Below are 115,343 nucleotides of genomic sequence, written 5' to 3'. Positions count from 1 at the left end.
AATTATTATTAGCCCATGGACATATCTTTTATACAACTCTAATCCAGAAATTTTTTTTTCATGGCTAAATAAAGTAAATGCACCAAATGGTGAAGAATTCTTTTTTTATATTAAGAATTTATTGTGGTTTACCTGGCCTGCTCTTCCACTTTTTATCTTCATTTTAATTAAAAATTTTCGAAATATATTTCAACTTAAAAAAATTCATTTACCTTTGTTTTTCTCATTATCAATCTTATTTACACTTTCTCTTAATGCCAAAATAGATCAAATAAATCTAATGCCAATTCTATTGCCGTTTTCAGTTGCTGCTGCAGGTGGAATTGATTTACTAAGAAGAAGTTCAGCAAGTGCTCTCAATTGGTTTGGTATATTAATTTTTGGTTTTTTTGGTTTTATTATTTGGTTTTTTTGGTTTGCAGCTGTAACAGGCTTTCCTGAGATAATTTATGATCGAATTTACTTTCTATCTGGAAACTATGAAGTTAGATTTGAATTCTTAAATTTTATTTTTGCCTTTTTAATAAGTGGTTTATGGGTTTACATCATCTTTAACCTAAAGATCTCAAATCGGTCAGCAATCTCGAATTGGGCAATTGGTATCACTATGGTATGGGTAACATTTATTATGCTTGTGAGCCCCCTTATTGATAATAGAAAAAGTTATGCGCCTGTTTTTCAAGATGTAAAACAACAACTTTCCCAAAGCTCTAGTTGTTTATACACATATAACTTTAGCCCTAATGAAACAAATTTACTTCATTACTATTCGGGTATAAAAGCATTTGATTCTAATAAGGACATTCAGTGCAGAATGATATTGTTATCACTTAATAACGAATCCAAAATGCCCTCTGAATATGAATCATGGAATCAAATATGGTCGGGGAAAAGGATTGATCGAGATAAAACATACTACATCTTACTTACTAAATAGTTTTTTTAATCTTTTAGATATTTATTAATTGCATTAAAAACAAAAGGATTTAATTGACTATTTTTTTCTGAAGTATCAGTAACATATTCTATTATTTGTTTTCTCATATCGCGGCCCCAAAACTTTTGAATATGCCCCGCAGCATCCTTCTTAGCTTGTTCTTCATCTGGGTAACTTATAAAGAAATTACCAATGTCGTTTGCCATTCTGATTAGATTTTTTGTTTCCATGACGTAATTTTACCCGATTAATTGCTTGGAATGCGTATAACAATTATATCGATTATTTCGAGCAAACCCGATTAATGTTATTTTAAGTTGATCAGCTAACCTTAATGCTAATGCCGTTGGGGCAGAAATAGCTACCAATAAATTGAGATTAAGATATGCAAGTTTTTGTACCATTTCATAGCTGGCTCTACTTGAAGTAATTACAAAAGAATCTTTTAAGAATTTTGAATTAAAGGAAGCTCCAATTAATTTATCAAGCGCATTGTGTCTTCCTACATCCTCTTTTAAGATTATCAAGTCTCCTTTAGCATCAAATAATGCACAAGCATGAGTTGCTCCAGTTTTTTTTTGTATTTTTTGTTGACCTGAAAAGTTCTTTAATGCTTTCAATATACTGCTTGTATAAAATTTAGATTTATTTTTTTTATTTTCAGGAATTTTAAGCACTTGATCTAGAGACTCAGCCCCACACAATCCACAGCCTGTTCTTCCAGTTAAATTTCTTCTTATCTCTTTTAAGCGAGTAAATTTTTCAGTTGATATCTCTAGATTAATTTCAATACCATTATCTTTTTTTATAACTTCAATTGAATAAATTTCTGAAAGACTTTTTATAATGCCTTCGGTTATTGAAAATCCTCTTGCAAAGTCTTCCAAATCACATGGGCTAACCATCATTACCACATGAGATACTCCATTGTAAACAATAGCTACAGGAGTTTCTTCAGCCAATATCTCTTTAATTACTTCTTCAGGATTATTATTTTTTTGAATTAATACTTCTTTGCAAGTCTGGCTTGTTTGAATTAATTTTTCATTAGCCACTTTGGTTTAACTTACTTTTTCCTCACCATTTCTCACAAAATCAATTTGTTTTTCACTAAATTTTTGATATTTAGATTGCCAGTTTGATGGTTGTGTTACTTTAGTCACTTGAACAGCTGTTACTTTGAACTCTGGACAATTTGTAGCCCAATCAGAATTGTCTGTTGTAATAACATTTGCCCCTGAAACAGGGTGATGGAAGGTGGTATAAACAACACCAGGTTGAACTTTATCTGTTATTTTTGCACGAAGGACAGTGTCACCTGACCTACTATTTATTCCGACCCAATCACGCTCATTTATACCTCTTTCTTCTGCATCATGAGGATGTATTTCAATTACATCTTCATCATGCCACTCCGTGTTTTTTGTTCTTCTTGTTTGAGCTCCAACATTATAATGAGCCAAAATTCTTCCAGTTGTCATTATTAAGGGGAATTTACCATTAACTTTTTCGACAGTTGGTACATATTCTGTGATAAAGAATTTACCTTTTCCTCTAACGAACTCATCTACATGCATAGTAGGTGTTCCTTCTGGAAACTCGTCATTGCAAGGCCATTGAATACTCTCAAGTTTATCTAATTTTTCGTAGCTCACCCCTTTAAAGGTTGGAGTTAGTTGAGCAACTTCATCCATAATTTCACTAGCATGTTTATAATTCATTGGATAACCCAATGCATTCGATAACATTTGAGTAATTTCCCAGTCCTCATAACCATTTTTTGGGGCCATTACTTTTCTCACCCTTGAAATTCTTCTCTCTGCATTGGTAAAGGTACCGTTCTTTTCTAAAAAGGATGAACCTGGTAAGAATACATGAGCATACATAGCTGTTTCATTTAAAAATAAATCTTGAACAATGACACATTCCATAGATTCGAGTGCATGAGTGACGTGTTGTGTATCTGGATCTGACTGAGCTATATCCTCTCCCTCACAATAGAGTGATTTGAAATTACCTGATATTGCTGCATCAAGCATATTTGGAATTCTAAGCCCTGGTTCATCATATATTTTTGCGTTCCATGCTGACTCAAATAAAGCTCGGGTAGCCAAATCTGAAACATGCCTATATCCAGGGAGTTCATGAGGGAATGAACCCATATCACATGCACCCTGCACATTATTTTGTCCTCTAAGTGGGTTGATACCAACGCCCTCTCTACCTACATTTCCGGTTATCATTGCCAAATTTGCAATACCCATAACCATAGTTGAACCTTGACTATGCTCTGTTACACCTAATCCATAATAAATAGACCCGTTCTTTTCCTTTGCAAACAGTCTCGCTGCTTTTCTTAGTAAGTCCGCTGGAATGCCTGTTTCTGATTCCATTGATTCTGGAGAATTTTTTGGGTCTTTAATAAAATTTAACCAAATTTTAAATGATTCATCTTCACAACGCTCTTTCACAAAATTTTGATCGCTTAATCCTTCTTCTACAATCACATGAGCAATTGAATTAATTGTCGCAACATTAGTGCTTGGTCGGAGTTTTAGATGATAATCAGCTTTAATATGCGGAGTATTATCCACTAAATCAATTTCTCTTGGATCAACAATAATTAATTTAGCGCCTTCTCTGAGTCTTCTTTTCATTTGTGATGCGAATACCGGATGACCATCCGTTGGATTTGCACCAACAATCATAATCACATCTGACTTCATCACTGAATCAAAATTCTGTGTTCCCGCTGATTCACCAATAGTTTGTTTGAGCCCGTAACCAGTGGGTGAGTGGCAAACTCGTGCGCAAGTATCTATATTGTTATTACCAAAGCCAGCCCTGACAATCTTTTGCATTAAATAAACTTCTTCATTCGTACATCTTGAAGATGAAATAGCACCGACAGAATTAGAGCCGTATTTTTGTTGTATTCTTTTTATCTCTGAAGCAGCATAATTTATTGCCTCATCCCATGATACTTTTTGCCAAGGATCTTTGATGCTTTTTCTTATCATGGGTGTAGTTATTCTGTCCTTGTGTGTTGTGTACCCCCATGCAAACCTGCCTTTGACACAAGAATGCCCGTGATTAGCGCCACCATCTTTATTGGGTGTCATCCTGACGACTTTATCTCCTTGAAGTTCAGCATTAAAAGAGCAACCTACGCCACAATATGCGCACGTAGTTTTTACTTTTTTTTCTGGTGTGCCATGCTCTTCGATACTCTTTTCAATCAATGTAGCTGTAGGACAAGCTTGAACGCATGCGCCACATGAAACACATTCTGAATCTTTAAAGTCTTTATTTCCAGCTGAAACCTTTGATTCGAAGCCTCTTCCATCTATTGTTAAGGCAAATGTACCTTGCGTTTCTTCACATGCTCTCACACATCGAGAACAGACAATACATTTTGAGGGATCAAACGTGAAATATGGATTTGATTCATCTTTTTTGGAGTCAAGGTGATTTTCTCCTTCGTAGCCGTAACGAACGTCTCTTAGGCCGACTGCTCCTGCCATATCTTGTAGCTCGCAATCACCGTTTGTTGAACATGTTAAGCAATCAAGGGGATGATCCGAAATATATAATTCCATTACACCTTTTCTTAATTCAGCTAATTTAGGTGATTGAGTGGAAACGACTAATCCATCAGCAGCTGGAGTTGTGCAAGATGCAGGGTATCCTCTTTTACCCTCAATTTCTACCAAACAAAGACGACATGAACCAAACGGCTCGAGACTGTCTGTTGCACATAATTTAGGCACACTAAAACCAGCAACTGAAGCTGCACGCATCAAAGAGGTTCCTTCAGGAACAGTTACATCTACCCCATCAATATTGAGCGTTACAAGTTTTTCAGAGTTTGCTGAAGGTGTACCGAAGTCTTTTGTATCATCCATATTTTTAGCTTTTGGCGTATTTAAGTTTGAATTTTGTTCAAACTTTTAAATTTTCTTAAGTTATTGTTTATTCGTCTATTATTCTATAATTAAGTTTCAGTTTTTTCAAGCCCAAAATCTTTTGGAAAGAAATTCAAAGCACTAATCACAGGGAATGGAGTCATTCCACCCATAGCACATAATGACCCATGAACCATAGTCTCACCTAAGTCCTTAAGTACTTCCACATTTTTTTCTTGGTCAATCCCATCCTTAATTTTATCGATTACTTCCATACCCCTAGTGGATCCAATTCTGCATGGAGTACACTTACCGCAAGACTCTATTGCACAAAATTCAAATGAATACCTTGCTAATTTTGACATATCTATCGAATCATCAAATGCCACAATCCCGCCATGTCCCACAACGGCGTTAATTTCAGAAAATTTCTCATAATCAAGTGGTGTATCAAATTGGTGTTCTGGGAGAAATGCCCCTAAAGGCCCCCCTACTTGAACAGCTTTAATATTTTTACCTGTTGCTGACCCCCCACCAAAATCATAGAGCAATTCTCTAAGCGTAATTCCAAAAGCTTTTTCGATCAGGCCGGTTTGTTTTAGATTACCAGCGAGTTGAATAGGAAGTGTGCCTTTTGAACGCCCCATACCGAAATCTGCGTAAAATTTTGATCCTTTATCTAAGATAATCGGAATTGTTGCCAGTGAAATGACATTATTCACTACTGTTGGTTTTCCGTACAAACCTTCAATCGCAGGAAGTGGTGGTTTATACCTTACAAGTCCTCTTTTTCCTTCTAAACTTTCAAGTAATGATGTCTCTTCGCCGCAAATATATGCACCTGCTGCTCTAGTAACTTCTAATTTGAAAGAAAACTCACTATCCAAAATATTTTGACCTAAAAATCCATTTTTCTCTGCAATACTAATTGCTTCATTAAGAATCGCTTGAGCATGAGGGTATTCAGATCTTAAATAAATATAGCCATGATCAGCACCAACAGCTAACCCAGCAATAATCATGCCCTCTATTAAAACAAAAGGATCATTTTCCATGATCATTCTGTCAGAAAAAGTACCTGAATCACCCTCATCTGCGTTGCATACAATATATTTTTTTTCAGAAGGTGCATTTAAAACAGTTTGCCATTTTATTCCCGTTGGGAAAGCAGCGCCTCCTCGACCTCTCAAACCAGAGTCTGTAACCTCATCAACAATTTCCTGATTTGTTAACTTTAAGGCTTTACGTAGCCCTTTAAAACCATCGTGAGCCTCATAATCAACTAGGGATACAGGGTCTGTAATACCTACTCTAGCGTAGGTTAGTCTTTCCTGATTCTTAAGCCACGCAATTTCACTTGTAATTCCTAGGGATAAAGAATGATCTTTACCTAAGAAAAATTCTTCATCAAACATTGAAGGTACATCGCTAGGATTAACGGGTCCGTAAGCAACTCTTCCTCTAGCGGTCTCTACTTCTACCATTGTTTCAAGCCAAAAAAGACCACGTGAACCGTTTCGAATAATTTCTATTTCTATTTTGCGATTACTTGCCTCTGCTTTTATCGCTTTAAATACCTCTTCTGCTCCTAATGAAAGCGCACTTGAGTCTCTAGGTATATATATTTTATGAGTTGTCATTATTTTTAGCTTTTTCAATTAAGTCATCAATTTTATCTTCGTTAACTCTACCTATAACATCGTCATCAATCATTACAGCTGGCGAGCAAGCACAATTGCCTAGACAGTAAACAGGTTCTAAAGTTATCGACTTGTCTTCTGTGGTTTGATGATAATCAATGCCTAACTTTTCTTTGCAATAAGCTTCAATATTCTCACTGCCCATTGATTGGCATGATTCAGCTCTGCAGATCTGCAAAATATGCTTTCCAGAAGGCTTTGTCCTAAAATGGTGGTAAAAGGTGACAAATCCGTGCACTTCTGCGACTGAAAGACTGAGAGCTTTTGATATAGGCCCATATGACTCTTCAGGTATGTAACCTAGATCATCTTGAATTGCGTGCATAAGAGGCAATAGTGCACCAGGTTTATCTTTAAGCACTGTTAAGTGCTCTTGAATTTTTTCTAAATTATTTTCGGATAACATTTTGTCTATATTATTTCTTTAAAAAAACCCTAAATTTTTCAACATACTATACATTAAAGTAATTGTTTTTTTTTAAGTAAAATTATTAAATCTTTAAGTTTTTATTATATATTGTGACAATGCAACTTATAGATCAGTTCAATAGAAAGGTAGACTATATAAGAGTATCTGTCACAGATAGATGTGATTTTAGATGCGTTTATTGTATGTCAGAAAAAATGACTTTTCTTCCTAAATCTACTGTGCTTTCACTTGAAGAAATTGAAAGGCTAATTAGAGTTTTTTCTGAGTTAGGTGTGAAAAAAGTTAGGTTAACCGGCGGTGAGCCCCTTGTTAGGAGAGGTATTGATAATTTATTCAAGTCAATTGGAAAAATTAAAGCGCTTGATGAAATTACACTAACAACTAATGGAAGCCAACTTCAGCGTAAGGCACAAATGTTAAAGGACGCTGGTGTTGAGAGAATTAACGTCAGTTTAGATAGCCTAGATCCCCATACATTCAAAAAGATGACTAGAACGGGCGATATCAATAAAGTTTTAGATGGTATTCACTCTGCTATTGAAGTCGGATTTAAAAAAATTAAAATAAATACCGTTTTAATGAAACAAATAAATGAAAAAGAACTATACAATTTAGTGGATTACGCTATTAAGTACTATCTTGATATTTCTTTCATTGAAGAGATGCCACTTGGCGACACTGATTATGATAGGCAATCTACCTCAGTGAGTAATGATGATATTTTATTGAAGTTAAAAGAAAAATATTTATTATCAAAAACAGATCTAACTACGAGTGGACCTGCTGAATACTTTTATATTAAAAATACACAAACAAAAATTGGCCTAATCTCCCCTCACAGCCATAACTTTTGTGAAAACTGTAACCGAGTGCGAATCTCATGTAAGGGTGAACTTTTTTTATGCTTGGGTCAAGATACAAAAATTGAATTAATGCCTCTCATTAGAGAGAATCCTCACAATGATGAACCTCTCAAAGAGGCCATATTAAACAGCATGGCAATCAAACCAAAATCTCATAATTTTAATTTGGCAGATAAGAAACCCTCCGTCATCAGATTTATGTCTCATACGGGTGGTTAATTGAATAACGACGTAGAGGGCGTTATATTGGCTGGCGGTAAATCTTCTAGAATGGGAGAAAATAAATCGTTGGTTTTGTTAGATAAAAAACCGTTAATAGAACATGTTTTTGATCGAATGAAAAAGCAGGTATGCAAGCTCAGTATTAATTCAAACGAGTTTTTAAGTATTTTTCCTCAATCCCTTCAGTTCGTAGATGTATTACCCGGACAATTAGGACCTTTATCAGGGATATTTTCAGGTCTAGTGAAGGCAGAATCTGACTGGGTGCAATTTTGTCCAAATGATACCCCTTTTTTCCCAACAAATTTAGTTGAACGATTAAGTAGCCACGTTGATAAAAAAAACCCTAAAATAATCTTGCCAACAGCAAACAATAAGCTCGAACCCGTTTTTTTGCTCTGCCCTAAAAATTTAGCAAGTAACTGTAAAGAATTTCTATCTTCAGGGGAGAGGAAGCTTGAATCATGGATCAAGTCTAATAATTTTCAAACTGTCGACTTTGAAGAAAAAAATGCTTTTTTTAATATCAACAGCATCGCTGATTTAGAAAAGATATAAGCCCTAAGATGAGTAAAAAACCATATATTCTAGGCATTTGTGCAGCAAATAGTGGCTCTGGTAAAACATTTGTCATTGAAAAGCTTATACCTGAATTAAAAAAAAGGGGGTATTCATCTTCCGCTATTAAACATGCGCATCACAATTTTGATATTGATAAGCCAGGGAAGGATAGTTTTAAAATAAGGGAGTCTGGTGCGAAACAAACATTAATTTTTAATGCTGGTCGATCCGCATTAATTTCTGAAAACAAAAAAAATGATTTCGACTTAAATAAAGTGCTTGAGCAAATTAATCAACCAACAGATATAATTTTAGTAGAGGGATTAAAAACAATGCAGATTCCTAAAGTTGAGGTTTATCGGAAAGAAATATCTAATGAGTTACTTCATAATAGAGATAACAACATAATTGGCTTGATATCAGATGTAAGCATTAAATGTGATATTCCATGTTTTAATTTTACTGATATAGATAAAATTACTGATTTTATAATTACACTTATAGAAAATGAAAAAAACAATCTCACTTGAAAACTTAGTCAACGATCCAGGTTGCTTATCAGAATATGATCCTAATGCAATGACCATAGAGGTCGCGAGAAAATATATACACGATTTTTTAACGGTTAATTTGGGAACTGAATACGTAAATACTGAGGATGCACTCGATCGTATTTTAGGTGAAACATTAATTTCTAAGATTAATGTGCCAAATTATAATAATTCAGCAATGGATGGTTTTGCCTTCAATTTGGATTCCTTAATAGAAAAAAATACACTTAAAGTCGCGACGACAATTTTGGCTGGAGATCTCTCTAAACAAAAAATTAAACCAGGCTTTGCGGCCCAGATCATGACAGGCTCCAAAATTCCCGATGGCACAGACACAGTTTTACCTGTCGAGTTAGTCAAACAAGAAAATGATTCTATTGTCATTAATGAAACTCCAAAAAAAGGTGTCAATATAAGAAAATTAGGCGAGGATATAAAAAAAAATGGGAAAATCCTTAAAAAGGGAGTCTATTTAAGGCCTGCAGAAATAGGATTAATTGCATCAATTGGAATAAGTAGAGTAAAAGTATTTAAAAAATTAAAAGTCTCATTTTTTTCAACTGGTGATGAGGTGGTCAAAGCCGGCCAACCCATCAAATCTGGACAAGTCTATGATAGCAATCACTTTACAATTCAATCCATGTTAAAAAGGATAAATGTTGAATGTGTCGATTTAGGAATCATCCCTGATGATAAAAAATTAATTGAAGAAACATTTAAGCATGCTGCAAAAATATCTGATGCAATTATCACAACAGGGGGTGTTTCAGTCGGAAAGGCTGATTATATGAAAGATATTTTAAAAAAATTAGGTAAAGTATTATTTTGGAAGTTATCAATCAAACCCGGAAGACCAATGGCTTATGGTGCTTTTGAAAAAACTCCCTATTTTGGTTTACCTGGCAATCCAGTGGCTGCAATGATTACATTTTATCAATTGGTACAACCAGCACTTAAATACCTCATGGGTCATAATGGCTATAAACTTCCCACACTGTTGAAAGCGAAATGTGCAGCACCTATTACAAAACGGCCTGGAAGAATGGAGTTCCAGAGAGGCTTTTACAACAGTCGTAATGGTGAATTATCAGTTAAACCAACACCTCATCAAGGCTCTGGGGTTTTAAGCTCAATGAGCAAAGCAAACTGTTTGATAGTTTTAGGTATGGACCAAAAATCAATTAAAGTTGACGATTACGTCAATATCCAATTAATGGAAGGCTTTGTCTAAATATCACATCTCTAGGCTATAATTGATAAAGATATAGTCTTTTTTTAAACTTCAAAAAAAACAAAAGGTCGTATTTATATGAGTAAATTAGAAATAAACCACGTTGTGCCAAATTTTGACTTACCAGGAACCAGTGAGACAAATTTCTCATTGAAAAACTATCTTGGAAAATTAGTTGTTTTATATTTTTACCCAAGAGATTCAACACCAGGTTGCACGAATGAAGGAATTGATTTTACAAACCTTTACCAAGATTTTAAAAAAAAGAATGTTGAAATCTTTGGGATATCTAGAGATAGTATTAAATCACATGAAAAATTTAAGGAAAAATATAATTTCCCTTTTGAATTATTAAGTGACTCTGAAGAAATCGCTTGCAGCCTATTTAATGTCATCAAATTAAAAAATATGTATGGCAAACAAGTTCAAGGCATTGAGAGAAGTACCTTCTTAATTGATACAGAGGGTAAGCTCATTAATGAGTGGAGAGGCTTAAAAGTCCCTGGACATGCTGAAGAAGTTCTAAATTCAATCTAGTTAGTATTTCTCTTTATGGCTAAAAAAAATAATAAGAAAGTTTTTGTCCTTGATACAAACGTTCTACTTCATGATCCTTCGAGTTTATTTAGATTTGAAGAACATGATATCTATCTTCCAATGGTTACAATCGAGGAATTGGACAATAATAAAAAAGGTAGTTCAGAGGTGGCCAGAAATGCTCGGCAAACACATCGATATTTAGAAGAAATCATAGCTCCCGCTTCAGACTTAAAAAATGGATGTGCCCTAAAATCTGAAACAAATCCTCATGTAGATGGAAAGCTTTTCTTACAGACTGAAACCATCAGCTACGAACTTCCTATTTTAGCTGGGGTTAAAGCGGACAATCAAATACTAAGCGTTGTTGTAAACCTTAAAAATCAACTTAAAAAAACCGATGTCATTTTGGTATCAAAAGATTTTAATATAAGAATTAAAGCGCGCGCCCTAGGTATCTCTACTCAAGATTATTTTAACGACAAGGTCATGACCGATGCAGAGTTACTCCACACAGGGATATATGAATTACCAGAAAATTTTTGGGAAAAGCACAGTAAAGCTATGGAGTCTTGGCAAGAGGAAGGAAAGATGTTCTACAAGATAACGGGGCCATTATGCAAAAGTTTTTTTGTCAATGCATTTGTCTTTTATGATTTTGATAAGCCATTCTATGCCATAGTTAAAACTATCAGTGGTAATTCAGCCACCCTACAAATTGTTCAAGATTACACCTTACCTAAATTTAATATTTGGGGAATCAAAGCAAAAAATAAAGAACAAAATTTTGCCCTCAATCTTTTAATGGATCCAAATATTGATTTTATATCGCTATTAGGTCAAGCGGGGACTGGGAAAACTTTATTAGCCCTAGCTGCAGGTCTTGTTCAAACTTTAGATAAAAAAATATATTCAGAAATAATTATGACAAGAGCAACAGTTTCTGTTGGTGATGATATCGGTTTTCTCCCTGGTACTGAAGAAGAAAAAATGACGCCTTGGATGGGTGCCTTGGAAGATAATCTAGATGTTTTAAATGAATCTGATGATAGCTCAGGTGACTGGGGTAGAGCAGCTACACAGGATTTAATTAAATCTAGAATAAAGGTAAAATCTTTAAACTTCATGAGAGGAAGAACATTTTTAAATAAATATTTGATTATTGATGAGGCCCAAAACCTCACACCTAAGCAAATGAAAACATTGGTAACAAGAGCTGGTCCAGGGACTAAAATAGTTTGTTGTGGCAACATAGCACAAATAGATACGCCCTATTTAACTGAAGGGAGCTCTGGGTTAACCTATGTTGTCGATCGCTTTAAAGGCTGGAATCACAACGGGCACGTGACTTTAATGAGAGGTGAAAGATCGAGGTTAGCAGATTATGCAGCAGACACACTTTAATATAGATTCTAAAAAAGGTTTTTACCCCTACCTTTCCGCACAATTTTTATCCGCTTTAGCTGATAATGCATTACTTTTTGCAGCAATCGCCTTATTGGCTGAAATGAACGCACCCACATGGCATCAACCTCTTTTACTTCAATTTTTTGTTCTAGCATATATATTACTTGCCCCTTTTGTAGGTGCTTTCGCAGATTCTAGGCCCAAAGGACAGGTCATGTTTTTGTCAAATGGAATAAAGCTTTTTGGTTGTTTAGCAATGTTTTTTGGTATGGAACCTTTATATGCTTATGGAATTGTCGGTATTGGTGCTGCAACATACTCACCTGCTAAATATGGCATTTTGACAGAGTTGTTACCAAAAGAATATTTGGTTGCCGCTAATGGATGGGTAGAGGGTTTAACCGTTGCAGCAATTATTTTAGGTGCAATTGTTGGGGGTTTATTAGCAAAGTTTGATGTGCAAATGGCTATCTTAATTATTGCGGTTTTATATCTTTTGGCAGCAATTTTCAACCGCTATATTCCTATCCTTCCAATCAACCATAAAATAAAATCAAAGAACCCTTGGTCTTTATTAAAAGATTTTTATTTTTCTTTTGCTAAACTTGCCAAAGACCGCTTGGGACAACTTTCACTTGCTGTAACTACGCTTTTTTGGGGAGCTGGCGCAACGTTAAGATTAGTCATTATTGCATGGGCAGCTTTTGCCCTAAACTTTGAGCTTGATAAAGCAACCCAACTTTCTGCGGTTGTTGCATTCGGTGTTGCCATCGGTTCTGTCATTGCTGCTCGCTACATATCAATGAAAAATTCAGTTAAGGTTCTTCCTCTCGGCGTATTGATGGGAGCATTTGTTTGTTCGATGGTATTTGTTTCAAGTTGGGAATATGCAGCCCTTTTACTTCTATTTATTGGTATTTTTAGCGGCATGCTCATCGTTCCACTTAATGCGCTTCTTCAACATAGAGGTCATATTTTGATTGGCTCGGGACACTCAATTGCAGCTCAAAACTTTAGTGAAAACCTAGGTATCTTAATTCTAAGTGGCACTTATACGCTTATGGTGAAATACGGCCTACCTATAATTGGAATTGTATTTATATTTGGCTTATTTGTCCTTATGGCTATGGTGATTGCAAGCATTTATTACTCACAAGATAATAAATAATTCTATTAGTGCAATTTGACTCTAGTCTCTGTTCTTTGACTAACTAATTTTCCTAAAAACCTAAATAAAGTACTTGCAAACCCATGAAGTGCAACTAGATGCATTTGATAAAGCGAAAGATACATCATTTTTGCTATCAAGCCTTCAATAAACATACTCCCACCTAAAATTGAGCCCATTAAATTTCCTACTGTAGAATATCGCCCAAGGTTCACAAGTGACCCGTAGTCTTTATAGACATAATTAGGAAGTTTATTTTTACCGCTAACGACTTTTTTGATTGATTTATATAACAGTGAAGCTTGTTGATGGGCAGCTTGTGCTCTGGGAGGAACATTCTCAATTGCACCCGGTGTAATTGGACAGGCAGCACAATCACCAAATGCAAAAATATTTTCATCTAATGTAGTTTGCAATGTTGATTTTACTTTTAATTGATTAATGTTGTTCGTTTCAAGACCTGCGATATTTACTAGGAAATCTGGTGCCTTTATTCCAGCCGCCCATACAACGAGACTGGATAAAATTTCTCTATCTTTGTGAGTTTTAATTCCATCAGAGGTCACCTCAGTTACGCGCTCTCCTAAAAATAAATTAACTTTTAATTTTTTTAATTCATCTGAAACAGCCTGGCTTATTCTCAGTGGAAGTGCAGGTAAAAGTCTTGGGCTAGCCTCAATTAAGTTAATATTAATATCCTTATCTGGATCAATATTCTCTAATCCATAAGCAGTCATTTCTCTTGTTGCTTTATGTAGCTCTGCGGCAAGCTCTACGCCCGTGGCACCTGCTCCTACGATAACTACTTCAAGTTGACCAGGTTGAATTTTTGAATTTTGTGTTTGCGCTTTAACAATGGCATTGTGCAAACGATTATGGAAGAGCTCTGCTTGGTTCTGATTATCAAGTGCAATTGAAAATTCAGCTGCTCCGCTAACAGAAAAATCATTGACAGTGCTTCCAATTGACATTACTAAAGTGTCATACTTGAAAGTTCTTCTAGATATGATTTCATTACCTTGGTTGTCAAAATAAGGTTCAAGTGATACTTCTTTTTTCTCACGATCTAAATTGTCCATTCTACCTAAACGAAATTTAAATCCATGCCAAAACCCTTGAGCTAAATAATCTAATTCATCTTTATGTGGATTAATACTCCCCGCTGCAATTTCATGTAAAAGTGGCTTCCATATATGTGTTTTTTTTGCATCAATGAGTGTAATTTCCGCTTTTTTCTTTTTACCAAGCGAATTACCCAGTTTAGTAGCGAGCTCCAATCCTCCAGCTCCGCCACCTACAATTAAAATTTTATGTAATTCATTATTTTCCATATTTAGATTCTTTCAATTTATACTTTTTTTGGATTTTCTTATTGACTTTATTCGGACAAAAAAAAACGACTAAGACATTATATCTTAGTCGTTTTGTTTTTTTATTTCAGAGTTGTAACTGTTATTTAACTTCCTCATTACCAGTTAAACCTTTACCATTTGTTCTGACCCAAGCGATTGTTTTTAATAACTCATCAACCGTCATACCATCATCAGGAGCCATAACACCATAACCTTTACCGCCCATACCACCATTTGTTCCAAACCATACTGTCTCAAACATACCTAAGTTGGTAGCATCTTTAGGGTATTTAAAAGTCGGTCCAACTAAACCAGGTCCAACCTGTCCTTTTGCTGTTGGTCCATGACATTGTGTACATGACCAATAACCAAATCTTTTCTTACCTCTTTTTTCAGCTTTGGCATCACCGACATAGATATTTTTTCCTGTCTTGAGGAACTCTATTTCAGCTGCTGTCTTTACATTATCTTTTTTCTTTGTATCACCGAATGCTTTCGGGTCTGTTATCTCAAATTTTGTACCATCTGTTGTTTTCGTAAATACAACATCCGCTTGAGCAAAACCTGAAAAACTTACTGCTGCGCCAACAAGTGCAGAAGCGACTATTTTGTTAATTGACATTTACTGCTCCTATCTATAATTAAATTAACTCCCATGACTAAATTTTACCAGTTCTTAATTAATATGTGTGATGTTTTGGTCAAAAAAACTTATTTTTTGTGTCTCTTATAACCATCTAATCTATCAACAAAGATGGGTTCCGTATGCGGAATTCCATACTCATCCATGATTGCATAAATCTTATCTAGATTTCTAAAAATCGCACCTTCAACCATCTCTCTTCTTTCAACTTCTCTTTTTCTAACACCTGCTGATATGTTCCAGTAAGTTTTTCCTTGAAGCCTTGAATTTCCTTCAGCATATTCTGGAATCTCAACGACAACCAAATCCACATCTGATTGCTTTGCATAATAACCACCTAACGGACCCCACATTATTGCAACATCAATTTTTCCACTTACTACATCCTCTACTGGTTCTCCAGGAGATCTAGTAAGATCTCGTTGTATCCTATAAGGCCTCGCATTAGCCATCAGACCATTAGCACTGAGGGCCTGTGTAACAGGACTTTTATCAACTAAACCAATTACCCCTTTTTTTAAATCAGGTGAGTCCCAGCTACTTATGTCATACCCGCTATCTTTACGGTATATCCAAACATGCCCAGCACGGTAATAAGGTTTAGTTGTATCTAGTGCATCATAAGTCGTATTTGTTCCGATAATTACATCACATCGCTTAGCATTTAATGTATTTCTCAAAAATCCGAACCGATCATGCCAAAATTGATAGCTTAATTCCTTACCTAAGTCTGCTGCTAAGACTTCAGCAATTTTATTTTCAAAACCTTCCCCCTTATCATTGGAATAAGGTAGATTATCTTGATCAGCACAAACCTTAAATTCATCATCCTTTGGCACCCTGGTTGGTTCTCCAGGTTTTCCCATATCTGGATTCACAGCAATAGTGTCTGCCGCATGAACTGAGAAGCTTATTAACAATATAAATAGACTTCGTGATAAATTTTTAAACATTTTAAATAATCCCTTTAATTAATTTTTTGCAATTATACCTTCAAAGAATGCATTATTCCCTAATGATAATCTCTATTTTTTTTACACATTTAAAACATTTTATATAAAAAAAAACACCCTACCGAAATAGGGTGTTTTTAAGACTAACTAACTAGTACTAAGTTCTATAAAAGATTATAGAGCAAATACTGTTAATGCACCGCCGCCAGGAGCCGCGTTGTATTTTGTTAGTTCTTTATAACCACCAGCAGCACCAAGTGCGTCTGTGTCATTTGTTAGACCAAGGTTCATAGCCACACCAGCCCAACCACCGATGCCTGATAGGACACCAACGTGTTGTTTACCTTTGTGTGAGTATGTGAATGCATTACCAATCACACCTGAACCAACTTGGAATTTCCAAAGTTCTTTACCGCTTTTCGCGTCAAGAGCTTTGAACCAACGATCTAAAGTACCGTAGAAAACTAAGTCTGAAGCAGTAGTTAAAGCACCACCCCAAGCAGAGAATTTCTCTTTGTTGTACCATACTTTTTTGTTAGTCATTGGGTCATAAGCAGCAAAACCGCCCATTACGCCGTCAGGACCAGCAAACATAGTAAGTGTCGCACCAACCCAAGGCTGACCTGCAACATACTTAGACTCAACTGGTTCGTATGTCATACATACGTGGTTAAGTGGTGAGTATATTAAGCCAGTTTTAGGTGAGTATGCAGCAGGCTGTTGGTCTTTAGTACCAAGAGCAGCTGGACATGTACCTTTAGTGTTGTAATCTTGGTGTGTTGAATGTGCAGCTTCTTTTTGTGGCACACCAGATTTAAGATCAATACCAGTTGACCAGTTAACGAATGGATGCACTTTTTCAGCTGAAACTAAAGTACCGTTACTAGCTACCCAAGTGTATGCAAATCCGTTTCTGTCATGGTGCCATGCATAAGTTTTTCCACCTTTATCAAATAGGATAACTTCGTTAATACCGTCATAATCCCATTCGTCATGTGGAGTCATTTGCATGCCCCAACGTGCCATACCTGTATCTAGGTCACGAGCAAAAACTGTCATAGACCATTTGTTGTCACCTGGACGTACGTCTGGGTTCCAAACAGATGGGTTACCTGTACCGTAGTACACTAGGTTTGTTTTTGCATCATATGGCCACCAGCCCCATACAGAGCCACCACCATGTTGCCAACCATCTTTAACTGCTTGTGGTTTTAACCAAGTTTTAAGACCTAGGTCTGCCACAGGAGCTTGTAGTTGATCGTTAGGAATTCTTTTGAAAGAACCACCTTCAGTGTTACCACCGTTTATGTCTTCATAAACTGATAGAGCTGAAAATAATGGGTTTTCTTTGTTGAAGTCCGCACCGATAAGTACTTCTGAATCAGGTCCAGTAGACATAGCTTTCCATGCTAGTGAACCGTCTTCGATGTTGTATGCTGCAATAAAGCAACGAACACCAAATTCAGCACCAGAACAACCAGTCAATACTTTATCTTTGATCACGTGAGGAGCGTTAGTATTAGTAGCGCCAACTTTAGGATCTGTGTTTAAAGTAGACCAAACTTTAGCACCTGTTTTTGCGTTTAGAGCAACTAGGTTACCATCGTTTTGTTGTAGGAAGATTTTACCGTTACCGAAACCAAGACCACGGTTAACGTTATCGCAACATAGAACTGCTTGAACGCTAGGATCTTGTTTAGGGAAGTAAGACCATACAACTTTTTGGTTGTTGTTTAAGTCTAAAGCATATACGTTATTTGGAAATGCTGTATGTACATATAGCATGTTACCAATAACTAGAGGAGAACCTTCATGACCACGGTTTACACCAGTAGAAAGTGTCCAAGCTGCTTTAAGGTTTTTTACATTACCTTTGTTGATTTGTGTCAGCTTTGAGTAAGCCTGGTTGTCATGTTGACCACGAGGATGAGCCCAGTTAGCTGAGTTTTTCATAGCTTTTTCTTGGTCAGCAGCAGCTGAAGCAACAATAGGCATAGCCATTGCAGCAGCAGTTACAAAGCCAAGAGCTAATTTGATTTTATTTAATTTCATTATAAATCTCCATAGTTTTAACTAAGGGTTTAAAAAAGAAGTAAGTACCTCCCCTACCTTATCTCGTAGCTTAAAAAACTCTTTAATAAAATAAGAAATTTACCTACTTTTAGTACTGATATTTCTAGTACTTGAAAAGGATTTTATACCCCTAAATTTCTATTTGCAACAATTTTGTTACAATTTCTTTACATTTATTGATTTATTTTACTTATCAAAAAACACCCATTTTCAACCCTAAAAGTTTGTTAAACTAAAGCAGTATTTACAATACAACTAAGATATATAAAAATTAAGACTTAAAAAAAACCTTAACTAAATTCTAAATTTCAGAAAGTTGAATCGAAATTATGTCCAATACAAATAATAGAGCACTTTATCCAGAAATCCATCCATATAAAGAATCATTTATTAAGGGAGACGATACACACGAGATTTTTATCGAGGAGTCAGGAAACCCTGATGGACAGCCTATCCTTTTTTTACATGGAGGCCCAGGCGGCGGAACGGGTTCTAAGCAAAGGAGGTTTTTTGATCCTAGCTATTACCGAATCATATTATTTGATCAAAGAGGTTGTGGAAAAAGTAAACCCCTAGGTGAGACAAAAAAAAATACAACTGATAGCCTGGTAAATGATATTGAGCTAATAAGAAAAGAGTTGAATATCAAGAGCTGGATTCTTTTTGGAGGCTCATGGGGAAGCACACTCGCATTAGCATATGCAATAAAACATTCTGAATTGGTTCAAGGATTAATATTAAGGGGTGTTTTTTTAAGCAGAAAACATGAACTAGATTGGTTCTTAAAAGATGTTGATATATTTTTCCCTGAGCTTCACCATAATCTTTTAAAGCATATTCCAAATACGAGTAAGAAGAATTTATTAGAGAAATATACTGAGTTAGTTTTTTCAAACAATAAAAGTTGCGCATACAAGGCAGCAATTTCTTGGAATCAATTTGAGGGAAGTATTTTAAAATTATTACCCCCTGCCATAAGTTCAGAAACTACTGAGATAGACAATGAATTTGAGCTTGCTCGTGCAAAAGTGCAGCTCCACTTTATAAATAATAATTGTTTTGTTGACGGCGAGGATATATTAGAGAAATCAAAAATACTTAAGGATATACCCATCACCATAATTCAAGGGCGTTATGACATGGTATGTCCTCCAAAAACAGCTTATGAGCTCCATCAAGCAATCCCTAAGAGTAAACTTATTATTATTCCAGATGCTGGACATTCTGCTTCAGAAGCAGGGACATTAAGTTCACTCTTAGATGCAACTGACGAATTTAAAACAATCGTCTCTTAATTACTTCTCTAATTCTAGGATTTTTATATAACTGATGCTTCAAAAAATTTTAAATTTATTAAGGGACAAAAGAGGAGCAAAATATTTTACGTTTAAAGAGGTTCTTGATGGCTGTATTAGGCACAACTTTATCGCACTAAATGCTTCAATTGCTTTTTTTACTTTGTTTGCAATGGTGCCCTTAATCCTACTCATATTTTTTATTTTAAGTCAGTGGCTTGCAAATTCAGATTTTGCGTTATCTCAACTTGAAATTGTGACCTCAAGACTTCTCCCTCAAATTAGCGACCAACTTCTCTCCGAGGTTATCGATATCTCAACAAAACAACTATCTTGGGGTTTAATCTTATTCGGTATTCTTTTTCTTGCAACGACTCCCCTGACCCAGGCCCTTCGGTTGAGCTTCATACAGATATTAGGTTTAACAAAAAAAAATACATATTTAAAAAATAAACTGAAAGATATTTTTTCTGTGGTCGCCATTATGTTTTTTTTCTTTGCCTATATTTTTATAGACCTATATCTTCAAAAAACAACTTTATTGGTTAATGAATATGTCCCTATATTTAAATACAGTATCGTCACATTCTCATTATCGTTAATCTTAATGACGCTAATCATGACTATATTTTTTAAATTTTTTATGCCAACACGTATAAAAAAAATGCACCTAATACTTGGTGGGCTAATAACCAGTTTGCTGTGGTTTACCTTAAACGATGCTTTTGGATTCTTTATTAGCTTAAGTCAGCCACTAGGTTACTTCTACGGTAGTTTGAGAAATTTATTTATTTCATTGATATGGCTCTATCTAAACACGGGAGCCATACTTATCGGTGCTGAATTGATCGCTGCACTTCATAAACAAGAATTACTGATATTAAAACAATTATTCTTACTAAAAAATATTCATAGACACCCCATAATTAATAAATTAATGATGCTGTATGGTAAAAGATATAAGAAAAATAAAGTTATTTTTAGTGAGGGCTCTCAAGATAACGATTTATATTTTGTGATTGAAGGCGAAGTTGAAATAAAAAGAAGTAAGGAAGTCATCTTTACCGTCAATCCCGGTGAATATTTTGGTGAACATGCTTTATTACATAAAAACCCTCGTTTAATGTCAGCAACCATTTGTTCTGATTGGGCAAGATTAATTAGGATCAAGGATATTAAAGTAAGAGAGATGTTAGCCGAAGATCCAAAGATTGCTCAAATATTTATGTTCAACATGGCAGAAAAATTACAAAAGCTTCTATGACGGTTTAAGATCAAACGCAATACAAATTCTTTCTTCATCAGACTCAAAAGGAATTGTTCTGTGAAAAACAGATGAAGGAAAGAAGATTACATCACCTTCTTTGGGTTTAATCACTTTTTTAGGGAAGTCATCATTTATAATTGGGTAGTCGTCCCCATGAGTACTAAGCTCAATGGCTCCCTCATCTTGAGTTTTAGTTTTTTTAGGGATGGATAAATAAATTGCCCCACTGATCCATCCATCTTCATGTATGTGTGATGTTAAATGTCCGCCCGATTGCATCTTTACAAACCAAGAGCTACTAAATTCAATTTGCTTTGGAAATGATTTAATAAATTCACAGTCCTCATTTTTATAAAGATCGTAATATTTGCTAATAGCCTCTTTAAGGCCTAATTCTAATACCTTAAAAGAGCTCTCATTTCTTTTGAATAAATTTCCAGCTGATTGCGTTCCATAAAATAAACGACTTTGTTTGCGATCATTGATATCCGCATTATTAATGTCTTCTAGTAACTGAAGCCTAAGTGCTTCATTATCTTCTAACAAACAAGGTATGGATTGATGTGATACAAAATCTAGAGGTTGGGGACAAAATTTATATGTATCTACCTCATTATAGTTTTTCGCGTAGTGCCCAGAGAGTGTTGCTAAGAAAGGGGAGTTATGTTTTGAATGCTCAATATTAGCAAACTCTTCTTTAAACAAATCAAATTGCTTTGATTTATAAAGACAATAAAGGATTCTCTCTTGCCAATCCTCGAACTTAGAAACTTTAAAATAATTAATAGCCTCTTCAAGGGCATTGTTATCATATAAAAAGACTGCTAACTGATAATTTGCTCTTGGGTGCTGTGAGTCAACTTCAACTGCCATTCTTAAAAAACGATTGGCTTCCGAAATATTTCCTTCGTGCCATAGCGCATCTCCAAGATCAGAATAGAATTCTGCCTCCCCTGAGCCAAGCTCAATCGCTTTACGATAATGATTTATTGATGTGGACAGATTACCTTGGTTTCTCAACACATTTGCAAGATTATAGTGCCCCCTCCCATCCTCTCGAATACTTAACGACTTTCTAAAAAAATCTGCTGCCTCATCAAGATGTCCTTGAAGCTGCTTTATTGTTCCCATATTCGTAATTGCTTCAAAAAATCCAGGTTGTATTTGAATTGCTTTTTGATAGCACTGAATGGCGTCATCAAATCGTCCAGCACTCTGAAAAGCAATCCCTAAGTTAAAATGTGCCTCAGGGAAACTATTATTTAGTTGAATTGATTTTTCATAAAATTTAATCGCTTCTTCAACTTTATTTTCAGAAAAAAGAATAGCCCCTAAGTTGAAATTCATTTCAGGAATATTTGGGTTTATTTTTAAAGCGCTCTTATAGGCTTTTGCTGCATTTTTAAGAGAGCCCTTTCTCTCAAAACTAATCCCCAATAAATTAAATAAGATAATTTCTTCTGGGTATTCCCTTACTAGAGAGGTCGCTTTATTGATTAAATCGTCATCCAGACCCCTTTGATGAAGCGCCATTAAGTTTTGTATCTCTGTTTGCGAAATTTTTTTCATATCTTTAATTAATTTTTATTGCGTCACGTGGTATTAACCACATTATAAAACAGCTCTGATCAAATCGTTTATACAAATATAAAAGCATAAGCCAGCAAACCCTTATAAATTTAATATCAGGAATCCTGAGCCAATGCTAAAATATCGTTTTTAATATTTAATAGCTAGGAAATAGAATGGTCCCCTACACAACAATCGAATTAATCGGCGCTTCTTTATTTCTTATTGCAATTATTCACACCTTTTCAACTAAATATTTTGAACATTTAGCTCATGTCCACAAACGATTTTCAGGCATTCTACATTTATTGGGAGAGGTAGAGGTTGTTTTCGGTTTTTGGGCTATGGTACTAGTGTTATTTATTTTTGGTATTGAGGGCGGTGACATAGCTGTTAATTATGTTGATACTCGAAATTTTACTGAGCCGATGTTTGTTTTTGTCATCATGGTAATTGCCGGTACTCGGCCTATTCTTGAGTTATCAAAAAAAATTGTTTTACTTTTATCAAGCCTTATTCCTTTAAAAAAAGAATTTGTTATTTATTTTCTACTTCTTAGCTTTGTTCCTCTATTAGGTTCATTCATTACAGAGCCTGCTGCCATGACGTTAGCTGCACTTTTATTGAGCCAAAATTATTTTGGAAGTAAGGTAAGTCATCGTTTTAAATATGCTACCTTAGGTGTGTTATTCGTCAATATATCAATAGGTGGAACCTTGACGCCCTACGCTGCCCCTCCTATTTTAATGGTCAGCAGTACATGGAATTGGGATATTTGGTATATGTTGGAAAATTTTGGTTGGCGAGCAGGTATTGGTGTTCTTGCAAACGCTCTCATTATTACTTTTTTATTTAAAGAGGACTTAGGAAAAATAGCATTCAAAGACAATGCTAAATCAGACGTACCTGCTCTTATTGTCCTAATTCACCTGTTCTTTCTGATTAGCGTTGTTTATTTTGCACATCATCCATCAGTATTTATGGGGGTCTTCCTATTTTTCATCGGATTTACCTCAGCGTACAAACATTATCAGAATCCACTTATTATTAAAGAAGCATTACTGGTAGCTTTTTTCCTAGCCGGACTAGTTGTTTTAGGTGGAATCCAAGGTTGGTGGATAACCCCAGTTCTCTTATCTATGGATTCTAGCGCTGTTTATTATGGTGCAACTGCCTTGACTGCTCTTACCGATAATGCAGCCCTGACTTATTTAGGATCACTTGTGGATGGACTCTCAGATGAATTCAAACTTGCTTTAGTAAGTGGTGCTGTCACTGGTGGTGGGCTGACTGTAATAGCAAATGCTCCAAACCCTGCTGGTATCTCTATTTTAAGAAAACACTTTTCTGAAAAAAATATTAGCCCGCTTGGTTTATTGATAGCCGCTATTCCACCAACACTTATTGCAATCATTGCCTTTAGGTTTTTATAGTTAGATGGAAAAATATATTTACCACAATAAAAAACTAACTAATAAGAGAAAAAAATGGCGTCTCAGTATAGGTGATGCTGCTAAAGCATTAACTTTAAGTACTACCCAGATTAAATCATTAGAAAACAATTTAGATATCGGTTTTGCATCGCCTAAATATAAATTAATTTTATTAAAGCGCTATGCAAAGTTTCTAGATATCAAGCTCGATCTTTTAATCGAGGAAAAAGATAAATTAATTTCTGAAAAAGAAAATAAACTCCCTACTCAAAAAACTAAGTCAGCCCTTTATAATAAAGTAAATTATTCCATTTTAGCTATTGTTATTTTTGGATTCATCTTTTATTTGTTTGATACGGATTTACCAAAGTCAAATAATCAAATATCAGACTTAAATGAGGTTACTCCTGAATCTGAGACTACTTCTATTGAAACTCCTAAGGTAGAGCAAGTTGAAGTAATAGATAATTTACCTAAAAGTTTGGATGACTCAGAACAAGTTTCTTATAATGACAATGAATATCGTGAATCAGATTCACAGCTCAATGAAGAGTCTTTTGTTATAGCAGATGATGTAGTCGCTCCAACTGAACTCGATAGCTCCTCTGAAGTTGTAGCTTTAAATTCTGTTGAGGATTTTGTATGCGAAGTCGGTACCACGCCGTTGAAATCATTTTCAACAAGAAACCCTGAAAAATCCTCATATTATTTTTATATTATTTCACATGATTCCCAGAAAATATGTGTAGTCGACTCTTTAGGCGCTCTAAAAGAATATGATTTTAAAAAAGGAGCTAAACTAAGTCATCATGGTTCACCTCCTTTCAAAATCCAACTCAACCCCAATATTAGTGAGGTTTATTTTGAAGGATGGAAAGTCAATCTTCAAGATAATGATTACTTCATACAACTTAATCCAACACTAACGCCTTAGGCTCAATATTCTCATTGAGCAACCAATAATTCATCCCAAGAAGTCGTAAATGAACGGCTTTTATTTAATTGCCTCATCTGCCATTCTGGATTCAGTGGCTCTGTTCCCAAGCGAACGCTCTTCTTATTAAATTTATTATTAATTTTATCGACTATCTCCATAGAACTATTGCCAACGTCCGGCCAAAGATTTTTTTGTTGTATTGATTCACTGATAAGTCCCGATAATAAGACCCCACACTTTGTATATTTAATATTTGGTTTAAATATTGCTCTAAGTCCTTCTAAGGCTATCGGTGTGACTAAATTATGATGGTTTGTTGGAAAAGCCAAGGGAATTCTAATAGCATTTGCATAATAATTATCCCTGCCTTTGTGGGGGCTACTTCTAATAAACAATGTAACACTGGTAGCAAGCATTTCTTGCTGTCTTGCTTTATATGTAGCACTAGATAAGAAAGTGGTAATAGCTTCTGAAAGCATTTCTATAGTACTTACTGGCCTACCAAAACTTCTCGACGATAAAATCTCATTTTTTTTTGGGGCTTCTGTGATAATCGGAAAGCAAATAGATCGATTTAATTCCACAACAATTCGCTCTATATTCACATTAAAGTAAAAGTTAATCTTGGCTGGGTTGGTCAATTTTAAATCTAGTACAGAATTGATATCCATCTTTTTTAATTTAGTTGATGTCTTAGCCCCCACCCCCCACACCTTACTTACATCAACATTAGCCATTATTTGGTTTATCTCATTTTCTTTCATCTTGCTAAAGTCACAAACACCCTGCCAACTATCTTGAGTCTTTGCACAGTGATTGGCAAATTTAGCTAATGTTTTTGTAGGAGCTATTCCAACACACACAGGCATACCTAGCCACTGTGACAATCTTTTCCTTATCAGGCTACCAAGTACATTCAGGTTTTTCTGTCCACTTAAGTCCAAAAAACATTCGTCAATAGAATAGATTTCTTGAAGATCAGCAAAGGTTGAAAGTACCTGCATAGTGCGAAAGCTCATATCAGCATAGAGCGGGTAATTTGATGAAAGGATACTTACCTTATTGTCACTTAAGAGCTTTTTAACTTTAAATAAAGGTACGCCCATCTTAATACCTAATTTTTTAGCTTCGTTACTTCGAGAAATAATACAACCATCATTATTACTTAATACAACGACAGGCTGATTTATAAGGGTTGGATTAAATAATCGTTCGCAACTAACATAAAAATTATTGATATCAATTAGCGCTATCATTATTTAAATTTTCTAACGGCGCCCGTGACTACCCCCCATAATTCAAACTGTGTATTATCATCAATCTCAATCGGCTTATATTTTTCATTGGCTGGCAACAAACGAGGCTTCAATTTGTATTTAGAAAGTGTCTTGATCGTAAAATTTCCATCAACAGAAGCTAACACGATATCTCCTATTTTCGCCTGCATAGAACGGTCAATGATTACAATATCTCCATCATTGATACTTGCATCAATCATAGAGTCTCCTTTGATTTTCACAAAAAAAGTAGCATCACTTTTTTTAATTAAATATTCATTTAAATCCAGGCGCTTTTCGACGTGATCATCTGCAGGTGACGGAAATCCAGCAGGTACTTTATGTTCAAATAGGACAAGAGGGTTGTAGCTAGTCTCTTTAAAAGCCAGACTAATTTCATCGATATTATTCATCCTAGATAAATTGAGATATTTTTTAATATTACCTAGAGAGCTACGTGGAACTCGTATTACTTTGGTTTCTTCTCCATACAACCCACTACCAGATTTTCTTCCAGCTCCTAACCTAACACCACCTCGATTATTTTTATTCTTGACGATTTTCATTTGAATATTGTAACATTAATCAAATATATTACCGGTTAAAATTATTTACTTTTTTTATTGACAACAAAGTTTAAAGAGGGCAAAGTAGTTTTAACCTTTGCCTGTACAGCAGTAAGCGTAGGGGTGGCAGAAGACGGTGACAAAAAATAATTTATAAACAAACGGAGGTTTTATGAATAAAGGTGAATTAATCGACGCAGTAGCAGCAGCAACAGACGACACAAAAGCGGGCGCTGGACGTGCCGTTGACGCAGTAATCGAATCTATCACTGGAGCTTTAAAAAAAGGTGACACTGTTACCCTAATTGGCTTTGGTACTTTTAAAACAGCTAAAAGAGCTGCTAGAACAGGCCGTAACCCTCAAACTGGTGCAGAATTAAAAATCCCAGCAAGAACAGTGCCTTCTTTCAAAGCTGGAGCAGCATTAAAAAGCGCGGTCAACTAAGGATTAATTTATAGTTAAAAAAAATGCCCTTAAACGGGCATTTTTTTTACATGCCGCAATTCCGACACTTCCCTAAAACTTTGTCAAAACCTTTAGTTTTACTCAAACCTATTACATCCTTAAAATTTGCATCTTCAACATTCGCACCCGTTAAATCTGCACCCGTTAAATCTGCACCCGTTAAGTCCGCTTGAATTAATTCAGCTCTATGTAAATTTGTATTTCTTAAATTAGCGCCACTAAGATCACCAAAAATAAAACTCGCAATATTCAGATCAGCATCTTCAAAGTCAGTGCCTTTAAAATTACCGCCGGCAGAATCAAACTTCATTTGTCCCATTGGCTGATTGCCAACATCCAGGCCAAATCGCCCGTTCTTTACTAAAGCTTTTGACATATTGACTTTGCCAAGGGTACCGATCATACGTGCATTAGTTAAATTTGCGCCCATAAAGTTGGTATCACCAAAAATAGGTTGAAAGATAGTCGCCTCTATTAAAATAGCCCCAGCAAAGTTTGCCTTTTCTAATCTTGCAAGATTTAGATAAGCTCTTTGTAAATTGGCTCCAGAAAGATTTGCATCTCTTAAATCAGCACCAAAAAAACTAGTATTAATCATTACACAGTGAGTTAAATCTTGGCCTTTGAAATTTAAATACCCCAAATCTTTGTTTGAAAAATCACAATCTGGATCATCTAAAATTTCATTAGCTTCAGTTTGAGAAATTTTAACTCTTTCCACATTATTTTTTTTATAAAAAGCAACCGCACTTGAAAGGGTTTCTTGGGGGTTTTCTAAGAAAATAGATTTTGATTTTTTATTACCAAAACAGTATTTTTTCCCCTCGAAAGTACTATTGATGTCACAATCTGTTTTATGAAAATTGCCCTCGGCAAGGCTAGTCGTGCAATATTGTTCGAGCTCAGCGGAGTAGAGTGGGGAAAAAACAAATGCTAAAAGCAATAAGAAAAAATTAATTTTCATAATAGTAACCCTCCAATTAATATTCTAATTATAGACTTAATAAGATATATTAAGTTTATATTTAATTTTTGGGATTATTGTTTGATGAGCACAGTTTTTATTACAGGAGCTAATAGAGGGCTCGGTTTAGAATTTGTTAAAGAATTTACAGCAAAAAAATATGAGGTGATTGCGACTTGCAGAAACTTAAATTCGTCTGATGATTTAAGTAATTTCGCTAAAATAAATTCATCGGTACAATTACTTCAGTTAGATGTGAGCAATACAAACAATATTCAAGGGTTAGCAAATCAGTTAAAAAATACGCCTATTGATATTCTTATTAATAATGCTGGGATATACCGATCAGGTAGTTTTAGCTCAGTTAATAAAGACAGTTGGATAGAGAGTTTTATTACAAATACCATTGGTCCTTATGAGGTTATTGAGAACTTTTTGCCTAATGTGATGCAGGGTCATGAAAAAAAAGTTGTCTCTATAACTAGTAAAATGGGAAGTATTGATGACAATACCAGCGGTGGATCTTATATCTATAGGTCTAGTAAAACGGCTCTCAATAGTATGATGAGAAGCCTTACCCATGATCTAAAAAGTCATAATATTGCTACTATGACACTTCATCCTGGATGGGTAAGAACAGACATGGGTGGTCCTGGTGGCTGGATTGATGTCATTGAAAGTGTTTCTGGAATGATTCAACAAATTGAAAATTTATCAATTCAAAATACTGGACAGTATATTGATTATGCGGGCAAACTTATTAAGTGGTAATCATCAAAAAAAGTGTATAGAAGGCTCTAAGTTTTTATCTTCCCTAGATCAAGATTGGAATTTATTAGTATCCTCAGTTGGGCCTTGCAAGCTTAATTTAAGTATCGAATTAGAACCTTATCAAGCTTTAATCAAGTCTGTAATCTTTCAGCAATTACGGCCGGCCTCAGCAACTGCTATTTTAAATAGATTTAAACAAAATTTTGATAATAACTTCCCAACAGCAGAAAAAATTTTAGCTTCTCCTGAAAGCAAATTAAATGAAAGCGGACTTTCTTTAAATAAATGTAAAACAATTATCGAAATAGCAAGGCAGGTAAAAAAAGGAGAATTAGAAAACCGTCAAGGTTTTTTAATGATGAATGATATACAAATTGTAAAGAAACTTTCAAAGGTTAAAGGAATCGGTGAGTGGACAGCACAAATGCTAATGATATTCAATTTAGGAAAGCTCGATATATTCCCTGTGAGTGATTTTGCATTAAGAAAAAATTATTCTCTTTTTAAAAGTATTACTTCACCTCTCACCATGCGCGAGTTATCTAAAATTTCAGAAGAGTGGAAGCCTTTTAGGTCAATTGCAGCATGGTATCTTTGGAGATATAAAAATATACTTAATTAAAATTTCAACTGTTTATAGGTGGGTTTATCCAACTTGCTAAACCTAGAGATTTCTCAAAGGAGGATCTTGTTAACAATGTGGCAGTGAGAATCACAAAGTAAACGAAGCGTATTTATTGGTGGGCCCACCAGGACTCGAACCTGGGACCAAAGGATTATGAGTCCTCTGCTCTAACCAACTGAGCTATGAGCCCGTTATTTTTAATCTTTATCTAAAAAGGTTTTAAGTCTTTCAGATCGAGTTGGATGTCTTAATTTACGTAGCGCTTTAGCCTCAATTTGTCTAATACGCTCTCTCGTTACATCAAACTGTTTACCAACCTCTTCTAATGTGTGGTCTGTATTCATCTCGATGCCAAACCTCATTCTAAGGACTTTAGCTTCTCGAGGAGTTAGACTTTCTAAAATATCAGAAGTCACATGTCTTAGATTCCCATATATAGCAGAATCAGCAGGAGTTAATGTGCCCTGGTCTTCAATGAAATCTCCTAGATGTGAATCTTCATCGTCTCCGATTGGAGTTTCCATTGAGATTGGTTCTTTTGAAATTTTTAAAATTTTACGTATCTTCTCTTCAGGCATTTCCATTTTTTCTGCTAATTCTGACGGTTCTGGCTCTTCTCCGGTTTCCTGAAGTATTTGTCTAGAAATACGATTCATTTTGTTAATTGTTTCAATCATATGCACGGGGATTCTGATTGTTCGGGCTTGATCAGCAATGGATCTTGTGATTGCTTGTCTAATCCACCATGTCGCATAAGTTGAAAACTTATACCCACGTCGATACTCAAACTTATCAACAGCCTTCATTAGACCAATATTCCCCTCTTGAATTAAATCTAAGAATTGCAGACCTCTATTGGTATATTTTTTTGCTATTGAAATAACAAGTCTTAAGTTAGCTTCTATCATCTCTCTCTTAGCAACTTTAGCCTTGAACTCACCCTTAGTCATTTGTTTATTTATTTCTTTGAAATTCTTAATTATCAAGCCTGTTTCTTCTTCAATTTCAATAAGCTTATTCTGCTGATCAGTAATTGAGTGCCTAAGCTCTTTCATTCTTTTTACATAAGGTTTATCAGCTTTTAATTCAGTCTTTAGCCATTTGAGGTTGGTTGAATTCTCAGCAAAGCTTTTTATAAAATGTCCCCTTGGCATTTTTGATTCATGGACACAGAATTCCATAATTTCTCTTTCATGGTATCTAATATTCTTAATAAAAATTCTAATCTTGTCACACAAAACTTCGACAAATTTTGATGAAAATCTAAAATTTACTAGTACCTTTACTATAGAGTCTTGATGTTTTTTATACTCAGGATCATCCATCCATTTTTTTTGTTTTCTCAAAGCTTCTAATTTATTATGGGATCTTTTTATTGAACTGAAACGTTTTAAAACTTCTTTAGTAAAGACCTTAAGGTCTTCCTCTGACATCCCACTTGCTTTACCTGTATCGTCTTGATCGTCATCTTCTTCGGCATCGTCGTCAGCGGCTGTTTCAAGAGCAGCTTCAACTTTCGCTAATTCTTTTTCAGCTTCGACATCAATCAATCCATCAACAAACTCATCAACCCCTAATTCATTTTTACGAACCTTGTCAGCCATTTTCATCAAGTCGTTTATAATTCCAGGAGAAGCAGAGATTGCTTGAACCATCAATCTTAGACCCTCTTCTATTCTTTTAGCGATTTCAATTTCGCCATCTCGCGTCAATAAATCAACAGTACCCATTTCTCTCATATACATTCGAACTGGATCTGTTGTTCTTCCAAAATCAGAATCAACTGTAGTTAATGCTTGTTCAGCTTCCTCTGCAGCTTCCTCATCCGTAACGGGAGCGGGGGCGTCTGACATTAATAAAGCTTCTGCATCAGGAGCTTCATCGTAAACCATAATTCCCATATCATTTATAATGCCAATAATTCCTTCTACTTGCTCACTTTCAGAAACTTCATCAGGAAGGTGATCATTGATTTCCGAATGTGTAAGATAACCTCTTTCTTTACCCATTATAATGAGGGCTTTTAACTGCATTCTGCGGTTTTCAGCTTCTTGAGGGGTAGTTTGACCTGATAGTAGATCTTTTAATTTTTTTACTCGGGTAACACTTTTAGTTTTTTTATCAGCGGGGTTCTTTCTAGGTCTTGCCATGGTTACCTCTAAGTAAATTTAGGAATGATGCTGCAAATAAATTTGAGTGATGGATTTTATCAAAATATCTTATTTAAATCAATTACTCATTACTTCAATAAATTTAAAAATATATTAAAATTAATCACTTACCTCTTGGTGAACTCTTTTAAAAACTCTTTTTCTTCAGGAGTTAATGTATCAAAACTTTTATGTTTAATGGCATCTAGTTTTGATTTATTTGATGCCTGTAATTTTGATTGTTTAATTTTTTCTCTTAAACCAATAAATTCATTTGTAGGACTTATTTCTTCATCAAAGTTCAACACTTGTGATTTAATTTCATCAATAAAATAATTGTCGAATCGATTACTCAAATAGTGAAAGATAGAAGCTGTGTTATGGTTTTCATCAACTAAAATCTTTGAAATGCATGCTTGAGCTAGCTGCTCATCTAATGATTCTCCCCAAGAGATGTCTTTATCCGATTTTTCTATTAATTTAGGATTCAAAATTAATAATATTACAAACCTTTTTACCACCGACGTCGTTTGCCTCTTTAATTGCTGTATTGGAGCTTTCAAAGTTCTTTTATTTTTAACTTTAATGAGATTATCAATCTCGTTTAATGTTAAATCTAGCAAAACAGATATTCTTTTTTTAAACAAAAAAGATAATTTTTCAGAAGCCATTTCATTTATTATGGGTTCCACTTCATTAAGAAATTTGACACGACCTTCTTGGCTGGTCAAATCATTGTTTTGTGTTAAAGATTGAATGACATATTCTGTTAATGGCATTGCATTTTTCGCTAAACCTTCAAATTGCTCTTTGGAGTTTTCTCTTACATAAGAATCTGGATCATGTTGATCACGAAGAAATAAGAACTTTAATTGCACTTCATCGGTTACAGATGTCAATGAATTTTTCATTGCTCTCCAGGCAGCAGATTTTCCAGCGTTATCGCCATCAAAACAAAATATTATCTCAGACGTATATCGCATTAATTTTTTGATGTGGAAGTTTGTTGTTGCAGTGCCTAATGTTGCTACAACATTACGAACATTGTGTTGAGCTAAACTAACTACATCCATATAGCCCTCAACTACAAGAACGTAACCTTTTTCTCTTATGGCCTTTCTTGCGGCAAGCAATCCATAGAGCTCATAACTTTTTTGGAATAGTGCTGTTTCTGGAGAGTTATAATATTTCGGCGTATCATTTTCATCTATAACACGACCTCCAAAGCCAACTAATTGCCCTTTTGCATTATAAATTGGAAACATAATTCTATTTCTGAAGCGATCATATCTTTTCCCTTTGTCATTTTTTACGATTAGACCTGACTTAATTAATGCATCGTTATCATAATCTTTAAATACCTCATTTAAATTATTCCATCCTTCAGGAGCAAACCCGATAGAGAATTCTTTTGCAATTTCTCCTGTTAACCCTCTCGATTTTAAGTACTTAATTGCAAGAGGTGAGCCCTTAAGCTTTGTTTGGTAATATTTTTTAGCTAAAATTAATGCATCTTCTAGGACAAGATTTTCTTTCTTTTTTTCTGGCTTTTCATCAATCTGATTTGGGACTGTCAGACCAGCAACTTTTGCTAATTCGTGAACCGCATCAATAAAATTAAGGCCATCATGATCTATTAGGAAACCAATAGCAGAGCCATGTGCACCACAACCAAAACAATGATAAAACTGTTTTGATGGGCTAACAGAAAATGAAGGGGTTTTTTCTTGATGAAAAGGACAGCAAGCGACGAAATTTGCACCTGCTTTTTTTAAGGGCACCCTTTTATCAATAATATCAACAACGTCGACTCTATTTAATAATTCATTGATGAAGGATTCTGGGATCATTATAGAATATTATCTTAATAATGATGAAATAGAGATAATTAGGCGTTAGTTAATTTTTCTTTAATTTTTTGAGAGACTTCTGCCATATTCGCTCTGCCTGACACTTTTAATTTGACTGCATTCATCACTGTCCCCATATCTTTCATGCTTTTTGCATCTGCGGCCTTAATTGCGCTATCAATTTCTTTTTCAACATCTTCTGAGGAAAGGGGTTCGGGCATGTAAGTTTGCAAAAGCTGAACTTCAAACTCTTCTTTAGCAACTAAATCATCTCTATTCGCTTTTTTAAACGCTTCAATCGAATCACGACGTTGCTTCAACATTTTTTCGATAATATTAAGAATCATCGTATCGTCTATTTCAACACGATCATCAACTTCTTTTTGTTTAATTGAGGACTGGAGTAGCCTGATTGCATTTAACTTTTCAGAATCTTTACTGCGCATAGCGTCTTGCATATCTACAGTAATTTTTTCTTTTAATGCCATGGTAGGACTAGATTAGAATAGTTTAGGAGGTAGCATTTGATTTCTGAGTCTGCGGTATTGTCTTTTTACAGCTGCAGCAGATTTACGCTTTCTGACCCATGTAGGCTTCTCGTAAAATTCTCTTGCCCTCAAATCATTTAATAGACCAGTTTTTTCAATAAGTCTTTTAAATCTTCTCAAGGCTACATCAAATGGCTCATTTTCTTTTACTTTTATTGTTGACATTAATTATCTCTTAAATATAAAGTTGTAATTTAAACAGAGTTAATAAGATATTTAACCTTAGTAAAACTGAAAGGCGTAAGTTTAATGCTAATATGCTTTTTTTTCAACTAATATCAATAAAAAAGTGATAACTTGAATCATGCTCATCTTAGGTATTGAAACATCATGTGATGAAACTGGCGTTGCAATTTATGATTCTGAAAAGGGATTATTAGGACATAAACTCTATTCACAAATCAAACTTCATGCCAAGTATGGCGGTGTGGTCCCTGAACTTGCTTCGCGTGATCACATAAATTATATAATCCCTTTAATTCATGGTTTACTTAAAGATTGTAAAATTAATATTCAAAATATCGAGGCAATCGCCTATACATCTGGACCTGGTTTATCTGGTGCGCTATTAGTCGGAAGTAGTGTGGCTGAGTCTCTTGCGTGTGCATTAGGGATAAGATCTATTCCTATTCATCATCTTGAAGGCCATTTACTGGCACCTATGCTCGAAGATAGAAAGCCTAAATTTCCCTTTATTGCTTTACTAGTTTCTGGTGGCCACTCACAATTAATACATGTGAAAGAACTGGGTAGCTATAAAATCATAGGTGATACTCTTGATGATGCTGCTGGGGAAGCCTTTGATAAAACAGCTCAACTTTTGGGTTTAGGCTACCCTGGTGGAGCTGCTCTATCAAAATTAGCCGAAAAGGGATTAAAACATTTTGAATTACCAAGACCACTCTTGCATTCAAATGATCTTGATTTTAGTTTCAGTGGTCTCAAAACAGCTGTTTTATACCTAGTTAGAAAACAAAAAAAATTAACAAAAGAAATTAAAGCTGACATCGCATACGCATTTGAGGATTCAATTACGGATGTTTTAGTGAAAAAAACAATCCAAGCATTAAAACAAGAAGGCTTAAAAAGAGTAATCATTTCTGGAGGGGTTGGGGCGAATAAAACCTTAAGAAAGAAGATCATAGTCGAATGTAACCAAAACGAATTTGAGTACTTTTTTCCGGATTTAACTTTTTGTACGGATAACGGTGCAATGATTGCACTTGCTGGGTCACTTAGATTAAATATGCGTCCTAAAGAAAATTATTCATTTTCAGTCAAACCCAGATGGAAGCTCACTGAAATTTAACTATTTTTTAAATTTTAATTCCGTACCAGATAACAATTTTCTTATATTTGCCTGGTGCTTGAAAAGAATTATTATTGTGATTAACGTGAAGGCAATACAGTATAAAGATTGATCCCTCAATATAAAGATTGCAATGATGGGAGCTGAAATGGCTGCCACAATTGCTGCTAATGAGGAGTAGCGCCAAATACCAAAAACTAATAGCCAAATACTAGCTACGATTAGAGCCAATTTAAAATTTAGTGCAATTAGAATTCCTATTGCTGTTGCAACTCCCTTACCGCCTTGGAATTTATAAAAAATTGGATAAATATGCCCAATTAAAACTGCCAGTGCGACACAGACAATTATTAAATCATTGAAGCCTAAATATTCTGCAATAGCCAAGACTAATATAGCTTTTAATAAGTCCCCCAATAAAGTAAAAATCGCTGCTTTTTTATTTCCGTTTCTCATCACATTAGTAGCACCAGGATTTTTTGATCCTATTGTTCTTGGGTCAGGTAAGTTAAAAATTTGACTAACAATAATTCCAGAGGAAACAGAACCCACTAAATAAGCAAACAAGATTATTAATAACTGATTTATCATATAAACTATTATATTTCAAAAATCATAATCCATTAATGACTAACCATATTTTTCTTCAAAAACTAAAGGTAAATACTAAGATAGGTTACTTTGAATGGGAAAGAGCTACCGAACAAGAATTAATTATTGATATAGATATAGAGCTGAGTGGTAATCAAATTTTTGATTCTGATGATATATCAAAAACAGTTGATTATGCGCAAGTTAGGGAATCTATAGTGTCAATAGCAAATAATCATAAATTTCATCTTTTAGAACCGTTTGGTGAGGAAATTATTAAGAAACTCAAGCATGATTTTCCATTCAAGAAGATTAGACTTAGGATAGCGAAACAGAAAATACTTCCTGATGCTGATCAAGTTGGCATTATTCTTGAGCGCTAGTTACCCTCTTGGATGATGAGACTTATGAATTGCTTTTAACCTCTCTCGTGCAACATGAGTATATATTTGTGTTGTAGAAATATCGCTATGGCCTAACAACATTTGAACTACTCTTAAATCTGCCCCATGATTTATTAAGTGAGTTGCAAATGCATGTCGCAAAATGTGTGGAGAAATAGATTGTTTAATATTAGCAATAATAGAATATTTTTTTAATGAGTGCCAAAAAGTTTGTCGCGTCATAGACTGCCCATGGTGCGTTACAAATAAATATTTTGATTTTTTATTTTTTAAAATATTTTCCCTTGCTGATGAAAGATATCTCTGAATATGATCCATTGCTTCCTCACCCATTGGAACCAAACGAGTTTTATCTCCTTTACCAGTAACTCGAATAACGCCATCAACAAGATTTAATTCAGTCAATTGAATACTAACCAGCTCAGTCACCCTAAGTCCACAGGCATACAAAAGTTCAATCATAGCCTTATCTCTCAACCCAATATCGATATTGACATCAGGTGCATCTAATAAACTTTCTACCTCATCCTCACTTAAACTTTTAGGTAGTGACTTTGGAATTTTTGGTTTTTGTATTTGCAAGGTGGGATCACTAGTTATCTTTTTCTCTCGATATAGAAACCTATAAAACCTCCTCAAAGTTGAAAGCAGCCTTGAAATACTTCGGGCTTTTGAAAATGGGAACTTAAATGACAGATATTGTTGAATATCTGATCTAGTAACACTTTCTAAATCTAATGTTTTATTTTGATTTACCCAATCAATAAAATTATACAAATCAAATCTATAACTATTTAGCGTATTCTTCGATAAGCCATCCTCAAGCCACAAATAATCAATAAATTCATCAATTAAGATATTCTTTTTTTTATCTGGTTTATCGAGCAATGAATTTCTTCCTTGTATCCTTTAACGTCCATTTTTCTTAAACTTATCTAATTAGAATACTAGATTACGGAACAAAAAAAAGCCCCTTTAGGGGCTTTTTTAGAGAGTAGTTTTTTTATGTCTATGCTTTATCTTCTGACGGAGCACTTTCATCTACTTTTGCTTCGGTTTCGACTTTATCTTCTGACGGAGCACTTTCATCTACTTTTGCTTCGGTTTCGACTTTATCTTCTTGTGGAAGATCTACTTCAGGGATAGCTTCAAATTCATTATCACTCTCGCGAGCCTTTAGACGTTCGCTAATTCTTGCAGATTTACCTGAACGATCTCTGAGATAAAATAATTTTGCCCTTCTTACATCACCTCTTCTAACAACTTTAATATTATCAATCAAAGGTGAGTGAAGCTGAAAGGTTCTTTCAATCCCTTCACCAGAAGAAATCTTTCTAACAATAAATGATGAATTTAGACCTCTGTTTCTACGTGCGATTACAACACCTTCAAATATCTGTATACGTTTGCGATTTCCTTCAACCACCTTAACACCAACAGCTACTGTATCTCCTACATCAAATTTTGGGATTGATTTTCCAAGTTTGGCAATCTCTTCATTTTCAAGTGTTTTAATTATATCTACCATAAACCTTTTTCCTTTTTATTATTTAGTCTTGTTCCTGCTCTTGTTCGATTTCTTTAAGCAGCCGAGACTCTTCTTTTGTAAGTGATTTATTAATTAATAAATCGGGTCTTTTTAACTTTGTTTCTTTAAGTGACTCTTTTAATCTCCAAATTCTAATTTTTTCATGATCACCAGACAATAAAATATCTGGTACCTTTAATCCTCTTACTGACTCGGGCCTTGTAAAGCTCGGGTGGTCAAGCAACCCATTTACAAAGGAGTCTTGATTTACTGACTCTATATCATTTAATACCCCAGGGATTTGCCTAATCAATGCGTCCATTAATAACATTGCCGGAAATTCTCCCCCACTTGTAACAAAATCTCCAATCGAAATCTCTTCATCAATCCATTTATTTAGACGCTCATCTACGCCTTCATATCTGCTAGCTATCAATATTAATCCTTCTTCATTCGATAGCTCTTTTACTTTTTCATGTTTTAATCTAGAGCCTTTAGGTGTTAAATGGATTACCTTACGCCTTTTTATACCTAAACTTTTTTCTCTAGCTCTTGCTGATTCAATTGATTCAATCAAAGGGTCAGCCATCATTACCATTCCTGGACCACCGCCATAAGCTCTATCATCTACGGTCTTATGGGTATCTGTTGCAAAATTTCTAGGATTTATAAAATTAATATCAACAAATTTTTCTTTAAACCCCCTGCCAACAACACCAAACTTTGTTAATGCCCCGAACATTTCAGGCATTAGCGTTACTAAATCTATCAAAAATATTTTAGAAGCTTTCATCCCAATCAACAATTATATGTTGTTGCTTCAAATCTATTTTTTTAACAGTCATTTTTGTGTAGGGAATTAATCTTTTTTTTTCTCCCTCAACAACAAGAACATCATTTGCGCCTGTTTCTATAAATCCTGTTAATTTACCAAATAACAATCCATCAGTATTATGGACTTCGCAACCAATTAAATCATCCCAATAGAATTTATTATCAGTTAACTTTGGTAGAGACTTTTTTAAGACGCCTACCCAATAATTTCTATATACGTCTGCTATTGTTCTATCATCAATACTTTCAAACTTTACCATCATTCTATTTTGACTAATTTTTATGCTTTCAACAGATAAACTAGACCAATTTTTCTCATCAGATGATATAAACCATTGTTTATAATTTTCTAATGTTTCAACTAATTCTGTAAAAACTTTTACTTTAATCCAACCTTTTATTCCAAAGGGTCCAACTAGCTGCCCCATTACTAAATAATCTTCTTTCATAAAAAAGATTACATCAATTTAATTATTTATCATCAGTCTCTTTTGGAGCCTCTTCCTTAGGAGCTGCGGCTTCTTCTTTTGGAGCCTCTTCTTTTGGAGCCTCTTCTTTTGGAGCCTCTTCCTTAGGAGCTGCGGCTTCTTCTTTTGGAGCCTCTTCTTTTGGAGCCTCTTCCTTAGGAGCTGCGGCTTCTTCTTTTGGAGCCTCTTCTTTTGGAGCCTCTTCCTTAGGAGCTGCGGCTTCTTCTTTTGGAGCCTCTTCTTTTGGAGCCTCTTCCTCAACCGAAACTGCCTCTTCTACTTTAGCTGCTTTGTCAGCGGCTTTTTTATTTTTTCTTGCCTGTACTTTAGCTTCGTCTTTCTTTTTCATGGCAACAAGTCCATCAGGGCCTTTTGCATTTAGCTTTACTATTCTATTAACAGTCTCAGAAAGTTGCGCACCGTTTGATTGCCAATATTCAATTCTTTCAGACTCTAACCTAAGCGTTTCAGACCCTTCTCTTGCACTAGGATTATAAAAACCTACGCGCTCAATAAATCTTCCATCTCTTTTTTTGCTTGACTCAGCAACTACAACATTAAAGTAAGGTCTTTTTTTAGATCCACCTCTTGAAAGTCTAATAACTACCATAATCGAAATCTCTTTATTTAATTTATTTACAGAAAGGCGGAAATTTTACGCTATTTTAGCTACATTTGGCAAATTAAATTATTGATTTTTTATAAATATTTCGTTGGGTCAGCAAGGCCTGCATTTTCAAATCCAGCCTTTCTCAAACGACAGGAATCACATTTACCACATGCCAAACCTTCAGAACTCACCTGATAGCATGAAATTGTAAGAGAATAATCAACACCTAACTCAATTCCTTTAAGAATAATTTCTTTTTTTGAAAGCTTAATTAATGGAGTATGTATTTTTACTAAATCTCCCTCTACCGCTTTTTTTGTTGCTAAATTCGCCATTTTCTGAAAACTACTGATGTATTCTTCTCTACAGTCAGGATATCCTGAGTAATCTACAGCATTCACACCAATAAATATATTCGTACAGTCTATTGACTCTGCCCATGCCATTGCAAGTGACATCATAATAGTATTTCTTGCAGGTACATAGGTAATAGGTATACCGGTGGATAAATTTTCAGGGATACTAAGAGAATTATTCGTTAATGCCGAATTATTTAACCAACTTAAATCAATTTCAACCTCTTTTAGATCTTTAACTGAAAAATATTTTGCAATTTTTTTTGCCGCTATTAATTCATAGTTATGACGTTGATGATAATTTACACTTAACGCATAACACTCATAATTATTTTCTTTCGCGATTGCTAAAGTTGTTGCTGAATCTAGGCCTCCAGATAGCAGTATTATAGCTTTCTTAGACACCTTTTTTTTCTCCCCAAATTATTTTATGTAGTTGCACCTGAAATCTAACAGTTAGATTATCCTCTAGAATCCACTCTGAAAGATTCCCATAAGATAAATTTTCGTACGCAGGTGAAAAAATTATTGGTGCTTTATCAATTAAATTTTCTTCTTTAATAAATGTTTTTGCCCATTCATAGTCTTCTCTACTTGAAAGAACGAATTTTATTTCATCCTTATTATTAATTAAAGCAAGATTTTTTCTATCGTTTTTTAAGTGCTCGCCAGAATCTGGCGTTTTGATATCAAGAATAACTTTTGTCCTTTCATCAATACCTTCAATACTTAAAGCACCTCCAGTCTCAAGTGAAACCAGATATTCATTATCACAAAGTTTTTTTAAAAGTTCCCAACAAGGCTTTTGAGCAAGAGGCTCACCGCCCGTCACTGTTACATATTTAGTTTTATATTGAGAAACATCTTTAAGTATTTCATCGAGTGACATATTTTTTCCACCATGGAAAGCATAAGCAGTATCACAATATTTACACCTCATTGGACACCCAGTTAAACGAATAAATATAGTGGGAAAACCTATGCGGGAGCTTTCGCCCTGAAGTGAAAAGAAAATTTCGTTTATTTTAAGAGAGGTCACTTGATTAAAAACCCGGAATTTATAATTTAATTGATTCTAAATCCTTTAGTCTCTTTTTTGCACTCGGAATAATATCAGCATTTGGATATTTTTTTATCAAAGTTCTGAGAGTTTGTTTTGCTTTTGTTATTCTTGTTAATTGGATTTGAGAATTTGATACTTGGTATAGACTGTTGGGTGCTATTGGATTATCAGGGTACTCCAAAACTATTTTATTAAATGTATTGATTGCTGCTTTATAGTTTCTTAATGCAAATTGTGTATATCCTAAATTATACTTAGCCTCAGGTAATAATTCTGAACTAGGATAGTTAATAACAAATTTATCAAGCGCATCAAAGGCTTCTTTGTATTTGGTAGCTGTTATAAGCTTTTTAGCATCTTCAAATTCCTGATATTCTATATTTTTATCTACTAGTGGTGGGAGATCAGCTGCCTGCGGAATTGGTTCAGGAGCGATTTCAGGAAGCACTTCTTCTTCTTGAATGATAAGGTTATTTTGAGTTAAGGGTTCGGTCGTTGATATAGATCCCACTGAGTTTACATTATTTCCTATTTTCAGCGCACTATCTTCAATTTTTTGTAGACGCTCATTTAATTCTTTATATAAAACTTTTTGGCGTTCTTCTGATGTTTGTAATGAATAAGTTAAGACTTCAACTTCACCTCTTAACTTAGCAAGGTCATCAAAAAGGGTATTTATTCTTTCGGAAAGGCTATTAATTAACTTCGGATCTACCTTGTTACTTTTCTCGAAGTTAGTAAATTTTTCTTTTATTTCGAACTCAATTGAGCTTTGCAGCGCATTGAGTTGGTCCTGTATTTCATTTAATTTTTTTCTTGCTCCCTCATCCTCAAATAATGCATAAACAGAATTTGAGAGCAATAAAAGACCAACCCATATATAGCGTTTCATTCAGTATTTTTACTCTACTGTGTAGACAATGTCTGCGCGTCTATCTTCTCCACATGAATTTTGTTCAACACAATCCAAGTTAGCATATTCTTTACCATAACTAACTGTTTCGATTTGTGAATCATCAACTCCAAATGAATTAAGTGCTTCTTTCACAGCAACTGCTCTTTTTTGTCCTAAAGACAAATTATATTCATGAGAGCCACGGTAATCTGTATTCCCTTGGATTTTCATATTAGCTGCTGGTGTCTCATTTAAGTATTTAGCATGTGCTTGAATAACTTCCATATACTCTTGCTTAACTACGTACTTATTAAAGTCAAAGTAAATTCCTCTTTTATCTTTTGCTAAAAGTGGATTTCCTCTTAATTCAAGCAGATTAAGATCGGGTGATGTATATGCTGTTCCTTGATTATCGTCAGCTTGCATTGACTGTAATTCTGGTTGTGGCGGGTTTAGAGGTTGCGACTCTTGAAGCTCTGTCGAGCTACAGCCAGCAACTAAAACACCTAAAAATGCTGTTAATAATATTGATTTTTTCACCTTTTTTTCCCCTTATTTATAGTTTTTAATTTTTAATTGGTCCCCAAGCAGGTTCTTGGACCTGTCTGCTGCCTAGTGGCAAAGGATCTATTTTTAAACCATTAATTGATACTGTACCAATTTTTGTGGTTTTTCCATAGTTTTTATACACAAATAATACCATATGTCCATTTGGAGCAAAAACTGGCGCTTCATCCAATGGCCCTTTTGTTAACTTGAGAACTTGGTTAGATTGTAGATTTTGAAGAGCCACTTTAAATTTACCTTGATCCTGAGTTAAGTATAAAAGTAGTTTTCCATCATAAGACAAACTCGGATATAAATTATACTTTCCTTCAAAAGTCACCCTACTTACTTCAGATGTCTCAAGATTAAACTTATAAATTTGAGGTCCACCCCCCTGATTTGAAGTGTAATAGATTTCTTTTCCATCTGGAGACCATGATGGCTCAGTAGTAATTGACCTTGATCGAACTAGTCTCTTTACATCGGAACCGTCTGTATTTATCAAGTAAATTTGTGAATTTGTACTGTATGTCAAAACAATAGCTAATCTTTTTCCATCAGGTGACCATGCAGGCGCACTATTATTCCCTTTAAAGTTCGCGAGCAGCTTTCTTTTACCAGTTGCAATTTCCTGAATATAGATAACTGGCTTTTCTTTTTCAAAAGAAACATAAGCAATCTTTTTTCCATCTGGAGACCACCTTGGTGAAATAATTGGCATTTTTGAATCTAATAAAGTTGTAATATTGTAGCCATCATAATCAGCGATATTAAGTTTAAATTTTTGATTATTATATTTTTCAACAAAAGCAATTTTTGTATGGAAAACACCCTTACTACCTGTCAATCTTTCATAAACTTTATCTGATAACTTATGCCCAATGGCACGAATTTGATTACTTTTACCAATATACTCACCACTTAATATTGTTTGTTGTTTATAAATATCAATAAGACTCCAACTAACTTTAACTTTATCTTTTTGAACAGAATCAATCCTACCGATGATTAAAAACTGTGCCTCTAGATTCTTCCACTGTGAAAAATTTACCTCTTTATCGCTATTGGGGGATGCTGCTACTCCACGAGTATCAAGTGGATAAAATAAGCCTGATCTTCCTAAATCACCTTTGATGACTGAGTTGATTTTGCCAATATCTTTTTGGGCCCCAAAACTTTTGAACGGCATTACTGCAATTGGAATTTGGCTAGCCTTACCGCCCAAAATTTCAATTACTTCAAGTGCATGCAGAATGCTTGATGAAAAAAATAAAAATCCAACAAAAATAATGTGTAAAAACTTATTCATTTAACTATTCGACTCCGTTTGGGTGAAATTTCAACTCTAAATTTTTCAATTTGCTAAATAAACCACTATCTTTTGGAAGAGGAAGTGGTTGTGACTGAATTATTGCTCTTTCAACAGCATCATCACAACTTTTAATTTTACTAGATTTAGTCATTTTAGGTTGTCCAAGTAACTCACCAGTAGGCATTAAGCTTATTCTAAATTCTAAAGTAATATAATCCAATCCACATAGTTGTTGATTTACATTTTGTTGAATTTTTTGCTGAATAAGAAGTTTATATTTATTCAATTCACCAGTATTTACTCCTCCCTTGACTTCATTTTCACCTTCAAGAGCAGGTTTTTTTTGTTGCTTTAGTTCACTTTCTCTTAATTCAGCCTGCATCTTTTCTATCTTTTGTTGTTCAATGATCTGTTGCTGCAAGCGTTCCACTTTTTCCTTTTCAAGCATTTCTTTTTTTAATTTGTCTATTTTTTCTTGTTTTAATACCTTTTTTTTAAGCTCTTTAATTGCCTTTTGTTTTTTTAATTTTTTTGCTTTTTTTTCAGCAGCTTTTTTTTCAGCAGCTTTCTTTTTCTTTAATTTAATATCTGCTTCCTTTTGAGCCTTTGCTTTTGCTTTTGCTTTTGCTTCAGCAGATTTCTGCGCTTTAGTATTTTGTTTTTGTTTAATTTTTTTCTTAGGGGTTGCTTGAGTTTTGTTTATTTTTTTTTGCACCGGAACACTATCCCAGAGCTCTACCTCGCCATAGTATGGTGTTTTTGTTTGCCATCCGACAGAAAAAATCATAACTAACAAAAGTGCTAGGTGAATTGTGAATGAAAATAAATTAGCCTGCAATTCATCATTATTTTCCAGCTTTAAAAATTTCATTTAATTATTCAGGTTTAAGTAGTAAACCTACTTTGTTAAATTCATTTTGCTTTAATAAGTCCATTAGTGAAATTACTGCGCCATATTTAACTTTCTCATCTGCAGCAATAACAATAGATTGAGCTGGATCTTTCTCTAATTTTTGTTTCAACAGAACTAATAATGAATCTTTTTTGTATAACTTGCCATTGACTTCAATTTTTGAATTTTTTTTAATGGATATTAGAATTGGATTACTTTTTTGCTTCAAAGACTGTCCCACTTTTGGGAGTTCAACAACACCTGGATTCGTCATAGGTGCTGTGACCATAAAAATAACTAATAAAACCAACATTACATCAATGTATGGCACCACATTGATTTGATCCATCATCCTTCTTTTTCTCATGAAACTATCCTTTACGATCCATGATGTTGATAAATTCCTCCATAAAACTTTCATACCTAATTGAAATTCTATCTACTTTAGAGGCAAACTTGTTGTATGCGATGACTGCTGGTATTGCTGCAAATAATCCAATTGCTGTAGCAATTAATGCTTCTGCAATCCCTGGGGCGACTTGGGCTAAAGAGGCTTGTGCAACATTTGCTAGCCCAATAAATGCATTCATAATTCCCCACACTGTTCCAAAAAGACCTATATAGGGGCTGACTGATCCAACAGATGCCAAAAAGGGTAAATGTCTATCTAGTGTATCTACCTCTCTGTTATATGTCGCACTCATTGCTCTCCTGACACTCTCTACGCTCTTTTTATCAAGCGCACCTGTATTTTTATTTGACATATACTCTTTATAACCGGCTTTAAATATGACAGGTAACCCAAGTATATCTTTCGGTGGTTTGACACTAACTGACTCGTAAAGGTTACTTAAGCTACCTCCTGACCAAAAAATTTTCTCAAAATCATCCGTGTTTTGCTCTGCCATTTTTAGCGTTTTAATCTTAAGATAAATAATTTTCCAAGATGCCATAGATGCAATTATTAAGATAAGCATGACAGCTTGAACAGGGAGACTTGCACCCCAGATTAATGAAATAAAGGATAAGTCACTACCGATAGTCATAATATCTCCATTTGTTGTTTTATTAATTTTGGAATTCTTTGGGGTTTAAAAGTCTCAGAATGTATACAAGCAATGTTCACTTTGGCTGAAGTATAAAGGTCTGAATTCTTCATTATATTTTGAGTTAAATCTACCCTGGATGCGCCAATCTTATCTATGGAGGTTTCAATGTCAAGCTCATCGTTAAAACGTGCTGCTTTTTTATAGTCTATATTGACGTTGGCTACCACAAACATTATTTTATCCTTTTTTTTTAAGTCTGCTTGGTTTAAGTGAAGACTTCTGAGCCATTCTGTCCTTGCTCGCTCCATAAACTTTAGATAATTTGAGTGATAAACAACACCCCCACTGTCTGTATCTTCAAAGTAAATTCTTACACTCCATTTAAATGGTAAATGGCTTACCATAAGTTCTCATTATTATTATTTTTAGGCATTGTAATCCCAAAATGTTTATACGTTTGTGGTGTCGCCACTCTTCCTCTTGGCGTTCTCATCAAAAAACCCTGCTGAATAAGATAAGGCTCTATCACATCCTCTATTGTCTCTTTTTCTTCTCCAATAGCAGCAGCTAAATTATCTAAACCCACAGGCCCTCCAGAAAACTTTTCAATAATTGCCTTTAAAAAAGTACGGTCCATAAAATCTAAACCGATTAAATCAACATCTAACATTTTTAATGCTTGGTTGGCTATTTTTTCATTGATTTCACCCTCTGCTTTAATATCTGCATAATCCCTTACTCTTCTGAGCAATCTATTCGAGATTCTAGGCGTTCCTCGGGAGCGTTTTGCTAACTCTGAAGAGCCTTTTTTATCAATAGTTGTTTCAAGGAGCCCCGCACTTCTTAAAACAATTTTAGCTAACTCATCATTTGTATAAAATTCAAGACGAGAAACAATCCCGAATCTATCACGAAGAGGATTAGTTAACATTCCAGCTCTTGTTGTCGCCCCAATCAGGGTAAATGGTGGTAATTCTAGTTTAACAGACCTTGCAGAAGGGCCTTCGCCAATCATAATGTCTAATCGATAGTCCTCCATTGCTGGGTAAAGAATCTCTTCTATAACAGGTGAAATACGATGTATTTCGTCTATAAACAGAACATCGTTAGCTTCTAGATTTGATAATAATGCAGCTAGGTCGCCTGTTTTTTCAAGAACAGGTCCTGAAGTTTGTTTGAGATTTACACCCATCTCATTTGCAATAATATGGGCTAACGTTGTTTTTCCTAGTCCGGGAGGCCCAAATAAAAGAAGGTGGTCTAGGGGTTCTTTTCTTTTTTTTGCAGCGCTTATGAAGATTTCCAACTGTTCCCTTATTTTTTCTTGACCAACGTAATCTACTAACTCTTTAGGCCTTAATGCCCTCTCAAAACTCTCTTCCTCATCGCTTATTGCTTCACTATTTTTAAACTGATCAGGTTCAATCATTTTTTACCTATTTATGTAATTTAATTTGATAATAATTTTAAAGCCTGTTTGATCCCATCATTTACTGAGACATTTTCATCTAAATCTTTTGTTACTGTTAATATATCTTTCTGATTATATCCCAGGGCAAATAAAGCATTTTGAATGTCACTTAATTCAGATGATCCTTGATTTTTTGAGGTCGCAAACTCTGTATCTGAGATTTTGTCTTTAAGTTCCAAAATTAATCTTTCCGCTGTTTTTTTCCCAACACCTGGTATCTTTGTTAATGAATTTACATCTTGGGTTTGAATCGAATGCGTCAACTCATTGACTGTCATTCCACCTAAAATTGATAATGACGCTTTAGCACCAATACCATTAACTTTTAGCAATTTTCTAAAGATTATCCTTTCTTGATCTGTTGCGAAACCAAATAATAATTGTGCGTCTTCTCTGACAAGAAAATGTGTCAGCAGTACCACATCACTCCCAACTTCTGGCAAATCATAAAAGGTTGTCATCGGGACCTCTATTTCATAACCTACGCCATTACAGTCAATTAAGATATATGGGGGAATTTTTTCTAAAATTTTACCTTGAATACGTCCAATCATATTATTCTGCCTGATTTCATTCGGTTACCTACCCCTAGCCTTCCAAGTGAATCACTAATATTAGCATGACAAATAGCACAAGCGAGTGCATCGCCTGAATCTGGTCCAGGTAGTGAAGGTAACTTTAGTAACCTTTGCACCATCGTCTGCACTTGAAGTTTATCTGCATGGCCATTCCCTACTACAGATTTTTTGATTTGTAGAGCTGTATACTCGAAAATATTAATGTCTTTAGATACAATTGATGCTATTGCAGCACCTCGAGCCTGACCAAGTAAAAGCGTAGACTGAGGGTTAGTATTTACGAACACTTTTTCAATTGCAACAATACTAGGGCTAAACTTTTCAATCACCTCATCAATCCCTTTAACTATAATTTTAATCCTTGCAGCTAGATCAAGATCTTGTTTAGCCGTTTTGATTGTTCCACTTGATTCATATATAAAATTTTGTTTCTCCTGATGAATAACACCATAGCCAGTTACTCTTAATCCAGGATCAATGCCTAAGATCGTATTCAATGATTAGTTAATCTTCAAAATTTGCATTTGTATAGACTTCCTGAACATCATCTAAATCCTCTAAAATATCTAATATTTTTTGCATCCTCGAAGCGTCATCACCTCTTAAATTTATTTCATTTTCTGCCTTCATTGTTAACTCAGCTAATTCTTTTTTAAAACCTAATTTTTCAAGTCCTTCATTTATTTTAGTAAAGTCATTTGGAGCGGTAATAATCTCAATACTTTTATCATCATTAATAATGACATCATCTGCCCCTAAATTAATTGCTTCATCCATGAGTGCTTCACTATCATCTATGGGAGCAAAGAAGATACTGCCACAATGTTTGAATAAAAATGAAACAGATCCATCAGTACCAAGGTTGCCCCCATTTTTTGATAAAGCGTGCCTCACATCAGCTACTGCACGCACTTTATTGTCTGTTAAACAATCAATAATAATTGCTACACCACTGATGCCATAACCTTCATACCTAATCTCTTCGTAATTAACGCCTTCTAATTCTCCAGTTCCTTTTTTTATTGCCCTTGTAATATTTTCAGCTGGCATACTTTGTTCTTTAGCAGTTGTGACTGCAGACCTTAATCTCGGATTAAAATTAATATCTCCTCCACTTAACCTTGCAGCGACAGTAATCTCCTTAACTAACTTCGTAAAAATTTTTCCTCTCTTAGCGTCCTGTCTTCCCTTACGATGCTGAATATTTGCCCACTTTGAATGCCCTGCCATACTCAATCCTATCTAAATATTTTATTCGTTATAGTTTATCAGTAAACTTAATCCACTTAAGAAGTAGATTTGTTTTAACTTTAAAATTTTTTAACAATTTTGCTTAAAACTGATAATTTAGTTATGCTGTTTTTTATATTAATTCGACAAATTTTAATGAAAACATTAAAGCAAATTATCGATACAAAAAATATTAAGAAGCTACTGACAATTGCCCCAACTCAAACTGTCATTGAAGCACTTATAGTTATGGCAGAATATAAAATTGGTGCTTTGTTAGTGACAGAAAAAGATAAGATGGTGGGAATCATTTCCGAAAGAGATTATGCTAGGGAAATCATTCTTCATAAAAAATCATCAAAAGAAACCCTGGTCAAAGATATTATGACCAAAAAAGTTTTATCTCTTCAGCCCTCGGATTCATTTGAGAAAGGTTTAGAGGTAATGTCAGAGAAAAAAATTCGTCATATCCCTGTTCTTAAAGGAAATGAAATTATTGGCATGGTTTCGCAAGGCGACCTTGTCAAAGAAATGATCAGTCACCAAAGAGATTTAATTAGACAACTTGAAAGCTTCATTCAAAATTAAATTACTCACCAATTATTTTAACTAACGCTCTCTTCTTTCGTCTTCCGTCAAATTCACCATAGAAGATTTGTTCCCATGGGCCAAAATCTAGCTTTCCTTCTGTGATGGCAACAACCACTTCTCTGCCCATTACCTGTCTTTTAATATGTGCATCAGCATTATCTTCACCAGTATCATTATGTCTATAATGACTCAAGGGCTCATGAGGTGCTAATTCCTCAAGCCATTTTTTATAGTCATGATGTAAGCCTGATTCATCATCGTTAATAAAAACACTCGCCGTAATATGCATTGCATTCACTAGTACAAGCCCTTCTTGGATTCCACTTTCAACTAAACAGGAATTTACCTCTGGGGTAATATTAGTAAAGTGCATTCTTTCAGGAGCATTAAACCACAGCTCTTTTTTAAAGCTTTTCATACTTACCATTCCTTTAAAAATTAATATTTATTCTAAACCTTCTAAAATTTTATTGTACTTTTCATACCAGATTTCAGAAAAATCTGTTTTTTTATAATCTTCAAAGCATGGGGTCCCAAGGGTATAGTGAATAATTTTGGCCTTGTTATTTTTGGGATATTCAATAGCAAGCCAGTTCCATTCAGTATTTAATTCACCTATATCTTCTTCATTTAACCAAGAAAATCGATGTAAATATGTACCTGATTGACTTGATATAAGGTTCGGCGTTAAATTTTTATTTTTAGGATGGCTGCAGTTCCATAAAATTAAACTTGACCAGTTTTTTTTCGGATAATTTTCATTTTTATTTCCTAAATATTTTTTTTTAGCCTTAGTCTTATAATTATGTTTAACAACTTGGACTGCCTTACTTTCATCTCTTAAATCCCAGAGTTCTTTGATATCTGCCTGACAAATCATATCTCCATCTGCAAAAATAGCCCACCCTTTAAAATCATTTAAATAAGGAGTTAAAAATCTTGAGTAAACAAAATCATTACTCCTATCTTCATGCTTCTCCTCATATCCTTTTAAAGTATTTATGGCCAATGGAATAAAAGAAACAGGTAGAGAGGATTTTTCTATAACACTTTGAACAAAGGTATGGTAAGCCACAGACTCTCTCTGATCAAAACCAACGACTATTTTAATAACCTCATTCATAATTAATCTCCTGTGATAATAAATCCATCAAGTTTTTTATGGGAGCTTCCCAATCTTGAAGCTTATCTGATCTTAGTATCTGAATAGACGGGTACCATAAGCTTTTATGCTCATCAATTCCCCAATACCAAATCCTTCCATCTGTATATGGAACAATTAAGTAAGTTTTTTTATTTAATGCTCCGGCTATATGAGCCGTAACATTACTTGCTGTAATAACAAAATCACATACATTAATTAATGCTGCTAGTTTAGAAATATCATAAAAATTATCTATATCATTCATTTCAACCAATTCAAATCCAAAATTACCTTTAAACTCTTTTTTTTCTTTTTTGGTATCTCCATACTGAAGATCAACAAATTCAATATTAGGTAAGTTAAAAATTGAATTTAAATCGGTTAATCTCATACTTTTGCTTTTTCCAATAGTTGGATTTTTGCTTCGCCATGAGAGACCACAAATAAATTTTTTCTTCGAATTAATTTTATCCTTTAATATCCTTGTATATTTTTTATCTGCTTCCAATAATGGTTTTTTTTGGTCAAGAAAGTCCTGTTTTGAATTTCTAAAGAATTGGCCAAGATCCCCCATTGATATATGAAAATCATATAAGTTCTCATTATCCGCAGCATCTAAAAAAACTACATTTTTAAAATCTTTAAAGGATGCTTTGTATAAATCTAATAATCTTGAGTCAATAACAACAATGAAATCATTATCACTCATCAAAGCATCAGCTAGCATTGTGCTATATAAAATATGATCTCCTAGACCTTGCTCTGACCAAATTAGAATCTTTTTATTTTTTACATCAAAACTATTTAACTTAGGTTTTTCGGTGGATAGTGGTATTGTTTTTTGATCTTGAGCATTCCATCTTGATTCATATAATCGCCATGCATTGCTAAAATTATGAGAAGCGAATTCAAAATATGAGAGATTTAACTTAGCACTATAATTTTCACAATCAAGCTCAATTGCACGTTTATAAAACTTTATCGCCTCTTCGTTTTGATTTAATGTTCTTAGTCCATTCGCATAATTATTGTAATAAACTGCATTATCAGGTTGTATGGTTATAGCCATCTCAAGATCAGGCATTCCGCTTTTATGATTATTCATTTGATTTTGCAAATCTCCCCTTCTACAATATGCTAAACCTTTATTTTCGGCTGAAGATTCAGAATTAATAATTAGAGAATAGTCATCTAATGCCTTAGAAAAGTCTTCTATCTCCTCATGCTCCCTTGCTCTTTTAAAAATAAACCTTTCGTTAAATTCAATTTTAATTGCAGCATTAAAATCCTTAATAGCTTTATGATGTTTACTTTTATTTGAATATGTCACACCTCTATTAAAAAAGGCCTCGGTAAAGTTTTCATCTATTTTGATAGCAGCATCATAATGATCAATTGCTTTTTCAAAATCCTTGCTTATATTAAAAACAAAACCTAAATTAAAGTGTGCTAATTTATTTTTAGGTTCAATACTTATTGCTTGTTGATAACAATTAATAGCTTCATCTATTTTATTGATTGCAGTCATCGCCCTTCCTTTATTGTAAAAAGTATTAAAGCTTTTAGGGCTTAGGCTTATGGCCTTATCAAAATAATTAATCGATTTTTTAAAGTCTCCATTTTCTAAATAGAGGTTACCTAAATTATTAAGAATATTTGGTTGGTTTGGATTAATTATTAATGATCTATCTAGCAGCTCAGTTGCATACTCTGTGTTACCTATTTGCAACTCAAGAGTGCCATAGTTTGCAAGCATTTGGTCGTTTGCGGGGATTATTTTTATTAATTTTTTATATATTACTCTAGCTTCATTAAATTTACCTTTTTGGCAAAAAATAAGCGCTTCCTTCAAAGCCTTTGAAACTTTATGTTTATTTTTATAGACCATTTTTAAATCTTATATGAAAAGAAAACATTTAAATTAAAAGATTCATAAAATTTTAAAAAAGGGTTAAATAATAAAAATTAAATTAAGTAGAAAGCTACGTTTTGAATTAGCTATTTTCTTTAAAAATTAATTCAATCCCGTTACCAGCAGGATCTTTAAAAAATAACTGATCAATATTAATTTCAGGGATGTGCCTCTCTTTAAAAACAATATTATTTTTTTTAAGAGTTTCCATAAAAAAACTTTTGTCATTAGCAGAAAATGAAACATGATCTAGTGTTGAATCGATATTGATTAAGTTTTTTATATTATCTTTTGATGAACTGAGATGAAGAACATCCTTTTCTTTTGCATAAAGCCAATAACCTTTACTATTAAAAGGGGGTCGATAGCCAAGCTTTAATCCTACGATATTAATATAGAATTCTTTGAGAGTCTCAATCATCTTTTCATCTGAACGAAGATTGTAATGATCAATACCGTTAATCATTTTTTTGAGAAGCTGTTAACCTTTTTTTAATATGAAGCTCTCTTAACTGTTTGTCATCTACTTCATTTGGTGCGTTTGTTAACAAACACTGTGCTTTTTGAGTTTTTGGAAAAGCAATCACATCTCTAATTGAATCAGCACCTGCCAAAAGCGTCACTATTCTATCTACTCCAAAAGCTATTCCACCATGAGGGGGTGCGCCATATTGAAGTGCTTCTAATAAAAAACCAAATTTTTCCTGTGCTTCATCCTTAGAGATATTTAAAGCCTTAAATACTTTAGATTGCACATCGCTCTTATGGATACGTATGGAGCCGCCTCCAACTTCAGAGCCATTGATAACCATGTCATACGCTTTTGATAAGCATTTACCTGGATCTGAATCAAGAAGATCCTCATGCCCATCTTTTGGTGCAGTGAAAGGGTGGTGCAGGGCATTCCACCTTTTATTTTCTTCGTCAAAATCAAACATGGGGAAATCAACTATCCATAAAGGTGCCCAAAATAAATCATTTACAAGGCCTTTGTCATGTCCAATTTTTTCTCTCAACGCACCTAATGCCTCATTAACAACCTTCTCTTTATCAGCGCCAAAGAAAATCAAATCTCCATTGGATGCTTTAGTTTTATCCATGATTGCTTTTAATACATAAGGATTAATATTTTTTACAATTGGACTCTGAAGACCGTTTTCATCAAGTTGTGAAACATCATTTACCTTTATATAGGCTAAACCTTTAGCGCCATAAATCTTTACGAATTCGGTATATGCATCTATCTCAGATCTTGAAAGCTCAGATCCACCCGGTATTTTAAGGGCAGCCACTCTACCATTTGTCATATTTGCTGCTGAGGAAAATACTTTAAACTCAACCTTCTTAAGCTCTTCAGTTAAGTCGACAAGCTCAAGGGTGACTCGTAGATCAGGCTTATCGGAGCCATACTTATTCATTGCATCAGCATAAGTTAGCTGAGGGAAAGTTTTTGGAAGCTTTATATCCATGGTGTCTAAAAACATTTGTCGAATCATGCCTTCATTAATCTGCATTATTTCTTTTTCATTCGAAAAAGAAAGCTCAATATCTAATTGAGTAAATTCTGGCTGTCTATCGGCTCTTAAATCTTCATCGCGAAAGCATTTAGCAATTTGAAAATATCTATCAAACCCAGAAATCATTAACATTTGCTTAAATAACTGAGGGGATTGAGGCAATGCAAAAAATTCACCTTGGTGGACTCTTGAAGGCACTAAATAATCTCTAGCTCCCTCTGGGGTACTCCTTGTTAAAATTGGCGTTTCGATCTCCATAAAATCATTTTTATCAAGATAAGTTCTAAAATTTTTAGAAATATCGTATCTCAGGCGAAGATTCTTTTGCATCACATCTCTTCTAAGATCAATAAAACGGCTTTCTAACCTAACTGACTCCGAAATTGTTTCATCATCAAGCATAAAAGGTGGCGTTAGGGAAGGATTAAGGATTGTAACTTCCGACGCTAGCATTTCAACTTCCCCTGAGGGCAGGTTTTTATTAACAGTGCCTTCAGGCCTAAGCCTTACCTTACAAGTAACTTGTAAAACAAATTCGTTACGAACGGATTCACCAGCTTTAAAAGCTTCCGGTGTATCAGGGTCTATCACAATCTGAGCTAGCCCCTTCTTGTCTCTTAAGTCAATAAATATAACACCGCCATGATCTCTTCGACGATGTGCCCAGCCACATAAAGTTACTTCGGTATCCACATGGGATTTATTTAATTCACCACAAAAATTTGTTCTCATTTAACTTTCTACTTTCTTTTCTTTTTATTATTTTTAATAAACTCTTTATCTGTTGTTGAAACGCCCATAGAGATGACATACTTTAAAACCTGATCGACACTAAGATCAATCTCGATAATTTTTTTTGTAGGCACGATCAATGTATATCCAGAAGTTGGGTTTGGTGTCGTTGGCACATAAACATTAACGAACTTTCCTTTCAAATATTTAGCAATTTGATCATTTGGGACACCCGTCACAAAGGCAAATGTATATGTGCCTGCATTTGGAAATTCAATTAAAACTGCTTTAGAGAATGCTTGCCCAGAGTTGGATAAAAGTGTATCTGATACTTGCTTAATACCCTTATATATAGAACTTATTACTGGTACCTTATTTAGGACATACTCATATACAGAAATAATCTTTTTACCAAAAAAATTATTAGCAATTAAGCCCGTAAGAAAAACAACAACCAGCGTTACGATAACACCATACCCTGGAATCGCCCCTCCAAAAAATATATCAGGCTGAAATTCTTTAGGCAAGAATAATAATACTTGATCTAAAAACTGGGTGAGCGTAACAAGTACCCATAAAGTTAAAACAATAGGAATTAAAACTAAAAGACCCGTGAGTATATTTTTTTTAAACATTTGGCTTCTCGGTTTTCTTTGTTATTGATTTTTTTGTCGCATCATTTTTTTTTGAATCTTTTGCATTATTTTTATTCTTAAAATCTGTTTCATACCAGCCCGAACCTTTTAGCTTAAAATTTGGAGCTGAAACTTGCTTAATAAAATTTTGACCATTACATTTAGGGCATGAAATTATTGTTGGCTCACTAATTTTTCTAATTAGATCTTCCTTGTAATTACAGTTTTCACATATGAATTCATAAATTGGCATAAAAATTTTAAAATATTTTTAAAATGGAATATCGTCTTCCAATTGATCAAAGGATTCAACTGCAGGAGATGGCGCTTTAGTAGACTCATTAGATGATTGACTTTTTTGTTGCTCAAAATTACCTGATGAGTCACTTCCACCTGAAGCATTATCTTTAGAACCAAGCATTTGCATCGTCGCAGCAACGACCTCCGTGGTATATCTATCCTGGCCATCTTTTGTTTGCCATTTTCTTGTTTGGAGTCTGCCCTCAACAAATATTTGACTTCCTTTTTTAAGATATTCTTTAGCGATTTCCGCTACTTTGCCAAACATAACAATTCTATGCCACTCAGTTTGATCAACTTTTTCTCCTGTTTTATCTTTATATGAACTACTCGTAGCTAAACTAAAGTTACATACTGCAGTTTCGTTCGGCATATAACGAACATCAGGATCCTGCCCCAATCTTCCAACTAAAATTACCTTATTGACTGACATAATTAAATTATCCCCTTAAGTATTTTTTAAACCCTTTTTTAATTCAGGCATTTTTATTGATAGAGAAAAAATAAACCAAATCGATATTATAATTCCACAAAAATAAAAAACACCTACATAACCAAAATTCTTAGCTGCGAAACCTCCAAGAATGCCTCCAAAAAACATTCCTAATGATTGACATGTATTATACACCCCTAAAGAAAATCCTTTTCTATCAATCGGTGCAATTCTACTCACCAAGCTAGGAAGTGAAGCCTCTAAAAAGTTAAAGCCTATAAAGTAAATCAATAAGGCCAAGCTTATATTAAGTATTTCATTAGAATAATTAATGAATAAAAATTGAGATAAAAATAAAAGAATGATTGAGAATAAAAATGTTTGTTTGGACAGCTTCCACCTTTGTGAAAAAATAATCATAGGCACCATAAAGACAAATGATAAAAATAATATGGGGAGGTAGATGCTCCAATGCTCTTCTAGTGGCAAGCCACCTTTTGTTATTAAGTAATAAGGAATTGTAATAAACAAGGCAATCTGAGTTGCGTGCAAAACAAATATACCTAGGTTAAGTCGATTTAAGTCCCATCTTTTTAGAATAAATAAAAAATCATTTAAGTTGTATGAGGTTTTCTTTTTATCGGAAGCTTCAGTTATAAAAAATTTAATGACAAGTATGGCAATAATAGACAAAACTCCCATTAAAATAAAAATGCCTGATACCCCTATTAATTCATTAATCAGGGGACTTAGCACGAGCGATAAAGCAAAGGTTAGGCCGATGGATACCCCCACAATACCCATTGCTTTTGTTCGGCTTTCATCAGAGGTTAAGTCTGCTAACAATGCACTTAAAACTGCTGAAATTGCGCCAGCACCCTGAATAGCCCGCCCTACAATTATTAATTCAATGTCATTAGTTAGTCCAGCACATAATGAGCCTACAATGAATAGTGCTAAGCCAAAATAAATGACCTTTTTACGCCCCACAACATCAGATACCATCCCAAAAGGAATTTGAAATATTGCCTGAGTAAGCCCATAAATTCCAAGTGCTAAACCTATCTGAAAGATCGATGGTTGACTTGGGAGTTCTGCAGCATAAATAGAAAAAATAGGTAATATTAAAAAAATACCCAGCATTCTTAATGCATAGATAGAGGCTAAAATTGAGCTTGCTTTTATTTCATTGGGGGACATTCTGTCTTTCTGAACCATAAGAGTTGAATACGAGTCACATTAATCATAAATAATCCGTTATATTATCAGGTTGCGCATAATTAAATAAAAATTAATGAATTATATAAATATAAAAGGGGCGAGAACCCATAACCTAAAAAATATCTCTATTAACCTTCCTCGAAACAAGCTGATTGTGATTACTGGTTTATCTGGTTCAGGAAAATCATCACTAGCTTTTGACACACTCTATGCGGAAGGACAAAGAAGATATGTCGAGTCTTTATCTGCCTATGCCAGACAGTTTCTTGACCGTTTAAATAAACCTGATGTAGACCTTATTGAGGGACTTTCGCCCGCAATATCAATCGAACAGAAATCGACTTCACATAACCCAAGATCTACTGTGGGAACAGTAACTGAAATTCATGATTATTTGAGGCTCTTGTTTGCAAGAGCAGGTGACCCAGTTTGCCCAGAACATAATATTAAATTAGAAGCACAGACTATTTCCCAAATTGTTGATCAATTATTAGAACTTCCTGAAAATACAAAAGTAATTATTCTTGCCCCTGTCATAAATAATCGTAAAGGGAGTCATACAGACTTAATAAACGAACTTAGAGCTCAAGGATTTATAAGAGTCCGATTGGATGGCACAATCTACGAAATAGACAATTTGCCTGAAATAGAAAAAAAAATAAACCACCAAATCGATGTTGTCATCGACCGGTTAAAAATAAATCAAGAGATAAAACAGCGCATTACAGAATCTATTGAAACAGGTCTTAAATTAACAGATGGTAAGATTTTAGCGCTTGATATGGAAACAGAAGAAACGCGGCTTTTTTCATCCAAATTTGCATGTCCCCATTGCGACTATGCTATCCCAGAATTAGAACCTCGACTTTTTTCCTTTAATAACCCGATGGGCGCATGCCCCGATTGTGATGGGTTAGGACATAAAAGTTTTTTTGACCCACAAAAAGTAGTGGCTTTGCCGCAACTATCCCTAGCTGCCGGAGCAATAAAAGGATGGGACAAAAGAAATCAATTTTATTTTCAAATTCTTTCAAGCTTAGCTAAACATTATGATTTTGATTTAGAGACGCCATATGAAAATCTACCCAATGAAATACAGTCAGTAGTTTTGTATGGGAGTAAAAAAGAAGTTATTAATTTTTCATACCTTAGTGAACAAGGAAAGATTTATTCGAAATCGCATACTTTTGAGGGAATTTTAAATAACCTAACGAGACGTTACCAAGAAACTGAATCTGGGATTGTCAGAGATGAAATTGCTAAATATCTAAATGTACACACTTGCCCTACTTGTAAGGGAGCTAGATTGAGAGAAGAAGCTAGGCATGTTTTAGTTGGGGATAAGAATATTAATTTTATTTGTGAGCTTGCTTTAAGAAAAGCCTTTGATTTTTTTGAAAACCTGGAATTAAAGGGAGCTAAAGCTAAAGTTGCGGAAAAAATAATTCAAGAAATTAAAAATAGAATTTTTTTTCTTATCAATGTCGGCCTAGATTATTTGTCCCTTTCAAGAACAGCAGAAACATTGTCAGGCGGTGAAGCACAACGTATTAGGTTAGCCTCTCAAATTGGAAGTGGGTTAACAGGCGTGATGTATGTTTTAGATGAGCCATCGATAGGGCTGCATCAAAGGGACAATGCCAAATTATTAAAAACGCTTAAAGATTTACGTGACTTAGGAAACACTGTTATTGTTGTAGAGCATGACTATGATGCCATTATGGCAGCGGATTATGTTGTGGATATAGGTCCTGGAGCTGGACTTCATGGAGGTCAAATTATTGCAGAAGGCACGCCCCAAGAAGTTCTAAATAATGAAGATTCACTTACAGGCCAATATTTATCTGGTAAGAAAGTAATTGAATTATCCAAAGAAAAAACTAAACCAAATAGCAATTTTTTTCAAATTTTAAAAGCTAGCGGAAATAATTTAAAGGATGTAGACCTTAAATTACCTATTGGTTTGATGACATGTATTACGGGTGTCTCAGGGAGTGGAAAATCTACTCTAATTAACAATACACTTTATCACTCACTCGCAAAGCATCTTTATAAGAGCAACTTAGAGATTGGGCCTCATAAGGAAATCATAGGCATTGATTTTTTTGACAAAGTTGTAGACGTCAATCAGAGCCCTATTGGAAGAACGCCTAGATCCAATCCAGCAACCTATACGGGTCTCTTTACGCCAATTCGGGATATTTTTTCAAAAGTTCCTGAGAGCAAACTTAGAGGATATGCTCCTGGTAGATTTTCATTTAACGTTAAAGGTGGAAGATGTGAGTCGTGTGAGGGGGACGGAGTCGTAAAAGTTGAAATGCATTTTTTACCTGACGTTTATGTGAAATGTGATTTTTGTGAAGGTCAACGTTACAACCGAGAAACGCTAGAAATTAAATATAAAAATAAAAATATACACGATGTACTTTCTATGACAGTTGAACAAGCTTACGATTTTTTTAGTGCTATTCCTGTGATTGAAAGGAAACTTAAGACACTTTTGAATGTGGGGTTAAGTTATATAAAACTAGGACAAAATGCCACCACACTCTCAGGAGGTGAAGCACAGAGAGTCAAGCTTGCCTTGGAGTTATCGAAGAGAGATACTGGAAGAACCTTATATATCTTAGATGAACCCACAACAGGTCTTCATTTTGCTGATATTCAACTTCTTTTGAATGTTCTACATCAGTTGAAAAAAAATGGTAATACCTTAGCAATCATTGAACATAATTTAGATGTGATTAAAACTGCTGATTGGATAATTGATCTAGGGCCTGAAGGAGGGGATGGTGGTGGTCAAATTATCGCTGAAGGAACACCCAGTGAGATCTGCAAAAATAAAAATAGTTATACAGGAAAGTTTTTAAAAGATTACTTATAGGATTTGGTAAATTGATTTGGTATTTGGTTTTTGATGATGCCAAATATTAAAAGAGGCAGCAGCTTGTTCAACTAGCATCCCTAACCCATCAGAAAATTTTGCTTTATTTTGTTCAGCCTTTAATAAAAATGGCGTTTGCTTGCCATACATCATGTCGTACCAATAATACCCATTTAAATTTTCTGGAAATATCGCACTATCGTTTCCCATAGATGACGAGGTTGCATTTATAATCAAATCAAAAGTAATGTCGGCTTTGGGGTTTAAGATATTTAATAAAACATCGTTATCTTTAGCTAATAAAGACCAATTTTCTGCCATATCATGAGATTTTGAAATAGTTCTATTAGTTAAGAAAATAGTATGAGGGTGTTGCGAAATCAAATCAAACATCACCCCATTGGCTGCACCACCTGCACCAATAACTAATATTTTTTTATTATCTATGGTCACATTCTTTGTTAGCAGATCGGTAACGAGACCTATGCCGTCAGTAGTATCTCCACAAAATTTATCGTTTTTTATAGAAATTGTATTTACTGATTTTGTCTGTTGAGCTCTTGTGGATAATTCGTCGCAAATCTCATAGGCTAAATTCTTAAGTGGTAATGTGATATTTAGTCCCTCATAATCCTCCTGTTGTAAATAGATGAGTGTTTTTTTAAAATTCGTACTTTCCACATCTATTCTTTGATAGTCAAGATGGATGCCAAATTGACTTGCAAAATATTGGTGAATCTTAGGGGATAGAGAATGTGATATTGGATGGCCGAGTACGGCAAATTTTTTATTTAACTTGGTCATTTTATTATTATAAAACGTATCACTTGATGTACATAAATTAATATTTTTGTATTATATTGGTGCAATTTTTTTACATATTTGCACTTAAATAGTGCAAATTGTACCTAATATGTTTATTTTTATATAAAAGTAAGTAAAATTGCACCAATAAGTGTACTTAATGCGTAATAATTAAAAAAAATAGAACATTAATTAAGGAGTAAATAGTATGTCGGTAGCTAATGTAATGAAAAAAATTAAAAGCAATAACGTTAAATTCGTTGATTTAAGATTTTCGGATACACGGGGCAAAGAGCAGCATGTGACTGTACCAATCTCTGCATTTGACAAGAGTAAATTCACAGACGGACATGCTTTTGATGGTTCCTCAGTTGCAGGCTGGAAAGGTATTAATGCTTCAGATATGTTACTTTTCCCAGACCCTAATACGGCTAATATTGATCCATTTATGGAAGAATCAACGCTCATTCTGACTTGTAACGTAGTTGATCCTGAGGATGGCAAAGGCTATGACAGAGATCCACGAACAATTGCAAATCGTGCTGAGCAGTATCTTAAAAAAACAGGCATTGGAGATACGGTCTACTTTGGCCCTGAACCTGAATTTTTTGTTTTTGATTCTATTACCTGGGATTCAGGGATGAGCGGATCTTCAGTAAAAATTAGCTCTGAAGAAGCTGAGTGGGACTCCAAAACAGAGCATGAAGGTGGCAACGTAGGGCATAGACCAAGAGTTAAGGGTGGGTATTTTCCAGTACCGCCTGTTGACTCACTTCAAGACCTTCGTTCTCAAATGTGTCTTACATTGGAGGAAATGGGTGTTCCAGTTGAAGTGCATCACCATGAAGTAGCTGGCTCAGGTCAAAATGAGATTGGCACTAAATTTTCATCTCTTACAGAAAGAGCAGATTGGACCCAAATACTTAAATACGTTGTCATGAACACTGCCCATCATTATGGAAAGACAGCAACATTTATGCCAAAACCAGTCCTGAACGATAATGGAACTGGAATGCACGTCCACCAATCTATTTGGAAAAAAGGTAAAAACCTTTTTGCGGGAAAGAAATATGCTAACCTAAGTGATGAAGCGCTTTATTATATTGGCGGGATTATCAAACACGGTAAAGCCCTCAATGCCATAACAAACCCTTCAACTAATTCATATAAACGTCTTGTACCAGGATTTGAAGCGCCTGTGATGCTCGCTTATTCAGCAAAAAATCGATCAGCAGCAATCAGAATCCCCCATGTTTCTTCAGACAATGCAAGAAGAATCGAAGTAAGATTCCCAGACCCTATGGCTAATCCGTATCTTGCATTTAGTGCAATGATGATGGCAGGTCTTGATGGCATTCAAAATAAAATTCATCCTGGTGATGGCGAAACAAGAGATTTATATGACTTAACAGCCCAAGAGGAAGCAAAAATTCCACAGGTTGCAGCATCTCTTGAAGAGGCTTTAAGTGAATTAGACAAAGATCGTGAATTCTTAACACGAGGTGGCGTCTTTAGTAATGACTTTATCGATAGTTACATCGGACTTAAAATGGAGGATGTCACACGCATGAGAATGACACCACACCCTGTAGAATTTGATATGTACTACAGTCTATAAGAAACAAATTAAAGCGAGGCTAAGCCTCGCTTTTTTTTAAACAAAATTATCTTGCACTTTTATTGTGCATTAAGTTTTTAAAAATACCCATTAAAAGTTAAGAGGACTGGGAATGAAACAATGAGTAAAAAAGTCACAAAAATAAAATATGAAGGGATGGAGTCATTAGTCACAGCCATTATTGTTTGTAATAAAGATTTAATTATTAACTATATCAATCCTAGTACCGAGACGCTCTTTGAGGTGAGCGCTAAACAAGCCGTCAATAATAATATAAGTGTATTTTTCGAAGATACTAATAATTTTTTCAAAAACATACTTGAAAAAGTTGAACAACAAAAAAATAGCTACAAGGAACATGAGTACTTTCTTCAAACGCATCAGAAAAAAACAATCTGTGTCAGCTTGACAGTAACAGCTTTGATTGACTCCCGAGATGAATTTATTATTGAATTCATACAAATGGATCAGCAATTAAAAGTAGCTAGAGAAGAAAGAATGTTCATTCAGCAACAAGCAAACACAGAATTACTCAGAAATCTTGCCCATGAAGTTAGAAATCCCCTCGGTGGACTTAGAGGTGCAGCTCAACTTCTTGAGCAAGAATTAGATGAAGACTCACTTAAAGAATATACACAAATTATTATTAATGAAGCAGATAGACTTCAAAACCTAATGAACCGAATGCTTACGCCACATCAAATGCCTATTTACAAAAAAACTAATATTCATGAAATTCTAGAACGGGTAAGAAGTTTAATATTATCTGAGTTTACAAGTGATATTGAATTCATCAGAGATTACGATGTTAGTCTCCCAGAATTTATTGTCGATCGGGAAAAACTGATTCAAGCTATTTTGAATATTGCCCGAAATGGGGCGCAAGCAATGAAATTAAAAAATCAAGACAAAAAGCAGCTATCTTTTATCACTCGGGCAGAAAGGCAAATTGTTTTCAGGAAAAAGAAACATGCTACTGCTATTCGAATCGATATTATTGACAATGGTCCAGGAATTAAAAATGAATTAATAGACAAAATATTTTTTCCATTAGTCACCGGTAAGGAAAATGGGTCTGGATTAGGTTTGTCACTAGCTCAAAACCTAATCTCACTTCATCAGGGAATGATTGACTGTCATAGCGTTCCTGGAAAAACCATATTTTCTATCATTCTACCTATCGAAAATAATTTAATGCCGACCAAGGAGAAAAAATGAGCCAGGTTTGGGTATTGGATGATGATAAATCAATTCGCTGGGTATTTGAGAAAGCTCTTGCAAAAGCAAATATATCATTTGAATGCTTTAGCAATACGAATGAAGCCATCAACAAATTTAATCATGAAAAACCTCAAGCGATTATCAGTGACATAAGAATGCCTGGTGAATCTGGTATAGAATTTTTAACAAAAGTAAAAAATAAATTTCCTGAAATTCCCATCATCATTATGACAGCTTATTCTGATTTAGATACGGCCGTCACAGCTTTTCAAAAGGGAGCCTTTGAATATATTGCAAAACCTTTTGATATTAATAAAGTAATCAATATTATTAAGCAAGCTCTCGATTCTATTGGTAGGAAAAATGATGACGGAGAAATACTAGATGATCTCCCCGAAATAATTGGCCAAGCGAAATCGATGCAGGATGTTTTTAGAGCTATTGGGCGCTTAAGTCAATCCAATGCTATGGTATTACTCAATGGCGAATCTGGTTCCGGAAAAGAATTGGTTGCAAAAGCGATTCATAAAAATAGCCATCGAAAAAATAACGAGTTTATTGGGATTAACACTGCCGCTATCCCAAATGATCTTTTAGAAGCCGAACTTTTTGGTTTTGAGAAAGGGGCATTTACTGGTGCTAATTCTCAACGAAAAGGTAAATTTGAGCAAGCAAATCAAGGAACATTATTCTTAGATGAGATTGGTGATATGCCAACCGATCTTCAGACACGACTTTTACGTGTTTTAAGTGAAGGACAATTTTATCGTGTGGGAGGACAGGAATTAATTACTGTTGATGTCAGAGTGATTGCAGCCACTCACCAAGACTTAGAATCGTTAGTTAAATCAGGTCAATTTAGAGAAGATTTATTTCATAGGCTGAATGTCATCCGTATCAAAGTCCCCCCCCTTCGTGAAAGAGTTGAAGATATCCCCCTTCTTTCTCAATATTTTTTGAATAAAAGTGCTAAGCAATTAAATGTAAAATTAAAATCCCTTTCACCAGAGGTTATAGAATATTTTAAAAATTTATTCTGGCAAGGCAACGTGAGACAGCTTGAAAATATTTGTCATTGGCTAACAGTGATGGCGCCAGGAAACGTTATTAATGTAAGTGATTTACCTGCCGAACTTAATAGCGAACCTGTATCTGCAGGAGAATCTTCATCAAACTGGCAAGAAAACTTAGGCAGAGAGGTTACAAAAATACTTTTGACAGGTGAAGTGGATATTTTTAAGGATTACACAAAAAATTTTGAAAAAGAATTAATTGTTCAAGCTTTACATTATACAAAAGGAAGAAAGGTTGAAGCTGCCAAATTATTAGGGATTGGCAGGAACACTATTACCAGAAAAATTAAAGAATTAGAGATTAATTTAAGTAGATAAAAATTTAATTTATAAAAAAAAGGCTCCCGAGGGAGCCTTTTTTAGTATTACGTTCTTTTAGAATTAAATTCTAGAAGAATAAGATTGCACCCAAAGCGAATGTATCTGATTCATTAGAATCACCGTTGTGGTTTTCTGATTCAACGTTTGAAAATTCAGCAACTAAATTTAGATGCTTAGTTAACGGATGGTATGCACCAATTGTTAACATTTCATTTGATTCAACAAGTGTTCCACGTATAGCACCAGAATCGATCGCATTAGCATCTAGATTAGATTGACCGTATGATACACCAAGCTTAGTACCAGTTGGAATCACGTATGTAGCCTGAACATATCCACCGTCAGAATCACGTGCGTTACCTTGTGTATCGTAAGCATCACCTAGTAAAGATGTTGTACCAAGACCTTCACCAGAATAGCCATAAGCCACTAGGTTAATGTTGTAAATAGATGTCGAAACACCTGCTTCAAAAGCTGTTGAAGTATCGCTTGAACCAGTACCGCCGTCAGCAATGTTTTCTACGTTTTGTGAAAAGCCACCCACCCATAATTTACCAGCAAAATCACCAGTCCATGAGTAAGAAGCTTGAGCTTGTAAACCAAATTCATCATTAGTACCTGATGAACCTGATGAAACTGTAGTTGTAGATAAAGCTGTATTAGCTGTCCACGGTTGTGTAATACCTAATGTAGCTTGGAAGCCGTTCATGTTTGGTGTTGTATATGCAATTTGACCAATCCAGTCAGCATAAACATAACCTGTACCGATACGACCTAATGTTGTTGTGTTACCTGCAGTAACACTACCAGCACCAACACCTAATAATGTCATATCATTAAGAATCGCTGTTGAACCAAAGATACCAAGATCTTTACCAACTTTAATAGAACCCCATGATTTATCGCCAAATGTTAAGAACGCTTGACGGTTTTCAGTAGCTGCATTAGCTGAGTTACCACCTTGTAGAGCTGTAGTGTTACCAGCACCAGGTTGGAATGAAATTGTTACAGATGTATCAATATCATTTTGACGTGTAGTCGCAGTAAAGCCTAACCATGAAGGTAAAAGACCTGTGTTGATACCAACTTGGTCATCGTCGTTACCTTTTGTTCCAGCAAGACCACCATTAACTGTATTTGAATCATCAGCGCTAGTCATCGCTGCAAATGCATTAACGTTACCGTTCATGTCTACAGTCCAATCACCAGCGTCCCACGTAATGCCTGCATTAGCAACTGAAGCTGATGCTAAAACCGCACCGGCTACCGCTAATTTAATTTTGTTATTCATATGTTTCTCCTTGATTTAAAAATTTTTAAAGCTTTTCACTTTCTTAAAAAAAACCTTAAGAAATTAGGTATATTATCTACTAGATTAATAGTCCATCGCAAGTTTTTTGTCTTTTTTTGGTACATTTTTATCATTTTGTCGCATAAATGCAACAATTTCCATGAAAAATGCATTATTTCTTAGTTTATAAAGGGATAAGTAAATATGTTAGGAAGTTTTACTTTGACAAAATTTTTCGAAGGTTTGAAGCGCAAAACGGTCTGTCATTCCTGCAATATAATCGGAAACTAGAATAGCTAGCTCATTTTGACTATGCGCCTTTGTTATATTAATAAGTTCAGGATTTTGCATTAATTTTTCAAATATCGAATTAATCACATTGTAGGCGTTGTCTGTCATGACCTGCACTCGAGGGTGCAGATAAAGCTCTTCTCTTAAAAATTGCCTTAATGTTTGTTGTTTTTTTGTCATATCTACTGACAAAGCAATGATTCTATCTGCATTACGAACATCACCAATTGAATTAAGGTCTTTTTTGTCTATTCGACCTTGAGATTGTTCACATAGGTCCATAATAAAAATATTCATCATGCGACGAATAGTTGCCCTCATACATTGTCTATTATTAATTAATGGTGATTCAGATTTTATCTCTGAACATATTTCATTAAAAAATAGAACCTCTTGTAATTGCTTAAATGTGAGTAATCCGGAACGGAAGCCATCATCAATATCGTGGTGGTTATAAGCTATCTCATCAGCAAAATTGACCAACTGAGCCTCTAGGGATGGCTGAGTCTTTTGAATAAAACGCTTTCCCACATCACCTAATTTAAGAGCATTTTTTTTTGAACAATGTTTTAAAATGCCCTCTCTTGTCTCAAAGGTCAGATTAAGACCTTTATAATCAACATAATCATTCTCTAAAGAATCAACAATTCTTAATGATTGAAGGTTATGTTCAAAGCCACCATACGCTTTCATGCATTCATTTAAAGCAGTTTGTCCAGCATGTCCAAAGGGGGTGTGCCCTAGGTCATGAGCAAGCGCAATCGCTTCGGATAAATCCTCATGCAGCCCTAAAGTTCTTGAAATGCCACGTGCAATTTGAGCAACCTCCAGTGAGTGGGTTAGGCGCGTTCTAAACATATCACCTTCGTGATTCACAAACACTTGTGTTTTATATTCAAGTCTCCTAAAAGCTCCGGAGTGAATAATGCGGTCACGATCTCTTTGAAAGTCATTTCGAAGTTTTGAGGGGTTTTCTTTAAATTGCCTACCTAAACTTTTTTGGGGGTCAGCAGCGAAAGGTTTTAGATTCATCAGAGGGAAACTTTAATGCGAAGATTGTTCTAAGACTTGGCTAAGCTTTGAGGGGTCATAAGTATTGGTTAAGACTGCTTCTCCAATTGATTTTTGAAGGACTAAATTAATCTGTCCGTCCTTTGTTTTCTTATCAAGCATCATTAACTCTAAATATTTTTCAACAGTAATTCTAGGCGGTTTCGTAGGTAACCCCGCACTTTTTATCAGCTTAATGATTCGCTTTACATCTTTATCTGATAACCAATCCATGCCCTGTGATAGCTTTGCTGCCATCACCATTCCTGCGCTTACCGCTTCCCCATGAAGCCAGTTACCATAGCCTTGTGCGACTTCAATCGCATGCCCGAAAGTGTGTCCTAAATTTAATATTGCCCTGATACCTGATTCAAATTCATCCGCCTCAACAACATCTGCTTTATTTTGACAAGATCGCAATATGGCCTCAATTAAAAGGTCTAGATTCATTGCAACAAGCGATTGAATATTAACTTCTAACCACTCAAAAAATTTTACATCTCTAATTAGGCCATACTTAATAACCTCCGCTAAACCTGCTGATAGCTCTCGCCTAGGCAATGAGCTCAAGACATTCACATCCGTTATGACACACTTTGGTTGATAAAAAGCACCTATCATATTTTTGCCTAAAGGATGATTAATGCCTGTCTTACCCCCCACGGATGAGTCGACTTGTGAAAGTAATGTGGTCGGTATCTGTATAAAATTTATTCCCCTCATGAAAGTTGCTGCCGCAAAGCCAGTGAGATCACCGATAACACCCCCTCCCAAGGCAATGAGTGTGGTATTTCGATCCGCTTTATTTTTAAGCAGCTCAGAATAAATGATATTCAATGAATCCGTATTTTTATTTTTTTCTCCATCAGGCAAGATGATAGTGATTACATCCTTGTGAGGCGATAAAGAATTTTTAAGTGGGTCTAAGTAGATATCAGCTACAAGATCGTTTGTAATAATTACAATTTTTTTATGGGGTAAGTGTTGACTTATTAGCTCATAATCTGAAATTAAACCTTGACCAATATATATAGGATAACTTCGATCATCAAATTTAATATTAATAGTTTTCATAAATTTAATTTATTTCTCTAATAATTTCGTTAATGACTTCATGAATTCTTTTGTTTTTTGTGGCTATCTTGAAGTCTGCTATCGCCTCATACAAGGGCTCTCGTTCCTGACATAATTTTTTAATAATTAATTCAACGTTGCCATTTTTTAATAATGGCCTAGTTTTGTCATTTTTCATTCTTAAAATCAAATCCTTTTGATTGGATTTCAAATATATTACTATGCCGTTTTTTGCTAAAAGATCACGATTAGATTCTGAAAGAATAATACCTCCCCCAGTCGCTAAAACAATATTTTGTTTGCTCACAAGCTCTTTTAGAATAACTTTTTCTCTCTCGCGGAAACCAGCCTCTCCCTCATATTCAAATATCATGGGCACATTAACCCCTAATTTTTCCTCAATAACGTGATCGCTGTCATAAAATTGTTTATCCAATTTTTTAGACAGAATTTTACCTAAAGTAGTTTTACCTGAACCCATCAGGCCTATTAAGTAAATATTTTTATATTTTTTCATATTAAGCTAAATCAAAACAAAATTATAAATCAATTAAAAATTTTAATGATACTGTTCAGCTCTATAATATACTTATTACGATTACAAAATTTATATAAATCAATTCCATGATTTCAAAGATAAAAAATTTCTTTACGCTCACATTTCTTATTGGTATAGCGGGCTTAGCCACTATAGTTTTTACTGTAACGCTAATATATCCAACGTTACCTGATGTTGAAAGTCTTTCAAAATATCGCCCCAAGGAACCTTTACAAATTTTCACAAAAGATAATTACCTCATTCAAGAATTTGGTGAAGAAAGAAGGGATTTTATTGCCATAGAAAATGTTCCTCAAAAAATGATAAATGCTATTTTAGCTATTGAGGATAGGCGTTTTTTTGAGCACCCTGGCATTGATTTTATTGGCATAGTAAGAGCGGCTATAAAAAATTTTACAGGGCAGAGTAGAGAAGGTGCAAGCACAATAACAATGCAAGTTGCTCGCAATTTCTTTTTGTCCTCTGAAAAAACGCTCAAAAGAAAAATTAATGAAATTCTTCTATCATTAAAAATTGAAAATAAATTAACTAAAGAGGAAATTCTTGAACTTTACATTAATCAAATTTACCTTGGGCAAAGATCTTTTGGCTTTTCCGCAGCTGCAAATACTTATTTTAATAAGTCACTTGAGAATTTAAATCTAGCTGAAATTGCACTATTGGCTGGGTTGCCTAAGGCTCCTAGTAGATACAACCCTTTATCTAATCCCGATTTAGCTATAGCAAGACAACATACTGTGTTAAATAATATGTATAAATATGGCTTCATTGATCGACCGTCATATATATTAGCACTCGAAGAACATCTTGATCTTGTTGAAAAAAATATTCGTTACGAAATTCAGGCCGACTACGTTGCAGAAATGGTAAGAAAAGTTTTACATGATGAATATGGCAACAGTATCTATACAAGTGGCTTAAAAGTTATTACGACAATCAAGAAAAAGAATCAAAGTGTCGCAAATCAGGCAATCGAAAATGGCATTATTAATTACATGAATCGACAACCCCTAAAAATTCCTGAGGGATTTGTTAATCTTAATGACAAAAGCTTCAATGGTAAAAAAACAAAAAAACAATACTTAAAAAAGGCTTTGAGATCTTTTAAAACTTATAATAATTTTATTCCTGGCATTGTCTTATCAACTCAGCCTTACAAGATCGAAGTTTTTTTGAAAAATAATCAGTACATCACTATCTATAAAAAAAATTTAGGCTTATTAAAAAAAGATTTAGCTAAGGAAAACCTAGAGGAAAAATTAATTAAGCCCGGCTCCGTAATGAGGTTTTATAAAAAGAAAAGGGATTGGGTTGTCACTCAACTTCCCGAAGTTGAGAGCGCATTAATTTCAATGAACCCAAACACTGGTGCAATTGTTGCGCTGGTTGGTGGCTTTAGCTTTAAGAAAAATAAATTTAATCATGTGACCCAAGCACACCGTCAACCCGGATCAATTTTCAAACCATTTATTATTTCAAGTGCGCTTGAAAAAGGAATTACCCCTTCGACAATAATTAATGATGGCCCTTTAGAAGTATTGGCGAAAGATCTTGGCACTAATGAAAATTGGGTCCCTCAAAACTATAACGAAAAATTTTCAGGCCCGATCAGGCTTAGGGAGGGTTTAGCAAAATCAAAAAACCTGATTTCGATAAGGATTTTAAAACATATTAGCCCTGAATATTCACTTGATTATATTGCCCGCTTTGGCTTTAACCCCAACAAATATAAACCATATCTATCAATGGCGCTTGGTGTAGGTGAAGCTACAGCTTGGGAGATGGTGAGAGCTTACAGTGTTTTTGCAAATGGTGGCTACCTCAAAACACCTTATTATATTGATAGAATTATCGATTCTAAAGGGAGAAATATTAAACTTCAGGCTGGGTTGATTAATGAAGAAACGCCAAGAATTATTGATCCTAGGAATGCATTTATTATGTATGACTTATTAAAAGAGGTCATTAAAAGTGGTACTGCAAGAAAAGCTAAAACTTTAAAACGCCCTGATATTGCTGGTAAAACAGGTACTACAAACGATTTAATGGATGCTTGGTTTGCTGGGTTTAATTCTGACATAGTGACTGTGACTTGGATGGGCTACGATCAACCAAAATCATTAGGCAATAAAGAGACTGGTTCAAGAGCCGCTTTACCGATTTGGATTGATTATATGAGGCCTCTGTTAAAAGATTATCCAATTAAAAATTTAGTAAAACCTGAAGGTATTATTCCTTATAAGATCAATAAAAAAACAGGAATGATGAATAACGCTGATGAAAATGGATTCTACGAATATTTTTATGAAGAATATCCACCGTTTGATAATTCATACTTTGTAATAAACTAATTTTGTTAAAAAAATATGTCATCTAAAAACATAAAAATATCAGTTGCTAATCTTGCCGCTCAATTGATCATGGAGGAAGGCATTAAAGATTATCTGTTTGCCAAGAAAAAGGCTGCAAAGTCATTAGGCCTAAATGAAAATGTAAATCTCCCGACAAATTCACAAATTGATAAAGCTATTGATGATTTCAATAAAATTTTCAACCCAAATATAGATATTGAATTTTTACAGCAATTTAAGACCCAAGCGCTCGTGGTAATGAATCTCTTTAAAAATTTTAAACCTCATCTGATGAATCAATTATCGCAAGGCATAATTCCAAAGTTTCCCGAAATTAAGATTAATTTATTTGCTGATAATCTAAAAGACGTAGAGTACGTTCTTCTCAATAGTGAAATTTCTTATGATTTTAAAGAGGTAAAAATGAATACCAAAGAGGGTAAGCCTTCAATTAAATCTATTCCTACAATTTATATTGACAATTTATCTATACCAGCTGAAATAAAAGTATATTTCGAAAAAGACTTTTTTGATTTTAAAAAACACTTTCTACAGAACAGAGGATTGAATATTAATAAAGTTTTATCTTTTGATATTACTACTTTGCATCCATCAACCTAGCTACCTCTAATGCAAAATAAGTAATGATTGCATCCGCTCCTGCCCTTCTAAATGAAATTAGTGACTCTAAAATAACATCATCTTGATTTAGCCATCCTTTCAAGGATGCTGCCATAATCATTGCATACTCCCCGCTAACTTGATAAACAAAAGTTGGTTTGTTAAAAGTCTTTTTAACTCTAAAAACTATATCAAGATAAGGCATACCAGGTTTTATCATGACTATATCAGCTCCCTCTTTAATATCTAATTCCACTTCATTTAAGGCTTCGTCACTATTAGCAGGATCCATTTGATAAGTCTTCTTTGAGGATTTTCCCAATAGCTCTGATGAACCAACTGCGTCTCTAAATGGGCCGTAAAATGAAGAAGCATATTTCGCAGAGTAAGCTAAAATTTTTGTGTTTATAAATTTGTTCTCTTCAAGAGACTTTCTAATTCCCTGAACTCTTCCGTCCATCATGTCAGAGGGCGCCACAATATCAGCACCTGCTTTAGCGTGGCTGATGGCTTGTTTGGTTAAAATACTAACTGTTTCATCATTTAATATATTACCGGCTTTATCAATGAGTCCATCTTGTCCATGCAATGTAAATGGATCAAGTGCTACATCTGAAATAACACCAAGCCCAGGAATTTCTTTCTTTAGATCTCTTATTGCCCTTTGAACAAGACCGTCATCGTTAAATGCTTCACTTGCATCATTGGTTTTTAATTTTTTGTCGATGTAGGGAAAAATAGCAATGGCTGGAATGCCTAATTGATGGCATTCAGAAGCATCTTTTTTTAATTCATCAATACTTAATCTTTGAATGCCTGGCATTGACTCTATATCTTGTCGAATACCTGTTCCTTCAATTACAAACATAGGATAAATCAGATTACTTACTGAAATATTATTTTCACGCATGAGTGTTCTTGAAAAACTACTTTCTCGCATTCGTCTCGGTCTGTTTAACATTGTCATATTTTAAAACTCAATTATAAAAAAGTTCTTTAAGTGCTTCGCCAGGCTCAGCTTGTCTCATAAAAGCCTCCCCAACTAAAAAAGTATTAATATGATTTTCATTCATCAATTTTATATCATCATGATTAAAAATTCCTGATTCAGTAATAGGCATTCTATTCTTGATGGTCTTGACTAAATCAATTGATGTTTTTAAAGACACTTCAAATGTTTTTAGATCTCTATTATTTATTCCAATTAATGGTGTATTTAATTCTAACGCAGCATCTAACTCTAATTGATCATGAGATTCAACTAATACAGCCATACCTAAATCATTTGCAATAATCTCTAATTCCTTCATTTTCTTTAAATCCAATGCAGCAACAATTAACAAGATACAATCAGCACCTAATGCTCTTGATTCATATATTTGATAAGGATCAATAATAAAATCTTTTCGCAATACAGGAAGTTTTGTGCTTGACTTCACTTGCTTAATAAAATCAGGATGTCCTTGAAAGTAATCTCTATCAGTTAGGACAGATAAGCAAGCGGCACCTCCCTTCTCATATGACTGCGCAATTAATATAGGGTCAAAATTCTCTCTAATAATTCCCTTAGATGGACTGGCTTTTTTAATCTCAGCAATTACACCTGCTTCGGCGTTTAAATGTTTTTCTCTTAATGCATGGATAAAATCTCTTGGCTTATCAAGCTCTAAGATTTTTTTCTTAAGTTGATCAATTGAAATACTTTTTTTTGCTTCAGCAATTTCTAAAGACTTTGTCGCCAAAATATTATTTAAAATATTACTCATTTGATTTTTTAATTAATTGTTTAAGTTTTTTAATGGCAAGGCCTTCATCAATCATTTGAGCTGAAACCTCAAAAGCTGACACAAAATCTTTACAGATACCTGAAACATAGAGTGCTGCCCCTGCGTTCAAAATTGTAATATCGCGAGCCGTATTTTTATCTCCGTTCAACACACCAAGCATCATTTTTTTTGAGCTTTCTATATCAGAAACCTCAATATCTTCAATTCTTCCTAATTCAAATCCATAGTCTTGTGGGTTAAATTCATACTCTAAAATTTTTCCATTTTTAAGTTCGGCAATATATGTTTTACCCGTAATTGATATCTCATCCATACCATCATCACCATGAACGGAAAGTACATGATGACTGCCCAGTTTTTTCAAAACTTCGGTAAAAACAATGGTCAATTCTTTACCATAAACACCAACCACTTGATTTTTTGCTGAGGCTGGGTTGGTTAAAGGTCCAAGTAAATTAAAAATGGTCCTGAGTTTTAATTCCTTCCTGACAGGAGCAACATGTTTCATTGCAGGATGATAATTAGGGGCAAACATAAAACCAATACCAATATCGTCAACAAGATTTCCAAGTTGAGAAAAATTTAAATTAACATTTACGCCCAATGATTCTAATACATCCGCACTACCAGATTTTGATGAAACAGAACGGCCTCCATGCTTTGCAACAACAGCTCCTGCTGATGCAGCTAAAATGGCTGCAAGTGTTGATACATTAAAAGTTTGTAGACTATCGCCACCCGTCCCACAAGTATCAATCAAATTTTGCTTACTTATTATTTTTACTTTATTTGAAACCTCTCTCATCACCTCAGCCGCAGCAGCTATCTCATCAATTGTTGGCCCTTTAATTTGAAGAGCAACCATAAAACCAGAAATTTGGATTGGGTTTATCTCTCCAGACATTATCTGGTTCATAGCAAATTGCATATCCTCAAAAGATAAATCTTGTTGGTTCATAAGAGAGCTAATAATGCTTGTAAAGTGATTACTCATTTTGATCTAAAAAGTTTTTTAATAAGTCATGTCCGTGCTCACTCAAAATAGATTCTGGGTGAAACTGAACACCTTCAATTGCTAATTCTTTATGTTTGATTCCCATAATTTCATTATCATCAGTCCAAGCTGTTATATCGAAACAGTTTGGTAAGGATTCCCTATCAATGACTAAGGAATGATATCTTGTTGCAATGAAAGGGGTTTTAACGCCTCTAAATACACCTTTACTGTTATGAGATATTTTTGAGGTTTTTCCATGCATAATAGTCTGTGCATGAATAATTTTTCCGCCAAACGCCTGTCCTATTGATTGATGCCCGAGACAAACTCCTAAAATAGGAATTTTCCCCTTAAAAGACTCAATTAGTTCGAGTGAAATACCCGCTTCGTTTGGTGTACATGGGCCAGGAGAAATTACAATATACTGCGGATTTAACTTATTAATTTCCTCAATAGAAATTTTATCGTTTCGAACAACCTCAACCTCTTGTCCAATTTCTGCAAGATATTGCACCAGGTTAAAAGTAAATGAGTCATAGTTATCTATCATTAACAACATAAAACTACTCCGTAATCCTTGCTTGAACTAACTCGGCTGCCTTTAAAATCGCTTTTGCTTTATTTTGTGTTTCTACCCACTCATTCATGGGGATTGAGTCTGAGACTATACCTGCCCCCGCCTGAACAAATAGTGTTTGATTTTTTATGACCGCAGTTCTTATAGCGATAGCAACGTTCATATCACCGTCGAATCCAATGTATCCAACAGCACCAGAATAAACACCCCGTTTCGTTGATTCTAACTCATTAATGATTTCCATCGCCCTTACTTTTGGTGCGCCACTAACTGTCCCTGCAGGAAAGGTAGCTTTTAAAACATCCATTGCAGAAAGTTTATCTTTAAGTTTGCCTTCGACATTTGAAACAATATGCATGACATGAGAATATCTTTCAATAATCATATGATCAGTTACCTTGACTGAAGACGTTTCAGAAACTCGTCCAATATCATTTCTCCCTAAATCCATTAGTTGAACATGCTCAGCAATTTCTTTAGGGTCTTTGAGTAAGTCTTTTTCTAAAGCAAGATCTTCATTTTCATCCTTACCTCTCGGTCTTGTTCCTGCTATAGGTCTTACAGTCACTTTCTTTTTCTCCAATGTAACCAATATTTCAGGAGATGCACCTACCACGAAGTGGTCATCCATATTATAAAAATACATATAAGGAGAGGGATTAAGATTTCTTAATGTTCTATATAAAGATAGTGGATTAGATTTGAATGTTTGGCTAAGCCTTTGAGATAAGACAACCTGCATAATATCTCCATTGACTATGTATTCTTTGACTTTCTCAACTGCTTCTAAAAAATTTTCTTCGCCAAATTCTGATCGAACCTCAGTCAACTTATCATCAAAATTATTTTTCTCAATTAAATAAGGTGAAGGCCCTTGTTTTAATTTTTCCTCTAGAGCATTAAGGCGAAGGATACCTTTTTCGTAAGCATTTTGAGTTTTCACATCTACGTAGATTACAAAATATAATTTACCACTGACGTTATCAAAAACCACAACCTCATCTGATAGCATCAAAAGTATGTCAGGTAGATCAAGCTTATCCTCTAAAAATTCTTTACTTAATCTGGGTTCGATGTATTGAATCGTTTCATAACCAAAATAACCAGCAAGACCTCCAGAAAATCTTGGTAAATCTAAATTTTGTGGAGCTTTAAACTGATTCATAAACTTATCAATAAAATCTAAAGGATTTTTATCAGAGATTTCATCTATGACCTTATCTTCATTAAAAACTAAAATTTTATCTTTTTTAATCTGTATTCTAACTTTTGCTGGCAAGCCAATAATGGAATAGCGCCCATGTTTATTACCTCCATCTGCCGATTCAAGCAAATAACTATAACGATCATTTGCTAGCTTTGAATAAACAGATAATGGCGTGTCTAAATCCGCAAAGCATTCGAGTACCAAAGGAATTCTATTAAATCCATTTTTTTTAAAATTATCGAATTCTTGTCTTGAAATAGTTGACAACATATTAGTTAATAATTTGAGTTAGTTCGCTGAAATTTGACATTGCATAATCTACTTTATCAGAAATAATTGACTCACCAAATTGGTAGCCGTATGGCACTGTAAAGATATATGTGCCTGCTTCAAATCCTGCCTCAATGTCTACAACAGAATCACCCACCATAATCGCATCTTTAGGTTCTATATTTAATTGGTTGAGTGCATGTAAGATTGGAAGCGGATCTGGTTTCTTTTTCTCGGTTGTATCGCCTGAGACGATTATATCCATAAAGTCAGATAACCTAGAATGATTCATTAAGGCTTCTGTATAAATAGCGGGTTTATTTGTAACACACCCCAAAAGAAAATCTTTAGCCTTTAAGTCAATAATAGACTTTTCAACCCCCTCATACATGAGACTATTTGCAGAAATTAATGAATAGTGGTGTGCAAATAATTTTTCAGCGTTAGCAAAAACAAGGGTTGGATCTTTTTTTGAGGAAACTTCTATTGATTGCTTGATAAGATTTTCAGCCCCCCTTCCAATGAAACGTTTAATTTCATTTGTTTTTAATTCAGCCATTTCCAAATCTTTAAGCATTAAGTTTACTGCTTCAGCTAATTCAGGCGCTGTTTCAAATAATGTGCCATCCAAATCAAAAAGGATTGCTTTTATATTATTAAATTTTCCCAATTCTAGACTTTTGCTAATGACGCTCTTAATGCACTTATAATTGAGTCATATTTATTAGGGTCTTTATCATTTGATGCCCCAAATACAGCGGATCCTGCAACAAATGTATCAGCACCAGCTTGAGCGATCTCAGTAATATTATCAGCATTAACACCACCATCTACTTCTAGCCAAATCTCTTTTCCTGTCTTTTCAGTGTAGGCATCTATTTTTTTTCTTGCTAACCTTAATTTATTCAAAGTCTCTGGTATAAATTTTTGGCCGCCAAAACCAGGGTTAACTGACATTAGAAGAACCATATCAATCTTGTCCATCACATGATCAAGATAATCTAGTGAGGTTGCAGGATTAAAAACTAAACCGGATTTGCATCCAAGATCTCGAACCATGGACAGACTTCTGTCAATATGATTTGAAGCTTCAGGGTGAAAAGTAATTATATCTGCACCAGCTTTAGCAAAATCAGGAATTATTCTATCGACGGGCTCAATCATCAGGTGGACATCAATGATTGCATCTGTAACAGGTCTGATAGCATCACATACTAAAGGTCCAATAGTTAAGTTTGGTACATAATGATTATCCATTACATCAAAGTGAACAATATCTGCACCAGAAGTAATGACATCTGTGATTTCTTCACCTAATTTTGCAAAATTAGCTGATAAAATACTAGGGGCAATTCTAAATGTTTTTTCCATATATACTAAGTTCCCAAATTAATTTAATTGAATTATTGTAAAATGCGTATTTTACTCTCTTTTTAATAAAATAAATTATAAAGCAAGCGGACTGTATAAATAATGGATTTAAATCTTGTAGGCCTAAATCATAAGACAGCACCTATTGAAATAAGGGAGAAATTCGTGTTTTCGCACGATATGCTCAGCCATGTTCTTAAGGATTTAAAATTAAAAACAGGTGCTGAGGCTTTGATACTTTCAACGTGCAATAGAACAGAAATATATTTTCAAGTAAAAGATCCTAATGAAATTTACCAATGGCTCGCAACTTTTAATAAAATAAAATTTACTGAGCTTAAAAAATATCTTTATACATTTTCAAATCTAGATTGTTATGTTCATGCCTGTAAAGTTGCCTCAGGATTGGATAGTATGCTGATCGGGGAAACACAGATTTTTGGACAAATGAAACAAGCTTCACAGATTGCTCACTTATCAGGAGTTCAAGGCAAATATATCAATACATTTTTTCAAGATGTTTTTAAAACCGCAAAAGAAGTTAGAACAAAAACTCAGATAGGTTCGAGTGCCACAACGATTGCCTCTTGTGCGCTTGCAATAGCAAAAAAAATCTTTGGGGAAATAAACCAAACTCAAGTCATGTTTGTTGGTGCTGGCGATATAAGTGAAATGTGTGCAAAATATTTTCAAAAATATCAACCAAAAAAAATATCAATTGCTAACCGCTCCTTCGAAAAAGGTGAGGCTTTAGCAAAAAAAGTAAATGGTGAGGCATGTCTTATTGGTGAAATATATGATCAGTTGCATAATTATGACGTTTTAATAAGCTCAACTGCAAGTCAATTACCCATTATAGGGCTAGGTGTAATAGAACAAGCTTTGAAGAAAAGAAAACATCGACCTATCATGCTTGTAGATTTAGCAATTCCAAGAGATATTGAATCGGAAGTAAGTAAATTAGACGATGTTTTTTTATACACGTTAGATGATCTCGTTAACATAGCTCAACAAGGATTAACAAATAGGCAAGGTGCGACAAAAAAAGCTACCCAAATAATCGAACATCAAGCGAAAGATTTTTATAATAAAACTAAACAAATAAAAAATACGCCGACGATTAAACTTTTAAGAAATCAATTTGAAAAAATTGCGTTGGCTGAGGCAGAAAAAGCAAAAAAAAGCATAAAAATTGGCTCATCCTCAGATGAAGTGATTAACAAATTAATAAGCAATTTAACAAAAAAATTTCTGCATGGACCCACAAAAGCAATTCGTGAAAATGAACAAGATTTTGAAACAAATTCACTGATAAAAAAAATTTATGCCATTAAAGAAGAAAAAAAATGAAGGCATCAATGAAAAGTAAGCTTGAAGCTTTGGTAAAAAGAATTGATGTACTTAATACTGACTTGAGTCATGAAGATGTTACAAAAGATATGGAAAAATATAAGAAACTTTCCAAAGAACACTCTGATATTACGCCAATCGTTGAAATATATAAAAAATTTCAAAAAATTACTCTCGATATTACTGATGCAAAAGAACTTTTAAACGATCCCGAAATGAAAGTATTTGCACAAGAAGAAATCGAGAAAGGTGAAGCAAGTATTGAAGAGGTTGAAACAGAACTTCTTAAACTTCTAATCCCAAAAGATGACGATGATGAGAAAAATATATTTATTGAAATAAGAGCCGGTGCTGGTGGGGATGAGTCAGCATTATTTGTTGGTGATATTTATAGGATGTATACCCGATATGCTGAAAGAATGGGCTGGAAAATAGAAATTATCTCCAGCAATTCATCTGAAGCTGGAGGTTTTAAAGAAGTGATTATGAAGGTCATGGGTTCTGGTGTTTACGCAAAACTAAAATTTGAATCAGGTGGCCATCGAGTTCAAAGAGTTCCCGATACAGAAACACAAGGCAGGATTCATACTTCAGCTTGTACAGTTGCCGTTTTAGCAGAGGCAGATGAAATTAGTGACGTCGATATTAATCCCGCTGATATCCGTATTGATACATATCGTGCATCTGGTGCTGGAGGGCAACATATTAATAAAACAGATTCGGCGGTGAGAATTACACATTTACCAACTGGAATTGTTGTTGAATGTCAGGATGACAGATCTCAGCATCGAAATAAAGCACAAGCCATGAGTGTTCTTGCGGCAAGAATAAAAGATAATCAAATTAAGGAGCAGCAAAATCAAATTGCTTCAGAGAGAAAGTCATTGATTGGCAGTGGAGATAGAAGTGAGCGAATTAGAACTTATAACTTTCCTCAAGGAAGAATCACTGATCATAGAATCAATCTCACGTTATATAAAGTTGATTACATTATGGATGGTGATTTGACTGAATTAATTGAAGCATTAACAGCTGAACATCAAGCTGACCTTCTTGCGCAAATAGAAAAAGAATAAAAAAAATTGTCTTCAGTAAGTTTTCATAAAAAAAGAATTGAAGAGTGTTTAAGAGAGAATATACAAATTAATGAACGTGAGGCTCAAATTGAAGCTGAAAATATTTTAAAGTTTGCCCTCAAAAAACCCTCCTCTTTTTTTATATCTAACCAAAAAACGAATATAGATAAGATCCAAGAAGAATTGATTTCATCTATTCTAAAAAAACGCATTAAAAGTGAACCGCTTGCTTATATTTTGAATGAATGGGATTTTTATGGAGAAACTTTTTATTTAGATAAAAATTCATTAATTCCAAGGCAAGATACTGAATTATTAATTGATCTTATATTAAAAAGATACGATAAAGGATCTAAACTTAATATATTGGATTTAGGAACTGGTTCCGGAGTCATTGGCATCACATTATCAAAACTCTACCCAAATTCAATGATTACAATTTCAGATATTTCATCAAAAGCATTGAATGTTGCAAATAAAAATATTAAAAATCACAACGTAACAAATATCCGTTCTTTGGAAAGTGATTGGTTTAATAGCTTTAAAGAGAAAGAATTGTTTGACCTGATATTGACTAATCCCCCTTATATCTCAAAAGATGATGTTCATCTAAATAATCTCGAATTAAGTTATGAGCCTTCAAATGCTCTAGTTGCCGCTAATGATGGATTTGCAGATATTTTCAAAATTATTGATACCTCGCCAAAATTTCTAAATTCAGAAGGAATATTAATGATTGAGCATGGCCATACACAAGGAGATAAAGTCAAAAATTACTTTGAAGAAAAGTCTTTTGACAACATAAAACAACATCGAGATATTAATCAAAAAATTAGAGTAACGTCAGCATCAAAAATAAAAGTTTAATGCTTAATCAAATAGTATAATTATTATATGAAAGAAATTAATTCCATAGGCATTGTAAAACCCAAAATTTTTAAATGCACAGACCCAATTAAATTATCTTGTGGAATGACACTCGATAATTACGAGTTAATTTATGAGACATATGGCAAATTAAATAAAAATAAAGATAACGCCGTTTTGGTCTGCCACGCGTTATCTGGCAATCAACATGTCGCCGGCAGGCATAAAAAAACTGATAAACATCCTGGTTGGTGGGATAGTTTAGTTGGCCCTGGTAAACCATTAAATACAAATAAATTCTTTGTCATTGGAGTCAATAATTTAGGTGGCAATGAAGGCAGTACGGGGCCAAAATCTATCAATCCAAAAACAAAAAAAGTATGGGGATCCAGCTTTCCAATCATAACTGTTGAAGATTGGGTAAAGACTCAAAAAACTTTAATTAACTATTTGGGTATACAAAGATTATCATCAGTTATAGGTGGCAGCCTTGGAGGAATGCAAGCTTTAGAGTGGAATCTTCAATTTCCAAATGAAGTAAAGAATACAATTATAATAGCAGCAGCACCTAATTTAACTGCTCAAAATATTGCATTTAATGAAGTTGCGAGACAATCAATCATTACGGATCCAGATTTTCAAAAAGGTAATTTTTATACAAAAAAAAATAAACCAAAACGAGGCTTAAGGGTTGCACGTATGTTAGGTCATATCACCTACTTATCAAATGATGCAATGAAAAGTAAATTTGGTAGAAAGAAAAAAAATAAAGATTTTAAATACAATTTTAATACTGAATTTGAAATCGAATCGTATTTAAATTACCAAGGAGATAAGTTTGCCCAGGAATTTGATGCAAATACCTATATTCGTATGACAAAGGCATTGGACTATTATGACCCCACGAAACAAAATAAAAAAAAGCTAAGTGCGGTATTTAAAAAAATTAAATCTAAATTTTTAGTAATTTCCTTTACAAGCGATTGGCGGTTTTCTCCAGCTCGCTCAAAAGAGATAGTGAAGAGCTTATTGGATAATAATATTAATGTAAGTTATGCAGAAATTTCTGCAGAGAGTGGTCATGATGCTTTTCTAATGTCTGATGACCATTATCATGAAATATTGGATTCATTTTTTAAGAATATATTTAAATCTAAATGAAAAAATTTGATCAAAATTCAAGATATGATTTTCCGATTATCGAAAATTGGACACATCAAAATTCTAAAGTATTAGACCTTGGTTGCGGTGATGGATCTTTATTGAATTATTTAAAAGAAAAAAAAGATATTAAAGGTTTCGGTATTGAAAAAAATAAAGATAACTGGTTGTTGTCATTAAAAAATAATATTGATGTAATTCAAATGGATTTAGAGGCAGGTTTGGCTGGTTTTGAAACTAACTCATTTGATTTAGTGATTTTATCAAGAACTATTCAGTCAATGAATCATATTGAAGAAATTATCTATGAAATGATGAGAGTAGGTAAGGAGGTTATCATTACATTTCCTAATTTTGGTTATTGGAAAAACCGATTTCAAATAATGCAAGGAAATATGCCCGTATCAGATGAGCTCCCATACAAATGGTTTGAAACGCCAAATATACATTTATGTACCATTCAAGATTTTGATAATTTATGTAGAGAAAATAAAATAAAAGTAGAGCAACGATTGATATTAACCGATAAAAAATCAGTAAATTTTTGTCCTAACCTTTTTGGAGCTTTGGCGTTATATAAATTAGTCTCAAAATAGAACAACCCATGACAAAAACAAATATTCAGTGGAAAGATTTACTCACCAAAAAAATTGTTATTTGTTTTTTTACTGGATTCACCTCAGGCTTACCCTTATTTATACTCATTAGCTTATTCCCTGCCTGGCTTGCTGAAAGTGGATTAGACCTTAAAGCCATTGGCCTTTTTGCTTTAATTCAACTGCCCTATGCATGGAAATTTATATGGGCGCCTTTATTTGATCGATTCACCCTCGCAATGGGGAGAAGAAGAGGATGGTTAATCATTTTTCAAACAATTTTGTTATTTTTAATATCAATATGTGGTTTTATTGATCCAAAATCACAAATTTTAATCATTGCCATTGTTTCTATCGGTATCGCATTTTTTAGTGCTAGTCAGGATATTGTTATTGATGCTTACAGAAGAGAGTTGCTTCTAGATCCAGAGTTAGGTTTGGGTAATGCAGTGCATGTAAATGCTTATAAATTTGCAAGTTTAGTTCCTGGTTCACTATCTTTAATTTTAGCTGATTTCTTTTCTTGGGAATTTGTATTTACGATTACCGGATTATTTATGATTCCAGGAATTATTCTTACAATTTTAATCTCTGAACCAAAACTTAAATCAGCACCTCCCAAAACAATCAAGGAAGCAGTCGTGGATCCGTTTAAAGAATTTTTAGGGCGAAAGGGAACCAAGAATGCCTTAATGATACTGCTATTTATTTTTCTTTATAAAATTGGTGACAGCATGGCGACCGCTCTTGCTACCCCTTTTTATTTAGATCTTGGGTTCTCAATGACAGAGATTGGAATCATTGCAAAAAATGCAGGCCTATGGACAAGTATCGCTGGAGGGATTATTGGTGGGATATGGATGGTGAAATTAGGTATTAATCGAGCTTTATGGATTTTTGGCTTTCTACAAATGTTTGCGACATTAAGTTTTGCATGGTTAGCAACAGTGGGTTATGACAATACGGTCTTAGCCATCACGGTTGGGTTAGAATTTTTTGCTGCGGGGCTTGGCACAACAGCATTTGTGGCATTTATTGCTAAAACTACTAACCCTAAATATACAGCTACGCAGTTTGCACTATTCAGCAGCCTTGCCTCTGTACCAAGAACTTTTACCAACGCATCAACTGGTTATTTTGTAGATTTTTTTGGTTGGTATTATTTCTTTATTTTTTGTTTTATATTGGCAATTCCAGGCATGTTTTTATTATTAAAAATCGCCCCCTGGAGAAAGTAATTAATCATATTCAATTACTAAGGGTGCATGATCACTAAAGCGCTCGTCCTTATAAACATAAGCTTTTTTTGCTCTAATTGCATTTTCATAATTTGATATCTGATAATCTATTCGCCACCCAACATTTTTTAGCCAAGCCTGCCCTCGATTACTCCACCATGTATATGAGCCCTCTCCTTCCTCAGGATGAAGGATACGATAAACATCAGTCCATCGTCCTTTGGTAAATAACTTAGTCAACCATTCCCGCTCATCAGGGAGAAATCCAGAATTTTTCTTATTCCCTTTAAAGTTTTTTAAATCTCTTTCATGATGTGCAATATTAAAATCACCACATACTATGATATTTTTTCCTAAATTTAATTTCTCTTCAAAAACTTTATAAATCTTATCAAGCACTTTGTATTTAAAAGCTTGTCTAACTTCACCTGATGAGCCTGATGGTAAATAAATTGAAATAATAATTAAGTTTTCAAACTCAAGCTCGATATACCTCCCTTCATCGTCCAATTCAGGAATACCCAAATGCTTTGTAACTTTAAGAGGTTCATTTTTTGTATAAATGCCAACTCCACTATAGCCCCTCTTTATTGCAAAGCTAAAATACCCTTTATAGCCATATGGTGATTTCATTTCAGGTGATAAATCAGTCTCTTGAGCTTTGAGTTCCTGCAAACAAATATAATCTGCGTTTTGTTCTTTCAGCCAAGGGAAAAAATCTTTTCTGCTGGCAGCCCGAATACCATTTAAATTTAAGGTTATAATCTTCATAAGTTAACTAGAAATGTATCTATGCAAGAATCTTTTATAAAATTTGCACTTGAAAAAAAAGTACTTCAGTTTGGAGATTTTACTACTAAAGCAGGTAGAAAAAGTCCTTATTTTTTTAATCTTGGCTCTTTTAACGACGGCGATAGTCTTAAGAGGTTAGGAGATTTTTATGCAGATAAAATTATAGAAGAAAATATTGAATTCGATTTACTATTTGGACCAGCTTATAAAGGGATATCGCTTGTAGGTGCAATTGCAATTTCTCTTACAAATAAAGGTATAAACAAAAAATTTTCATCGAATAGAAAAGAGGTTAAAGATCATGGGGAGGGCGGTTTAATTATTGGTGCTCCTATTTCAGGAAAAATTCTTATTATTGATGATGTGATTTCTGCAGGGACTTCGATTAATGAAAGTTTTAGTCTGATCAATCAATTTAATGCAAAGATTGTTGGAATTATTGTATCAATTGATCGAAAAGAAAAAGGCAGCGAGAAACTCTCTGCTATTGAAGAAATATATCAGAAATATAAGGTGCCTGTTAAATCAATAATCAACTTAGATAATATTATTGATTTCTTAAAAAAAGATACAGAAAATAAAAAAGTCTTAGACGAAATGATTGGTTATAAGCAAAAGTATGGCGTTTAATTTTTTAATTTTTCTTTAAGCAATTGACTGACTTGGCCAGGGTTTGCTTTACCTTTAGAAGCTTTCATCACCTGACCTATTAATGCATTAAATGCTTTATCTTTTCCAGATTTATATTCCTCAACCATGGCTTCATTGTCTTGTAAAACTTGATTTAAAATATCAATAACCTCATTTTCATTAGATATTTGTTTAAGCCCGAGTTGATCAATCACTTCATCAACTCTTTTATCTTGGTCCCAGATTTCATCAAAAACTTTTTTAGCTGCATTATTTGAAATAGTTTTATCTTCAATTCTCAAAATTAATTCTGCTAACTTGTTAGCCTTGAGGGGGGAGCTCTTAATATCAATATCTGATTCATTTAGTCTTGAAAAAAGATTTGTTAATATCCAATTCGAAGCTAATTTTGCATTTACTTTAAATGAAAGCAATTCCTTAAAGTAGTTAGCGACGTCAATATTCGATGTAATTCCATCTGCATCATAATTTGTGAGGTCAAACTCTTTCACTAATCTTGATTTCATTTCGTTTGGCAGTTCGTACATTTTAGATTTTATATTATTAATTTTCTCTTGGCTGATAACTAGTGGCAATAAATCAGGATCTGGAAAATATCGGTAATCATTTGCCTCCTCTTTTGATCTCATTTCTCGTGTTTCTCCAGAATCTGGATCAAAAAGAATTGTTGCTTGTTTTATTTTTCCCCCATCCTCTAACTTTTCAATTTGCCAGTTCACCTCATAATCAACTGCCTGTTTGATGAACTTAAAAGAATTTAAGTTTTTGATTTCTCGCCTTGTCCCTAGCTCTTTATCCCCTTTTTTCTTAACTGATACATTCACATCGCAACGAAAATTTCCCTCTTGCATATTTCCATCACAAATTCCGATCCATTGAACTAATTCGTGAAGTTTTTTAGCATAAGCCACTGCTTCTTCTGCAGAGCTCATATCTGGTTCTGTGACAATTTCTAATAAGGGAGTACCCGCTCTGTTAAGGTCGATCCCCGATTTTCCCTCATTGATTCCATGAACAGATTTACCAGCATCTTCTTCTAAATGTGCTCTTAAAATTCTAATACTTTTATTTTCATCGCCAACTGGAATTATAAGATTCCCCTCTCCTACAACAGGCAAATCAAGCTGACTGATTTGATACCCTTTAGGTAAGTCTGGATAAAAGTAGTTTTTTCTAGCAAAAATAGAATGTTCAGTAATCTTCGCATCAACTGCTAGACCAAACTTTATTGCACAGTTGACTGCCTCTTCATTAAGCACTGGTAAAACTCCAGGGTAGGCAAGACTCACTAAGCAGGCATTTGCATTAGGCTCTTTACCAAAACTTGTGGATGCACCAGAAAATATTTTTGAGTTAGTTTTTAACTGAGCATGTGTTTCAATCCCAATAACAATTTCCCAATCCATTATTTGAACTCCTCAGGAGTTAAATTATGCCAATTTGTATTCGTTTGAAATATATGAGCAATATTTAATAACTTTGATTCAGTAAAATAATTGCCTATGAGCTGAATACCTACAGGAAGATTATTCATCAGTCCCCCAGGCATCGATAAACCTGGTAATCCAGCAAGGTTAGTTGAAATTGTGTAAACATCTTGCATGTACATTTTTAGTGGGTCTTCTTTTTTATCGCCAATTGGAAAAGCAACAGAAGGTGCCGAAGGACCTAAGATGACATCACATTTTTCAAAAGCCTTTTTGAAATCTTCTGAGATTAATCTTCTAATTTTTTGTGCTTTTAAATAATAAGCATCGTAGTAGCCTGCACTAAGAACATAGGTGCCAATCATTATTCTTCTTTTTACTTCATCGCCAAAACCTTCTTCTCTAGTCTTACAATACATGTCCATCAGGTCATCATATTCTTTTGTTCGATAGCCATATCGAACGCCGTCATATCTGGATAAATTACTAGATGCCTCAGCAGGTGCAATGACATAATAAACGGGTATGGATAAATGGTTATTCGGTAAAGATATCTCTACAATTTCAGCGCCCAATTTTTTATATTCGCTGATACCCTGTTCTATTATTTTCTCAACCTGTGGATCTAGTCCTTCACTAAAAAATTCTTTTGGGACACCAATTTTTAATCCCTTAATAGGGTTATTAATATCTGTTAAATAATTTTCTTTTTCTCTTTGTATACTAGTGGAATCTTTAGGGTCATGGCCACTCATCACATTCATCATTGCAGCACAATCTTCTGCCGAATGACACATGGGTCCCGCTTGATCTAGACTTGATGCAAATGCAATCATGCCATACCTTGAAACTAAACCATAAGTCGGCTTTAAACCTGTCAAACCACACAATGAAGCAGGCTGCCTTATCGAACCACCTGTATCTGTCGCCGTCGCAGCTGGAGCTAACATTCCAGCAACAGCAGCTGCACTTCCCCCTGAGCTTCCTCCTGGAACAGTTTTTATATCCCACGGATTTTTGACATTGCCATAAAAGGAAGTCTCATTAGATGACCCCATAGCAAATTCATCCATATTGGTTTTGCCTAGGTTCACTGCGCCCACTGCATTAAATTTACTTATTACCGTTGAATCATATGGAGCAATAAAATTATCCAACATTTTTGAACCACAACTTGTTTTCCATCCCTCTGCACAAAAAATATCCTTTTGCGCTATTGGAATCCCGGTTAAATAATTCTGATTTCCCTCCTTGATAATTTCATCTGAGCGCTTTGCCATTGCCAAACTTTTATCTTTATCAGTCGTGATAAAAGCATTTATAGATGAGTTATGAAGATCTACTCGATTTAAAAAAAATTTCGTAAGCTCTACGCTGGAAAATTTTTTTTCTTTTAATCCTTCTGAAAGTTCTTTAAGGGATAAATTTAACATCTTATTCAATCACTCTTGGGACAATAAACAAAGATTGATCAGTTTCATTTGATAATTTTAAGGATTTTTCTCTCATATCCACTTCGGTCACTTTGTCTTCTCTTAAGGGCTGCTTAATATCAAGGGCATGGGCCATAGGTTCAATACTATCTGTATTTACCTCAGTCATTTGGTCGATGAGTCCTAAAATCCCTTCTAACTTTTCACTCACTTTATTAGCCTCATTTTCATTTATATTTATTCGAGCTAAATGGGCAATTTTTTTAATTTCGTCATTATCGAATTTCATTTTATTAAAACACCATTTTTTGTTTAATTTATGTTGATTAATCAGTTATTATACAAGGATACGAAGACACTTTAAAATTCAATCTTATATAAATTATGATTAAAAGTTTGTTTAGAAATTTTGTTGATAATGATTTGGCTATTGACCTTGGCACAGCAAATACATTAATTTTTGCTAAAGGAAGAGGTGTGGTCCTTGATGAGCCTTCAGTTGTTGCTATTCAAAATGTGCAAGGGCCTGGTGGACCCCAAACTAGAAAAACTGTTCTCGCCGTGGGTGCTGAAGCTAAATCAATGCTCGGCAGGTCGCCTCAAAGCATCAACGCTATTCGTCCAATGAAAGACGGAGTGATAGCTGATTTTAATATCACCGAAGAAATGATCAAGCATTTTATCAAGAAGACTGTATCAACCAATATGTTTTCTCCTAGCCCAAGAATAGTTATTTGTGTTCCATATGGCGCAACACAAGTTGAAAAAAGAGCTATTCGAGAATCTGCAGAGAGAGCTGGTGCGAAACAAGTATTTTTAATTGAAGAGCCCATGGCAGCTGCTATTGGTGCCGAACTACCCATTCAAGATGCGACAGGCTCAATGGTAATTGACGTGGGGGGTGGTACTACAGAAGTTGGCATCATCTCATTAGGTGGAATTGTTTACGCAAGTTCTGCTCGCGTTGGTGGAGACAAAATTGATCAATCTATTGTTGACTACATGAGAAGGAACTATGGGACATTAATATCTGAACCAACAGCTGAAAAAATAAAACAAACGATTGGTAGCGCATTCCCTTTAAATGAACTTTTATCAATGGATATCACTGGGAGAAATTTAGCTGAAGGCTTGCCCAGAAAATTAAGTATCTCCAGTAATGAAATATTAGAAGCTATCGCAGAACCACTTCACACTATCGTTGGTGCAGTAAAAACTGCACTTGAACAAACACCTCCTGAACTTGGATCTGATATTGCAGAAAATGGAATGGTCCTCACTGGTGGTGGTGCCCTTTTGAAAAATCTTGATCGACTTCTACAAGAGGAGACAGGCATCCCAGTAATTATTGCTGAAGATCCTTTGACTTGTGTAGCTAGAGGTTGCGGAAAAACATTAGACCAACTAGATTATTTTAAAAATACATTTGTTTATGAATAGACATAATGGCAATCAAGGTTTCTAAAAAAGAATTAAGCTTATTTACTACTAACTTTTCTTTAACTTATTTTATTCTTTTTGTTTTCTTGGCTGTGCTCATGATGTTTATGGACAGTCGATATGAATATCTTAAGCAAATTAGAAAAGATTTTTCATTTATCACTTCCCCTTTGATCATTTTAACTAATGACTCCATTAATTTTTTTGCTAATTTTCAAAGCTTATCAAAATCTAAAGCTCTGTTAGAAGAAGAAATAAATCAACTTAATATTCAAGTTGATAGCCTTTCCATTGAAAATCAAATAAGAAAATTTCTGGTAGCTGAGAATGATAACTTGAGAAAGATAACGCTCTTATCAAAAAAATATTCTCCAAAAAAAACTTATCCCGCTGAGATTATTAGGCCAACTATAAGAGGCAGGGCACAGATAATTACAATCAACAAGGGTGAAAAGGATGGAATTCGTCAAGGCATGCCAGTCGTAAACAGGTCAGGTTTAGTTGGGCAAATATATTCAACCTATGACCAAACAAGTGAAGTTGTTCCCTTACTTTCAAAAAAATTTGCTGTCAACGCACTCCAAGATAATGGACAAAATCATGCCATCATTTATGGTGATGCTGATTTTTTAGTAATCCCTTTCTTTCCTGCTTCAATAGACGTCGCTCCTGGAGACACATTTGTGACTTCAGGTCTCGATAACGTATACCCTAGTGGAATTAATATAGGAAAAGTCGTTGAGGTGTCTCCGGAAGATAAACAATTTAACAAAATTTTATTACAGCCAGCAACCTTTTCAAGTCAATTTTCTTTAATTACCATTCTTGATTATTAAAACATGCTAAAAAAATCTCATGACGTTAAACTAAGACAACAAAAGTTATTTGTTGGGTTATTTTTAGTCTCTACTTTTTTCAGTTTCATAAATTTATTTAGTTTTTTAAATATTAATATTTACCCAGAGTATTTCTTAGCATTAATGGTAATAACTATTTCATCTAATTTAATATCAATTAATATCACTAAAGTCTTTTTGATGGGTGTCATAGTAGATATTTTGATTGGGTCAATTTTAGGACAATACACCATCGCATTCCTGCTTTTATATGGTCTCCAAATTTTTTACCAAAAATATTTTTTAATACCGACAAGGCCTCAAGCAATTCTTCTTAAATTTCTATCTATTTGCCTTGGTATAATAGTTGTAACGATCATATCTCAAAATTTTAATCCTACTTTTCATATCAATGGAAGCTTATTAAATTATTTAATAATAGAAATAGCTATCACTTTTGTAATTTTAGTAATTTTTCAAATTTTTTATGAAAGAACTTATGGCACTTAAATTTTATTTTGGATAATTATCGTTTTAAATATTTTTTTAAAAAAAGAATTCAAATACTATTTGTATTTTTAATCATCCTGCTGCTCATTCCTTTATTAAAAATATTTTATTTACAGATCATACAGTTTGATAGATTTACCGCACTAAGTAAAAATAATAGTATTAAAATTATTCCGACCCCTCCCAAAAGAGGAGTCATTCTCGATAGAAATAATATAATTTTAGCTGATAACAAATTAGTTCATTCCTTAGAAATAGATCGTGCGTCTTTTTCTGCGCTTCCTGAAATAAGACACCGTTTAAAAACTAAATTAAATATTGATATTGACACTGACATTGTTAATAAAAAAATTAGTTACTTATATGAAAATACAGTTCCCATCAGCTTTAATCTGAACGATAAACAAATCGCTCGTTTCGTTGCACATCAATATTTATTTCCGAACCTTAAAATTAAACAAAGGTTTATAAGAGACTATCCTCAGGGAAAGTCATCTGCGCACCTAATTGGATTTATAAATAGAATTAATGACAAAGATATCAATTCCTTAGAAAAAGAAAATTTAACTAATCGATATTTGGGTAGCACACATATTGGTAAATCAGGTACTGAAAAATTCTACGAGAATTTAATACATGGAACACCAGGATTTAGAGAGATTGAAGTGGATGCCAAGCAAAACATCATTAGAACTTTACAAGAAAAAAAGCCTATTCCTGGAAAGGTTATCAATTTAACAATTGATTATAGATTGCAAAAAATTGCTGAGAAAGCATTTGGTGAGAAAAAGGGGGCTCTTGTCGCAATCAATCCAAAAAATTCTGAGGTACTTGCTTATGTGAGTCAACCAACATTTAATCCAGCTTTATTTACAAACGGCATATCTCATGAAGCTTGGGCTAATCTAAACGATAAAAACTCAAGAGTCATGCTCGATAGGGTCGTTGCTGGCCTTTATCCGCCAGGCTCTACGCTTAAGCCTTTTGTCGCTCTTGCTGCTCTTAAAAACAATATAAGAAAACCCCCTTTTTCAATTTTCGATATTGGATATTTTAAAATGCCAAGATCTTCTAAAGTATTTCGTGATTGGAAACGAGGAGGCCACGGAACTGTAGATATGATTAAAGCAATTGCTGTTTCATGCGATACCTTTTTCTATGGATTAGGTCTTGAATTAGGAATCCCTAAATTAAATAAGGTGCTTGATGACTTTAACTTTGGTAAGAAGACTGACATTGATATTGATGGAGAAAAAAGTGGTTTAATTGCCAATAAAGCCTGGAAAAAAAAGAAGTTTAATGAAAGTTGGTATGCTGGGGAAACTGCGATTACTGCAATTGGCCAAGGATTTACTCTTGTCACACCACTCCAGCTTGCAAATGCCACAGCAAAACTTGCGAACCCAAGATTATCAATAAAGCCCCACTTACTTTTAAGCATTGATGGAATCAACCAAGATAAACAAAAAGTCAAAGAGAAAAAACAAAGCTACTCAGATGAAAACCTAAAATGGGTTAAGAAAGGAATGGTGAATGTCACAAAAGAGGGAGGAACCGCTGCTTTTTTAGGCAGAAAATCAAATTATCAAATGGCATCTAAAACTGGGACGGCTCAATTATTTGGTTTAAAAATAGATGAAGAATATAACGAGGATATCCTTCCTGATAAACTTAAAGATCATGCCCTTTTTATTACCTATGCTCCTGCTATTGAGCCTGAAATTGTCATCGCCGTTATCGTTGAGAATGGGGGTCACGGTGGCTCGGTAGCAGGTCCAATTGCAAAAAAAGTTTTAGATGCTTATTTATATAAATAAAAAATTATGATTAAAGTCTTACAAAAATATAAAAAAAGAATTGATATGCCCCTTTTAGCTATTACTTCCGTCATTATATTTCTGGGCTTGATTAGTTTATCAGGGAGCAATTTAGACACTTCGAGTATTATTATTAGTCAAGTTATAAATATTTTTGTTGGACTGATAGTTTTTACAATTTTAGTCTTTACCAATCCTCGTATTTTGTTTTGGTACGCTCCTGTGTTGTTTTTAATCACTATATTTTTATTAATCTTAGTGCATTTTTTTGGGGTAGAAAGTAATGGGGCGAAAAGGTGGTTAGCTTTTGGCGTTTTAAACCTACAACCTTCTGAATTAATGAAAATTACCTTACCAATAATGATAGCTTGGCTTTATCAACAGTATCAAAATAAGATTTCTTTACGACTCCACTTCACAGCCATCTTTTTAATTTGTATTCCCGTCTACCTTGTATTACTTCAACCTGATTTAGGCACATCTATCATGATTGCCTTGTCTGGTTTTTTGATTATTTTTTTAGCGGGCATTTCCTGGCGTTTAATAATCTTGTCTATGATTTTTACCATTCTTTCCTCACCTCTCATCTGGATCAATCTTCATGCTTATCAAAAAAATAGGATCATTAATATGTTTGATCCTTTTGTTGATCCATTAGGTGCTGGCTATCATACAATTCAATCCATGATTGCCATAGGTTCGGGTGGTGGTTTTGGGAAAGGTTGGGGAGAAGGATCACAAACAAATTTAAATTTTTTACCAGAAGCGAACACTGATTTTATTTTTGCTGTCTATTCTGAGGAATTTGGTTTTTTTGGTGTAACTATAATTTTTGTTTTGTTTTTTCTGCTTATATTCAGGATATTTATTTTGGCAAACAATATGCAAAGTACGTTCTCAAAGCTTTTAACTGTATCCCTAGGTGTTTCAATTTTTAGCGCTATTTTTGTCAACATTGCAATGATTAGTGGATTAGTTCCAATTGTCGGCTTACCATTACCTTTTATGAGTTATGGAGGCACATCCATGGTAGTTTCATTGGCTAGTGTCGGTATAATAATGAGCTTAAATTATCATAAAACTTTAATAGCAAATTAAATAAAAACTATGAGACAGCTTATTTTAAATATATTTTTTTTGATTTTTATTGTTGGCTGTGCTTCAAAAGATTATTCAATTGATGAATTATTTGAAGATGGCGGGGAAATAGACACAACGCCTGAAGATTCAATTAAATATGTTTGTAATCAAAAAAAATATTTCTTTGTTCGTTACGTTGGTGATGATAAAGAAAGTCTTTGGATAATTTTTCCAAAAAGAGAAATTAAACTTGATAAAACAGAAATTTCGAATGTTTTTTCAAATGGAATTACTAAATTAGTATTTAATGAGAAGACCACCACCGTCAAAAAAGAAGATACTATTTTATATAGTGAATGCGCCGTACAATTTGAATAAAATATGATTTAATAATTAAACATCTTACTTTATTAAATATTTTAATTTATTTATTTTATTTAAAGTAAAATAAAAAATTTTTTACAGGGATAGTCATGATACTAGAGTCTGAGTTTGTTGATTTAAATACACCAACAGGAATAATGAGAACTTATGTTCATAGGCCAAAATCAACCTCGAAGTTTCCTGCTATTCTTTTTTATTCAGAAATTTTTCAACAAACAGGCCCAATAGAAAGAGCTGCCAAAATTTTAGCAAGCCACGGATTTGTAGTTTTGGTGCCCGAAGTTTTTCATGAACTTAATGAAATTGGCACCGTGCTTAATTACGATGATGCAGGAAGAGATAAAGGCAATGCTGATAAATCTGAAAAAGATGTTCAATCATATGATTCAGATAATCAAGCCATGATTGACTGGATCGAAACACAAAAGTGGTCAAATGGTCATATCGGTGCAATGGGTTTTTGCATTGGTGGTCATCTTGCATTTAGAGCTGCTCTTAATCCAAGTATTAAGGCTACAGCCTGCTTTTATGCTACAGATCTTCATACAAATACAATCCCAAATAAACCTGGACAGCACAGTATGGAAAGACTTTCAGACATTCAGGGTGAATTATTAATGATTTGGGGAAAGCAAGATAATCATATACCTACTGAGAAACGAACAAATATACATCAACAACTGCTAGATACTAAAATTAAATTCAGCTGGCATGAATTTAATGCTCAACATGCTTTTATGAGAGATGAGGGCGAAAGATATGATGCTGAACTTGCAGCAATATGTTATCAGTTAACTTTCGGCCTATTTAATAGAGCTTTAAAAAGCTAAACGCAATCAGAAAAAGCTTCGAGTGCTCTATGAAAATTGTTGTGGTTTATTTTTTTTATCTCTTTTGATTGAGTTTTAACATCACTTTCAAGTTTTAAATTAGAAGTGTCAGTTTGCACTTGGTAAAGCTGAGGATTTGTTTTTTTTCTTTTCAAAATATTTTTTTCCTTTTGGGAATTTAAAAATTATTGGGATTTTGTCCCAATTACTGTTATATGATAAAGGTTATAGTAATAAATTCAAATTTTTTAATTTTAAAAATAACCTGATGAAAATTTACGTTAATGGGCAACAAAAAAGTTTTGAAGCTTCAGAAATGTGCCTTACTACATTAATTAAAGAATTAGCACTTAATGAAAAAAAGTTTGCCATAGAATATAATGGGGAAATAATTTCAAAAAGTAATTTCTCTCAAACCTTTTTAAAAGAGGGTGACAAACTCGAGATTGTTATAGCCGTAGGTGGCGGCTAATTAATGGAATCAGACAAATTTTTAATTGCAGGAAAACATTATTTATCTAGGCTTCTAGTAGGCACAGGTAAATATAAAGATTTTAAAGAAACCCAAACAGCTATAAAAGAAAGTGGTGCAGAGATTGTGACGGTTGCAATTAGAAGAACTAATATTGGACAAGATATTAAAGAAGAATCTTTGTTAGATTTTATACCCAAGGAAAAATATACATATTTACCCAATACAGCAGGATGTTATACAAAAGATGATGCCATTAGAACATTGCGACTTGCGAGAGAACTTTTAGACGGACATAACCTTGTCAAATTAGAGGTCTTAGGTGATCCAAATACGCTATATCCGAATGTTGTTGAAACTGTAGAGGCTGCCAAAATTTTAATTAAGGAAGGATTTGATGTCATGGTTTATACATCAGATGATCCTATTATTGCAAAAGAACTTGAAGATATAGGCTGCTGTGCCATCATGCCATTAGCATCACTCATCGGTTCTGGAATGGGTATCTTAAACCCTCATAATTTAGAAATTATCATTGATAATGCAAAGGTTCCAGTCATTGTAGACGCAGGCGTAGGTACTGCTTCAGATGCAGTTATTGCAATGGAGCTTGGTTGTGATGGGGTTTTAATGAATACAGCCATTGCGGCTGCCGAAAATCCTATTTTAATGGCGGCTGCAATGAAAAAAGCTATTGAATCAGGGAGGGAGGCTTTCCTAGCAGGTAGGATGAAGAAAAAGTTTTATCAAGCAGACCCAAGCTCACCAACTTCAGGATTAATTAAGTGATGGATAAAGAGAATAACCATATTTTAATTAAAGTGACACCAAATTTTATTGAAAAAAATTCTATGATTGAATTCAATAAATACGTTTTTGCTTATGAGGTTGAGATTAAAAATGAAAGCCAACAACCCATACAATTAATCAGCAGGCATTGGATAATTGAGAATTCAAAGTTTGAAAAATTTGAAGTTAAAGGAGAGGGTGTGATTGGAGAGCAACCAACAATCGCTCCTGGAGAAGTTTACAATTATTCAAGTTTCACTGAAATTAGCACCCCCTCGGGTTTTATGTGGGGCTCTTATCAAATGTTAACAGAGAGCGAAATAAGCTTTGATGTTGAAATTCCAAAGTTTGAGTTAAATATGCCGAGAACACTGCATTGATCAGCTCACCTAGATTACTGATTGTTTTGTTTTTATTCCTAGCGGGCTGTCAAGATGCTCAACCACCTGTAGATTGTAATTGCCCTGAAGTAGAACCGCCGGTCGTTGAAGAAAAAAAAGAAGTCAAATTTAAACCCTACAGCTTTCTTAAAGAAACATACTGGAGTGACATTGAGTATGCACTCTCGGAAGACTACTTGATTCTCGCATGGCCTGCTTGGATGAGAAGCTGCTCAACGCTTATCAATAAAAAATCTTGGCGTAAAGTTTGTGAGCAAGCTTATTTAATTGGCTCGTCTCCAAGTAATGACGAAATAATTAATTACTACAGAAATTATTTTAATTTATATCAAGCAACAAATAATGACGGCTCAAAAGAAGGATTAATTACAGGATATTATCAGCCTGTACTTCAGGGCAATTGGGAGAAAACAAAAAAATACAATATTCCCCTATACTCTATTCCTGACGATTTAATAACGGTCAATCTAAGTGAAATTTATCCTGACTTAAAGTATAAAAGATTGAGAGGAAGAGTTGAGGGTAATAAATTAGTCCCTTACTTTACAAGAGATGAAATTACAGAAAAAGTGGCCCCTCTAAAAGGGAATGAATTAGTTTGGGTCAATAATGCCGTTGAAGCTTTTTTTCTGGAAATTCAAGGATCCGGTGTCATTGAGTTTAATAATGGCAAAAGAATTCAAATTGGATATGCAGATCAAAATGGACACCCCTATCGCTCAATGGGCCGTGCACTTATTCGAGCGGGAGAATTGCAAAGAGGTAAGGTTTCTATGCAAAGTATTAAAAAATGGGCAAAAAATAATAAAAAGAAATTAAGAAAATTCTTAAGCGCTAACCCAAGTTATGTATTTTTTAGAATTCTGCCAGAAGGCTTACCTGGCCCAATTGGCGCACTTGGTGTTCCCATAACATCTGAAAGATCAGTTGCTATAGATCGTAGGTATGTCCCACTTGGTGCGCCTATTTTTCTCAAGACAACTAAACCAAATACTGATATCCCTATAAAACAGCTTATGATTGCTCAAGATACTGGTGGTGCCATTAATGGTGGTGTTAGAGCAGATTTTTATTGGGGGCAAGGAAATGAAGCTGGCAAGATGGCTGGCAAAATGAAACAAGATGGTCGGATATGGGTTTTGTTACCTAAAGGCTTTAAGCTTCCATAAAAAAAGGAACTCAAAGAGTTCCTTTTTTTAATATAAAGTAAATAAACAATTACTTGTTCATTACGTACATTGTTACTTCAAAACCGAAACGCATTTCAGTTGCAACTGGTGTTGTCCACATAATATGATCTCCTTTCAATTTTTAAATTCTACTAAATAAATAATAGTGATGTAAATATACATGGATTGCTAATTAATCTGTTATGAAAATACCCTAAGTAAAATCATGAACGTAAAATATTATATACAATAAAAAAAAAGGCCCACCAAACGGTGGGCCTTTAATCACTCTAAAATTACAGGAGGATAATTAAGAGTGGTACGCAGTCTCTCCGTGAGAAGTAGTATCAAGTCCAGTTCTTTCGCTTTCATCTGAAACCCTCATACCCACTACGGAATTGACAATTTTATATAAGACGAAGGTTGCAATAGCACACCAAACAATTGTTATGCCAACACTCTTCGCTTGAATAACAAATTGAGAAGCCATTGATACGCCTTCATCAAAACCAACTCCACCAAATGTTGGTGACATTAAAATTGCTAATCCTAGTGCGCCGACTATGCCTGCTACACCGTGAATACCAAATACGTCTAATGAGTCATCGTAACCAATCGCTTTTTTAAGACTAGTACAAGCCCAGTAAGCAAATATTGAAGCTACGAAGCCAAGGATAATTGCGCCCATCGGACCCACTACCGCACAAGCTGGAGTGATTGCAACTAGGCCTGAAATCGCACCCGACACACCACCTAACAATGAAGCTTTGCCTTTTTGTAGAGACTCAATAAATAACCAACCTAGTACTGCGGCAGCGGCTGCAATTTGCGTATTAATCATCACTGCACCTGCTACACCATCGGCAGCTAGTTCACTACCAACATTGAAACCGAACCAACCTGCCCAAAGTAAGGCAGCGCCAATCAACGTCATTGGCATATTGTGTGGAGGCATTGGCTCTTTACCAAAGCCAATTCTTGGTCCAATTAAAAGTGCTAAGACTAATGCTGCGATACCTGCATTAATATGAACTACGGTACCACCAGCGAAATCAATTGCACCCATTTCTGCGATAAGTCCGCCGCCCCAAACCATATGACATATTGGAAGATAAACAATCGTAAACCAGCCTGTCATAAATAAAAGCATACCTGAGAACTTAATTCTTTCCGCAAATCCACCAACAATCAATGCGGGTGTTAGTGCTGCAAAAGTAAGTTGGAAAGTCACAAAAACAAATTCAGGAATTGTGCCTGACACTGTATCAGGGGTAATGCCATTTAAAAATGCTGCGCCAAAACCACCCGCAATCATTTGTCCCCAAGGCGTTCCTGTGCCATCAGAAAAAGCCACACTATATCCGTAAATAACCCAGAGTATTGACATTAAAGAAAAGGTCACAAAAACCTGCATCAAGACCGATAACATGTTTTTAGATCTGACTAACCCGCCATAAAATAATGCTAAGCCAGGAATAGCCATCACGATCACTAATATTGTTGCTACGATCATCCAGGCAGTATCACCTGAGTTAAGTGTGGGAGCCTCCTCAACTGCTTCTTCCACAACGAGCACATCTTGTTCTGCAACTAAAACTGTTTCTTGAGTGATATCAAAGACTTCGTTTGACACACCTATTTGTGAAAAACTAAGAAGGAAGAGGCTTAATAAACCAATGACTCCTAATTTTGAAAATATTTTATTCATGATTGTCTCCTTAAAGAGCATCTTCGCCGGTTTCACCGGTTCGGATTCGTTGAACTTGATCAAGTGACATTACAAAGATCTTGCCATCACCAATTTTTCCAGTGAGTGCAGACTTTGAAATAGCCTCGATAACTTTTTTTGTGAGTTTGTCGGAGACGGCAATTTCAATTTTCACCTTAGGTAAGAAATCGATAACGTACTCTGCTCCTCGGTAAAGCTCTGTATGGCCTTTTTGACGACCAAACCCTTTGACTTCTGTGACGGTAATTCCTTGAACACCTATCTCAGAAAGGGCTTCCCTTACTTCATCAAGCTTGAACGGCTTGATAATTGCACTAATTAATTTCATATTTATTCCCCTTAAATATATAAACCTTGTATGTGGTAAATAAAGGTGCAGGGTTTACGACTACACCTTTATATTCAATTTAGAATCCTGCGCTTAAGTAAGCTCCAACCGTAGAATCACCAAGATAAGTAGTACCTACTGTCCAAGCAGCTTTGTCTTGGTCAGTGTCTGTATAGAATGCACCTGCTGAAAAATTATCATTAATCGCATAATCTACATTCACCTTCCAGTCTGTATAGTCCCAATCATAACCATCACCTTGCCCACCAAAAGTTTGGTGTCCAACATGACCTGATAATGTTAGCGGTGAAGAACCAATTGGAACATCAACGGTAAGGTCGTGGTACATTTCACCATCCATATTCGCAAAGCCCCATGCCTCATCAGAAACTACAACATAGTTCGTAACACTTGTTGAAAATGCTCCATCCAACCAGTCTTTACTAAATCCAAAATAAACCTCTGTGGCGTCAGTATCAGCCACACCTTCTGTATTATTGCCTGGATAATAAAACTGAAGAACACCAATATCAAAACCTAAACCCCAAAAACCAAGATCGGTTGCCCAGCCTGCGTAAACATCAATCTCAATACTGTTTTTATCCATATAACCACCTGCAGTCGTCCAATCTACATTGGATGCCCAAGTACCCGCATATAAACCACTTGAATGTTCCACATCAAATCCACCTTGAATTGCAGGCTCATTTTGTGTCTGAGTGTAGCCACGGAATATATAATCTGAATATAAGCCTACATTTCCACTAAAACTAAAATCATCAAGCATCGAAGGTGCTTTAACATCTTCTACCTCATCAGCCGCAAAGCTCATTGGTGCAACTGAAAATAATGCTCCTATAACAGCTGCTTTAATTAATTTCTTGTTCATACTACTTTCTCCTTTTAAAATATCGTTGACGCCTTTTGTTTGCGTACACTTATATGTAAAGCAAAAACCGTGCCAACTTTGTTATTTTCTAAATTTTTTTGTTTTTTTTAATCTAATTTGGGGAATAAATTAAATTAATTGATTAACAATAAAATATAAAAAACCTGTTAAAATCAACGTTTTACGGAAAGAATATATGGTAGATAAAGAAACAATTCAAGAAATTTCACAAAAAATTAAAAATATTATTTCTGATTCACCAATAAGTGACATTGAGGATAATATAAATGCACTATTAAAGAGCATGTTCACCAAAATGGACCTTATTACCAGGGAAGAATTTGATGTACAAACCGGCGTTCTCAAGAAAACACGCGAAAAACTTGAGAGGCTAGAAGAACAATTATCTAAAATTGAAAAGAATATAAAGTAAAGGGAAAAAAAATTTGTCATCTGAAATAGAAGCTGAATTAAATGAAATCCTTAGTAATCGAATTATGATTATGGATGGTGCTACGGGCACGATGATCCAACAACATAACTTGACAGAGGATGATTACCGAGGTGGCAAAGATGGAAAATTCATCAATTTTTCTGCCCCTAAAGGGGAACGAGAGCTTTTCTTAAAAGGCAACAACGAACTACTTAGCCTGACACAACCGCAAATAATAAAGAAAATCCATGAAGATTATCTCGATGCTGGTGCAGATATCATAGAAACGAATACATTTGGAGCTAATAGCATTGCACAAGATGATTACTATATGCCCCACCTGATTTATGAGATGAATTTTGAATCAGCCAGACTTGCAAAAGAAGCAACAAAAAAAATTAGCACGCCTGAAAAACCTAGGTTTGTCGCAGGGGCAATTGGGCCAACGCCTAAAACAGCATCGATATCACCTGACGTCAATGATCCAGGTGCACGAAATGTCGATTTTGACCAACTAGTAGCATCTTATAAGGAGCAAACAAAATCTCTTATTGAGGGTGGTGTTGATATTATTTTAGTTGAGACAGTCTTTGATACATTAAATTGTAAAGCTGCCTTATTTGCCATTGACCATGTGTTTGAAGAAAATTCTAAAAAATTACCTCTTATGATTTCTGGAACTGTGACTGATGCTTCGGGCAGAATATTATCTGGACAAACGGTTAGTGCATTTTGGAACTCTATAAGGCATGCAAAACCATTAACGATAGGATTAAATTGTGCATTGGGTGCAGCTCTTATGCGACCTTATGCTGAAGAACTATCAAGGATTGCAGATACCAATATATGTATCTATCCAAATGCAGGGCTTCCAAACCCAATGTCAGATACAGGTTTTGATGAAAAGCCACATGACACCTCAGAACTTTTAAAAGAATTTGCTGATAGTGGATTTGTGAATATTGCTGGTGGTTGTTGTGGAACAACACCGGATCATATCAAAGCAATTGCTAATCAGTTAGAAAATGTACAACCTCGAAAACTTCCAACACAAGAAGTATTCACTAGGCTTGCTGGACTTGAGCCATTGAGTATAAAAGAAGATACCCTGTTTATTAATGTTGGTGAAAGAACTAATGTTACGGGCTCTAAAGCTTTTGCTCGACTAATTATCGAAGAAAAATTTGAGGAAGCAGTATCCGTTGCAAGGCAACAAGTTGAAAATGGCGCTCAAGTTATAGACATAAATATGGATGAAGGCATGCTTGACTCACTTAATGCCATGAAATATTTCCTAAATTTAATTGCCTCTGAACCCGATATTGCTCGTATTCCCATAATGATTGACTCATCGAAATGGGAGGTCATTGAAGCTGGTTTGAAGTGTGTTCAAGGTAAAGCTATCGTCAACTCAATCTCTATTAAAGAAGGAGAGGAAGAATTTTTAAAACACGCTCAATTGTGTAGAAATTTTGGTGCTGCAATTATAGTCATGGCCTTTGACGAGCAAGGTCAAGCTGATACCTATGAACGTAAAATTGAAATATGCAAGCGTGCTTACGATATCCTCACCCAAAAGTTGGACTTTCCGCCTGAGGATATTATTTTTGATCCGAATATCTTTGCTGTGGCAACTGGTATTGAGGAACACAATAATTATGCTGTAGATTTTATTAACGCCACTAAATGGATCAAGGAAAATCTTCCATACGCTAAAATTTCAGGCGGTGTATCAAATGTTAGTTTTAGCTTTCGTGGAAACGATCAAGCAAGAGAAGCCATACATACCGTTTTCTTGCATCATGCAATAAAAGCAGGTTTAACGATGGGAATTGTAAATGCTGGAATGATTGGACTTTATGATGACCTCAGTAAAGAACTAAAAGAGGCTGTTGAAGACGTCATTTTAAATCGTAGGCCAGATGCTACTGAAAGAATGATTGATATGGCCGGCACACTTAAAGGCAGTAAAAAAGAAGAATTAAAACTTAATTGGAGAGGGAACGATGAAAATCCGCTACCCATTGAGAAAAAAATTGAGTATGCATTAGTGCATGGCGTGACAGACTTTATAGTCGAGGATACTGAAGAAGCCCGACTTAAAATTATGAATAGCGAAGGTGGCAGACCCATCAATGTCATTGAAGGTCCCCTTATGGATGGAATGAATGTTGTAGGTGATCTATTTGGTCAAGGCAAAATGTTCCTGCCTCAAGTTGTAAAATCAGCAAGAGTAATGAAACAGGCTGTTGCCCATCTTGTTCCATTTATTGAGAAAGAAAAAGAAGAGGATGAAAAAAGAACAGGTATTAAAGCAAAGCCTAAAGGAAAAATGCTAATTGCAACCGTAAAGGGTGATGTCCATGATATCGGGAAAAATATCGTGTCGGTCGTATTGCAATGTAATAACTTTGAAGTAGTTAACATGGGTGTAATGGTTCCCGCTGCTGAAATACTTGCAAAAGCAAAAGAGGAAAACGTAGACATTATTGGTTTATCCGGCTTAATTACACCTTCTTTAGAAGAAATGTCTAATGTAGCCAGTGAGATGCAACGTGATTCGTATTTCAAAGAAAATAACATTCCTTTGCTCATTGGTGGGGCAACGACATCCCGTGCCCATACAGCCGTAAAAATATCTGAACATTATGATGGACCTGTTGTGCATGTTTCTGATGCATCTCGATCAGTATCCGTGATGCAATCTTTGATGGATCCAAAACAAAAAATGGAATACATCGTCAATTTATCTAAAGACTATGAAAACGTTCGACAATTGCACTCAAAGAAAAAGGGAGCAACATTCATATCTATTGATGACGCACGAAAAAATAAATTAGACCTTGAGTTTAATCCGAAGAAACCAAAATTTGTCGGTAGAAGAGTCTTTAAAAACATTGATCTTAATTTAATAAAAGAATATATAGATTGGTCTCCTTTTTTCCAAACCTGGGACCTTCATGGAAAATATCCTGATATTCTCTCAGACAAAGTAGTTGGTAAAAGTGCCTCTGATCTGTTTAAAGAAGCACAAAAAATGTTAAATAAACTTATTAACGAAAAAAAATTAAAAGCAAACGGTGTTGTTGGTTTTTACCCTGCCAATTCTATCAATGATGATGATATTGAAATATTTAAAGATGAATCCATGGAATTAGCTTTTACCTATTATTGCTTAAGGCAGCAAACAGAAAAACCTGTAATTAAAGGTACTCAAAAACCCAATCTGTGTTTAGCAGATTTTATTTCGCCAAAAGAAAATAATGTCACAGATTACATAGGTCTCTTTGCTGTTACTTCAGGCATAAATGCTGATATCTATGAGGATATGTTTATGAAGGCTGAAGATGATTACAGCAGCATCATGGTCAAAGCCATCACAGATAGATTGGCTGAAGCTTTTGCAGAGTATATGCATGATAGAGTTCGCCAAGATCTATGGGGATATCAAAAAGAAAAACTGAGCAATGAAGCAATGATAAAAGAAAAATATCAAGGAATAAGGCCAGCTCCAGGCTATCCAGCTTGTCCTGAACATACAGTTAAGAATGATATATTTGCATTGCTTCGGGCAAAAGAGATAGGTATGGAACTAACAGAGGGGATGTCAATGATGCCGGCTTCCTCAGTTAGTGGTTTTTACTTTGCGCACCCAGAAGCGAAATATTTTAGTGTTGATAAGATTGATGAAGATCAAATTAATGACATGGCTAAAAGAAGATCTATATCTAAAGAACAATTAAAAAAATGGCTTGCATCGAGTCTTAAATAAATATGCACATTCATATATTAGGTATATGTGGAACATTTATGGCAGGGATAGCCTCTCTCGCAAAATCAAAAGGCTTTAAGGTTACTGGGTGTGATCAAAACGTATATCCACCCATGTCAACCCAACTAGAGGGGCAGGGAATTGAAATCATTGAAGGATTTAATCCTTCTCAAGTAGAACTCAACCCAGATACTTATATAGTTGGCAATATTGTCAAAAGAGGTAACCCTCTTATGGAAACTATATTAAATGAGGGTCTTGCATTCCAATCAGGTCCCCAATGGCTATATGAAAATATTCTTCATGAAAAATGGGTTATAGCTGTCGCAGGTACACATGGCAAAACAACTACAACAGCTATGCTCACATGGATTTTTGAATATGCTGGGTTCGGCCCGAGTTACTTGATTGGTGGGATTCCAACAAACTTAAAGTCCTCTTCTAGATTTATAGAAAATAAAAAGTCAAATTTTTTTATAATCGAAGCAGATGAATATGACACAGCTTTCTTTGATAAACGTTCCAAGTTTATTCATTATCATCCTCGTACACTTGTTATGAACAATTTGGAATTTGATCACGCAGATATTTTTGACGATCTAGATCATATAAAGAAGCATTTTCACCATCTAGTTAGAATAATTCCTGAAAATGGTCGTGTAATTTCAAATGCACAGAGTAAGGCGCTCGATTCAGTCATTAAATTGGGTATTTGGTCTGAGTTAGAATTTTTTAATAATGATAAGGGATGGTCATATCAATGGGTTGATAATAAAAATTCTATTGATATTTTATATAAGAATAAAAAACAAGGATTACTCGATTGGGAATTAATAGGTGACCATAATGCTTCAAATGCATTGGCTGCAATTGCAGCAGCTAATCATATTGACATCCCTATTTCCAAATCTATTGAAGCTTTAAACTCATTTAAAGGCGTTAAAAGGAGAATGGAAAAAATTGGTGAATACAAGAATAATATTAAAGTTTATGATGATTTTGCGCATCATCCATCTGCTATCAAAAGCACATTGGATGGAATGAAAAAAATGCAAAAAGGTCGAATTATTGCTGTAATTGAGCCAAGATCAAATACCATGAAGCTAGGAAGTATGAAGAAAGATTTACGAGACAGTCTTACGTCAGCCGATATGATCTATTGCTATAAAAATAATTTAGATTGGGATCCGTCCGAGTTGTTTAAAAATGATCAAAAAGTAAGAGTTTCAAATAGTACGCAATGGATTTTAGATAGTATCATTGAAGAAAAAAAAGCAAATGATCAAATTGTATTCATGAGCAATGGTGGATTTGCAGGAATTCAAAACAAATGTTTAAATTTATTTGAAAATGAAGAATGACAGTAGCATAAAATTTACGCCCCTTAAAATAACAGTAGCCATCATTATTTCATTGATTCTTCACCTTGTATTTTTTACAAATTTTAATTTTAAACAGCTTTTTATATCCAAAAATAATAATCAATCAAATGAATTAGAAATTTTCGTTACCCAAAAAATAGAAACGCCTATAAACCAGACTAAAGCGCAAAAACCAATAAAAACGGATGGCTTTGAAAAAAAATTATTAAACAAGACCCCCGTAAAAAAAGACAAAGAAGTCAAACAGGTAATCGAGGATGATTTATCTACAAATTCAAAGAGCATTCAAAATGAAGAGGTAGAAGCTCAAAAAAAACCAATTGATAAAGAAAAGATTTTATCTAATTTAAGTCAATTAGATTTCAATGTTAAACCACAAACACAAAATGAAAATTTAAGAATTAAAAATATATCCGCTAAGTCTCCAGAATATATTTATCGTTTATACTTTGAAGCTTGGAAGAAAAAAGTCGAGCGAATGGGATCTATGAACTACCCTGAGGCTGCAAAAATAAATAATAGCTTTAGTAACTTGGTAATGAAGGTCACTATTAATTCGGATGGTTTAGTTCATAATATTGCCATCATAAAAAGTTCTGGAAATGAAGATTTAGATATTGCGGCTGCAGATATAGTGAAAAATGGTTCACCTTATGCTCCTTTCAGTGAGCAAATGAAAAGAGAAGTTGATCAAGTTAATATCACAAGAATCTGGAAGTTTATTGAAGATCAAAATTTTTCTACGGCTGAATAATGTCTTATTATAAATATCACATCTTCTTTTGTCTTAATCAAAGGAATGATGGGGAACAATGTTGCAATAATTATAGCGCTAGCGACTGTTTCAATTATATGAAGCATAAACTTAAATCGTTAGATTTATACGGGATTAATCTATCAAGAGTTAACCGAGCTGGATGTTTAAACAGATGTAAGGAAGGTCCGTTATTAGTTATATATCCTGAAGAAACATGGTATCGATATGTTGATAATGAAGATATTGACGAAATCATCAATGAGCATATTACTCATGGGAGAAAAGTGACACGTTTATTAATTTAGATTTTTTATGATAAAGCTATTTATATTTTTTCTTACCTGACTTGATATCTTCGTTTTTTTAAATTTTTTTTGCTCCGACCAAATAGTGCCTGGAAAATGATTATCATCGTAAAATCTTGGGATTACGTGCCAATGAACATGTGGTGTTAAATTTCCAAGAGAAGCTAAATTAATTTTATCAGGCTTATAGTAAATTTTAATTGCTGACTCCACAATAAATACGAGCTTCATTAATTCATCTCTTTCGCTCTCATCGAGATCAGTCATTTCCTTGATATGTTGAATATGCTCTACCCGATAATATGCAGAGTATGATGGATCATCTATTTCAATGATCCTGAATTTACTATTTTTCCAAACAATTGGATAAACTGGAGGTTGGCACAGTTCACATTTATCCAATTATGAAACCTCGAGCATTTTATCAAGGGTAAGTCTTGCTAAATCAGCCTCTTTTTGGGGAACCTTAATTATGTTGACAGGATTTTCTTCGATAAGACTTTCTAACGTCCATGCTAGATGTTGAGGATCAATTCTTGCCATAGTTGAGCACTCACAAATGACATGTGACATAAATTTCACAAGCTTACCTTCAGCCTTCATTTCTTTTGCAAGGCGATTGACTAAATTAAGCTCTGTTCCAACTAACCACTCAGTTCCAGGGTTTGCATTTTCTATAGTACGAAGAATAAATTCCGTCGAACCTACTAAATCTGAATTTTTACACACATCAAATGGAGCCTCTGGATGTGAAATAACATTTCCATTGGGATAGTTTTTTTTAAAATCTTCGATACTCTCCACTCTGAACATTTGATGGACAGCACAATGACCTTTCCACAATAAAATTTTAGAATCTATAATTTGTTTTTCTGTAAGTCCTCCTAATGGAAGATCTGGATCCCAAACTGGCATCTTATCAAGAGGTATACCCATCTTATATCCCGTCCATCTGCCTAAATTTTGATCTGGAAAGAAGAGTGCTTTCTCTTTTTGCTTAAAAGCCCAATTTAAAATTTTAGGTGCATTTGTTGACGTACAAACAATGCCCTGATGTTCACCACAAAAGGCTTTAAGATCCGCTGCTGAATTAATATATGTCACAGGGGTAATTTTTTCATCAAAGTCTAACACCTTTGAAATCTCCCTATACGTCCTTTCAACCTTAGCTAGGTTGGCCATATCAGCCATCGAACAACCAGCGGACAAATCTGGAAGTATAGTAGTTTGATTGTCCCTTGATAAAATATCTGAGACTTCTGCCATAAAATGAACGCCTAAAAATACAATGTATTTTGCTTCCACATTTTGAACATGCTGTGCTAATTTTAAGGAGTCCCCAGCAAAGTCAGCGTGCCGGTATACTGCTTCGTTTTGATAATGGTGGCCAAGGATAAGTAGATCTTTACCTAATATTTTTTTTGCCTTAATAATTCTTTCCTGGCAATCTTCATCTTTTAATTTTTGAAAAGAATCGAAGTTAATAGTAGATATATTCATTGGATAAATTTTAACTTACAATTGATTTGATTTCGCATAATTTTTCTAATGCTTTACGGTTCGTCCAAGAAAACACTTTGGACTTAGCTTCTTCAATACCAACCCATTCATATTCCAGATGTTCTCTTGGTGCTATTGTGATATCAATCTTTCTTGGAAGTTCCATACCAAAAATATGCTCCGTGTTCTTAGAAACATTGGGTGGGTAACGATGTCTCCAATGAGTGAAAATTTCATACTCATGGTTAAGGTTCCAGTCTTGTAAAGCATATTGATTTGGGTTTATCCCAGTCTCTTCAAAAACTTCTCTTCGAGCAGCTTCATAAGGCGATTCCTCAGGTTCTAGGCTTCCTGTCACAGACTGCCAGTAATCTTTTTTGTCAGCTCGACTTAGCAGTAAAATGTCATTCTTTTTTGTATAAATTACAATTAAGGACGATACAGGTATTTTATATTTACGAGTTTTCAAATATTAGGTAATTTAAATATAATGTTTTCTTCGATCCCGTTCATTTCATCAATCAAAACATCGTAGTTTCTCTTTATCTTTTTTATAAGATTTTTAACTAAAATTTCTGGTGCCGAGGCTCCTGCAGTAATTCCAATCTTTTTTTTATTCAATAATATAGATAAATCAAAGTTTTCTATATTACCAACAAGTACTGATTCAACTCCTTCTTGTTTTGCAAGTTCAGCTAATCTAGAAGAATTTGAGCTATTTGAAGATCCCACAACAATAATCAGCTCTTTATCTTTTATTAATGATTTAATTGCATCTTGACGATTTTGCGTTGCGTAACAGATATCACTTTTATTTGGCCCTGAAATATTAGGATATTTTTCCTTTAATTTATTTATGATCTCTTTTGTTTCGTCAATTGATAAGGTTGTTTGTGTTACATAGCTAATTTTTTCTGTATTTTTAATCCTAAGTCTATCTACATCTCCAAGGTTTTGTACTAAGAAGGTTTTGTCATTATCATCAACTTGCCCCATTGTTCCATCAACTTCTGGGTGGCCTTCGTGGCCTATCATAATAATAATGTGCCCCTTTTTATTTTGTTGGATAACTTCTTTATGGACTTTTGTGACCAATGGACATGTTGCATCAATAGGAATGAGATTAAAATCGCTTGCCTTTTTTCTAACTAATTTCGATACACCATGAGCACTATAAATTACATGGCTTCCCTTTGGAATATCTTCCATATCCTCAACAAAAATGGCGCCCTTTCTTTTTAAATTCTCAATGACAAACTCGTTATGGACAACCTCATGTCTCACATAAATAGGTGCCCCATATTTTTCAAGCGCTTTATCAACAATTGTAATTGCTCTATCAACGCCAGCACAAAAACCTCTAGGCTCCGCTAATGTAATATGTATTTCTTTCTTCATTCAGCAATTAGGATTCTGGTAGAACCTTTTCCCCTTTAATAAGCTGATCAAAAGTCTCTTTCTCTCTGATAATATGAGTTTTGGCTTTATCAATCATCAGTTCGTATAGCCGTGGCCTCGTATTATAGTTTGAGCTCATTGACATTGCATAAGCCCCAGTATCCATGATAACTAAAATATTATTAGGTTCTATACTAATGACTCTATCTTTTCCAATGAAATCACCTGTTTCACAAATGGGCCCCACAATGTCAAAAACAGATTCCTTATCAGCTGTCTCTGAGGTATTGACTATCTTGTGGAATGCACCATATAAGGAGGGTCGCATAAGATCATTCATTGCAGCATCTATAATTGCAAAGTTCTTATCTTGGGTTTTTTTAACATATTCTACTTTAGTCAAAATAACACCTGCATCTGCCATAATTACCCTACCAGGTTCTAATAGAATCTTGAAATCCCTTCCTTTAGTTAATGTGGTAACTGCTTTTGCATAGTCATCATAGGGAATAGCTTTTTCATCCTCGTAACTGATTCCGATGCCTCCACCAATGTCCATATGTTCAATCTTTATACCTTCTACCTCTAATTTATCGATTAAAGCAATTAACTTTTTTATAGAATCCTCAAATGGTTTAAGATCCGTTATTTGTGAACCAATATGACAATCAATTCCTTTTATTAAAATTGAATCCATTGTTTTAGCCTTTTTGTATAAATTCAAGGCAGATTCTTCACTTACGCCAAATTTGTTCTCTTTAAGACCTGTTGATATATATGGGTGGGTATTAGCATTAACATCAGGGTTAACCCTAATGGAAATAGATGCATGTTTACTTAATGATTTTGCTATTTCTTGAATTTTTGTGAGCTCACCCTCTGATTCAATATTAAAAGCAAGAATATTATTTTCGATAGCTAATTTAATTTCTTCAGAAGTTTTACCTACGCCAGAGAAAACAATTTTTTTAGGGTCACCATCAGCCGCAATGACTCTTCTCAGTTCACCCCCTGAAACGATATCAAAACCTGCTCCATTTTTTGCAAGTAAATTTAATATTGCAAGATTGGAATTTGCTTTAACAGCAAAACAAATAAGGTGATCTACATTTTTAAACGCAGATTCTAGGTTCTTAAAGTTATCTACTATTCTTTTTTTAGAATAAATATAAGTTGGGGTAGCATACTTTTCTATAATTGAATCGATACAAACGTCTTCGACAAAAAATTTATCTTTTTTATTAATTAAAATTGAAGATTTCATTTACGCTAGCTGTTTTTGATCAGTAATTTCATCTTTATATTTATTAAGCTGAGATTGGGGGTATTTCTCCTCAGGAATATAAAGCTCTCCTTTCGTACCACAGCCAACTAGTATAAGAAAATAAAAACAAATTAAAAAAGAATATTTTTTCATATGCGTATTTTATCATTAATAAATAGTAATTTTTTTCTCATCTATTTATCTTCCCATACAATAATCTTATTAAGCTCCTCGCTAATTAAAATCTCGTTATTTTCTAAGACAATCAAATAATGACTAACGCCTAATTCATTGGCGATTTCAATTTTTTTAGAGATCTCTTCAATAAATATTGGATTAGAATAAACATCCGATTTTTCTCCAGAATTATCTCCAGGCGGAATTAATACTGTGACTGACATTGTGTTAGAGACAGGATAACCTGAATGAGGATTGATAATATGTGAATATCTTTTTTTATTCACAGCAAAATATTTTTGATAATCACCGGATGTTCCAATTGACCAACCTGGCTTTAATGGCAAACTCGCCATTAAATTTGGATTTCTAGGATCCTGAATACCTACTATCCATTCTTTATTACCCTGCTTACCTAATGCTAAAATATTTCCTCCAATATTAATAAGTGCATTTTTTATATTATATTGCTCCAATATATTTTTAGCTTGGTCTAGTGCATAACCTTTGGCGTATCCTCCCATATCAACTTGAACAAACTTATTGGTACTACTGAGTATATTATTAATGATTTTTATATTTCCCATAGAAGGTTTAGCTTCAACCAACTTTGAAATAGATCTAGCATCTGGCATTGCCTTACGAGGAACTTCTGAATGAAATCCCCATAAACTCACAAGTTTTCCAATTGCAGGATTGAAGTAGCCATTGGTTTGGTTTTCATATTCCTGACCTCTTCGAATCAAAGATATTACCTCTTCATCTTCTATAAAAAAGGGTGTTTCATTTTGAATTGCTTCGTTAATTTCAAAAATCACCCCTTCTCGCCAGGGGTGGAGCTTATAATGAAGCTTATTGAAGTTTGATAAGATTTCTTTTGAGGCTTCTGAAGCTAATTTTTTAGATTCTCCATATATTTTGATATCTACAATCGTACCAAAGACATAATCTTTTTTTTGAAATAGTAAGTTTTCATGCATGCTTATAGTTAATATAAGAATAAATACTATAATAAATAATAAAAACTTTACGTATCTTTGCATTAGATTTTTTTAAAGTGCATCAATTATAAATTCAGCGCTATTAAAATTGGTTTGATTTTCTATTTCAACTAAGCATGTTGGACTTGTCACATTTATTTCTGTTAAGTATTTTCCAATCACATCAATTCCGACAAAATCTAATTTACTCTTTACTAAATACTTTTTGATTACATTAACAATTTTAATATCATCAGCTGTTAATTTTTTTGCGATGCCCGTCCCACCTTTTGCTAAATTTGCTCTGAAATCTTTACCGTCTGGGATTCGTGCAAGACAAAAAGGAAGTGGCTCACCTTTAATAATAATAATTCGCTTATCCCCCTCAGTGATATCTGGAATATACTTTTGAGCCATCATAACTTTAGTGTCATTTACGGTGCTAGTTTCAAGAATACTATTTATGTTTTTATCTAATTCATCAATCACAAAAATTCCATTACCTGCCATACCATTAATGGGCTTAAGAACAATCTTTTCATGTATCTTAAGAAAATTGACTACATCACTAGCAGTTGAGGTAACGATTGTGGGTGGAATAATTTCTTGGAAATTAAGAATAGACAGTTTTTCATTATGATTTCTTATTGATGAAGGATTATTGATGATATCTGTTCCTTCTTGAACTGCGTGATCTAATAAATAAGTAAGATTTAAATAATCATCATCAAATGGTGGATCTTTTCTAATAATAATTTTTTTAAAAAAAGAACTAAAATTCATTTCAGTATCCTGATACTTTATTCCTTTCTCTAAACTTAAAATTTTCTGACTATGAATATTTACGTTTCCTTCATCTATTGAAAATTGAT

121 protein-coding genes and 1 tRNA gene (2 of these 122 only partly in view) are annotated in these 115,343 nt (G+C 34.3%); 47 read left to right on the top strand and 75 right to left on the bottom strand.

Going from position 1 to position 115,343, the window contains the following annotated elements:
* A protein-coding gene (locus tag K6112_05530) for a hypothetical protein (GenBank protein ID QZP17486.1) crosses the window boundary here: on the top strand, nucleotides 1-937 show its 3' portion. 698 nt of this gene lie to the left of the window's left edge; the window shows 937 of its 1,635 coding nt (coding positions 699-1,635); its start codon lies off the left edge, out of view; its stop codon occupies nucleotides 935-937.
* Nucleotides 938-942: 5 nt separating this feature from the next.
* On the opposite strand, the gene K6112_05525 is transcribed toward K6112_05530, so the two are convergent.
* The 5 genes from K6112_05525 to K6112_05505 form a co-directional block, all read right to left on the bottom strand.
* Nucleotides 943-1,167 (bottom strand): formate dehydrogenase subunit delta, encoded by a 225-nt coding sequence (locus tag K6112_05525; protein ID QZP17485.1) that lies wholly within the window; start codon nucleotides 1,165-1,167, stop codon nucleotides 943-945.
* Nucleotides 1,168-1,176: 9 nt separating this feature from the next.
* Nucleotides 1,177-1,899, bottom strand: coding sequence for a formate dehydrogenase accessory sulfurtransferase FdhD (gene fdhD, locus K6112_05520; protein ID QZP18495.1), 723 nt, complete (start codon nucleotides 1,897-1,899; stop codon nucleotides 1,177-1,179).
* Between the two features lie 99 nt (nucleotides 1,900-1,998).
* Nucleotides 1,999-4,842, bottom strand: coding sequence for a formate dehydrogenase subunit alpha (gene fdhF / locus K6112_05515; protein QZP17484.1), 2,844 nt, complete (start codon nucleotides 4,840-4,842; stop codon nucleotides 1,999-2,001).
* An 89-nt stretch (nucleotides 4,843-4,931) separates the two neighbouring features.
* Complete coding sequence (locus K6112_05510; GenBank protein ID QZP17483.1) at nucleotides 4,932-6,482, bottom strand: formate dehydrogenase; 1,551 nt, start codon at nucleotides 6,480-6,482, stop codon at nucleotides 4,932-4,934.
* Entirely contained in the window at nucleotides 6,469-6,948 is a 480-nt protein-coding gene (locus tag K6112_05505) for a formate dehydrogenase subunit gamma (protein QZP17482.1), read from the bottom strand. The genes K6112_05510 and K6112_05505 overlap by 14 nt, the downstream gene beginning before the upstream one ends.
* A 119-nt stretch (nucleotides 6,949-7,067) precedes the next feature.
* Here K6112_05505 and moaA point away from each other — a divergent pair, with 119 nt between their 5' ends.
* From moaA to lplT, 7 genes are all read left to right on the top strand, one after another.
* Entirely contained in the window at nucleotides 7,068-8,054 is a 987-nt protein-coding gene (moaA, locus tag K6112_05500; GenBank protein ID QZP17481.1) for a GTP 3',8-cyclase MoaA, read from the top strand.
* The gene (gene mobA / locus K6112_05495) at nucleotides 8,055-8,615 is read left to right on the top strand and encodes a molybdenum cofactor guanylyltransferase (protein QZP17480.1); all 561 of its coding nucleotides are present in this window, start codon (nucleotides 8,055-8,057) and stop codon (nucleotides 8,613-8,615) included. It abuts the gene before it with no gap.
* 8 nt (nucleotides 8,616-8,623) lie between these two features.
* A complete protein-coding gene (gene mobB, locus K6112_05490; protein ID QZP17479.1) occupies nucleotides 8,624-9,148 on the top strand; it encodes a molybdopterin-guanine dinucleotide biosynthesis protein B in 525 nt (174 codons plus the stop codon).
* Nucleotides 9,126-10,400, top strand: coding sequence for a molybdopterin molybdotransferase MoeA (locus tag K6112_05485; protein QZP17478.1), 1,275 nt, complete (start codon nucleotides 9,126-9,128; stop codon nucleotides 10,398-10,400). The genes mobB and K6112_05485 overlap by 23 nt, the downstream gene beginning before the upstream one ends.
* Nucleotides 10,401-10,478: 78 nt before the next feature.
* Nucleotides 10,479-10,937 carry a peroxiredoxin gene (locus K6112_05480; GenBank protein ID QZP17477.1) on the top strand — a complete coding sequence of 153 codons (459 nt, stop codon included), beginning with the start codon at nucleotides 10,479-10,481 and terminating at the stop codon, nucleotides 10,935-10,937.
* A gap of 15 nt (nucleotides 10,938-10,952) precedes the next feature.
* Nucleotides 10,953-12,341, top strand: coding sequence for a PhoH family protein (locus K6112_05475; protein ID QZP17476.1), 1,389 nt, complete (start codon nucleotides 10,953-10,955; stop codon nucleotides 12,339-12,341).
* A complete protein-coding gene (gene lplT, locus K6112_05470; GenBank protein QZP17475.1) occupies nucleotides 12,322-13,512 on the top strand; it encodes a lysophospholipid transporter LplT in 1,191 nt (396 codons plus the stop codon). The genes K6112_05475 and lplT overlap by 20 nt, the downstream gene beginning before the upstream one ends.
* Nucleotides 13,513-13,517: 5 nt before the next feature.
* On the opposite strand, the gene K6112_05465 is transcribed toward lplT, so the two are convergent.
* From K6112_05465 to K6112_05450, 4 genes are all read right to left on the bottom strand, one after another.
* A complete protein-coding gene (locus K6112_05465; GenBank protein QZP17474.1) occupies nucleotides 13,518-14,843 on the bottom strand; it encodes an NAD(P)/FAD-dependent oxidoreductase in 1,326 nt (441 codons plus the stop codon).
* A gap of 121 nt (nucleotides 14,844-14,964) precedes the next feature.
* Complete coding sequence (locus tag K6112_05460; protein ID QZP17473.1) at nucleotides 14,965-15,486, bottom strand: c-type cytochrome; 522 nt, start codon at nucleotides 15,484-15,486, stop codon at nucleotides 14,965-14,967.
* A gap of 89 nt (nucleotides 15,487-15,575) precedes the next feature.
* Nucleotides 15,576-16,460 (bottom strand): quinoprotein dehydrogenase-associated putative ABC transporter substrate-binding protein, encoded by an 885-nt coding sequence (locus tag K6112_05455; protein ID QZP17472.1) that lies wholly within the window; start codon nucleotides 16,458-16,460, stop codon nucleotides 15,576-15,578.
* Between the two features lie 174 nt (nucleotides 16,461-16,634).
* The gene (locus K6112_05450; protein QZP17471.1) at nucleotides 16,635-18,512 is read right to left on the bottom strand and encodes a PQQ-dependent dehydrogenase, methanol/ethanol family; all 1,878 of its coding nucleotides are present in this window, start codon (nucleotides 18,510-18,512) and stop codon (nucleotides 16,635-16,637) included.
* Nucleotides 18,513-18,862: 350 nt separating this feature from the next.
* On the opposite strand from K6112_05450, the gene pip reads away from it, so the two are divergent.
* The gene (pip, locus tag K6112_05445; GenBank protein QZP17470.1) at nucleotides 18,863-19,828 is read left to right on the top strand and encodes a prolyl aminopeptidase; all 966 of its coding nucleotides are present in this window, start codon (nucleotides 18,863-18,865) and stop codon (nucleotides 19,826-19,828) included.
* 34 nt (nucleotides 19,829-19,862) lie between these two features.
* On the top strand, nucleotides 19,863-21,092 hold the full coding sequence (locus tag K6112_05440; GenBank protein QZP17469.1) for a YihY/virulence factor BrkB family protein: 1,230 nt from the start codon (nucleotides 19,863-19,865) through the stop codon (nucleotides 21,090-21,092).
* Here the strand turns inward: K6112_05440 and K6112_05435 are convergent.
* Nucleotides 21,087-22,664 carry a tetratricopeptide repeat protein gene (locus K6112_05435; protein ID QZP17468.1) on the bottom strand — a complete coding sequence of 526 codons (1,578 nt, stop codon included), beginning with the start codon at nucleotides 22,662-22,664 and terminating at the stop codon, nucleotides 21,087-21,089. The genes K6112_05440 and K6112_05435 overlap by 6 nt on opposite strands.
* Nucleotides 22,665-22,840: 176 nt before the next feature.
* Here K6112_05435 and K6112_05430 point away from each other — a divergent pair, with 176 nt between their 5' ends.
* Together K6112_05430 and K6112_05425 are read left to right on the top strand one after the other, a co-directional pair.
* On the top strand, nucleotides 22,841-24,097 hold the full coding sequence (locus K6112_05430) for a putative Na+/H+ antiporter (GenBank protein ID QZP17467.1): 1,257 nt from the start codon (nucleotides 22,841-22,843) through the stop codon (nucleotides 24,095-24,097).
* A 4-nt stretch (nucleotides 24,098-24,101) separates the two neighbouring features.
* Nucleotides 24,102-25,031 (top strand): hypothetical protein, encoded by a 930-nt coding sequence (locus tag K6112_05425; GenBank protein QZP17466.1) that lies wholly within the window; start codon nucleotides 24,102-24,104, stop codon nucleotides 25,029-25,031.
* Between the two features lie 11 nt (nucleotides 25,032-25,042).
* On the opposite strand, the gene K6112_05420 is transcribed toward K6112_05425, so the two are convergent.
* Both K6112_05420 and umuD read right to left on the bottom strand, forming a co-directional pair.
* Nucleotides 25,043-26,290 (bottom strand): Y-family DNA polymerase, encoded by a 1,248-nt coding sequence (locus tag K6112_05420; protein ID QZP17465.1) that lies wholly within the window; start codon nucleotides 26,288-26,290, stop codon nucleotides 25,043-25,045.
* Complete coding sequence (gene umuD, locus K6112_05415) at nucleotides 26,290-26,877, bottom strand: translesion error-prone DNA polymerase V autoproteolytic subunit (protein ID QZP17464.1); 588 nt, start codon at nucleotides 26,875-26,877, stop codon at nucleotides 26,290-26,292. Before umuD ends, K6112_05420 begins: the two co-directional genes overlap by 1 nt.
* Nucleotides 26,878-27,049: 172 nt before the next feature.
* Between umuD and K6112_05410 the strand changes: the two genes are divergently transcribed.
* Nucleotides 27,050-27,322, top strand: a complete 273-nt coding sequence (locus tag K6112_05410; GenBank protein ID QZP17463.1) for an HU family DNA-binding protein — start codon at nucleotides 27,050-27,052, stop codon at nucleotides 27,320-27,322.
* A 46-nt stretch (nucleotides 27,323-27,368) separates the two neighbouring features.
* Here the strand turns inward: K6112_05410 and K6112_05405 are convergent, their stop codons facing one another.
* Nucleotides 27,369-28,307, bottom strand: a complete 939-nt coding sequence (locus tag K6112_05405) for a pentapeptide repeat-containing protein (GenBank protein QZP17462.1) — start codon at nucleotides 28,305-28,307, stop codon at nucleotides 27,369-27,371.
* Nucleotides 28,308-28,391: 84 nt separating this feature from the next.
* Here K6112_05405 and K6112_05400 point away from each other — a divergent pair, with 84 nt between their 5' ends.
* Both K6112_05400 and K6112_05395 read left to right on the top strand, forming a co-directional pair.
* A complete protein-coding gene (locus tag K6112_05400; GenBank protein ID QZP17461.1) occupies nucleotides 28,392-29,078 on the top strand; it encodes an SDR family oxidoreductase in 687 nt (228 codons plus the stop codon).
* Nucleotides 29,053-29,700, top strand: coding sequence for a DNA-3-methyladenine glycosylase 2 family protein (locus K6112_05395; GenBank protein QZP17460.1), 648 nt, complete (start codon nucleotides 29,053-29,055; stop codon nucleotides 29,698-29,700). The genes K6112_05400 and K6112_05395 overlap by 26 nt, the downstream gene beginning before the upstream one ends.
* A 116-nt stretch (nucleotides 29,701-29,816) precedes the next feature.
* Here the strand turns inward: K6112_05395 and K6112_05390 are convergent.
* The 5 genes from K6112_05390 to rpsU all read right to left on the bottom strand — a co-directional run bounded on the left by K6112_05390 (nucleotide 29,817) and on the right by rpsU (nucleotide 34,416).
* Nucleotides 29,817-29,893, bottom strand: a tRNA-Ile gene (locus K6112_05390).
* 7 nt (nucleotides 29,894-29,900) lie between these two features.
* Complete coding sequence (rpoD, locus tag K6112_05385; GenBank protein QZP17459.1) at nucleotides 29,901-31,853, bottom strand: RNA polymerase sigma factor RpoD; 1,953 nt, start codon at nucleotides 31,851-31,853, stop codon at nucleotides 29,901-29,903.
* Between the two features lie 128 nt (nucleotides 31,854-31,981).
* Entirely contained in the window at nucleotides 31,982-33,703 is a 1,722-nt protein-coding gene (gene dnaG, locus K6112_05380) for a DNA primase (protein QZP17458.1), read from the bottom strand.
* A 38-nt stretch (nucleotides 33,704-33,741) separates the two neighbouring features.
* Nucleotides 33,742-34,191 (bottom strand): GatB/YqeY domain-containing protein, encoded by a 450-nt coding sequence (locus K6112_05375; protein QZP17457.1) that lies wholly within the window; start codon nucleotides 34,189-34,191, stop codon nucleotides 33,742-33,744.
* A 12-nt stretch (nucleotides 34,192-34,203) separates the two neighbouring features.
* Nucleotides 34,204-34,416 (bottom strand): 30S ribosomal protein S21, encoded by a 213-nt coding sequence (rpsU, locus tag K6112_05370; protein QZP17456.1) that lies wholly within the window; start codon nucleotides 34,414-34,416, stop codon nucleotides 34,204-34,206.
* Between the two features lie 139 nt (nucleotides 34,417-34,555).
* On the opposite strand from rpsU, the gene tsaD reads away from it, so the two are divergent.
* Entirely contained in the window at nucleotides 34,556-35,560 is a 1,005-nt protein-coding gene (tsaD, locus tag K6112_05365; GenBank protein QZP17455.1) for a tRNA (adenosine(37)-N6)-threonylcarbamoyltransferase complex transferase subunit TsaD, read from the top strand.
* On the opposite strand, the gene plsY is transcribed toward tsaD, so the two are convergent.
* Entirely contained in the window at nucleotides 35,561-36,151 is a 591-nt protein-coding gene (plsY, locus tag K6112_05360) for a glycerol-3-phosphate 1-O-acyltransferase PlsY (protein QZP17454.1), read from the bottom strand. It lies immediately after the preceding gene.
* A 35-nt stretch (nucleotides 36,152-36,186) separates the two neighbouring features.
* Between plsY and K6112_05355 the strand changes: the two genes are divergently transcribed.
* The gene (locus K6112_05355; protein QZP17453.1) at nucleotides 36,187-36,534 is read left to right on the top strand and encodes a dihydroneopterin aldolase; all 348 of its coding nucleotides are present in this window, start codon (nucleotides 36,187-36,189) and stop codon (nucleotides 36,532-36,534) included.
* On the opposite strand, the gene xerD is transcribed toward K6112_05355, so the two are convergent.
* From xerD to K6112_05265, 18 genes are all read right to left on the bottom strand, one after another.
* Nucleotides 36,535-37,443 (bottom strand): site-specific tyrosine recombinase XerD, encoded by a 909-nt coding sequence (gene xerD / locus K6112_05350; GenBank protein QZP17452.1) that lies wholly within the window; start codon nucleotides 37,441-37,443, stop codon nucleotides 36,535-36,537.
* A 121-nt stretch (nucleotides 37,444-37,564) separates the two neighbouring features.
* On the bottom strand, nucleotides 37,565-38,083 hold the full coding sequence (gene rplS / locus K6112_05345) for a 50S ribosomal protein L19 (protein QZP17451.1): 519 nt from the start codon (nucleotides 38,081-38,083) through the stop codon (nucleotides 37,565-37,567).
* Nucleotides 38,084-38,105: 22 nt separating this feature from the next.
* The gene (gene trmD / locus K6112_05340) at nucleotides 38,106-38,876 is read right to left on the bottom strand and encodes a tRNA (guanosine(37)-N1)-methyltransferase TrmD (protein QZP17450.1); all 771 of its coding nucleotides are present in this window, start codon (nucleotides 38,874-38,876) and stop codon (nucleotides 38,106-38,108) included.
* Nucleotides 38,863-39,366: a ribosome maturation factor RimM gene (rimM, locus tag K6112_05335; GenBank protein QZP17449.1), complete on the bottom strand. Its 504-nt coding sequence runs from the start codon at nucleotides 39,364-39,366 to the stop codon at nucleotides 38,863-38,865. Before rimM ends, trmD begins: the two co-directional genes overlap by 14 nt.
* A gap of 22 nt (nucleotides 39,367-39,388) precedes the next feature.
* Nucleotides 39,389-39,997 (bottom strand): 30S ribosomal protein S16, encoded by a 609-nt coding sequence (rpsP, locus tag K6112_05330; protein QZP18494.1) that lies wholly within the window; start codon nucleotides 39,995-39,997, stop codon nucleotides 39,389-39,391.
* 86 nt (nucleotides 39,998-40,083) lie between these two features.
* Nucleotides 40,084-40,755, bottom strand: a complete 672-nt coding sequence (gene queC, locus K6112_05325; GenBank protein QZP17448.1) for a 7-cyano-7-deazaguanine synthase QueC — start codon at nucleotides 40,753-40,755, stop codon at nucleotides 40,084-40,086.
* Complete coding sequence (queE, locus tag K6112_05320) at nucleotides 40,748-41,389, bottom strand: 7-carboxy-7-deazaguanine synthase QueE (protein ID QZP17447.1); 642 nt, start codon at nucleotides 41,387-41,389, stop codon at nucleotides 40,748-40,750. The genes queC and queE overlap by 8 nt, the downstream gene beginning before the upstream one ends.
* A 19-nt stretch (nucleotides 41,390-41,408) precedes the next feature.
* The gene (gene ybgF, locus K6112_05315; GenBank protein ID QZP17446.1) at nucleotides 41,409-42,305 is read right to left on the bottom strand and encodes a tol-pal system protein YbgF; all 897 of its coding nucleotides are present in this window, start codon (nucleotides 42,303-42,305) and stop codon (nucleotides 41,409-41,411) included.
* Between the two features lie 9 nt (nucleotides 42,306-42,314).
* A complete protein-coding gene (locus K6112_05310) occupies nucleotides 42,315-42,848 on the bottom strand; it encodes an OmpA family protein (protein ID QZP17445.1) in 534 nt (177 codons plus the stop codon).
* 25 nt (nucleotides 42,849-42,873) lie between these two features.
* Complete coding sequence (gene tolB, locus K6112_05305) at nucleotides 42,874-44,163, bottom strand: Tol-Pal system beta propeller repeat protein TolB (protein QZP17444.1); 1,290 nt, start codon at nucleotides 44,161-44,163, stop codon at nucleotides 42,874-42,876.
* 4 nt (nucleotides 44,164-44,167) lie between these two features.
* The gene (tolA, locus tag K6112_05300; protein ID QZP17443.1) at nucleotides 44,168-44,881 is read right to left on the bottom strand and encodes a cell envelope integrity protein TolA; all 714 of its coding nucleotides are present in this window, start codon (nucleotides 44,879-44,881) and stop codon (nucleotides 44,168-44,170) included.
* Between the two features lie 160 nt (nucleotides 44,882-45,041).
* Nucleotides 45,042-45,407, bottom strand: a complete 366-nt coding sequence (locus K6112_05295; GenBank protein QZP18493.1) for an ExbD/TolR family protein — start codon at nucleotides 45,405-45,407, stop codon at nucleotides 45,042-45,044.
* A 22-nt stretch (nucleotides 45,408-45,429) separates the two neighbouring features.
* Nucleotides 45,430-46,104, bottom strand: a complete 675-nt coding sequence (gene tolQ, locus K6112_05290; protein QZP17442.1) for a protein TolQ — start codon at nucleotides 46,102-46,104, stop codon at nucleotides 45,430-45,432.
* Nucleotides 46,101-46,511 carry a tol-pal system-associated acyl-CoA thioesterase gene (gene ybgC / locus K6112_05285; protein ID QZP17441.1) on the bottom strand — a complete coding sequence of 137 codons (411 nt, stop codon included), beginning with the start codon at nucleotides 46,509-46,511 and terminating at the stop codon, nucleotides 46,101-46,103. The genes tolQ and ybgC overlap by 4 nt, the downstream gene beginning before the upstream one ends.
* Nucleotides 46,505-47,536 carry a Holliday junction branch migration DNA helicase RuvB gene (gene ruvB, locus K6112_05280; GenBank protein ID QZP17440.1) on the bottom strand — a complete coding sequence of 344 codons (1,032 nt, stop codon included), beginning with the start codon at nucleotides 47,534-47,536 and terminating at the stop codon, nucleotides 46,505-46,507. Before ruvB ends, ybgC begins: the two co-directional genes overlap by 7 nt.
* Before the next feature lie 20 nt (nucleotides 47,537-47,556).
* Entirely contained in the window at nucleotides 47,557-48,132 is a 576-nt protein-coding gene (gene ruvA / locus K6112_05275; GenBank protein QZP17439.1) for a Holliday junction branch migration protein RuvA, read from the bottom strand.
* Nucleotides 48,129-48,653, bottom strand: a complete 525-nt coding sequence (gene ruvC / locus K6112_05270; GenBank protein ID QZP17438.1) for a crossover junction endodeoxyribonuclease RuvC — start codon at nucleotides 48,651-48,653, stop codon at nucleotides 48,129-48,131. Before ruvC ends, ruvA begins: the two co-directional genes overlap by 4 nt.
* A gap of 7 nt (nucleotides 48,654-48,660) precedes the next feature.
* Entirely contained in the window at nucleotides 48,661-49,386 is a 726-nt protein-coding gene (locus tag K6112_05265; GenBank protein ID QZP17437.1) for a YebC/PmpR family DNA-binding transcriptional regulator, read from the bottom strand.
* Between the two features lie 156 nt (nucleotides 49,387-49,542).
* Here K6112_05265 and K6112_05260 point away from each other — a divergent pair, with 156 nt between their 5' ends.
* Nucleotides 49,543-49,974: a CBS domain-containing protein gene (locus K6112_05260; protein QZP17436.1), complete on the top strand. Its 432-nt coding sequence runs from the start codon at nucleotides 49,543-49,545 to the stop codon at nucleotides 49,972-49,974.
* A 1-nt stretch (nucleotide 49,975) separates the two neighbouring features.
* Here the strand turns inward: K6112_05260 and K6112_05255 are convergent, their stop codons facing one another.
* The 9 genes from K6112_05255 to K6112_05215 form a co-directional block, all read right to left on the bottom strand.
* A complete protein-coding gene (locus tag K6112_05255) occupies nucleotides 49,976-50,395 on the bottom strand; it encodes a secondary thiamine-phosphate synthase enzyme YjbQ (GenBank protein QZP17435.1) in 420 nt (139 codons plus the stop codon).
* A 27-nt stretch (nucleotides 50,396-50,422) separates the two neighbouring features.
* Nucleotides 50,423-51,100, bottom strand: a complete 678-nt coding sequence (locus K6112_05250; GenBank protein ID QZP17434.1) for a glycosyltransferase — start codon at nucleotides 51,098-51,100, stop codon at nucleotides 50,423-50,425.
* Nucleotides 51,093-53,009: a tetratricopeptide repeat protein gene (locus K6112_05245; GenBank protein ID QZP17433.1), complete on the bottom strand. Its 1,917-nt coding sequence runs from the start codon at nucleotides 53,007-53,009 to the stop codon at nucleotides 51,093-51,095. Before K6112_05245 ends, K6112_05250 begins: the two co-directional genes overlap by 8 nt.
* A gap of 106 nt (nucleotides 53,010-53,115) precedes the next feature.
* Nucleotides 53,116-53,499, bottom strand: a complete 384-nt coding sequence (locus K6112_05240; GenBank protein ID QZP17432.1) for a diguanylate cyclase — start codon at nucleotides 53,497-53,499, stop codon at nucleotides 53,116-53,118.
* Nucleotides 53,492-55,282, bottom strand: a complete 1,791-nt coding sequence (gene aspS, locus K6112_05235) for an aspartate--tRNA ligase (GenBank protein ID QZP17431.1) — start codon at nucleotides 55,280-55,282, stop codon at nucleotides 53,492-53,494. Before aspS ends, K6112_05240 begins: the two co-directional genes overlap by 8 nt.
* Nucleotides 55,283-55,290: 8 nt before the next feature.
* Nucleotides 55,291-55,917, bottom strand: a complete 627-nt coding sequence (locus tag K6112_05230) for a DUF502 domain-containing protein (protein QZP17430.1) — start codon at nucleotides 55,915-55,917, stop codon at nucleotides 55,291-55,293.
* Nucleotides 55,910-56,170: a zinc ribbon domain-containing protein gene (locus K6112_05225; GenBank protein ID QZP17429.1), complete on the bottom strand. Its 261-nt coding sequence runs from the start codon at nucleotides 56,168-56,170 to the stop codon at nucleotides 55,910-55,912. The genes K6112_05230 and K6112_05225 overlap by 8 nt, the downstream gene beginning before the upstream one ends.
* Before the next feature lie 18 nt (nucleotides 56,171-56,188).
* Nucleotides 56,189-56,650 carry a single-stranded DNA-binding protein gene (ssb, locus tag K6112_05220; GenBank protein ID QZP17428.1) on the bottom strand — a complete coding sequence of 154 codons (462 nt, stop codon included), beginning with the start codon at nucleotides 56,648-56,650 and terminating at the stop codon, nucleotides 56,189-56,191.
* Between the two features lie 15 nt (nucleotides 56,651-56,665).
* Nucleotides 56,666-57,868, bottom strand: coding sequence for an MFS transporter (locus tag K6112_05215; GenBank protein QZP17427.1), 1,203 nt, complete (start codon nucleotides 57,866-57,868; stop codon nucleotides 56,666-56,668).
* Nucleotides 57,869-57,944: 76 nt separating this feature from the next.
* Here K6112_05215 and uvrA point away from each other — a divergent pair, with 76 nt between their 5' ends.
* Nucleotides 57,945-60,755, top strand: a complete 2,811-nt coding sequence (gene uvrA / locus K6112_05210; GenBank protein QZP17426.1) for an excinuclease ABC subunit UvrA — start codon at nucleotides 57,945-57,947, stop codon at nucleotides 60,753-60,755.
* On the opposite strand, the gene aroE is transcribed toward uvrA, so the two are convergent.
* Nucleotides 60,750-61,559: a shikimate dehydrogenase gene (aroE, locus tag K6112_05205; protein ID QZP17425.1), complete on the bottom strand. Its 810-nt coding sequence runs from the start codon at nucleotides 61,557-61,559 to the stop codon at nucleotides 60,750-60,752. The genes uvrA and aroE overlap by 6 nt on opposite strands.
* Before the next feature lie 208 nt (nucleotides 61,560-61,767).
* Between aroE and glnA the strand changes: the two genes are divergently transcribed.
* The 3 genes from glnA (at nucleotide 61,768) to ntrC (ending at nucleotide 65,789) form a co-directional block, all read left to right on the top strand.
* Nucleotides 61,768-63,177: a type I glutamate--ammonia ligase gene (gene glnA / locus K6112_05200; protein QZP17424.1), complete on the top strand. Its 1,410-nt coding sequence runs from the start codon at nucleotides 61,768-61,770 to the stop codon at nucleotides 63,175-63,177.
* A gap of 120 nt (nucleotides 63,178-63,297) precedes the next feature.
* Complete coding sequence (locus tag K6112_05195) at nucleotides 63,298-64,395, top strand: PAS domain-containing protein (protein QZP17423.1); 1,098 nt, start codon at nucleotides 63,298-63,300, stop codon at nucleotides 64,393-64,395.
* Nucleotides 64,392-65,789 carry a nitrogen regulation protein NR(I) gene (ntrC, locus tag K6112_05190; GenBank protein QZP17422.1) on the top strand — a complete coding sequence of 466 codons (1,398 nt, stop codon included), beginning with the start codon at nucleotides 64,392-64,394 and terminating at the stop codon, nucleotides 65,787-65,789. The genes K6112_05195 and ntrC overlap by 4 nt, the downstream gene beginning before the upstream one ends.
* Before the next feature lie 70 nt (nucleotides 65,790-65,859).
* Here ntrC and K6112_05185 read toward each other — a convergent pair whose 3' ends face one another.
* From K6112_05185 to K6112_05170, 4 genes are all read right to left on the bottom strand, one after another.
* Nucleotides 65,860-67,083, bottom strand: a complete 1,224-nt coding sequence (locus tag K6112_05185; GenBank protein ID QZP17421.1) for a porin — start codon at nucleotides 67,081-67,083, stop codon at nucleotides 65,860-65,862.
* A gap of 207 nt (nucleotides 67,084-67,290) precedes the next feature.
* Nucleotides 67,291-68,406: a deoxyguanosinetriphosphate triphosphohydrolase gene (locus K6112_05180; GenBank protein QZP17420.1), complete on the bottom strand. Its 1,116-nt coding sequence runs from the start codon at nucleotides 68,404-68,406 to the stop codon at nucleotides 67,291-67,293.
* A 12-nt stretch (nucleotides 68,407-68,418) separates the two neighbouring features.
* A complete protein-coding gene (gene aroB, locus K6112_05175; protein ID QZP17419.1) occupies nucleotides 68,419-69,498 on the bottom strand; it encodes a 3-dehydroquinate synthase in 1,080 nt (359 codons plus the stop codon).
* A 4-nt stretch (nucleotides 69,499-69,502) separates the two neighbouring features.
* Nucleotides 69,503-70,015: a shikimate kinase gene (locus K6112_05170; protein ID QZP17418.1), complete on the bottom strand. Its 513-nt coding sequence runs from the start codon at nucleotides 70,013-70,015 to the stop codon at nucleotides 69,503-69,505.
* A gap of 107 nt (nucleotides 70,016-70,122) precedes the next feature.
* Between K6112_05170 and K6112_05165 the strand changes: the two genes are divergently transcribed.
* Both K6112_05165 and K6112_05160 read left to right on the top strand, forming a co-directional pair.
* Nucleotides 70,123-72,408: a PBP1A family penicillin-binding protein gene (locus K6112_05165; protein QZP17417.1), complete on the top strand. Its 2,286-nt coding sequence runs from the start codon at nucleotides 70,123-70,125 to the stop codon at nucleotides 72,406-72,408.
* 15 nt (nucleotides 72,409-72,423) lie between these two features.
* Entirely contained in the window at nucleotides 72,424-73,029 is a 606-nt protein-coding gene (locus tag K6112_05160; GenBank protein QZP17416.1) for a hypothetical protein, read from the top strand.
* Here the strand turns inward: K6112_05160 and hemB are convergent.
* Genes hemB through rpe form a run of 7 tightly spaced genes read right to left on the bottom strand, consistent with a single transcriptional unit; the run spans nucleotide 73,007 to nucleotide 79,238 of the window.
* On the bottom strand, nucleotides 73,007-73,996 hold the full coding sequence (gene hemB / locus K6112_05155; GenBank protein ID QZP17415.1) for a porphobilinogen synthase: 990 nt from the start codon (nucleotides 73,994-73,996) through the stop codon (nucleotides 73,007-73,009). The two genes, K6112_05160 and hemB, sit on opposite strands and share 23 nt — an antisense overlap.
* A 10-nt stretch (nucleotides 73,997-74,006) precedes the next feature.
* The gene (gene trpC, locus K6112_05150) at nucleotides 74,007-74,795 is read right to left on the bottom strand and encodes an indole-3-glycerol phosphate synthase TrpC (protein ID QZP17414.1); all 789 of its coding nucleotides are present in this window, start codon (nucleotides 74,793-74,795) and stop codon (nucleotides 74,007-74,009) included.
* Nucleotides 74,788-75,810, bottom strand: a complete 1,023-nt coding sequence (trpD, locus tag K6112_05145) for an anthranilate phosphoribosyltransferase (protein QZP17413.1) — start codon at nucleotides 75,808-75,810, stop codon at nucleotides 74,788-74,790. Before trpD ends, trpC begins: the two co-directional genes overlap by 8 nt.
* Nucleotides 75,803-76,372 carry an aminodeoxychorismate/anthranilate synthase component II gene (locus K6112_05140; protein QZP17412.1) on the bottom strand — a complete coding sequence of 190 codons (570 nt, stop codon included), beginning with the start codon at nucleotides 76,370-76,372 and terminating at the stop codon, nucleotides 75,803-75,805. Before K6112_05140 ends, trpD begins: the two co-directional genes overlap by 8 nt.
* A 4-nt stretch (nucleotides 76,373-76,376) precedes the next feature.
* Entirely contained in the window at nucleotides 76,377-77,867 is a 1,491-nt protein-coding gene (gene trpE, locus K6112_05135; protein ID QZP17411.1) for an anthranilate synthase component I, read from the bottom strand.
* A gap of 1 nt (nucleotide 77,868) precedes the next feature.
* Nucleotides 77,869-78,537 (bottom strand): HAD-IA family hydrolase, encoded by a 669-nt coding sequence (locus K6112_05130; GenBank protein ID QZP17410.1) that lies wholly within the window; start codon nucleotides 78,535-78,537, stop codon nucleotides 77,869-77,871.
* A gap of 2 nt (nucleotides 78,538-78,539) precedes the next feature.
* Nucleotides 78,540-79,238: a ribulose-phosphate 3-epimerase gene (rpe, locus tag K6112_05125; GenBank protein QZP17409.1), complete on the bottom strand. Its 699-nt coding sequence runs from the start codon at nucleotides 79,236-79,238 to the stop codon at nucleotides 78,540-78,542.
* Between the two features lie 102 nt (nucleotides 79,239-79,340).
* On the opposite strand from rpe, the gene hemA reads away from it, so the two are divergent.
* From hemA to K6112_05095, 6 genes are read left to right on the top strand one after another with little or no spacing between them, the layout of a single operon-like run.
* Nucleotides 79,341-80,588, top strand: coding sequence for a glutamyl-tRNA reductase (hemA, locus tag K6112_05120; GenBank protein ID QZP17408.1), 1,248 nt, complete (start codon nucleotides 79,341-79,343; stop codon nucleotides 80,586-80,588).
* Entirely contained in the window at nucleotides 80,585-81,664 is a 1,080-nt protein-coding gene (gene prfA, locus K6112_05115; GenBank protein QZP17407.1) for a peptide chain release factor 1, read from the top strand. The genes hemA and prfA overlap by 4 nt, the downstream gene beginning before the upstream one ends.
* 6 nt (nucleotides 81,665-81,670) lie before the next feature.
* Entirely contained in the window at nucleotides 81,671-82,531 is an 861-nt protein-coding gene (gene prmC, locus K6112_05110) for a peptide chain release factor N(5)-glutamine methyltransferase (protein QZP17406.1), read from the top strand.
* A 27-nt stretch (nucleotides 82,532-82,558) separates the two neighbouring features.
* On the top strand, nucleotides 82,559-83,692 hold the full coding sequence (locus K6112_05105) for a homoserine O-acetyltransferase (GenBank protein ID QZP17405.1): 1,134 nt from the start codon (nucleotides 82,559-82,561) through the stop codon (nucleotides 83,690-83,692).
* Nucleotides 83,689-84,288 carry a methionine biosynthesis protein MetW gene (gene metW / locus K6112_05100; protein QZP17404.1) on the top strand — a complete coding sequence of 200 codons (600 nt, stop codon included), beginning with the start codon at nucleotides 83,689-83,691 and terminating at the stop codon, nucleotides 84,286-84,288. Before K6112_05105 ends, metW begins: the two co-directional genes overlap by 4 nt.
* Nucleotides 84,289-84,296: 8 nt before the next feature.
* A complete protein-coding gene (locus K6112_05095) occupies nucleotides 84,297-85,526 on the top strand; it encodes an AmpG family muropeptide MFS transporter (protein ID QZP17403.1) in 1,230 nt (409 codons plus the stop codon).
* Here K6112_05095 and xth read toward each other — a convergent pair whose 3' ends face one another.
* On the bottom strand, nucleotides 85,527-86,297 hold the full coding sequence (xth, locus tag K6112_05090; GenBank protein QZP17402.1) for an exodeoxyribonuclease III: 771 nt from the start codon (nucleotides 86,295-86,297) through the stop codon (nucleotides 85,527-85,529).
* Nucleotides 86,298-86,318: 21 nt separating this feature from the next.
* Between xth and pyrE the strand changes: the two genes are divergently transcribed.
* On the top strand, nucleotides 86,319-86,948 hold the full coding sequence (gene pyrE / locus K6112_05085) for an orotate phosphoribosyltransferase (protein QZP17401.1): 630 nt from the start codon (nucleotides 86,319-86,321) through the stop codon (nucleotides 86,946-86,948).
* On the opposite strand, the gene gatB is transcribed toward pyrE, so the two are convergent.
* Genes gatB through gatC form a run of 3 tightly spaced genes read right to left on the bottom strand, consistent with a single transcriptional unit; the run spans nucleotide 86,945 to nucleotide 90,118 of the window.
* Nucleotides 86,945-88,375, bottom strand: a complete 1,431-nt coding sequence (gatB, locus tag K6112_05080; protein QZP17400.1) for an Asp-tRNA(Asn)/Glu-tRNA(Gln) amidotransferase subunit GatB — start codon at nucleotides 88,373-88,375, stop codon at nucleotides 86,945-86,947. The genes pyrE and gatB overlap by 4 nt on opposite strands.
* Entirely contained in the window at nucleotides 88,375-89,829 is a 1,455-nt protein-coding gene (gatA, locus tag K6112_05075) for an Asp-tRNA(Asn)/Glu-tRNA(Gln) amidotransferase subunit GatA (protein ID QZP17399.1), read from the bottom strand. The genes gatB and gatA overlap by 1 nt, the downstream gene beginning before the upstream one ends.
* A gap of 1 nt (nucleotide 89,830) precedes the next feature.
* Nucleotides 89,831-90,118, bottom strand: coding sequence for an Asp-tRNA(Asn)/Glu-tRNA(Gln) amidotransferase subunit GatC (gatC, locus tag K6112_05070; protein ID QZP17398.1), 288 nt, complete (start codon nucleotides 90,116-90,118; stop codon nucleotides 89,831-89,833).
* 95 nt (nucleotides 90,119-90,213) lie between these two features.
* Between gatC and K6112_05065 the strand changes: the two genes are divergently transcribed.
* From K6112_05065 to K6112_05035, 7 genes are all read left to right on the top strand, one after another.
* Nucleotides 90,214-91,269: a rod shape-determining protein gene (locus K6112_05065; protein QZP17397.1), complete on the top strand. Its 1,056-nt coding sequence runs from the start codon at nucleotides 90,214-90,216 to the stop codon at nucleotides 91,267-91,269.
* Nucleotides 91,270-91,274: 5 nt separating this feature from the next.
* Nucleotides 91,275-92,105, top strand: coding sequence for a rod shape-determining protein MreC (gene mreC, locus K6112_05060; GenBank protein QZP17396.1), 831 nt, complete (start codon nucleotides 91,275-91,277; stop codon nucleotides 92,103-92,105).
* A 3-nt stretch (nucleotides 92,106-92,108) separates the two neighbouring features.
* Entirely contained in the window at nucleotides 92,109-92,615 is a 507-nt protein-coding gene (mreD, locus tag K6112_05055; protein QZP17395.1) for a rod shape-determining protein MreD, read from the top strand.
* Nucleotides 92,616-92,623: 8 nt separating this feature from the next.
* Nucleotides 92,624-94,432, top strand: coding sequence for a penicillin-binding protein 2 (gene mrdA, locus K6112_05050; GenBank protein ID QZP17394.1), 1,809 nt, complete (start codon nucleotides 92,624-92,626; stop codon nucleotides 94,430-94,432).
* 6 nt (nucleotides 94,433-94,438) lie between these two features.
* Nucleotides 94,439-95,530 carry a rod shape-determining protein RodA gene (rodA, locus tag K6112_05045; protein QZP17393.1) on the top strand — a complete coding sequence of 364 codons (1,092 nt, stop codon included), beginning with the start codon at nucleotides 94,439-94,441 and terminating at the stop codon, nucleotides 95,528-95,530.
* A 9-nt stretch (nucleotides 95,531-95,539) separates the two neighbouring features.
* Entirely contained in the window at nucleotides 95,540-95,890 is a 351-nt protein-coding gene (locus K6112_05040; protein QZP17392.1) for a hypothetical protein, read from the top strand.
* A gap of 95 nt (nucleotides 95,891-95,985) precedes the next feature.
* Nucleotides 95,986-96,726 carry a dienelactone hydrolase family protein gene (locus K6112_05035; GenBank protein ID QZP17391.1) on the top strand — a complete coding sequence of 247 codons (741 nt, stop codon included), beginning with the start codon at nucleotides 95,986-95,988 and terminating at the stop codon, nucleotides 96,724-96,726.
* On the opposite strand, the gene K6112_05030 is transcribed toward K6112_05035, so the two are convergent.
* A complete protein-coding gene (locus K6112_05030; GenBank protein QZP17390.1) occupies nucleotides 96,723-96,881 on the bottom strand; it encodes a hypothetical protein in 159 nt (52 codons plus the stop codon). The two genes, K6112_05035 and K6112_05030, sit on opposite strands and share 4 nt — an antisense overlap.
* Nucleotides 96,882-96,994: 113 nt before the next feature.
* Here K6112_05030 and thiS point away from each other — a divergent pair, with 113 nt between their 5' ends.
* From thiS to K6112_05010, 4 genes are read left to right on the top strand one after another with little or no spacing between them, the layout of a single operon-like run.
* Nucleotides 96,995-97,198: a sulfur carrier protein ThiS gene (thiS, locus tag K6112_05025; protein QZP17389.1), complete on the top strand. Its 204-nt coding sequence runs from the start codon at nucleotides 96,995-96,997 to the stop codon at nucleotides 97,196-97,198.
* A 3-nt stretch (nucleotides 97,199-97,201) separates the two neighbouring features.
* Nucleotides 97,202-97,987, top strand: coding sequence for a thiazole synthase (locus K6112_05020; GenBank protein QZP17388.1), 786 nt, complete (start codon nucleotides 97,202-97,204; stop codon nucleotides 97,985-97,987).
* Entirely contained in the window at nucleotides 97,987-98,367 is a 381-nt protein-coding gene (gene apaG / locus K6112_05015) for a Co2+/Mg2+ efflux protein ApaG (GenBank protein QZP17387.1), read from the top strand. Before K6112_05020 ends, apaG begins: the two co-directional genes overlap by 1 nt.
* Nucleotides 98,364-99,557 (top strand): MltA domain-containing protein, encoded by a 1,194-nt coding sequence (locus K6112_05010; protein ID QZP17386.1) that lies wholly within the window; start codon nucleotides 98,364-98,366, stop codon nucleotides 99,555-99,557. The genes apaG and K6112_05010 overlap by 4 nt, the downstream gene beginning before the upstream one ends.
* Before the next feature lie 49 nt (nucleotides 99,558-99,606).
* On the opposite strand, the gene pqqA is transcribed toward K6112_05010, so the two are convergent.
* From pqqA to K6112_04990, 4 genes are all read right to left on the bottom strand, one after another.
* On the bottom strand, nucleotides 99,607-99,678 hold the full coding sequence (pqqA, locus tag K6112_05005; GenBank protein QZP18492.1) for a pyrroloquinoline quinone precursor peptide PqqA: 72 nt from the start codon (nucleotides 99,676-99,678) through the stop codon (nucleotides 99,607-99,609).
* A gap of 189 nt (nucleotides 99,679-99,867) precedes the next feature.
* Nucleotides 99,868-101,265 carry an ammonium transporter gene (locus K6112_05000; GenBank protein QZP17385.1) on the bottom strand — a complete coding sequence of 466 codons (1,398 nt, stop codon included), beginning with the start codon at nucleotides 101,263-101,265 and terminating at the stop codon, nucleotides 99,868-99,870.
* A 10-nt stretch (nucleotides 101,266-101,275) separates the two neighbouring features.
* Nucleotides 101,276-101,614: a P-II family nitrogen regulator gene (glnK, locus tag K6112_04995; GenBank protein ID QZP17384.1), complete on the bottom strand. Its 339-nt coding sequence runs from the start codon at nucleotides 101,612-101,614 to the stop codon at nucleotides 101,276-101,278.
* A 79-nt stretch (nucleotides 101,615-101,693) separates the two neighbouring features.
* A complete protein-coding gene (locus K6112_04990) occupies nucleotides 101,694-102,503 on the bottom strand; it encodes a TorF family putative porin (protein QZP17383.1) in 810 nt (269 codons plus the stop codon).
* Between the two features lie 196 nt (nucleotides 102,504-102,699).
* Here K6112_04990 and K6112_04985 point away from each other — a divergent pair, with 196 nt between their 5' ends.
* From K6112_04985 to K6112_04965, 5 genes are read left to right on the top strand one after another with little or no spacing between them, the layout of a single operon-like run.
* Nucleotides 102,700-102,936, top strand: a complete 237-nt coding sequence (locus K6112_04985; protein QZP17382.1) for an accessory factor UbiK family protein — start codon at nucleotides 102,700-102,702, stop codon at nucleotides 102,934-102,936.
* A gap of 13 nt (nucleotides 102,937-102,949) precedes the next feature.
* Nucleotides 102,950-106,708, top strand: a complete 3,759-nt coding sequence (gene metH, locus K6112_04980) for a methionine synthase (protein ID QZP17381.1) — start codon at nucleotides 102,950-102,952, stop codon at nucleotides 106,706-106,708.
* A 2-nt stretch (nucleotides 106,709-106,710) separates the two neighbouring features.
* On the top strand, nucleotides 106,711-108,069 hold the full coding sequence (gene mpl, locus K6112_04975; protein ID QZP17380.1) for a UDP-N-acetylmuramate:L-alanyl-gamma-D-glutamyl-meso-diaminopimelate ligase: 1,359 nt from the start codon (nucleotides 106,711-106,713) through the stop codon (nucleotides 108,067-108,069).
* Nucleotides 108,059-108,844, top strand: a complete 786-nt coding sequence (locus tag K6112_04970) for a TonB family protein (GenBank protein QZP17379.1) — start codon at nucleotides 108,059-108,061, stop codon at nucleotides 108,842-108,844. Before mpl ends, K6112_04970 begins: the two co-directional genes overlap by 11 nt.
* The gene (locus tag K6112_04965) at nucleotides 108,844-109,152 is read left to right on the top strand and encodes a (2Fe-2S) ferredoxin domain-containing protein (GenBank protein ID QZP17378.1); all 309 of its coding nucleotides are present in this window, start codon (nucleotides 108,844-108,846) and stop codon (nucleotides 109,150-109,152) included. The genes K6112_04970 and K6112_04965 overlap by 1 nt, the downstream gene beginning before the upstream one ends.
* Here K6112_04965 and K6112_04960 read toward each other — a convergent pair.
* The 8 genes in view from K6112_04960 to gshB are tightly spaced (at most 41 nt apart) and all read right to left on the bottom strand, a layout consistent with a single transcriptional unit that may run on beyond the window.
* On the bottom strand, nucleotides 109,144-109,554 hold the full coding sequence (locus tag K6112_04960; GenBank protein ID QZP17377.1) for an HIT family protein: 411 nt from the start codon (nucleotides 109,552-109,554) through the stop codon (nucleotides 109,144-109,146). The two genes, K6112_04965 and K6112_04960, sit on opposite strands and share 9 nt — an antisense overlap.
* Complete coding sequence (gene nadA / locus K6112_04955) at nucleotides 109,555-110,652, bottom strand: quinolinate synthase NadA (GenBank protein QZP17376.1); 1,098 nt, start codon at nucleotides 110,650-110,652, stop codon at nucleotides 109,555-109,557.
* A gap of 10 nt (nucleotides 110,653-110,662) precedes the next feature.
* Nucleotides 110,663-111,121, bottom strand: coding sequence for a dihydroneopterin triphosphate diphosphatase (gene nudB, locus K6112_04950; GenBank protein QZP17375.1), 459 nt, complete (start codon nucleotides 111,119-111,121; stop codon nucleotides 110,663-110,665).
* Nucleotides 111,118-112,050: a 4-hydroxy-3-methylbut-2-enyl diphosphate reductase gene (gene ispH / locus K6112_04945; GenBank protein ID QZP17374.1), complete on the bottom strand. Its 933-nt coding sequence runs from the start codon at nucleotides 112,048-112,050 to the stop codon at nucleotides 111,118-111,120. The genes nudB and ispH overlap by 4 nt, the downstream gene beginning before the upstream one ends.
* 7 nt (nucleotides 112,051-112,057) lie before the next feature.
* Nucleotides 112,058-113,314 (bottom strand): diaminopimelate decarboxylase, encoded by a 1,257-nt coding sequence (lysA, locus tag K6112_04940; GenBank protein ID QZP17373.1) that lies wholly within the window; start codon nucleotides 113,312-113,314, stop codon nucleotides 112,058-112,060.
* On the bottom strand, nucleotides 113,315-113,467 hold the full coding sequence (locus K6112_04935; GenBank protein QZP17372.1) for a hypothetical protein: 153 nt from the start codon (nucleotides 113,465-113,467) through the stop codon (nucleotides 113,315-113,317). It lies immediately after the preceding gene.
* A gap of 41 nt (nucleotides 113,468-113,508) precedes the next feature.
* Nucleotides 113,509-114,534: an FAD:protein FMN transferase gene (locus K6112_04930; protein QZP17371.1), complete on the bottom strand. Its 1,026-nt coding sequence runs from the start codon at nucleotides 114,532-114,534 to the stop codon at nucleotides 113,509-113,511.
* 9 nt (nucleotides 114,535-114,543) lie between these two features.
* A protein-coding gene (gshB, locus tag K6112_04925; protein ID QZP17370.1) for a glutathione synthase crosses the window boundary here: on the bottom strand, nucleotides 114,544-115,343 show its 3' portion. Its footprint extends 121 nt past the window's final position; the window shows 800 of its 921 coding nt (coding positions 122-921); its start codon lies off the right edge, out of view; the stop codon is at nucleotides 114,544-114,546.

Source organism: Methylophilales bacterium, assembly GCA_019823025.1.
In the GTDB taxonomy this organism is placed as follows: Bacteria; Pseudomonadota; Gammaproteobacteria; order Burkholderiales; family Methylophilaceae; genus BACL14.
Note: the sequence above shows the minus strand (reverse complement) of the source record. Positions and strands in the feature narration are given on the sequence as shown.

What these genes read in the sequence shown, in the direction of transcription:
- apaG (QZP17387.1), top strand. Translation starts at nt 97,987, where the DNA reads ATGGATAAAGAGAATAACCATATTTTAATTAAAGTGACACCAAATTTT.
- K6112_04930 (QZP17371.1), bottom strand. Translation starts at nt 114,534, where the DNA reads ATGCAAAGATACGTAAAGTTTTTATTATTTATTATAGTATTTATTCTT.
- plsY (QZP17454.1), bottom strand. Translation starts at nt 36,151, where the DNA reads ATGATAAATCAGTTATTAATAATCTTGTTTGCTTATTTAGTGGGTTCT.
- K6112_05245 (QZP17433.1), bottom strand. Translation starts at nt 53,009, where the DNA reads ATGGTCTATAAAAATAAACATAAAGTTTCAAAGGCTTTGAAGGAAGCG.
- K6112_05160 (QZP17416.1), top strand. Translation starts at nt 72,424, where the DNA reads ATGTCATCTAAAAACATAAAAATATCAGTTGCTAATCTTGCCGCTCAA.
- K6112_05450 (QZP17471.1), bottom strand. Translation starts at nt 18,512, where the DNA reads ATGAAATTAAATAAAATCAAATTAGCTCTTGGCTTTGTAACTGCTGCT.
- K6112_05425 (QZP17466.1), top strand. Translation starts at nt 24,102, where the DNA reads ATGGAAAAATATATTTACCACAATAAAAAACTAACTAATAAGAGAAAA.
- pip (QZP17470.1), top strand. Translation starts at nt 18,863, where the DNA reads ATGTCCAATACAAATAATAGAGCACTTTATCCAGAAATCCATCCATAT.
- mreD (QZP17395.1), top strand. Translation starts at nt 92,109, where the DNA reads ATGCTAAAAAAATCTCATGACGTTAAACTAAGACAACAAAAGTTATTT.
- K6112_05355 (QZP17453.1), top strand. Translation starts at nt 36,187, where the DNA reads ATGACTAACCATATTTTTCTTCAAAAACTAAAGGTAAATACTAAGATA.
- fdhF (QZP17484.1), bottom strand. Translation starts at nt 4,842, where the DNA reads ATGGATGATACAAAAGACTTCGGTACACCTTCAGCAAACTCTGAAAAA.
- rimM (QZP17449.1), bottom strand. Translation starts at nt 39,366, where the DNA reads ATGAAAGAAGATTATTTAGTAATGGGGCAGCTAGTTGGACCCTTTGGA.
- hemB (QZP17415.1), bottom strand. Translation starts at nt 73,996, where the DNA reads ATGACAATGTTAAACAGACCGAGACGAATGCGAGAAAGTAGTTTTTCA.
- K6112_05510 (QZP17483.1), bottom strand. Translation starts at nt 6,482, where the DNA reads ATGACAACTCATAAAATATATATACCTAGAGACTCAAGTGCGCTTTCA.
- K6112_05255 (QZP17435.1), bottom strand. Translation starts at nt 50,395, where the DNA reads ATGAAAAGCTTTAAAAAAGAGCTGTGGTTTAATGCTCCTGAAAGAATG.
- K6112_05480 (QZP17477.1), top strand. Translation starts at nt 10,479, where the DNA reads ATGAGTAAATTAGAAATAAACCACGTTGTGCCAAATTTTGACTTACCA.
- K6112_05225 (QZP17429.1), bottom strand. Translation starts at nt 56,170, where the DNA reads ATGCCAATTTATGAATTCATATGTGAAAACTGTAATTACAAGGAAGAT.
- moaA (QZP17481.1), top strand. Translation starts at nt 7,068, where the DNA reads ATGCAACTTATAGATCAGTTCAATAGAAAGGTAGACTATATAAGAGTA.
- K6112_05215 (QZP17427.1), bottom strand. Translation starts at nt 57,868, where the DNA reads ATGGTTCAGAAAGACAGAATGTCCCCCAATGAAATAAAAGCAAGCTCA.
- gatC (QZP17398.1), bottom strand. Translation starts at nt 90,118, where the DNA reads ATGAAATTCGATAATGACGAAATTAAAAAAATTGCCCATTTAGCTCGA.
- K6112_05505 (QZP17482.1), bottom strand. Translation starts at nt 6,948, where the DNA reads ATGTTATCCGAAAATAATTTAGAAAAAATTCAAGAGCACTTAACAGTG.
- uvrA (QZP17426.1), top strand. Translation starts at nt 57,945, where the DNA reads ATGAATTATATAAATATAAAAGGGGCGAGAACCCATAACCTAAAAAAT.
- lysA (QZP17373.1), bottom strand. Translation starts at nt 113,314, where the DNA reads ATGAAATCTTCAATTTTAATTAATAAAAAAGATAAATTTTTTGTCGAA.
- K6112_05260 (QZP17436.1), top strand. Translation starts at nt 49,543, where the DNA reads ATGAAAACATTAAAGCAAATTATCGATACAAAAAATATTAAGAAGCTA.
- dnaG (QZP17458.1), bottom strand. Translation starts at nt 33,703, where the DNA reads ATGATCCCAGAATCCTTCATCAATGAATTATTAAATAGAGTCGACGTT.
- mobB (QZP17479.1), top strand. Translation starts at nt 8,624, where the DNA reads ATGAGTAAAAAACCATATATTCTAGGCATTTGTGCAGCAAATAGTGGC.
- K6112_04970 (QZP17379.1), top strand. Translation starts at nt 108,059, where the DNA reads ATGAAGAATGACAGTAGCATAAAATTTACGCCCCTTAAAATAACAGTA.
- K6112_05105 (QZP17405.1), top strand. Translation starts at nt 82,559, where the DNA reads ATGAAAGAAATTAATTCCATAGGCATTGTAAAACCCAAAATTTTTAAA.
- rodA (QZP17393.1), top strand. Translation starts at nt 94,439, where the DNA reads ATGATTAAAGTCTTACAAAAATATAAAAAAAGAATTGATATGCCCCTT.
- glnA (QZP17424.1), top strand. Translation starts at nt 61,768, where the DNA reads ATGTCGGTAGCTAATGTAATGAAAAAAATTAAAAGCAATAACGTTAAA.
- aspS (QZP17431.1), bottom strand. Translation starts at nt 55,282, where the DNA reads ATGAGAACAAATTTTTGTGGTGAATTAAATAAATCCCATGTGGATACC.
- K6112_05095 (QZP17403.1), top strand. Translation starts at nt 84,297, where the DNA reads ATGACAAAAACAAATATTCAGTGGAAAGATTTACTCACCAAAAAAATT.
- mpl (QZP17380.1), top strand. Translation starts at nt 106,711, where the DNA reads ATGCACATTCATATATTAGGTATATGTGGAACATTTATGGCAGGGATA.
- aroB (QZP17419.1), bottom strand. Translation starts at nt 69,498, where the DNA reads ATGAAAACTATTAATATTAAATTTGATGATCGAAGTTATCCTATATAT.
- K6112_05000 (QZP17385.1), bottom strand. Translation starts at nt 101,265, where the DNA reads ATGAATAAAATATTTTCAAAATTAGGAGTCATTGGTTTATTAAGCCTC.
- ispH (QZP17374.1), bottom strand. Translation starts at nt 112,050, where the DNA reads ATGAAGAAAGAAATACATATTACATTAGCGGAGCCTAGAGGTTTTTGT.
- trpD (QZP17413.1), bottom strand. Translation starts at nt 75,810, where the DNA reads ATGAGTAATCACTTTACAAGCATTATTAGCTCTCTTATGAACCAACAA.
- K6112_05440 (QZP17469.1), top strand. Translation starts at nt 19,863, where the DNA reads ATGCTTCAAAAAATTTTAAATTTATTAAGGGACAAAAGAGGAGCAAAA.
- K6112_05430 (QZP17467.1), top strand. Translation starts at nt 22,841, where the DNA reads ATGGTCCCCTACACAACAATCGAATTAATCGGCGCTTCTTTATTTCTT.
- aroE (QZP17425.1), bottom strand. Translation starts at nt 61,559, where the DNA reads ATGACCAAGTTAAATAAAAAATTTGCCGTACTCGGCCATCCAATATCA.
- K6112_05140 (QZP17412.1), bottom strand. Translation starts at nt 76,372, where the DNA reads ATGTTGTTAATGATAGATAACTATGACTCATTTACTTTTAACCTGGTG.
- K6112_05240 (QZP17432.1), bottom strand. Translation starts at nt 53,499, where the DNA reads ATGATTAACGGTATTGATCATTACAATCTTCGTTCAGATGAAAAGATG.
- lplT (QZP17475.1), top strand. Translation starts at nt 12,322, where the DNA reads ATGCAGCAGACACACTTTAATATAGATTCTAAAAAAGGTTTTTACCCC.
- ybgF (QZP17446.1), bottom strand. Translation starts at nt 42,305, where the DNA reads ATGAAACGCTATATATGGGTTGGTCTTTTATTGCTCTCAAATTCTGTT.
- K6112_05410 (QZP17463.1), top strand. Translation starts at nt 27,050, where the DNA reads ATGAATAAAGGTGAATTAATCGACGCAGTAGCAGCAGCAACAGACGAC.
- rpsU (QZP17456.1), bottom strand. Translation starts at nt 34,416, where the DNA reads ATGTCAACAATAAAAGTAAAAGAAAATGAGCCATTTGATGTAGCCTTG.
- gatA (QZP17399.1), bottom strand. Translation starts at nt 89,829, where the DNA reads ATGTTAAATTTATCCCTTAAAGAACTTTCAGAAGGATTAAAAGAAAAA.
- K6112_05185 (QZP17421.1), bottom strand. Translation starts at nt 67,083, where the DNA reads ATGAATAACAAAATTAAATTAGCGGTAGCCGGTGCGGTTTTAGCATCA.
- metW (QZP17404.1), top strand. Translation starts at nt 83,689, where the DNA reads ATGAAAAAATTTGATCAAAATTCAAGATATGATTTTCCGATTATCGAA.
- K6112_05250 (QZP17434.1), bottom strand. Translation starts at nt 51,100, where the DNA reads ATGAATGAGGTTATTAAAATAGTCGTTGGTTTTGATCAGAGAGAGTCT.
- ruvA (QZP17439.1), bottom strand. Translation starts at nt 48,132, where the DNA reads ATGATTGGACGTATTCAAGGTAAAATTTTAGAAAAAATTCCCCCATAT.
- hemA (QZP17408.1), top strand. Translation starts at nt 79,341, where the DNA reads ATGGATTTAAATCTTGTAGGCCTAAATCATAAGACAGCACCTATTGAA.
- K6112_05230 (QZP17430.1), bottom strand. Translation starts at nt 55,917, where the DNA reads ATGTTTAAAAAAAATATACTCACGGGTCTTTTAGTTTTAATTCCTATT.
- ybgC (QZP17441.1), bottom strand. Translation starts at nt 46,511, where the DNA reads ATGGTAAGCCATTTACCATTTAAATGGAGTGTAAGAATTTACTTTGAA.
- K6112_05165 (QZP17417.1), top strand. Translation starts at nt 70,123, where the DNA reads ATGATTTCAAAGATAAAAAATTTCTTTACGCTCACATTTCTTATTGGT.
- K6112_05040 (QZP17392.1), top strand. Translation starts at nt 95,540, where the DNA reads ATGAGACAGCTTATTTTAAATATATTTTTTTTGATTTTTATTGTTGGC.
- trpC (QZP17414.1), bottom strand. Translation starts at nt 74,795, where the DNA reads ATGAGTAATATTTTAAATAATATTTTGGCGACAAAGTCTTTAGAAATT.
- K6112_05295 (QZP18493.1), bottom strand. Translation starts at nt 45,407, where the DNA reads ATGGATCAAATCAATGTGGTGCCATACATTGATGTAATGTTGGTTTTA.
- K6112_05400 (QZP17461.1), top strand. Translation starts at nt 28,392, where the DNA reads ATGAGCACAGTTTTTATTACAGGAGCTAATAGAGGGCTCGGTTTAGAA.
- rpe (QZP17409.1), bottom strand. Translation starts at nt 79,238, where the DNA reads ATGGAAAAAACATTTAGAATTGCCCCTAGTATTTTATCAGCTAATTTT.
- tolB (QZP17444.1), bottom strand. Translation starts at nt 44,163, where the DNA reads ATGAATAAGTTTTTACACATTATTTTTGTTGGATTTTTATTTTTTTCA.
- prfA (QZP17407.1), top strand. Translation starts at nt 80,585, where the DNA reads ATGAAGGCATCAATGAAAAGTAAGCTTGAAGCTTTGGTAAAAAGAATT.
- K6112_05035 (QZP17391.1), top strand. Translation starts at nt 95,986, where the DNA reads ATGATACTAGAGTCTGAGTTTGTTGATTTAAATACACCAACAGGAATA.
- K6112_05420 (QZP17465.1), bottom strand. Translation starts at nt 26,290, where the DNA reads ATGATAGCGCTAATTGATATCAATAATTTTTATGTTAGTTGCGAACGA.
- xth (QZP17402.1), bottom strand. Translation starts at nt 86,297, where the DNA reads ATGAAGATTATAACCTTAAATTTAAATGGTATTCGGGCTGCCAGCAGA.
- K6112_05405 (QZP17462.1), bottom strand. Translation starts at nt 28,307, where the DNA reads ATGAAAATTAATTTTTTCTTATTGCTTTTAGCATTTGTTTTTTCCCCA.
- K6112_05485 (QZP17478.1), top strand. Translation starts at nt 9,126, where the DNA reads ATGAAAAAAACAATCTCACTTGAAAACTTAGTCAACGATCCAGGTTGC.
- ruvB (QZP17440.1), bottom strand. Translation starts at nt 47,536, where the DNA reads ATGATTGAACCTGATCAGTTTAAAAATAGTGAAGCAATAAGCGATGAG.
- K6112_05265 (QZP17437.1), bottom strand. Translation starts at nt 49,386, where the DNA reads ATGGCAGGGCATTCAAAGTGGGCAAATATTCAGCATCGTAAGGGAAGA.
- trmD (QZP17450.1), bottom strand. Translation starts at nt 38,876, where the DNA reads ATGAAAGCTTCTAAAATATTTTTGATAGATTTAGTAACGCTAATGCCT.
- glnK (QZP17384.1), bottom strand. Translation starts at nt 101,614, where the DNA reads ATGAAATTAATTAGTGCAATTATCAAGCCGTTCAAGCTTGATGAAGTA.
- K6112_05395 (QZP17460.1), top strand. Translation starts at nt 29,053, where the DNA reads ATGCGGGCAAACTTATTAAGTGGTAATCATCAAAAAAAGTGTATAGAA.
- K6112_05195 (QZP17423.1), top strand. Translation starts at nt 63,298, where the DNA reads ATGAGTAAAAAAGTCACAAAAATAAAATATGAAGGGATGGAGTCATTA.
- K6112_04990 (QZP17383.1), bottom strand. Translation starts at nt 102,503, where the DNA reads ATGAACAAGAAATTAATTAAAGCAGCTGTTATAGGAGCATTATTTTCA.
- thiS (QZP17389.1), top strand. Translation starts at nt 96,995, where the DNA reads ATGAAAATTTACGTTAATGGGCAACAAAAAAGTTTTGAAGCTTCAGAA.
- K6112_05435 (QZP17468.1), bottom strand. Translation starts at nt 22,664, where the DNA reads ATGAAAAAAATTTCGCAAACAGAGATACAAAACTTAATGGCGCTTCAT.
- rpoD (QZP17459.1), bottom strand. Translation starts at nt 31,853, where the DNA reads ATGGCAAGACCTAGAAAGAACCCCGCTGATAAAAAAACTAAAAGTGTT.
- pyrE (QZP17401.1), top strand. Translation starts at nt 86,319, where the DNA reads ATGCAAGAATCTTTTATAAAATTTGCACTTGAAAAAAAAGTACTTCAG.
- tsaD (QZP17455.1), top strand. Translation starts at nt 34,556, where the DNA reads ATGCTCATCTTAGGTATTGAAACATCATGTGATGAAACTGGCGTTGCA.
- K6112_05465 (QZP17474.1), bottom strand. Translation starts at nt 14,843, where the DNA reads ATGGAAAATAATGAATTACATAAAATTTTAATTGTAGGTGGCGGAGCT.
- gatB (QZP17400.1), bottom strand. Translation starts at nt 88,375, where the DNA reads ATGGATTGGGAAATTGTTATTGGGATTGAAACACATGCTCAGTTAAAA.
- ntrC (QZP17422.1), top strand. Translation starts at nt 64,392, where the DNA reads ATGAGCCAGGTTTGGGTATTGGATGATGATAAATCAATTCGCTGGGTA.
- K6112_05525 (QZP17485.1), bottom strand. Translation starts at nt 1,167, where the DNA reads ATGGAAACAAAAAATCTAATCAGAATGGCAAACGACATTGGTAATTTC.
- K6112_05455 (QZP17472.1), bottom strand. Translation starts at nt 16,460, where the DNA reads ATGTTTAAAAATTTATCACGAAGTCTATTTATATTGTTAATAAGCTTC.
- tolQ (QZP17442.1), bottom strand. Translation starts at nt 46,104, where the DNA reads ATGACTATCGGTAGTGACTTATCCTTTATTTCATTAATCTGGGGTGCA.
- K6112_05170 (QZP17418.1), bottom strand. Translation starts at nt 70,015, where the DNA reads ATGAAAAAATATAAAAATATTTACTTAATAGGCCTGATGGGTTCAGGT.
- K6112_05065 (QZP17397.1), top strand. Translation starts at nt 90,214, where the DNA reads ATGATTAAAAGTTTGTTTAGAAATTTTGTTGATAATGATTTGGCTATT.
- K6112_05375 (QZP17457.1), bottom strand. Translation starts at nt 34,191, where the DNA reads ATGGCATTAAAAGAAAAAATTACTGTAGATATGCAAGACGCTATGCGC.
- mreC (QZP17396.1), top strand. Translation starts at nt 91,275, where the DNA reads ATGGCAATCAAGGTTTCTAAAAAAGAATTAAGCTTATTTACTACTAAC.
- umuD (QZP17464.1), bottom strand. Translation starts at nt 26,877, where the DNA reads ATGAAAATCGTCAAGAATAAAAATAATCGAGGTGGTGTTAGGTTAGGA.
- rplS (QZP17451.1), bottom strand. Translation starts at nt 38,083, where the DNA reads ATGGTAGATATAATTAAAACACTTGAAAATGAAGAGATTGCCAAACTT.
- ssb (QZP17428.1), bottom strand. Translation starts at nt 56,650, where the DNA reads ATGTCAGTCAATAAGGTAATTTTAGTTGGAAGATTGGGGCAGGATCCT.
- K6112_05460 (QZP17473.1), bottom strand. Translation starts at nt 15,486, where the DNA reads ATGTCAATTAACAAAATAGTCGCTTCTGCACTTGTTGGCGCAGCAGTA.
- K6112_05180 (QZP17420.1), bottom strand. Translation starts at nt 68,406, where the DNA reads ATGAATCTAAAACCTTTCGCTGCTGACCCCCAAAAAAGTTTAGGTAGG.
- K6112_05475 (QZP17476.1), top strand. Translation starts at nt 10,953, where the DNA reads ATGGCTAAAAAAAATAATAAGAAAGTTTTTGTCCTTGATACAAACGTT.
- trpE (QZP17411.1), bottom strand. Translation starts at nt 77,867, where the DNA reads ATGTTGTCAACTATTTCAAGACAAGAATTCGATAATTTTAAAAAAAAT.
- K6112_04935 (QZP17372.1), bottom strand. Translation starts at nt 113,467, where the DNA reads ATGAAAAAATATTCTTTTTTAATTTGTTTTTATTTTCTTATACTAGTT.
- nadA (QZP17376.1), bottom strand. Translation starts at nt 110,652, where the DNA reads ATGAATATATCTACTATTAACTTCGATTCTTTTCAAAAATTAAAAGAT.
- K6112_04985 (QZP17382.1), top strand. Translation starts at nt 102,700, where the DNA reads ATGGTAGATAAAGAAACAATTCAAGAAATTTCACAAAAAATTAAAAAT.
- K6112_04965 (QZP17378.1), top strand. Translation starts at nt 108,844, where the DNA reads ATGTCTTATTATAAATATCACATCTTCTTTTGTCTTAATCAAAGGAAT.
- K6112_05020 (QZP17388.1), top strand. Translation starts at nt 97,202, where the DNA reads ATGGAATCAGACAAATTTTTAATTGCAGGAAAACATTATTTATCTAGG.